The organism is Noviherbaspirillum suwonense, from assembly GCF_900182955.1.
Lineage (GTDB): Bacteria > Pseudomonadota > Gammaproteobacteria > Burkholderiales > Burkholderiaceae_D > Noviherbaspirillum_A > Noviherbaspirillum_A suwonense.
Genome location: NZ_FXUL01000002.1, coordinates 458,192 through 545,720 on the forward strand (window position 1 = coordinate 458,192; position 87,529 = coordinate 545,720).

The following is an 87,529-nucleotide window of genomic DNA, read 5'->3' on the forward strand; positions in this document are numbered from 1 at the left end:
GACATGGCCGATGGCACCACGACGATCTGATGGCCGGCGTCATGCCACTTGGCGACGCGCCGGGCGACGTTGCGGATGCGCTCGGTCGAGCCCATCGAAGTGCCGCCGTATTTGTGAACGATTAATGCCATGGAAGTATGCTGGTTGGGCGAACAAAAGGGGCGATTTTACAGGCCGTGGTAGAGGCTGACAAGAAGCGGGACCGTGCGGCACGGATTGGCGCTGCGCCGCGAGCACGTTGAAAGTGCCTGTACCGGCCATCCGGCGTTGATCCGGCGTGCTTGCCGGAACATATTGCGGGGATGTTTTCCGTGGCCGGCAGCGACTGGCTATCCGGCCATGCCGCGCTGCCGTAGGCCCAGCAGGCCCTATGCGCCGGGGAGAAACTGCCCGGCGCTTGTCAATCCGGCACCCATCGCAGCGCCACGCTCTCGCCCATCACCAGGTGCCGCACGTCCATGCCCAGCCCCGCCGCGAACACCAGCTCGCCATTCAGGTACAGCAGCGGCGACCAGAGCCGGCGCCACGGCGCGATCTCGGCTTCCTGGTACAGCGCCTTGAGGCTGCGCGACGGCCGGTTGGCCGCCAGCTTCAGTCTTTCCTGGCCTGCGCGCCGGTGCAGCATCAGCGGGTGGCGGGACAGCGCCTCGCGAGACAGGCCCAGCCCATCGCCGGCCTCGAACACCAGCGTCCCGCGCCAGGCGGGCACGGCAATCGGGTCCGCGCCATTCCATTGCAGCGCGATCGGGTCGTCCGGCGGCGTTCCCAGGCGAGGATGCAGTTCGAGCCGGTTGCCGATACGGCGCAGCACCATCGCGCCGAAATCGAAGAACGGGTGCATGTCATCGGCCGCGTCCAGCATCTGGCTGCGGATTTCCTCCAGCCGCGACTGGCTCGGCAGCTGCACCCGGTTCAGGTAAAGCCAGTGGCGCAGCAGGTTGTCCGTGCGCCGCGGCGCCAGCGTTTTCAGCTCGGGCACGTAGAGCGGGTCGCTCCAGGACGCGGCCCGGCAGCGCTCGCGGTCGATTTCGGCCAGGTCCTGCAAAAGCGACTGGGCTGCCTGCGCATGCCCGGCGCTGCGGGCCACGCGCGCCGCAAAGCCGGGGAAATGCTGCTCCAGCGCCGGGGCGACCGCGTTGCGCAGCGCATTGCGGCGGTAGCGCAGGTCGCCGTTCGATTCGTCGTCGATGTGCTCCAGCCCAAGCGCCTCGCACGCCTGTTCCAGCGCCGCGCGGCCGACGCCCAGCAGCGGCCTTCCGAGGCTCACGCCGTCGCCGATCAGTTCATGCCGCACGTGCAGCGCGGTCATGCCCGACAGGCCGGGCAGCCCGGCGCCGCGCACCAGCTGCAGCAGCACCGTCTCGGCCTGGTCGTCCTGGTGGTGGGCCGTCAGCAGCAGCTTGCAGCCCTGCTCCCGGCACATCTCGCCCAACGCCTGGTAGCGAGCGATGCGCGCGGCCTCCTCGACACCGCGGCCGCCATGATCGCTGACGTCGACCTGCCTGGACACCAGCGGCACGCCGCACGCGGCCGCAGCCCGCTCGCAATGCGCCAGCCAGGCGTCGGCATTCGGGCTTAGTCCGTGGTGCACATGGAAGGCGGTCAGCGCGAGATGATGTTCCTGCGCATAACGGCTCGCAAGCTGCAGCAGCACGCTGGAATCCAGGCCGCCGCTGAAGGCGACGCCGATGCGCGCCTCGGGTCCGGAAATGGCAACGCGCGCGGCGATGTCCGCCAGCGCGCGTTCGAATGCCTGTTCCAGGCTGCCGGGACTATTCCTGCTCGGGTTGCGAGATTTCCTTGAATTTGCCATAGCTCATCAGCTTTTCATGCCGGGCCGCTATCAGATCGCGGGGCTTCATACCCTGGAACTGGCGCAGCGAATCGGCCAGCGCGCGCTTGAGCATCGCCGCCATCTGCTTGGGATCGCGGTGGGCGCCGCCGAGCGGCTCGGTGATGATCTTGTCGATCAGGTTCATCGCCTTGAGCCGGTGCGCGGTGAGGCCCAGCGCCTCGGCCGCGTCGGACGCGCGCTCGGAGGTCTTCCACAGGATGGATGCGCAGCCTTCGGGCGAAATGACCGAGTAGGTCGCATATTGCAGCATCAGCACCGCGTCGCCGACCGCGATCGCCAGCGCGCCGCCTGAGCCGCCTTCGCCGATGATGGTGGCGATCAGCGGCACCTTCAGTTCGGCCATCACGTACAGGTTATGGCCGATCGCTTCGGACTGGCCGCGCTCTTCGGCGTCGATGCCCGGGAACGCGCCCGGCGTATCGACGAAGGTGAAGATAGGCAGGTTGAATTTTTCGGCAAGCTTCATCAGGCGCATCGCCTTCCGATAGCCTTCCGGCTTCGGCATGCCGAAGTTGCGCAGCGCCCGCTCCTTGGTGTCGCGGCCTTTCTGGTGGCCGATGACCATGCATGCCTGGCCGTTGAAGCGCGCCAGGCCGCCGACGATGGACAGGTCGTCCGCGTAGCTGCGGTCGCCGTGAAGTTCGTGGAAATCGGTGAAGATTTCGTTGACGTAGTCCATCGTGTACGGGCGCTGCGGATGCCGGGCGATCTGCGAGACCTGCCACGGCGTGAGCTTGGCGTAGATGTCCTTCGTCAGCTGCTGGCTCTTGCGCGACAGCCGCTCGATCTCTTCTGAAATATCGACGGCGGAGTCATCCTGGACGAAGCGCAGCTCTTCAATCTTGGAATCGAGTTCCGCGATTGGCTGCTCGAAGTTGAGAAATGTTACCTTGCTCACCGTGGCTCCTTGGGATTCGACAGGCGGAAAAATGGGGGATTCAATATTCTACCGGGACTGGATCGAGGCTACGCCACATGTACCAGGTGGCGACGGTGCGCCACGGCTCCCAGTTGGCGGAGACCTCGCGCGCATCGCTGCGCGACACCGGCTCGCCGGAAAAATAATTGGTGCTGATGCCGCGCAGCAGGCCGGCATCGTCAAGCGGCAAGATATTAGGGCGCAGCAGGTTAAAGATCAAGAACATCTCCGCCGTCCAGCGCCCTATGCCGCGGATCTGCAGCAGCTCGGCGATGACCGCTTCGTCTTCCATCTCTTCCCACAGGCTTGCATGCACCCGCTCGGCGAGGAAGTGGTCGGCCAGGTCGAGGATGTATTCGGTCTTGCGGCGCGACAGGCCGCAGGCGGCCAGCTGCTCGGGGCCGGTGTTGACGATGTGGCCCGGCGTGCATTGCTGGCAGGCCGCCAGCACCCGCTGCCAGACGGTCGCCGCCGCCTTGACCGAGATCTGCTGGCCGACGATGGAGCGCGCCAGCGTGGTGAACGGGTCGCCGCGGCCCACCAGGTGCAGGTCCCCGAACATCGGGATGATCCGGCGCATGATGCGGTCGCGCTTCATCAGTTCCTGCTTGGCGTCCTCCCAGTAGACAGGCACGGACAGCTGCGTTTCTTTCGGTGTGCTTTGCCCCATGCCGGTTACGCCCTCCGCCATTCGGTGACGCCGCCCGGCTTGTCCTCGAGGATGACGCCATCGGCCAGCAGCGCGGCGCGGATGCGGTCGGCCTCGGCAAAATCGCGCGCCTTCTTGGCCGCGGCCCGGGCGTCGATCTGCGACTGGACTTTCGCATCGTCGCCTTCGTCGCCGCCCTGCAGGAATGCCTGCGGCGCACGCTCGAGCAAGCCGATCAGGGCCGCCAGCGACTTGAGCTGCCTGGCAAGCGCGGCCGAACGCGTCTTGTTGACTTCATTGGCGAGATCGAACAGCAGCGCAACCGCGCCCGGCGTGTTGAAATCGTCATTCATCGCCTCGGCGAACCGGGCCGCATGGGCCTCGGTCCAGTCCAGCGCCTCGTCGTCGGGCGCGACTTCCTTCAGCGCGGTGTAGAGCCTGGTCAGCGCGCTGCGCGCATCGGCCAGGTGGGCATCGGAATAATTGAGCTGGCTGCGGTAATGCGCGCGCAGGATGAAGAAGCGCACCACTTCGGCGTCGAAGCTCTGCAGCACTTCGCGGATGGTGAAGAAGTTGCCCAGGGACTTGGACATCTTTTCATTGTCGACGCGGACGAAGCCGTTGTGCATCCAGTAATTGACGAAGGTGCGGCCGCTGGCGCCCTCCGACTGGGCGATCTCGTTCTCGTGATGCGGAAACTGCAGGTCCTGGCCGCCGCCGTGGATGTCGAAATGCTCACCTAGCAACTCGCAGGCCATCGCCGAGCATTCGATATGCCAGCCGGGCCGGCCGCGGCCCCAGGGCGACGCCCATTTCACCGATTCGGGTTCCGACTCGCGCGAGGACTTCCACAGCACGAAATCGAGCGGGTCGCGCTTGCCGCTGTTGACGTCGACCCGCTCCCCTGCGCGCAGGTCGTCGAGCGACTTGCCGGAGAGCTTGCCGTAGCCTTCAAAATGGCGCACCGCGTAATTGACGTCGCCGTCGTCCGCCTTGTACGCGAGCCCGTTTTTTTCGAGCCGGCCGATGAGGGCCAGCATCTGCGGCACATGGTCTGTCGCGCGCGGCTCGAAGTCGGGCCGCTGCACGCCGAGCGCGGCGGCATCCTCGTTCATCGCCGCGATGAAGCGGCCGGTCAGTTCGGCGATGGTTTCATTGTTTTCCACCGCGCGCTTGATGATCTTGTCGTCGATGTCGGTGATGTTGCGCACGTAGGTCACGTCCAGACCCTGCGCCCGCAGCCAGCGCTGGACCATGTCGAACACCACCATCACCCGCGCATGTCCGAGATGACAATAGTCATAGACCGTCATGCCGCAAACGTACATGCGGACCTTGCCGGGTTCGATCGGGGTAAATGCCTGTTTCTCGCGCGCGAGGGTGTTGTAGATCTTCAGTGCGGTCATGAATGGATGGGTTCTGTTACGGCGTCAGGCCTGCGGTGGCGCGCGGAGGCGCTGAGGCGCTGGGGCGTTGCCACGTCGGCCATGCATCAGCGCAACCCGGGCGAGCCACAGTCATTGGTCCGACGCTTATTTTGATAAAATGCTGCTTTGCGCGGCAGTATAGCACCGATGAAATGCCGTTCCGGCAGGGTTTCCGGCCCCCGCCGCCGCCCCGGAACAGGCTCCAGCCACGAAGACAAGCACAAGGAATAACAGATGCAAGGTAAGCGCCGTTCCCTACTCATACTCACGGCGACACTGGCGCTGGGCTCGGCCGGCAGCGCCGCCGCAGCGGACGCGCCGCAGGTCCTGCTCAAGACCAGCATGGGCGACATCACGCTCGAGCTGAACCAGGAAAAAGCGCCCAAGAGCGTCGCCAATTTCCTGCAGTACGTGAAAAGCGGCCACTATAACGGCACCATTTTCCACCGCGTGATCGGCAGCTTCATGATCCAGGGCGGCGGCTTCGACGCTTCGATGAAGCAGAAGCCGACCAACCCGCCGATCGAGAACGAAGCGTCGAACGGCCTGAAGAACGAGCCGTATTCAGTCGCCATGGCGCGCACGTCCAACCCCAATTCGGCCACCGCGCAATTCTTCATCAACGTCAAGAACAATGGCTTCCTGAACTACCCCGGCCAGGACGGCGCCGGCTATGCCGTCTTCGGGAAAGTCGTCAAGGGCACAGAGGTCGTCGACAAGATCAAGGATGTCCAGACCGGTCCGGGCGACGTGCCGGCCAAGCCGGTCGTGATCGAATCCGCCAGCCTCGTCAAGTAAGCCCACGCACCCTCTTCTCACCACTCATCAAGGAATCATCATGGCTGTTCTACTCACCACCAACCACGGCGACATCAAGCTCGACCTGTATGCCGACAAGGCGCCCAAGACCGTCGAGAACTTCCTCGCCTACGTCAACGCCGGCCATTACAACGGCACCATCTTCCATCGCGTGATCGATGGCTTCATGGTCCAGGGCGGCGGTTTCGAGCCAGGCATGAAGCAGAAGCCGACCAATGCGACGGTCGAGAACGAAGCCAAGAATGGCCTGAAGAACGAGCCCTACACCGTTGCGATGGCCCGCACCTCGGACCCGCATTCGGCGTCGGCGCAGTTCTTTATCAACGTCAAGAACAATTCCTTCCTGGACTATCCGGGCCAGGACGGCTGGGGCTATTGCGTATTCGGCAAGGTCATCGAAGGCCAGGATGTGGTCGACAAGATCCGCGCGGTGAAGACCACGCGCACCGGCATGTTCGCCGACGTGCCTGCCGACGACGTCATCATCGAAAAAGCGGAAGTGGTCTAACGTCCCACGACCGACAGAGGATGCAAAAAATGAATCCGCCCGACGCCATCGCGTCGGCATCCGCAGCGCGACCCGAGACGGTCGCGCTGTTTGTTTCTGACCTGCACCTGCAGGAAAATTCGCCGGCCACGACCGCCCTCTTCCTTGCGTTTCTGGCACAGCACGCCGTGCAGGCGCGCCAGCTTTACCTGCTCGGCGACCTTTTCGAATACTGGGCAGGCGATGACGATATCGACACGCCCTATGTACGCACCATCGTCGACGCGCTGCATGCGACCAGCAGCGCCGGGGTGCAGCTATTCTGGATGGCCGGCAACCGCGACTTCCTGGTCGGCGAAGGCTTCGCGCGCGCCGCCGGGATGGTACGGCTGAGCGATCCGCATGTCGCCCGGATCGCCAACATCCCGATGGTGCTGGCGCATGGCGATGCGCAGTGCACCGACGACCACGATTACCAGGCCTTCCGCCGGCAGGTGCGCGACCCGCAATGGCAGAAGGCATTCCTTGCCCAGCCGCTGGCCGAGCGCAAGGCCATCATCGACGGCATGCGCGCCGGCAGCCGGGATGCGCAGCGGACCAAGACCATGGACATCATGGACGTGAACCCGGACGCGATCGCCGCGGTGTTTGCCGGGAGCGGCGCCAGCGTGCTGATCCATGGCCATACGCACCGCCCGGCAATCCATCGGCACGGCCCGCTGCTGCGCTACGTGCTGCCAGACTGGGACGGCGACGCCGTTCCGCCACGCGGCGGATGGCTGGCGGTGGATGCCGGCGGCGCGATACACCGGCATGATGCCGCCGGCGCCCTGCTTCCCGAAACGGCGGCCGGCCGCTAGCGTCGATGGACCAGTTCAAGCAGATCTCCACCTTCGTCGACGTGGTCGGCAAGGGCAGCCTGTCGGCGGCGGCCCGGGCCGAAGGCGTCGCCCCGGGGATGATCAGCCGGCGCCTGGACGCGCTGGAAGCCCGCCTCGGCGTCAAGCTGCTGCAGCGCACCACCCGCAAGATCGCGCTGACGCACGAGGGCACCGCGTTCCTCGAAAACTGCCAGCGCATACTGGCCGACCTTGAGAACGCGGAAGCCTCGGTGGCCGAGCGCAGCGCCGCGGCTAGCGGCCACCTGTCGATCTCCGCGCCGGCCGGTTTCGGCCGCCAGCACGTGGCCCCGCTGCTGCCCTCCTTCCTGGCCGAACACCGGGGCGTGACGCTGACGCTGAACCTGAACGACCGGGTGGTCGACCTGATCGGCGAAGGCGTCGATGTCGCCATCCGCATCGCCTCGCTGACCGACTCGGGTCTGGTCGGGGTCAAGCTGGCGGACAACCAGCGCGTCGTGGTGGCGTCGCCTGCCTATCTGCAGCGGCATGGAACGCCCGAGTCGCTGGACGACCTAGCCTCCCACAATTGCCTGCCCATCAGCAGCGAAGGCAGCCAGCGCGGCTGGGCATTCCGCCAGAACGGCCGGAACGTGACGCTGAAGGTATCGGGGAACATGGGCTGCAATGACGGCGCGGTGCTGCACGACTGGGCGCTGTCCGGCAAGGGGCTGGCGTGGCGTTCGATGTGGGAAGTGGGCGCAGCGATCGAAGCCGGGCAACTGGTTACGGTGCTGGACGAATTTTCGGCACCGGACAATGCGATCTACGCGGTGTTCGCACAGCGCCAGCACCTGCCGCTGCGGATACGCGCGTTCGTCGAATTCCTGCGGCGCGCCTATGCGCGGCCGGATTACTGGCGACACAGCGCGGTTTGAGGCTGCGTTGGCGCGGTTTGAGGTTGCGTTGGCGCGGGCTGGGCTGGGACTGAGCTGGTGCTCGTAGTAGCTGGGGCAAAGTTTGGGGATTCGTGCGGGCGCCGGCCTCGTACCCATCCCACGTCATGGCGTGCCGGGCGGGATCGATGGTTCCGATTTGTCACCGTGGCTCGTAGCCTCGTAGGGTGTAATAAGCGCAGCGCATCACATAACTCGCCAATCAACCACCATCGCCCGTCCGCAAGCAATGGTGTAATGCGCTTGCGCTTATTACACCCTACGGATTTTCATCGCACCCTACAAACCGGGATTGGCATGAGGCAGCCGGTGCCGGACAGCAGGCCCAAAAGCCGAAGAGTTGTGATCCAAGACTCCGACAAGCGGCAGCGCATCATTTCGCGATACGCTGCCGCGCCGGAGCCGTGACCGGCATGCGGCGCCGAATTCGCGTCCGCATGCTCGGTACCGGCGCCAGTCGCCGCTAGTGCGACTGTCCGCCGCCCAGGTAGGCAGCGCGCACGGCCGGGTCGTTCTTCAGGCTTTCGGCCGGCCCGTGTAGCGAGATCCGGCCGTTTTCCAGCACATAGCCATAATCCGCGACGTTCAGCGCGGCAGCGGCGAACTGCTCCACCAGCAGCATCGTCACGCCTTCGGCCTTCAGGCGGGAAATGATCCGGAAGACCTCGTCGACCAGGATGGGCGCGAGGCCCATCGACGGCTCGTCGAGCAGCACGACTTCCGGGTTCAGCATGACCGCCCGCGCCATCGCCAGCATCTGCTGCTCGCCGCCCGACAGGGTGCCTGCCAGCTGGTGCTGGCGCTCCTTCAGCCGCGGGAACAGCTCCAGCGCACGCTCGAGGTCCTGGCTGATGTTTCCCTTGGCGCGCGCGCCGGTAAAACGCGGAAACGCTCCCAGCAACAGGTTGTCGGTCACGCTCATCGTGGAGAAGACCCGCCGCCCTTCCGGGGAATGCGCGAGTCCGGCGCGGGCGATCCGGTGCGAGTCCAGCCCGGTCACGTCCTTGCCGGCGAGGGTGACGCTCCCGGATTTCGGTTTGATCATCCCCGAGATCGCGCGCATGGTCGTGGTCTTGCCGGCGCCGTTGGAGCCGATCAGCGTAACGACCTTTCCCTTGGGCACGTCCAGCGAAATGCCATGCAGCACTTCCACCTTGCCGTAGGCCGCATGCAGGTTCGATATGGTAAGCATGTTCAGCTCCTTGCAAGTGTGGGCTCGGCGCCGCCGACTGGCGGCTCCTGCTCGGCGACGCTGCCGCCGAGGTAGGCTTCGATGACTTTCGGGTCGGCCTGCACGGCCGCCGGCTTGCCTTCGGCGATTTTCTGGCCGAAGTCCAGCACGGTGACGGTGTCGGAAATCGACATGACCACGTCCATGTGATGCTCGATCAGGATGATGGTGATGCCGTGCTGCCGGATCTTGCGGATGATCGCCACCAGTTCCACGATATCCGGCGCGGTCAGTCCCGCGGCCGGTTCGTCGAGCAGCAGCAGCGCCGGATTCAGGCCCAGCGCCCGGCCGATCTCGAGCAAGCGCTGCTTGCCATAGGGCAGATTGCGCGCCTCCTCGTCGGCCAGGGACGACAGGCCGACGAATTCGAGGATGGCGGCCGCACGCTCCAGCGCGTCACGCTCTTCGCGGCGATAGCGCGGCGTATGCAGCATCACATCCAGCACATTGCTCTGGAAGGTGTGATGCAGGCCGACCAGGACGTTCTCGGTCGCCGTCATTTCACCGAACAGCTGCACGTTCTGGAACGTCCGCGCGACGCCGCCGAGCGCAATGGCCGACGGTGTCGAACCCGAAATGACGCGGCCGTTGAACTCCACCCCGCCGTCGGTTGGCTTGTAGATGCCGGTCAGCACATTCATCATCGTGCTCTTGCCCGACCCGTTCGGGCCGATCAGGCCATGCACCGAGCCGCGCGCGATATTGAGGTCGACCCGGTTCAGCGCCTTCAGGCCGCCAAACTGCATCAGCACCTGCTTGGCTTGCAGCAGGTCGCCGGCGGCCGCATTGGCGGATGCCGGTGCGGCCCAGGCGCGCGTCTCGTCGGCCACTTTCACCGACGTGGTCAGATGCGGACCTTTTCGTCCCATCAGGCCGCGCAGGAATCCGACGATGCCGTCCTGCAGGTAGTAGACGACGAACAGCGTCATCAGGCCGAAGACGGTCAGGCGCCAGTCGACGATATTTTCGAGCCGGTACGAGAAGATAGCCATGCCGACCGTGCCAAGGAAAGGCACCATCACGTCGCGCGGAGTGCGCCGCTTCATCACGACCAGCACCACCGATGCGATCACCGTGATCGCGGCAGCCGCAGTGGCGATCTGGCGAAACAGCGCGATATCGGCCAGGAAGCTCGGCAGCATCACCACGATCATCGCGCCCAGCAGTGCGCCGCTGCGCGTCTTGCGGCCGCCCATGATGACCGCCAGCAGGAACAGGATGGTCAGCTCGAAGTTGTAGGTGTTGGGCGAGATGTATTCTTCCGAATACGCGTACAGGCTGCCCGCCACGCCGGCAAGCGCGGCGCTGATGACGAACGCATAGACCTTGTAGCGGTAGACCGAAACGCCCATGCAGTCGGAAGCGATCGGGCTGTCGCGCAGCGCCTGGAAGGCGCGGCCGAGGTGCGACTTCAGGATGCGGTGGACGACGATCAGCGACACCACCATGATCACGGCGACCAGGTAAAAAAACTCGACCTCGCCCAGCTTGTGACCGAAGAACGACGGCTTCGAGATCTTGATGCCCAGCGGCCCCTCGGTCAGGAAGGTCATCTCGTTGATCAGGATCTGGATGATCGTGCCGAAGGCCAGCGTCACCATCGCCAGGTAAGGCCCGGTCACCCGGAGGGCCGGCAGCGCCAGCACTGCGCCGAACACGGCGGTTACGACCAGGCTGGCGGGCAGCGCGACAAAGAATGGCACGCCCAGCTTGAAGACCAGCACGCCGGTGGTGTACGAGCCGATGCCGAACAAGCCGGCGTGGCCCAGCGACACCTGCCCGGTATAGCCGACCACGATATCGAGGCCGAACAGCAGGATCGCGTAGATGAGGATGGTTTCGGCGAGGTGGATGTAATACGGGTTGTGAAAGACAAGGGGAAACAGCGCCAGCGCCGCAATGCCAATCACGTAAAGGAGCAGGGATTTGGCTTTCATGGTCACACCTTCTTGATCGCGGATTTGCCGAACAGGCCGGCCGGTTTGACCGCCAGCACCAGCAACAGCAGCAACAGGCCAGGCACTTCCTTGTAGCCGGTCGAGATATAGAAGCCGGTCAGCGTCTCGGCAATGCCCAGGATCAGGCCGCCGACGATCGCGCCCATGCCGGACGTCAGGCCGCCGATGATCGCCACTGCAAACGCCTTCAGGCCAAGCGCGGTGCCCATGGTTGCGCCGGTCAGCGTCAGCGGTGCGACGAGCACGCCGGCGAACGCCGCGGTGGCGGACGACAGCGCATACGAAAAGGTGATGACCATGCTGGTGTTGATGCCCATCAGGCCGGCGGCATCGCGGTCGTTCGAGGTGGCGACGACCGCCTTGCCATAAATCGACTTGCGGTTGAACAGTTCGACGGCCAGCATCATCGCCAGTGCGCCGAGCACCACGACAACCTGCATCGGCTGCACATTGGCGCCCAGCACCTGGAACGGCGTGGCCGGCAATGGCGATGGGAAGGTCAGGTCGTCCTTGCCCCAGATGTTTTCCGCAACGTTCTTGAAAATGATGGCCAGCGCGATCGTGGACATGATCCAGCCGAATTCCGACTTGATCTTGATGGCAGGCCGCACGCCTATCCATTCCACGAACATGCCTTGCAGTGCGCCGAAGACGATCACGATCGGGATCATGATCCAGTAATTGAGATACGGGCCGCCGTGAATATTGCCGACGACCGAGAGCCCGACCAGCGCACCGAGCATCAGCGCCTCGCCCTGTCCGAAATTAAGCGTGCCCGACGTGGCGAAAGTAAGTTGGTAGCCGAATGCGATCACCGCGTAGATCATGCCTAGCGCGATGCCGCTAAAAACGAGTTGCAGCAGTATGTCCATGATGTTGTCCAAGGGTCGTAATAAAAAGGCCAGCCCGTGCACAGCACGGGCAGGCCTTGTCAAGTATTTGTCGCCGGCCGCCGCAGCAGCCGGTGCCGGACCGTTTTACTTGGCCAAAACGACGCGACCGCCCTTGACCTCACCAAACACCGGGATGGTGCTCTTGATTGCTTCGTGGTCGTCCTTGGTGAACGGCTTGCTGTAGGTCGTCACCACGCCATCCACTTTTTCATTCAGGTTCTCAAGCGCAGCGCGAACCTTCGGACCCTCGGTGCCGCCCGCCTGCTTGAATGCGGCAGCCAGCAGGTAGATCGAGTCGTAACCCTGCGCAGCCGACACTGGCGAAGGCATGCGGTCGCCAGCGGGTTTGTAGGTCTTCACGTAAGTCTCGATGAAGGTCTTGCGCTTGGGCGTGTTCGGATCCTGGATGAAGGTCTGCGGCATCAGGGTGCCGTCGCCATTCTTGCCGGCGTTGTCGATGAAGTTGCCCATCGACAGCGTCCAGCTTCCGATCATCGGCACTTTCCAGTTCAGCTTTTCCATGCCGTTGGCGATCTGCGCCAGTTCCGGGCCGATGCCGTAGGTCAGCACAGCCTCCGCGCCAGCCTGCTTCGCCTTGAGCAGCTGCGGCGTCATGTCGACGTCCTTGATGTTGTACTTCTCGACGGCGACCGCCTTGATGCCTTTCTTGTCGAGCGCCTTTTCCAGGTCCTCGCGTCCGAGCTGACCGTAGTTGGTCGAGTCCGCCAGGATCGCCACCTTTTTCATCTTGCGCTTGGTGATCGCTTCTTCGACGATCATCGACGACTGGATCGCGTCATTTGCGGAAGTACGGAATACATAGTTCTCAGGCTGGTCGGCGAACTGCTTGGTGATCACGGTGCCGGTTGCAACGTTGTTGATGACCGGGATTTTCGCTTCCTGATAGAAACGCTGGGAAGCAAGCGCGACGCCCGTGTTGATGAAACCCACGGTGGCGACGACCTTCTCCTTGTTGATCAGCTCCTGCGCGACCTGAACGCCACGCTCGTTCTTCGCTTCGTCATCACGCTCAACCAGCTCGATCTTGCGGCCAAGCACGCCGCCTTGCGCATTGATCTCGGTAACAGCCAGCTTCACGCCATCGCGCATCGACACACCCATCGGGGCCGAGCCGCCGGTGAATGGGCCGGTGACCCCGATTTTGATCGGCTCTGCCGCGATACCTGCAAGCGACCAGCCAAGCAGAGCCGTTGCGATCAGGGATTTGGTCTTGATATTCATGTCTTCCTCGTATGTTTAAAGTTATAGGTGCTGCGGGCTTCCGGTGAACAATTACCCTGTCCCAACGCGAGTGTAAGAGACAGTTACGTTCCCGGCAATATGTAATAGTACGGAGTGAACTCTAACTTAAGCAACGGCATATTTCCAAACAGGAAACAACCACTGTAGGCGTGTTAGCGACAGTTTTTGCTTCGCAGTTCCGTACATTGTCCGAAATTCAAGCGCCAGGATGCACGAGGCGGAAACAACTGCTTCAGTTGCGACCGATTGGTGAGCAAGCTCATCGACCACCGCCCAATAGATTGCCGCAAAAAAAAACCCCGGCAAAAGCCGGGGTTTTCAGAAAGCTGTGCTCGATTATTCTGGACGAATGTTCGATGCTTGTTTGCCCTTAGGGCCAGTGGTCACTTCGAACGAGACGCGCTGATTTTCTTGGAGCGACTTGAAGCCGTTCGACTGGATTGCGGAGAAGTGCGCAAACAGATCTTCGCCACCTTCGTCCGGGGTAATGAAGCCAAAACCCTTCGAATCATTGAACCACTTTACGATACCAGTTGCCATTACAATTTCCTATTTCAGTTAAGTTGGGTTTCCCCGTTAGATCGTTTCAACCAAGTAAGGAATGACAGACTGATACTGCACCACTACTAGCTCGAATCTCAACGATAGCCCGCATTATACGGTACAAACAAGATTGGGGTTGAAGAAAATCAGAAAGTCAGGATTCAGCCGGTTCAACTCACGAATCTTGCACTCCCCCGGTACCGCGCATCCAGATTGTCGGAGATTTCCTTGATCGTGGAACGGGTCTTCTGCTTCAGGCAATATCCCTGCTTGTACACGCTCATCACGGTGTACTGACCCTTCGTCAGCATCTCGAGCTTCAGGCGCAGTTGGAAAACCGTCACCCGGATATTGCTCCCCGTGGTCGATTTGCCGGTCGACTTGAACAACAGCGCCAGGTCCGCAAGCGGAATCACCGTGCCCATCTGATTAAGGAACAGTTCTGCCAGAGCGCATTCCGACCGTGTCAACTGCATGGTATTGCCGAAAAATATCATCGTCCGGGTTTCCGACACCACTGATAGCGCCCCATACCGAATCTTGGTTTTCAGAATGTTCTTGCGCTTGAGCGTGGCGTGGATTCTTCTCGCGAGCTCGCTGGGATCGAACGGCAGAAAAGTCCAGTCCGAGATGAGTTCGGGAAGATCCCTTACGTCTGCGAGAACCGCGGGCGTATCGAATACCGCGATCAGGGGCGCCAGGCGCGGGAGGCTGGTGCCCGGATGGTTCAGGAATGCAAGTTCCTTTCTTTCCATCGCTTGTATGATTTCGACGATGCTCAGGTCACGCGCTTCGACCAGCAGCACCCTGATGACGTTGTCCTGCAGAAGCAGGTCATTAAACTGTGGCCGATGATCCATCTTGATCAAGGTCGGCACCACGGCGTCCGTGTGGCGACACAGGTGCCGCATTGCCTCCTCGAACTCGTCTGCCTTGTCTGAAAGCGTCGTAAAAAGACGCTCGCCTATCACTACCAGTTCAAACTGCATTTCCCGTTTCTCCATGAAACACAAATTCTTATCGTTGGGTGGTCACGTGCCACCTGCAGCCCCGAGCATGTGCGATGCGGGAGGGAGTCTGTGTTTCATTAACGGTAGAAGAAGTTCCCTGCGGCGGGAAACGGTTCATACGCCGGCATCAGCGAATGGAATTGTTGTTCCCGTCACCCGTGGGGTTACGCTGGGCGCCGCGCAATCAAATGCCGAATCGGCACATTAAAGCGTCCTTACGCTATCGGTAAATACATAGCCAACGGAATGCACGGATTTTATCGGCTGCGACAGTGGATACTGGGAATGGATCTTGCGCCGCAAGCGACTTACGATCGCTTCCATCCTGCGATTGTCGTACGCAATCGGATCTTTTCGAAATGCGACGCCGATAATGTCCCGGCGCCTTACCGGATTTCCAGCATTTTCAACCAGGATTCTCAGGAATTCCGATTCCAGATGACTGAGTTCGACGACTGCTCCCGACGGACAAATAAGGCGCCATTCACGATATTGAAACTGCCATTTGAGTGAACTGAAATGATTGCTTTCGGAATGTATACGCCGGTAGACATTGTGGATGTAGGCTACCAATTCGTCGATTTCAACTGGCTTGATGAGAAACGCATCTGCGCCGCCCGCCAGGCACTCGATGCGGCAGCCCATATCTGGCCGGCCGGTCAGCATGATGATCCCGAGTTCCCGCTGCCCTTTAAGTGACCTAAGCTGCTGCAATATCGCCATCCCGTTATCGCCGGGCAGTCCAATATCCATGACGATAACGTCGCAAGGTTTTTGCAACAGCTCCAAAAACAAATCGGTGCTATTTCCAACGCCAACGGCCTCGAATCCCTCAGCACATAAACTGCTGACGATTTCATTTCTGAGAAGTGTGTGGTCTTCTACGAGGATTACACGTATCATTTTTTCCATATCTGGCAAAGAGATTGCAGCTCGACGGGTCGCCTGCTATTGCCCGACGCGCACCGCAGCAGTCGACTGGAAAGGTATTTCTTCTGTCATTTTGACTCTCAACCAGAAGTCGAGCGTGCTCCCGCTTCCAACATCGCTTTTTACCCGCATATCGCCATCATGTGCATGCAGCATCATTCGGACCATATATAAACCGATTCCCATTCCTTCGCTGTTCGAATCGGCCTTGAAATGGGGTTCGAACAGGCGCGAAATCGATTCTGGATTCATTCCAATACCATTGTCCGACACAGACATCTGTAACATGCCATTTCCATATTTACCGTCAAGAAAAACCCTGCTGCCCGGGGCGGAATACTTCACAGCATTGTCCAGCAAATTGGTGAGGATCAGCCTGAGTATGCCGTCATCCACCCAAAGGTCCTGCGGGAGTTCAGCAAGGCTGAACGAAATCAGATGAGAGTCTGCATGCATTTCGGCGACCCTGATCACGTCTTTAACCAGTTCGCCGACATTCGTGCAACGATATGAAACTTTAATATCCGCGTTTTCGATTCTTTCTTCAAGCAGGAAATTATCGATCACCCTTCGCATCTCATAGTGGATACGCCCGATGTTCTTGTGCCGCTCCGCGATCTCTGCCGGAAGATCCCCGCGCTTATTTATTGCATGCATTGAAACACTGAGGACAGTCAGAAGATTTCTGAATTCATGAGAAACCAGAGCAACCATGCGCTTTTGCAGTGCACTCGATTTTAAATTCATCTTGGCGACATTCTGCAACTCCACTGCCTTGATTTTCTCATTCTCGGTCTCACGATGAGTCAAAATCATGCCGAAACTGATCAACCCGGCATGAATGATCAAGTTAGATTGCCAAACATAATCGATAAACTGGTAGTTTTGAATAAAGCCAAAATTTCTTGCGACCACAAGTCCGACACAGATAGTCATGAACCAGATGGCGGAAACGTAAAACCAGGCGCCGGGCTTTCCACTTCTTAGAAACCGCCAGGAACAAACGCAATTAAGAAGACTTAGAATGAATGCCATTGAAAATGCAATGATGGTTGACGCAGGTTCCAGATCAAGCAACCGTGCAACACCCGCAATTAAAGCCAGCGTGCCGACACAGGATGCCGCATGGTAGAAATACCTTTGCTCATTTTTGTTTAACTCGAATGCGTGAATGCCGAAACGGGCGCCTGCCCACATCATCACGCTTAGCGCCGTGATTCCCACTACGCTGTTGATCCGGACGGATTCTGGAAAAAAATATCGGGAAGCCAGGCCGTTCGTGCGAAGAATCACGAATGCTTCCGCAACCAGATATACCAGCCACCAGAAATCGAGCGAACTACCATTAATGCACCAGCGGACCATGCAGAGGACAAGAATTACGACAAAGACGCCGTAATACATCCCCAGCAGCAAATTTTCAGATGCGCTTTCCTCTGCATAAAATGCCGGCTCCCAAAGATAGCCGCGTACATTCAACTGGCTGGTCGACCGCAAGCTTAGATAGATAGTCAGCGGTTCCCGGTCGCTGAAATGGATTTTGAACATGCTGTGGCGCGCCTTCAATTCACGGCTAGACAGCGGAAACGCCGTCCCCGCGCTCGCGATCCTGCTGACGGAACCGTCACTGTCGCTGTGTACCTGGTAGAGCGTGGCTTCACCAATGTAAGCCGGCGCCAATTCCAGCCACCAGTCGTCCGCTGCCTGGATGGGACGTTGAATTTCCAAACGCAGCCAGATGGTGTCGGTCGAAATCGCAAAATTCAAGTTTCCGTCCCGGCTTAAAAACGCGTCATACAAGGGACCGGACATGACATCGTCAATCTTTAACTGGTTAGTCGGATCTCGGAAATAGGTGAAATGGTTTTTAAGGTCGAACTTATGGATTTCTGGATCCAGGACAAGCGGGTTCGCATCTGCGTTAAAAAAAGCAGAAAACAAGGCAATGAAAATCAGGCAGATAAGCCCGCGCACGTTGTCTCGATGAGGTCAGTCGAAGAGAACACCCTTAGTTCCCGGGTGTATCGCACTGCTTGAGCAGATACTAACAGAGAATTTTCAGCGATCGCAACCAATACTTTCCCTACAATTATGCTCGAAAGTAAGCATATGTCAGCATTGGTAGGCTACTTGAGAGGATTCAGATAGAGAATCGATCGACCGTGCGTTAAAAGTTACTTTAAAACAGGGCACTAAACCAAAAAGATTCACACGTACACTTTCCATCGAGGAAGCAAGCTAACCAGGATCGCATCATGAAAATCACCTTAAAGGTCATCGGCAGGGACTTGTTCACGATGCTCCATGAGCAACTCGGGAAGCTTAATTCAACATTTCCCCGATTGAGCACTCAACTGGAACATTTTGAGTGGGAAATTATCGAGATCCTGGCCATCCGTCCGGAGCACCTGCTGAGCTATCCCGACATGCCTTCCGCCCTGCTGATCGATGCCCAGGAACCTACGTACATCGAGAAGATCCAGTTGCTGGAAAAGAAGGAACTGACCTTCATCAAGGATCCGCCCTTCCTTCCCATCGTCATGTCGCCCATCGTGCTGATATTCCGGTCCCATGGCGTGCTCGCGGAGGCGCCGGACTTTCCGGATTTCGTTGCTGACTGGATTTGCACGCCTTTCCTGATCTCCGACCTGGCGCGTCGGGTCATTGCGTCCCTGCGCCGAAAAAATATCCTGAAAACCAAGCTGCATTTCGGGTCCCTGACGCTCGTTCCCGATTTGCGGGTTTTATCGTATCAGAGCAGGGGCATCCACCTGACGCCCTCGGAATATTCACTTGCCGAACTTTTCCTGAACCAGATGGGTACGGTAATTCCCATCAAGGACCTGGTGATGCTGTTCAGGTCAAGCGGCAAATCCACTGAGGGGAGCAATATCCGGGTAACCATCTTCCAGCTCAGGTTAAAGCTGGAAATGCTCACGAAATCTCACTACACCCTGGGCAGCGTCTACAAGCAGGGCTACGTACTGCGTACGAAAAACAGGGCGACGCCAGACCCCCATTCAATATCTGAAAGATCGGCGACAGGCAGCCTGATGTCGGGCCACCATTAACGGTCCTATCCCCTGCCGATAAACGGCATGTCCGTTGCCATGACCGTCATGAACTGGACATTGGCGTCAAGCGGCAGGCTCGCCATGTAGGACACGGCGCGGGCGACATTCCGCACGTCCATGGTCGGCTCCACCATCACGCTTCCATTCGCCTGGAGGATACCTTTCTGCATCTTCTCGGTCATGTCTGTCGTCGCGTTGCCGATATCGATCTGCCCGCAAGCAATGCCGTATTGCCTGCCATCGAGCGAAGTAACCTTCGTTAAACCGGTCATCGCATGCTTGGTCGCTGTGTATGTTGCCGAGCGCGGCCGCGGAACATGCGCGGAGATCGAGCCATTGTTGATGATGCGGCCTCCTCGCGGCTCCTGACGCTTCATCAGTTTGAATGCTTCTTGCGTACAGAGAAAAGCGCCAGTCAGATTGACATTCAGCGCGGCCTGCCAATGCTCCAGTGAAACATCTTCGATCGACGCTGCCGGCGTAAAGATGCCTGCATTATTGAACAGCAGGTCGAGCCGCTGAAATTTCGCATGCGTCGCTTCGAAAAGCCCAGCCACGTCCCTGGGACTAGAGACGTCGGCCGGGAACATCAGCACCTTGTCCTCTTCGGCGCCTGCCAGCTGCGCCGTTTCCTCCAATGCCGCGCGACGACGCCCGGTGAGCGTGACCGAAAATCCGTCCTGGACCAATTGAATGGCTATCGCGCGGCCTATTCCCGACCCGGCCCCCGTCACCAGGGCGACTTTGTTTGGTGTGATCATTGAATCCATTTCCTTTTTTCTTGATAGGGTCGACTGAAATTGCACGGCCGCAGGTTTGCCCATGTTCAGGAAGGATGCGCCCGCAATCCTCGTTCGCCTGGATACCGGATACCGGCGCGCCGACAAACCATTGTCATCGAAGCAATGTTAGGATAAGGGAAAACAAGGTGTCGGACCAAGCTTAAACGGTTTTCCAGGCTGCCGGCAACGCGTGTCCGACCAATTTTCCGTATTTTCCCGTTTGAGCAGGAATGTTCTTGATGCCCCGGATTCATACCCATTACGACAATCTGAAAGTCACGCGCAATGCACCGCCCGAAGTCATTCGCGCGGCATACAAGACCCTGTGCCAGAAGTTTCATCCGGACCGCAACCCAGGGAACGAAAACGCGCAAAGGACGTTTCTGCTGATTCGCACTGCCTACGAGACGCTTTCGGATCCGGAAAAACGAAAGGTTCATGACGACTGGATTGCCGCCATGGAGTCGGCTGACAGGTCCCCGGATGACATGGCAAGGGAAACGCCGAAAGCGGGCAAGGCAGAAAAGCGCAGTGGACAGGCCGGCGTCCAGTCGCTCCTGGCCCGAAAAAAGAAGCGCGTAGTCCAATGTTGTTTCTGGCTGCTGATCGCGCTACTTATCGTCGTCGGCTTCTTTTTTAACTAACGAGCCAGCCTCGGCCGCTTTCAACTTGAGGCGACGCTCCGCCTTGTCGAGGGGAATCCGGAGCGCCATCAGAATAAGCAGCGCAAACAGGGTGCTCAGCACGGCAGTCGCTTCACGTCCCATGCCGGCCGCAATGCCCACGGCGGCGGTGAGCCAGATGCTTGCTGCCGTCGTCAGGCCGCGGACCTGCTGCTCATCGCTGCTCTTAATGATCGCGCCGGCGCCGAGAAAACCGATTCCGGCGATGACGCCCTGCAGCACCCGGCTCATATCGGACATGTCGGTGCCCGCCTGCAGCGGCACGAGGACAAACAGCGCCGACCCGAGCGCGACCAGCATATGCGTCCGGAAACCGGCGGCAGCGCCGGTGCGCTCCCGTTCGTAGCCGAGAATGCCGCCAAGTATGACGGCAATCAGCAGGCGCAGGCACAGGCGGGTTACTTCCGAAATGGCCGGAAGATCCGAAAACTCACTTTGAATCGTGATCCAGCTTTCCATCCACCACGGAAGCAATTCGCTCGACAAACCTGGACTCCCCGATGTCAGTAAGGCGCTTTGGGTACGCCGGCGACCACGCCAGGCTTGAACTGCATCGACTTGAGTTCGAGGAATTCCTCCAGCCCATAGTGACCCATTTCGCGTCCGTGGCCGGATTGCTTGTAGCCGCCAAACGGCGCGAAGAGGTTGAATCCGCCACCATTGATGTCGACCTGCCCGGTCCGCAGCCGACGGGCAACGGAGACTGCCCGCTCGTCGCTGCCGGCCCAGACTGCGCCCGCAAGCCCGTACAGCGTGTTGTTTGCGATCTGCACTGCCTCGTCGACGTCCTTGTAGACGATGATCGAGAGCACCGGTCCAAAAATTTCCTCCTGTGCGATCACGCTATTCGGATCGACGCGCCCGAACACCGTCGGCTGGACAAAATAGCCGCGCGGCAAATCGGCCGGTTGATCCGGGCCGCCGCAGAGGAGTTCGGCGCCGGATTCGATGCCTTTGCGGATGTAGTCGCGAACCCGCTCGCGCTGGCTTTCAGAGATCAGCGGTCCGAGTCGGGCCGTGCCGCCGTAAGGGTCGCCGACGGTAAAGCGTGCTGCCGCGTCGACGGCGATTTTTGCCGCTTCCTCGTAGCGGTCTTCCGGCACGAGCAGCCGGGTGTGAGCGGAGCAGGTCTGGCCGCTGTTGAGGAAACACGCGCCGACCGTGCCCTTGACGGCTGCCGCCAGGTCGGCGTCGTCCAGAATTACTGCGGCGGACTTGCCGCCGAGTTCCAACGCCACCCGCTTGACCGTGGCGGCGGCAACTTCCGAGATGCGCTTTCCGGCGCGCGTGGAACCCGTGAAGGAAACCATGTCGACATCCGGATGCCTGACCAGCGCTTCACCGACGACGCCGCCGGGACCGCTGACGAGGTTGAATACGCCAGGCGGAACGCCTGCGGCATCGATCACTTCAGCCAGCATGAACGCATTCAATGGAGCGACTTCCGACGGCTTGAGGACGACGGTGCATCCGGCAGCCAGCGCAGCGGCGACCTTGGCTGCGATCTGATGCAGCGGATAATTCCACGGCGTGATGCAGGCCACGACGCCAACTGCCTCGCGGACCACGCGGGAATGGCCAGCCTGCTCTTCCCACTGGAATTTTTCGGCGAGCTGGGCGTAATAACCGAAGTTCGCGATCGGCGATCCTACCTGGATTTGCGCCGACATCTTGAGCGGCATGCCGACTTCGCCGGTGATGGTTTCCGCGAACTCCGCGGCGCGCGCCTGAAGGCCCGCCTGTATCTTGCGCAGGTAGTCGCTGCGGACTGCGACATCCTGCCGGCTCCAGCTATCGAAGGCGGACCGGGCTGCTGCAACCGCGGCGTCCACATCCGCTTCATTCCCCTCGGGGATCGAACCCATCACTTCCTCGGTCGACGCATTGATCACGTCTATGGAGCCGGCGCCTGCCGAATCGACCCATTTGCCACCGATATACAGCTTGTCCCGTTTTTGCATTGCAATGTCTCCTTAACAATCCCGGCCTGAGCGCCGTGGTCCGAATATCGGGAGCAGCATACTAGCATTTTGTCCATTTCATGGCTGGCAGGCGCACAACCCAGTTCACTGCATGCTTCGAAAATCCACTTCCAATCCGGCTATCGTCCCACCGGGGGAAAGCTGCCCTATTCCGCAAAAAAATGCTTGACCACTGCAAAGTTTCAAGTCAACAATCTGTAACTATTGGTAACGGCATTGTAACCACCGGGACCATGGGCGAGCCCGAGCCGCACGGTTGCGGCACAGGATGCGACGGGCTCTTTTGAAAAAATCGGACTGGGAAATCAGCTATGGCAACAGGTACTGTGAAATGGTTTAACGATTCCAAAGGGTTCGGGTTCATTACCCCTGACGGCGGCGGTGAAGACCTTTTTGTTCACTATTCAGCAATACAGATGCCGGGTTTCAAGACCCTGAAGGAAGGCCAGCGGGTCGACTTCGATCCCATCCAGGGCGCCAAGGGGAAACAGGCGGCGAATATCCTGGCCGCCCAGTCGATCCAGACCTAGCGCCAGCTGGCGCACCCCGGCGCAAGCTGAACCATGCGCCGGGTTCCAGTTCAGGCAATGAACCCAATCAGTCGTTGCAGGCGACCGTAGAAATCGCCACGCCGATGCCTGGATTTTTGCGCTCACATGAAAGCGGTGCGGATGCGGGCCGGTTGCCGGTTCGTTAATCGACCATCTGGGTAGGCGTTGACAGCGGGACGGACAGCCTGACCGTGGTGCCGCTGTCGCTGCCAGAGATCGCAAACGATCCGCCTATCCTCTCGGCGCGATTGCGCATGTTGCCGATGCCGTGTCCCTTGACGGCAATGGACGGATCGATGCCGACGCCGTCATCCTTCACGCTGATCACCAGCGATTCGCCTTCCATGCCAACACTCACCAGAACGTTAGCCGCCTGCGCATGCTTGAGGATATTGGCGAGCGCTTCCTGCAGCACACGCAATATCTGCAGGCTGCATTGCGGCGGGATGCTTGCCGAGTCAGGCAGTGTGTTGTCGGTCCACTGGAGTTTCAGCCCGATTGCGCTGAAGCGCGGCGATATCCTGGCCCGGAAATTTTCAAGCATCGAAAGCAGGTCATCGTCTTCCGTAGCCAGCGAATCGAGCGAGATGCGCATTTCATCGATGCAATCCTGGAGCAGATTGATCATGTCGCTCTGGCCCGCCCTGCCGCCCTTTACCAGCATAAGCGAAGTGATCAGTTGGGCGCCGACGCCGTCATGCAGGTTTTCCATGATGCGCTGCCGCTCCCCTGCAATTGCATTGAGCCGCTCCAGCTTGCGCAGCCGCTCGTGGCTCCTCAGCAATTCACGTTCGCGGTCCGCCAGGCGGGCGGCCAGCTGGTCCTGCATCGAATCCGCGAGTTCGAGCGTCTTCAGGAAGCGCTCCAGCAGGATCAAGGCCATCACCAGCAGGAACGCCGGTATCCCGAGATGCAGCAGGTAGAATTCTTCCAGGCCAAACAGGCCATGCTGGACAGCAAAATCATGCAGCGCAAGCGCGAATGCAAACACAATTGCCGCCAGCATCGCAAGCGCAGATGGTGTCCGGGTGCGGCGTGCATACAGCAGCAGCACAAGCACCGAATAGAAATTGAAGGGTAAAAATCCCAGCGTCCACCAGGCGTCCATGGCTGGACGGGCAGCCACGCCGATGGCGAGAAACACTGCGCATCCGCCGAACCAGTAAGCCACCAAAAACCGTTCGATGACCGGCTTCACGCACTGGCTCAGGCGCAGCAGGAAAAGGGTGATGAAGACAATGAATCCAGCCGTCGTGAAGTAGTACGTGAAACGCCAGGCGACCCAGTGATCCATCGTCACTTCGGGCATGCGAAAAACCAGGGTCCTGACTCCCCAGAACAGCGCACAGGCGCTAAAGATGCCATAGAGCGATTCGTGTCGTCGCCGCACCCAGATAAGCATCGTGAGAGCGCCAACGATCAGGCAGAGGATGCCCGCCACTTCGGTGACCGTGTTTTCCCAGAACAGCAGGCGATCGTACATCGACCGTATTGACTGTTCGGGGCCGATCAGGACTTCGCCGAAGCTCGTCAGGGGCTCGCGTATCCTGAAATGCACCCGTATCTCATTCCCGACCGGGCGCAGCGCCACTGGCGGGGCAATGAACATGAAGGGGCGGAACCACCGCCGTTGGGTGGCGGCATCGGCTTCGCTGATCTTGCCGACCAGTAGTCCGTTGACGTAAACCGAGCCACCGCTGCGCAGCTTTGGAAACAGCAGCCACAGCGGCTGGCTGATGTCCTGCGCATCGAACGTCAGCCGGTACCAGTAGCCGGTCAGGTCCTGGCCGACCGGGCGATCCGACCGGTGGGGCAAAACCGTGCTGCGCCAGAGCGGGGATTCGGCGGGAAGCACTGACGACTCCGACACAGCGAAATCGGCATTGTCGAGCCTCAGAAGCGACTGCGCGGCAACTGCGTCCAATTGGACGAATAAGCCGGCAACCAGCAGCACCATGGACCGGACAACTGCCAGGATGAGGCTATTTACGGAGCAGGCCCAGCTTGGTTGCCTCATAAACCGCCTTCCCGCGTGAGCGAACTGCCAGCTTCTTGTAGATATTCCTGACATGCTGCGCGACTGTATGGCTCGAGATCTCGAGTGCTCCGGCAATCTCGCGAAATGCCAGGCCGGTCGCCAACTGCCGCAGAACCTCGGTTTCCCGCTCGGTCAGCAGTTCCTTCTCAGCGGCATGCCGAGGTGGACTCAGGTCCGGCGCGACGTAGCTGTCCCGGAACAGGGTCAGCACTTTTTTCGCAATGCGTGGGCTTAAGGGCGAACCGCCGGCATGCAGCTCGCGCAATGCCTCGCCAACGTCGCGTCTGTCGCTGTCTTTCAACAGGTAGCCGGTGGCGCCAGCCTGGATTGCCGCGATCACATTCTTGTCGTCGTCGAAAATGCTGATCACCATCGCATTGGCCGATGGCCTGTCGCGGGCGATCTCCGGGAGCAAATCCAGGCCGCTGAAATCGGGCAGCCCGAGATCCACGAGATAAATGTCGGCATCGACATTCTGGATCAGCTCCCGGCCCTCCCTGCCATTCGTCGCTGTCGCCAGCAATGTCAGGCCTGGATCGGCATTGATGATTTCTGCGAAATGGGCGAGAACGACAGGCTGGTCTTCAATAATTGCAACGGAAATCGGCATAGAGATTCATAAAACAGCGACGGACTGAACACACGCCGGATTCCGCATCGACGGGGGGCGTGGAAAGTGTATCCGATAAACAATTATTCAGCATGTTATTTAGGGTAAACTTTGTTCGGTAACTGTTGCCCACTCGCTCTTTTTCCTCTGGATTTGCATTGCGTATTTCAAGAAATCCCGGCGAATGTCGATAATAGGCTGGAATGGATCAGCACATTTCAAAAGTCCCCGTATCTCCACCATTTTCACAGCAAAAAAATGCAACATAACTCTCTGACGCCGGTTCCAGCGCATCTTATCTCGGTCGGCAAGGCACTTCCCCACTCGATTTATTCAGCGGGCGGCGAACTGCTTCTGTCTCAGGGATTCGTGATCGAATCGGCGGAACAATTGGAGACATTACTGAGCGGCGGGTATTTCCGCAGGACTGGCGAAGATAACGTCCGTGCCCAGGCGGACACGGGCGGGCCGGCAACGAAGTCAGCCGAACAGGGCGCAGCGGCCGAGGCAAGCGAAAGCCAGACCGAGCGCGTGATGATGGACGATGTGCGCTGGCAGGTTGGCGAGACGTTCTTCCTGCACCAGCAAGGCAGTTCGGCAAGATACACGGCGCGCTTCATTGGCTTCATCAAGAACCGGACCGTCCTGGTCACCATGCCTATTGTCGACGACAAGTATGTGCTGATACGCGACGGCCAGATGTTCGTCGTTCGCGCATTTTCGGGCAAGAAAGCGTACGCATTCAGCGCGTTCGTCGTCAAGTCCGTGCATTCGCCGCATCCCTACCTGCACCTGTCCTATCCCAAGGAACTCGGCTGCGCGACAATCCGCCACCGGGCACGGATCACGGTCAACGTCATTGCGGCCGTGTCGCTCGACGGGCAGCAGGACAGCACTGCCGCCATGATCAACGACATGAGTCTCGGCGGCGCTTCAGCCAGCATCAAGCATCCGTTTGGCGAGGTCGGGCAACGCGGCAGGATCAAATTCAAGATCAATGCGGTCGGCGAGACCGTGTTCATGGATATCTGCACCATCCTGCGCTCCATCATCCCTGTGGAAAACGGCGGCGGATGCAAGCACGGCTACGAATTCGTCGACCTGTCCACCCACGACAGGCTGGTGCTGTCGGCCTACTTTCACCAGGCGGAAGTCGAGCGCAATTAAGCCCGGGCGGCGGCGTGCGCCCTCATGTCTTCCGGCGAATGCTGAGCCAGGCCGTGGCGCCACCGCTCGCCGCGATCATCGCCATGCCGACCCAGGCCCAGAAATCCGGCGCGTGGCTGAAAAACAGCCAGCTCATCAATGCGGCAAAACCGATCTGCGCATAGGTAAAAGGCATCAGCGACGACGTGCCGGCCTTGCTGAATGCCATGATCAGAAGCAGATGGCCGACCGTGCCGAGCACCCCGATCAGCAGCAGCAGGCTTGCCTTGCCGACATCGGCGCTTGCAATAAACGACAGCAACTCATCGCGTTCGAGCAGCATTAACGGAAGCAGTAGCGCGCTTCCTATGAAGCCGCTGTAAAACTGCGTCGTGTACGGATTTTCCAGCACGGCAAGCCGGCTGGTGATCAGGCTGTAGGCACTGGAGACGACCATTGCCAGCAAGGGAACGATGACGACCCAACCGAAAAGCCCACTGCCCGGCCGGATCACGATGATCGTTCCAAGAAACCCGCTCCAGACCAGCAGCCACCGCAGACGCCCTATTCGCTCGTTCAGCAGCCAGCCGGAGCAGGCGGTGATCAGCACTGGGGAAAGCATGATGATGGCGGTAAATTCAGCGAGCGGCATCTGGCGCATGCTGAAGAAGGCGAGCACGCTGATCGTTGCCAGCAGCAATCCTCTGAGCGCCTGGAAGCGGGGATGCGCTGTGCGGAATCCGGATACCCCGCGGGCATTGAGCACCACGGCTGCCATCATGGCCGCCTGAAGGGTATATCGAGTCCAGAGAACGAAGACAACGGAAAGGAAACCGCCAAGATACTTGGTGGCGGCATCCATTGCGGAAAAAAGAAGGGTGGAGGCGACGATCATCATGATCGCTGCCGAGGGATTCTTGTTGCTCATTCCCTCAATGATAACGCAGGACAACCCTTTCTCCCCGGCATTGGGGGTAAAACCTGGTTGCCTGCTTATCCCTGCAAAATGCCCTCAGGCCCGGGATAGCGGCCGATCGGCAATTTTCAGTGCACCGCCGCCGAAATTGCGTCGCTTGTCTTGACGGTCGACTTCCTCGGGGTGGCATGCGATGCAGGCGCCCTGCGGGAAACATCCAGCACGCCGCGACGGATCAGCAGTTTTCTGATTTCGCGATGCGCGCCATCCACTTCCGGCTTGTCGTCGAGAAATGCATCCATTGCTGCCAATGCGATATCGTCCATTTCTTCCTCGGAAAAAGAGTAATAAATAGACGCGGCCAGCGCTTCATCGGACATTTCGGCCGTGCGGACAATTTTGTCGGAATATTTGGCGAGAACTGCACGAACATCGCGGACGGTAATTCCAAAAGCCATTTGAAGCGGCATAAGCACCTCCAATAAGTCGATTCGCATGCAAGGGCGAATAATATGGAAATATCTTATGCCCCAGAACAATTAAGTCATATAGGACAGACCCTTGTATCTGTGTAGGAATAAATGAAGTAATGTGTCAGCGCCTCGGCGACTGGGGAACAGTTATTTCCCGGCATATGCCCAAATGACATGGGTATCGTCCGCTTCATTTTTCCGGCGCCAAAGCGTGCTTATGCGGTTGGAAAAATGGGCGGGACCGGTAGCTCTTCGTCATCCGGCACCACTGGCGCCGGGACTGCCGGCTTCTCGGCAGGCGCGGCCGGATCCGGTTCGTTCTGTATTGACGGACTGAAGTCCGGATCAGGCGTCGTTTCCGAATTTTTACTCACAAGCAATCTCCCAAAGAATAAAAGTATTAATCAAATGCTATTCCCAAAAGAACCTTTGCGGGTTGCGCATGCTCAGCCGATCCACGAATGAACCAAATTGCGTTTCCGGAAGTCCTATCAGGAAACGAAAAATAGTTTTTCCAGGTTGTCACGGATGTTGACCGATGTTGTCCATTAACTAAAACATTCAGCGCAGGAGACAGGATTGAAAACGCACAATATTTGGCACCCGAATCACAGGCGAGAACGGCGGGAAGTCAATGCGCCATTGTTATGGCTGATTGCTGCCCTTGGTGGATTTTGGGCAATGGTGGCATTCTTGGTATTCGTCTAGGCCTGGCCCGTACTTGAGGCAAACCTCTGTTTAACTACGGAGGTGTAAAATCGACCAAGTGAAACAAAGAGTTTCCATGGTGTAATTATATGAGTTTGAACAAACACGACCTCGATTCCTATCGACGCGCCAAGAGGCTGCGCGCACAGAAAATCGACTTCCTGATCGTCGTTCTCTTCATCCTGATTGCCATCTTCATGACGATGGAACATCCTCCTCCGAGACCTGGCGCACCGGCCTTTCACAAAGTGGAGGCAAGGGAAGCACCAAAAGGCAAGCCGCAAGAGCCGCCAGTGATCGCAAGGGCAGCGCATTAGCAGGGCGGCCCCGCGCTGGTTTTCTGGCGCGCCTCAACTGCAACATCCCCACCGCTGCACGACCGGAACCGAAACGTCCTCGCCACCTGCGGATGCTGACCGCGCTGCCCTTCGTGCGCGTGGATCTGGCGAGTGGCGGTCCAAGGCACTAAAACTGGCAGGGGTTATCCTGGAAGTCGTTTGGAATGCCGCTAGAAATCGGGCAAGTGAATCCGCTCGTCCTCAGCCTTGCTTGATCGGAGAGTCGGGAATGCGCGGCCCCGGCAGACTGTCCTGAACAGCAATAATTTGGTGGCCAAATACAAACGCACGACTTCTTGATCAAAAATCGTCATCGGTCCGGGCAACGTCATCCCGAGAAACGCCGAAGCCCATGCAAGAAACTGCTTGCATGGGCTTCAGGTTGAAGAAGTGGTGCGGCTGGCAGGAATCGAACCCACGACCCCTTGGTTCGTAGCCAAGTACTCTATCCAGCTGAGCTACAGCCGCGAGGGGTCGAATTATAGCAGCGATAATTGCGTCGGTACAGGCACCGGTCTGACAGATGATCGCCATCACTAAATTGCCTATTAGCAAGCAAATGTTGTAGCGTTGATCGCACGAGCTGTGATACATTCATCCAAATATTTCCCATTAACAACTATTTTGCTCGAGCTACCGGCGCGCCTGCCATTCGCTATATGCAAGAAACCGACTTTATGACATTTCGCTTCCGCCAATTCGCCTCCGGCCTGACCATCCTGGCGGCGTTTATCGGGTCGGCCAGCGCTGCAACGATCAGCGTGAAGGTAGCCGATGCTGCCGGCAACCCGATACAGGATGCTGCCGTCTATGCCGAGCCCGTGACGCCTCCCTCCGGCGGTCGACCCAAGACCGCGGAGATCGAGCAGAAGAGCCGGAAGTTCATGCCGCTGATGACGGTCGTGCAAACCGGCACCGAGATCAGCTTCCCGAACAACGACACGGTTCGCCACCACGTCTATTCGTTTTCTCCCGCCAAGCCGTTCGAACTCAAGCTGTATTCCGGCACGCCCGGCACGCCTATCCTGTTCGACAAGCCTGGCACGGTCGTCATCGGCTGCAATATCCATGACCAGATGGTGGCCTATATCCAGGTCGTAGGCACGCCGCACTTCGGCAAGACCGATCAGACAGGCAAGGTCAGCATTGCCGACCTCGGGCCGGGCAAATACCGGTTGAAGGCCTGGCACTATCAGCTTCCCTCCCCTGCCGCGCCAGTCGAAACCGACCTCTCGGTCGCAAAGAATGACATGACGGCGAATCTTGTGCTTAACATCAAGGCCGCGGGCGGCAGCCACTGAGAAGGCCGTACATGTTCAAGACCCTGGAACGACGGATTGCTGCGCTGCTGCTGATATTGCTGCTGCTGGTCCAGCTTGCCGGTTTCATGGTCATACAAAACGCAATCAGCAGGAATGGCCGCGCTGTGATTGCGGACGAACTGGTGGTCGGCGAGCGGGTATTCAGGCGGCTGCTCAAGCAAAACGCGGATATGCTGACCCAGGGCGCGCAACTGCTGGCGAAGGATTACGGCTTCCTTTCGGCCATTGCCAGCGGCGACGACGAGACAATCACCTCGGCGCTGACGAACCATGGCGGGCGCATCGGCGCATCCTTCACCGTCATGGTCAATGCTGACCGCGGCTTCCGGGTCGACAGCAGCCATGCATTGTCCGACCCGGCGCGCCGCCGGATACTGCAGCTCGTCGATGCCGCGGAAAGGGATGGCAGCGCGGTCGGCACCGGCATCATCGAAAACGGGCCGTTCCAGATCGTCGTCGTGCCGGTGAAAGCGCCGGTGGTCGTGGGCTGGGTCGTGATGGCCTTTCCAATGGACCAGCGCCTCGCCGCCGACATGCTGGCGCTCTCTTCGCTGGAGACTTCATTCCTGGTAGGGTCGGCCGGCGGCGCATGGACTGCCAGCGCCACCACGCTGGCGCCGAATGCGATTGCGACGCTGACCTCCGCGCTCGACGGCCGCAGCACGCTTCGGCGCGCCACGATCGACATCAGCATAGCGGACGACCAATACGCCGGCCTGCTGGGCGAACTGGCGATCGGGGACGCGCAAACGGCAGTGGTGGTCCTGCAGCGCTCGGTCGACGCCGCGATCGCGCCTTACCGGGCGCTGCAGATGACCCTGCTGATCCTGACCGCTGCGGGCATCGCAATCGCCGCATTTATCGGCATCGTCACGGCAAGGCGCATTACCGAACCCCTGCGCGAGCTGACGAGCACGGCGCGGCGCTTCGGCGCCGGCGACTACGATGGACCGATACCGACTGGCGGCGGTGAGGAAATTGCCGAACTTTCGAGGGCCTTCGGCGTCATGCGCAGCGGCATCGCCAAGCGCGAGGCCGAGATCCACAAGCTTGCCTACTGGGATTCGCTGACCGACCTTCCCAACCGCGCGCACTTTGCCCGCAAGCTGCGTCAGGCCATAGAGGGCGCTGGAAGCTGTCATATCCTGATGATGGACCTCGACCGCTTCAAGAATGTCAATGACGTGCTCGGCCAGAGCTTCGGCGACGCGCTGCTGCGCAGCGTCGCACAGCGGCTGGTGACCGATTCCGGCGCCGACCCGGCCAATATCGCCAGGCTGGGCGGCGATGAATTTGCCATCCTGCTGGTCGACGTGACGCTTGAGGACGCCCAGCAGGTCGCGCTGCGCATCCTCAAGTTGCTGGAAGTGCCCATAGTGCTCGACGACCAGGCGGTCGACCTGGGCGCAGGCATCGGCATCGCCGGTTATCCGCAGCATGGCGGCGACCCCGAGTCCCTGCTCAGCCGGGCCGAGGTAGCCATGCATGTGGCCAAGCGCAGCGGCAACCAGGCCGTCGTGTATGACGCGGCCACCGACGAGAGCAGCCAGCAGAGCCTGTCCCTGCTCGGCGAACTGCGGCGCGCGGTCGACCGCAACGAACTGAAACTCTACGTGCAGCCCAAGCTGTCGCTGCTCACCGGCGAGGTCACCGGGCTGGAAGCGCTGGTGCGCTGGGTGCATCCGCAGCGGGGCATGATATTCCCGGACCAGTTCATCGCCTTCTCGGAAAAGACGGGCTTCATCCGCGTGATCACCTTGTGGATGCTGGACCGCGCCGCGGCGCTATGCAGCGCGCTGGCCGCCGAAGGCATGTATCCGAAGCTGTCGGTCAACATATCGGCGCGGGACCTGATGGACCAGGACCTGGCGGCCAAGTTTTCGGAGATCATGTTCCGTCACAAGGTCAGCGCCGCCTCCTTTTGCCTCGAGATCACCGAGAGCGCCATCATGGATGACCCGGTGCGGGCGCAGAACACGCTGGAAAGCCTGCATGCGCTGGGAGCGGAACTGTCGATCGACGATTTCGGCACCGGCTACTCGTCGCTCGCCTACCTGAAGCAATTGCCGGTCGACGAGTTGAAGATCGACAAATCCTTCGTGATGAATATGGAGCACGATGCCAACGATGCAAAGATCGTCCGCTCGACCGTCGACCTGGGCCGCAACCTCGGCCTGCGGGTCGTCGCCGAAGGCATCGAAAGCGACAAGGCCTGGGAGCTGCTGGCGCAGATGGGATGCCACAGCGGACAGGGCTACCTGATGAGCCGGCCGATTCCAGCCAATGAATTCAGCGCATGGACCCGGCGCTGGACCGTGGGAAATACCGCCCGCAGGCAGGCGGGATCCGATGCGGGCGCCGGCCATGCAATGGCAATCGAGGTGGGAGAAGACGCATGAAACGATGGTGTACCGGCATCCTGCTGTGCGCGGCAGCCTTCGCCGCCTGGGCGGCAGCCGACCCCGACGAGGAACAGCTGCGCCGCATGGACCAGAAATGCGAGGACGCGCGCAAGGCCAAGCTGGCGCCGATACGCGAAGAACTTGCGCGCCAATGCGAACAGGAACAGCGTTACCTGGGAAACAAACAGCGCGATTGTGCGCTTGAAGTGAGCACCTACGGCGACACGTTCAGCGGCGCGCGCGGCGCAGCCATCCGCGGTATGTACTATGATTTGCCGGAATGCGTGGCCGCGTCGAACGCGTGGAAGAAGTGGGAAGCGTCGCGGCCATGGAAGAATTGACGCCCGGGGCTAACGGCGCGTGCGATAAATGTCGTGGCCAGCTTCGTCGATCTGCCGGCGCAGCGCCTGGCGCTCTTCGGGGGAAAGCTTGCCCTGGCGTGCGCCTTCGGCCTGGCCACGCGCGGCGCGGTCAGCCTCCTGCCGCTGCTGGGCACGCGGGTCGGGCTGAGCGGACTGCTGCTGGGCGGGATTGTTGCGCTGGTCGCTGTTCGCGTCGCGCTGCTGGGCAAAGCCCTGTGCGGCGCAAACCAACGTCAGCAGGGCGAGACAGAGTCTTCCTGTTATTTTCTTCATCATGATTTCTTTCGGAATGTCAGACGCCGGCGCTTTCGTCATGAATCAAAGTGTATGCCCGTTTGCCGGATCTCCGAAACAGGATCCGGTAAAGTATGTAACACTTTGTAATGCCTGCAGAAAACATCCTCACTTCGACGCGCGCCTGACGTTACCATAGACAAATGAATACGACAAACCTTTCCGGTATGCAGACCAACCCGACGCCCACGCACCAGGCCAAGATCCTCGTGGTGGATGACGACATACGGCTGCGCGACCTGCTGCGGCGCTACCTCGCCGAGCAGGGATTCAACGTGATCACCGCGGAAAACGCGCAGGCGATGAACAAGCTCTGGCTGCGCGAACGCTACGACCTGCTGGTGCTGGACCTGATGCTGCCGGGCGAGGACGGCCTGTCGATCTGCCGCAGGCTGCGCGGCGCTGGCGACCAGACGCCCATCATCATGCTCACCGCCAAGGGCGAGGATGTCGACCGCATCGTCGGCCTGGAAATGGGCGCGGACGATTACCTGCCCAAGCCGTTCAACCCGCGCGAACTGGTGGCCCGCATCAGCGCGGTGCTGCGGCGACGCGCTCCCGAGGAGGCGCCGGGCGCGCCTTCGGAGACGCCGCAGACCTTCATCTTCGGCGACTTCGTGCTTGACCTCGGCACCCGCACATTGAAGAAGAGCGGCCAGAATGTGGCGCTGACGACCGGCGAGTTCTCGGTGCTGAAGGTGTTTGCGCGCCACGCACGGCAGCCGCTGTCACGCGAAAAGCTGATGGAGCTGGCCCGCGGCCGCGAGTACGAGGTGTTCGACCGCAGCCTCGACGTGCAGATCTCGCGGTTGCGCAAGCTGATCGAGCCCGACCCGTCCAATCCGCTGTACATCCAGACGGTCTGGGGGCTGGGCTACGTGTTCATCCCGGAAGGACAGCCGCGTTGAGGATCAGACTGCCGGGCGCCGTATCCGCATGCTAGCCAGGTCCGCCCGCTTCGCCTGGATGACCAGCGGGCTTTACTGGCGCACTTTCTTCCTGCTCGCCTTCCTGATCGCCGTCAGCATGGCGGCATGGGTGGTGAGCATACGCATCGTCGAACGCACGCCCCGCGCCGACCAGATCGCGGCGCAGGTCGTGTCCATCGTCACCATCACCCGTTCCGCCCTGCTCCACTCGGCGCCGGCGTCGCGCCGCGAACTGCTGTTCGACCTCGCCAGCAACGAAGGCATACGGGTCTATCCACGCGAGGCCAGCGACAAGGTGACGCCGCCCGAGGACACCACGCTGATGCCGCTGATCCAGTCGGTGGTACGCTCGCGGCTCGGCATCGAGACCCGCTTCGCCGGCACCGTGAACGACATCCCCGGCTTCTGGATCAGCTTCACGATCGACGATGACGACTACTGGCTGATGCTGGACCGGGAGCGCATCGAGCGCACGTCGGGCCGGCAGTGGCTGGGCTGGGCCGCGGTCACGCTGCTGCTGTCGCTGGTCGGCGCGGCCTTCATCAGCCGGCTGATCAACCTGCCGCTGGCCCGCCTGACCCAGGCGGCGCGCGCGATCGGCCGCGGTCAGGAGCCGGCGCCGCTGCCGGAACGCGGGCCGACCGAGATCCGCGAAGCCAACAGCAGCTTCAACCAGATGGTGGTGGACCTGAACCGCGTCGAATCCGACCGGACGCTGATCCTGGCCGGCATTTCGCACGACCTGCGCACGCCGATTTCGCGGATGCTGCTGGAAGTCGAGATGGCCAAGCTCAATGACGATGCGCGCCGCGGCATGCAGTCCGACCTGGCGCAGATGGACGCCATCATCGGCCAGTTCCTGGACTACGCCCGGCCCGCCGGCAGCGAGGTGCAGCAGCGGGTCGACCTGTCCGCGCTCGTGACCGACATCGGGCGCGAGGCGGCGCGGCTGCCGGACGTGCAGGTGTTTTCCGATGTGACCAGCGGCATCGAGGTCAACGGCAGCGCGGTCGACCTCAGGCGCGTCATCAACAACCTGATCGAGAATGCGCGCCGCTACGGCAGGACGCCGGGCACCGCGCGCACCGACATCGACATCCGCTGCTGGCGCGAGGGCGACCGCGCTGTGCTCGAGGTCGGCGACCATGGCAGCGGCGTGCCGGAAGAGGCGCTGGACCAGCTGCTGCGCCCGTTCACGCGCCTCGACAGCGCGCGCAGCCAGGCCAATGGCGCCGGGCTCGGCCTGGCCATCGTCGAACGGGTCGTACAGCGCCATGGCGCCGGCCTGCGGGTCTTCAACCGGCCGGATGGCGGGCTGATGGCGCGCATCACCTTCGCCATCGCATCGCCGCTTTAAAGCCGCTCAGGCAGGCCTGCGGTACAGCAGCGCAACCGCTTCGGCCGCGATGCCTTCCTCGCGCCCGAGGTAACCGAGCCGCTCGTTGGTCTTCGCCTTCACGTTGACCTGGCCGGCCGCTATCCCGAGGTCCGCCGCGATATTGGCCGCCATCTGCGCGATGTGCGGCGCCATCTTCGGCGCCTGCGCGATGATGGTGGCGTCGACGTTGCCGACCAGGTAGCCTGCCTCGGCGACCCGCCGCATCGCCTCGCGCAGCAGCCGGCGCGAATCCGCGCCGGCGAACTCGGTCGCCGTGTCCGGAAAGTGCCGTCCTATGTCGCCCAGGCTGGCCGCGCCCAGCAGCGCGTCGGTGATCGCGTGCAGCAGCACGTCGGCGTCCGAGTGCCCGAGCAGGCCGGTCGGATGCGGTATCTCGACGCCGCCGATGATGAGCTTGCGGCCGGCAACCAGCGCATGGCAGTCGTAGCCCTGGCCGATGCGAAACGGAGGCTGGTCAGTCATTGCATTCCTTCAGGTAGAGTTCGGCCAGCGCCAGGTCTCCCGGCAGCGTGACCTTCATGTTGCGTACGCTGCCGGGCACCAGCCGCGGGAACAGCCCCATCGCTTCGACGGCGCCGGCCTCGTCGGTGACATCGGCGGCAGCCTCGAGCGCCTTCTTCAGCAAGCCATAGCGGAACATCTGCGGCGTCTGCGCGGCCCACAGGCCCACGCGCGGCACGGTGGCGCAGGCGCGCTGCTCGCTGTCGCCGCGCTTGAGGGTGTCGACCACCGGCAGCGCCAGCAGGCCGCCGACCTCGTCGTCGCGCACGGCGGCGATGAGGCGGTCGACCAGCGCTGCGCTCAGGCCGGGGCGCGCGGCGTCATGCACCAGCACCCAGTCATCGTCGGCAAGCTGCGGACGCATCGCCAGCAGGCCGTTGAGCACCGACTGCCGCCGCGTGTCGCCGCCGTCGCGCACGACGGTCACGCGTCCGGCCAGCGCCGGGCCGGCGCTCGTCGCGTCGTCACGGATCGTGTCGTCGATATAGCCATCGTCGCCGCTGACCACGGCAAAGGTATGCGTGATCGCCTGATGCGCGGCGAAGGTATCGAGCACATGGCGCAGCATCGCCTTGCCGGCCAGGCTCGCATATTGTTTCGGAAAGGCGGCGCCCATGCGCGCGCCGACGCCGGCGGCGGGGATCAGGGCAAAGTAACGGGGTGGAAGCATGGTCTGCGCGTGGGACGCCGCGGCTTGCGGCAATCGAAAATCGAATCAAGTTGCTTGGTTTATAATCGCAGCTCGCATTTTACTGTCAAATCGGCAGCATGCCGCCCCCTTTCCGTTCTCTTCACCTGGCCTTCCCGATACCGCGTTCCGATGTCATTTGACCTCAACAGATTTCTTCCCAAGCCTGGCGCACGATTTGCGGTTCCCTCTGCGCATGGATCCTCCGACGCCTTCCTGCTGGCGCAAGCCGGCCTCCAGCTCAAGACCCGGAAGCAGATGCTTGCCGTGGTGGTCGCCAATGCCGGCGACGCGCAGCGGCTGCTCAACGAGATCCCGTGGTTCCGCGGCGACGACGCAGCGGAAAGCAGCGCGCTGCGCTGCCACCTTCTGCCCGACTGGGAGACGCTGCCCTATGACGCATTCTCGCCGCACCAGGACCTGGTCTCGGAACGGCTCGCCACGCTGTATGAAATCCAGAACGGCCAGTGCGATGTGCTGATCGTGCCGGCGACGACCGCGCTGACGCGGCTGGCGCCGCCCTCCTTCCTCGCGGCCTACACGTTCTTCTTCAAGCAGGGCGAGACGCTGGACGAGACCCGGCTGAAGACGCAGCTCACGCTGGCCGGCTATACCCATGTGAGCCAGGTCATGTCGCCCGGCGAATACTCGGTGCGCGGCGGCCTGATCGACCTGTTCCCGATGGGCTCCGCGCTGCCCTACCGGATCGACCTGTTCGGCGACACCATCGAGACCATCCGCACCTTCGACGCCGACACCCAGCGCTCGCTGTACCCGGTGCGCGAGGTGCGCCTGCTGCCGGGCCGCGAGTTTCCGATGGACGATGGCGCCCGCACCGCGTTCCGCGGCCGCTGGCGCGAGGTGTTCGAAGGCGACCCGACGCGCTCGGCGATCTACAAGGACATCGGCAACGGCATTGCATCGGCCGGCATCGAGTACTACCTGCCGCTGTTCTTCGAAGAGACGGCCACGCTGTTCGACTACCTTCCGGCGGATGCCACCATTGCGCTGATGGGCGACATCGATGCGTCGATCTCGCGCTTCTGGAATGACACGCAGTCGCGCTACCGCTTCCTGAAGAGCGATCGCGAACGTCCGCTGCTGGAGCCGCAGACGCTGTTCCTCTCCAGCGAGGAATTCTTCACGCTGGCCAAGCCGCATGCCCGCATCACGCTGCAGACCGACGACGAACCGTCGGCGCTGTCTGCGCCGCTGCCGAACCTGGCGGTGAACCGCCGGATGGACGACCCGCTGGCCAACATGCGCGCCTACCTCGACCGCACCGACAAGCGCGTGCTGATCTGCGCCGAGACCAGCGGGCGGCGCGAGACGCTGCAGCAGTATTTCAGCGAGTACGGCCTGCCGCTCGCGCTATGCGACGGCTACCAGGATTTCGCGACCGCCTCGGCCCGGCTGATGCTGGGCGTGGCGCCGCTGCAGGCCGGCTTCGAGCTGCTGGTCGACGGCAGCCCCTACGCGTTCATCACCGAGACCGAGCTGTATGCGGGTTCCGGTCGCCGCGTCGGGCACCGCCGCCAGGAAGGCGCGACCCAGGTCGAAGCGATGGTGCGCGACCTGTCCGAGCTGAAGATCGGCGACCCGGTGGTCCATGTCAACCATGGCATAGGCCGCTACATGGGCCTGATCAACATGGACCTCGGCGAAGGCGAGACCGAGTTCCTGCACCTCGAGTATGCGAAGGACACCAAGCTCTATGTGCCGGTGTCGCAGCTGCACGTGATCTCGCGCTACTCGGGCGCGTCGCCGGAAGATGCGCCGCTGCATGCGCTCGGCTCGGGCCAGTGGGACAAGGCCAAGCGCCGGGCCGCGCAGCAGGTGCGCGACACCGCGGCCGAGTTGCTGAACCTGTATGCGCGGCGCGCGCTGCGCCAGGGCCATGCATTCGCCTATTCGGCGCATGACTACGTGGCCTTCGCAGAAAGCTTCGGCTTCGAGGAAACGCCGGACCAGGCGGCCGCGATCAATGCAGTGACCGCGGACATGACCAGCGGCAAGCCGATGGACAGGCTGATCTGCGGCGACGTCGGCTTCGGCAAGACCGAGGTGGCGCTGCGCGCGGCCTTCATCGCCGTCATGGGCGGCAAGCAGGTGGCCATCCTTGCGCCGACCACGCTGCTGGCCGAGCAGCATGCGCAGACCTTCGCCGACCGCTTCGCCGACTGGCCGGTGAAGATCGCCGAACTGTCCCGCTTCCGCAGCACGAAGGAAATCGGCCAGGCGATCAAGGGCATGGCCGAAGGCACGCTGGACATCGTGATCGGCACCCACAAGCTGCTCTCCGACGACATCAAGTTTTCGCGGCTGGGGCTGGTGATCATCGACGAGGAACACCGGTTCGGCGTGCGCCAGAAGGAAGCGCTGAAGGCGCTGCGGGCCGAGGTCGACGTGCTGACGCTGACCGCCACGCCGATCCCGCGCACGCTGGGCATGGCGCTGGAAGGACTGCGCGACTTCTCCATCATCGCGACCGCGCCGCAGAAGCGGCTGGCGATCAAGACCTTCGTGCGCAGCGAGTCCGAGGGCGTGATCCGCGAAGCCTGCCTGCGCGAACTGAAGCGCGGTGGCCAGGTGTACTTCCTGCACAACGAAGTCGAGACCATCCAGAACCGCAAGGCGGCGCTGGAAGCGCTGATGCCGGAAGCCCGCATCGCGGTCGCGCACGGCCAGATGCATGAGCGCGACCTGGAAAAGGTGATGCGCGACTTCGTCGCGCAGCGCTTCAACATCCTGCTGTGCACTACCATCATCGAGACCGGCATCGACGTGCCGACCGCGAACACCATCGTCATGCACCGCGCCGACAAGTTCGGCCTGGCGCAGCTGCACCAGCTGCGCGGCCGCGTCGGACGCTCGCATCACCAGGCCTATGCCTACCTGCTGGTCAATGACGTGCAGAGCCTGACCAAGCTGGCCCAGCGCCGGCTGGACGCGATCCAGCAGATGGAAGAACTGGGCAGCGGCTTCTACCTGGCGATGCATGACCTCGAGATCCGCGGCGCCGGCGAGGTGCTGGGCGAGAACCAGTCGGGCGAGATGATAGAAATCGGCTTCCAAATGTATTCGGACATGCTCAACGAGGCGGTACGCTCGCTGAAAAACGGCAAGGAGCCGGACCTGGCGGCGCCGCTGGCGTCCACCACCGAGATCAACCTGCATGTGCCGGCGCTGCTGCCCAACGAGTTCTGCGGCGACGTGCATGAAAGGCTGTCGCTGTACAAGCGGCTGGCCAACTGCAACAGCGCGGAGGCGATCGACGACCTGCAGGAGGAGCTGATCGACCGCTTCGGCAAGCTGCCCGACCCGGCGCGCGCGCTGATCGAGACGCACCGGCTGCGGGTCGCGGCCAAGCCGCTGGGCATCGTCAAGATCGATGCACATGCCGAATCGGCGCTGCTGCAGTTCGCGCCCAATCCGCCGGTCGACGCGATGCGCATCATCGAACTGATCCAGAAGAACCGCCATATCAAGCTCAATGGCCAGGACAAGCTGCGCATCACCGCCGCGATGCCTGACCTTGCCAGCCGGGTCCAGCAGCTGAAGTCGACGCTGCGCTCGCTGGTCGGCTGACACCATCATCTATCTCACGTAACGCTCATGAACCTGATCCTCCAAGGCAGCGCCGACCTGGCGACCATACAAGCACTGGCGGCGCCGGCCCGGCCGGCGCGCATCGAAACCATCCATGCGCTGGCATGGCGCTGCGTCGGCGTGGACGACAGCGCGGAAGTGCGCGGGCAGATCGACGCCGCCGCGCTGGAGGCCAAGATTGACGCCACCTTCATCGAAGCCGGCCTCCGGCTGTCCGACTTCAGCCTGCTGGCGATGGACATGGACTCGACCGTCATCACGATCGAATGCATCGACGAGATCGCCGACATGCAGGGCCTGAAGCCGCAGGTCGCGGCCATCACCGAGGCGGCGATGCGTGGCGAACTGGACTTCGCCGCCAGCCTGACGCAGCGCGTCGCGCTGCTCGAAGGGCTGGACGCCGGGGCGCTGCAGAAGGTCTACGACGAGCGGCTGCGCCTGTCGCCGGGCGCGGAAGCCCTGGCCGCCGCTGCCCGCGCCGCCGGCGTGAAGACGCTGCTGGTCTCGGGCGGTTTCACCTTCTTCACCGACCGTGTCAGGCAGCGCCTGGACCTGGACTACAGCCATGCCAACGTGCTGGAAATCGCCAATGGCCGCCTGACCGGCAAGGTGGTCGGCGGCATCGTCGACGCCGATGAAAAGAAGCGCACCGTCGAACGCGTCTGCGCCGAACTCGGCGTGCCGGCCAGGCGCGCAATCGTGATGGGCGACGGCGCGAATGACCTGAAAATGATGTCGGTCGCCGGCCTGTCGGTGGCCTACCGCGCCAAGCCCGTTGTGCGCGCGCAAGCAGATGCCGCCTTGAATTTTTCGGGTTTGGATGGCATCTTGGCCCTGCTTGCGCAATAAGGCCAGGCAAAACATCGGAGGCCGGACATCATGCAGGAACTGGTTCTAGATTCGAACTTGCAGTCGCGCAAATCGCTGGCCTGGTGGCTCTACCTGTTCCATGCGGCCAGCCTGGTGTTTTCGATGGGCGCCTTCGGCTGGATTCCGCTGATCATCAGCTACCTGAAACGCGACGACGCGGCCGGCACGTTCGTCTACAGCCACCATACCTGGCAGATCCGCTCGTTCTGGTGGTACGTGGTCTGGGTCGTGCTCGGCGGCCTGCTGTTCGCCACCGTCGTCGGCATCCCGCTGGCCTTTGTCGTCTGGGGCGTGGCCTGGTTGTGGAAAGCGTACCGGCTTCTGCGCGGCTTCTTCGCGCTGAACGACAACAAGCCGATGCCGGCATAAGCAAGCGAGGGCAAGGCGCCGGGCGGCCCTCGCCCGGCGTTCAGCGCCGCGCCAGCGCCTCGAACGCCTGCGCCATATCGGCAATCAGGTCGGCCGGCTCTTCCAGCCCGATGTTAAACCGCAGCAGCTGTCCGTGCGATTCCCATCCCTGTCGCATGCCCTGCATCCGGTACGGCACGCACAGGCTGTTGGCGCCGCCCCAGCTATAGCCGATCTTGAACAGCTTCAGGGTGTCGATGAAGCGGTCGGTCTGGGCCTCGCTGTAACGCTCGTCGAAGATCACCGAGAACAGGCCGCCGGCGCCGGTGAAGTCGCGCTTCCAGTGCGCATGTCCGGGACAGGCGTCGAACGCCGGGTGCAGCACCTGCGCAATCTCCGGCCGTGCCTGCAGCCACGCGGCGACTTCCCGTGCGCCGCGGTCATGGGCTTCGAAGCGCAGCTTCATGGTCGGCAGCGAACGCAGCACCAGGTAGGCATCGTCGGCGCCAACGCCGTAGCCCAGCCGCATATGCGCCGCCTCGATGCGCCGGTGCAGCGACTCGTCGCGGGTGATGACCGCGCCCATCAGCACGTCGGAGCCGCCGGACTGGTACTTGGTGAGCGCCTGCATCGCGATATCGACGCCATGGTCGAACGCCGCGAAGGCGATGCCGGCCGACCAGGTATTGTCGATCGCGACCACCGCGCCGGCGTCATGCGCGGCCTTGCAGATGGCGGGGATGTCGGGCACTTCCATCGACACCGAGCCCGGCGCCTCGGTCCATACCAGCCGGGTGTTCGGCTGCATCAGCGCGGCAATGCCGGCGCCGACCATCGGGTCGTAATAGCGCGCGCTGATGCCGAAATCCCGGCTCAGCCAGTTGCCCAGTTCCCGGCTCGGGTTGTAGACATTGTCGGGCAGCAGCACATCGTCGCCGGTTTTCAGCAAGGCGAGGTCGACCATCGCAATCGCCGCCAGGCCGCTCGGCGCGAGCAGGCAATGGGTCCCCTGCTCGATCGCGGCAAGCCGGGCTTCCAGCGTGAACGTGGTGGGCGTGCCATGCAGGCCGTAGGTATAGCCGGTCTTGTCCTGCCAGTTGCGCGAGCGCAGCGCCGCGACATTGCTGAACAGGACCGTGGATGCGTGATGTATCGCCTGCGGAAAGGCGTCGAACCCGGCCGGCGCCCGGTAGTCGGAATGGATCAGCCGGGTCTGCAATGACTTGTCGCTGCTCATGCCCTCTCCTCGCGATGACTTTTCTTTGTTTTTAACGCTGGCTGCGCACCGGGCTTGCGGCCGAATCCATCGGCGTCAGCACGAAGGGCTTGCTGACCGAGCCGTCCGCCGACTGCCAGGTGCCGCGCACCGCTGCGCCATCCTGCTGCCCTTCCCACTGGCCGGACACGTCGGTGCCGTTCTCCGACTCTTCCATCAGCAGGCCGCCCGATTCGGTCTCGCCGGCCAGAAGGATCTGCCCGCTGCGGCCGAACACGATGTATTCGCCCTCGATGCCTTCGGCCGGGTCGGACTTGGGCTGCAGCTTCATCTGGATCTGCGCGTCGCCCAGCGTGCCGCGCAGCACGACCGGCCGCGAGAACATGCCGCCGGCAGCGGCCGTCGCGTCGGCCGCATCGGCCGCATGCGCCGGACCGGCCAGCAGCATGGCCGCCAGGATCGGGAGCATCAGCCGCCGCATCATGCGCGCGCCCACAGGTCGTGCGCGTCCGCGGCGGTGACGGTGACGTCGTAGAACTCGCCGACCCTGAGCTTCAGGTGCGGCTCGTACGGCGCCTTGATATGGACCACGCCATCGATTTCCGGCGCGTCGGCGGCCGAACGGCCGGTCGCGCCGCCGGTGCGGTCCACCGCGTCGATCAGCACCCGTATGGTCTTGCCGACCTTGCGCTGCAGACGTGCGGTGGAGATGCGTTCCTGCAGCTGCATCACGCGGCCGCGGCGCTCCTCGCGCAGTTCCTCGGGAAGCTGGCCGGCGATTTCGTTGGCGGTCGCGCCTTCCACCGGCGAATACGCAAAACAGCCCAGCCGGTCGATCTGCGCTTCCTCGAGGAAATCCAGCAGGTACTGGAATTCCGCCTCGGTCTCGCCGGGGAAGCCGGCGATGAAGGTCGAGCGGATCGTGATGTCGGGGCACAACTCGCGCCATGCGCGGATGCGCTCGATGTTTTTCTCGCCATTGGCCGGCCGCTTCATGCGCTTCAACACATCCGGATGCGCATGCTGCAGCGGCACGTCGAGATAAGGCACGACATGGCCGCCGTTCATCATCGGGATGATCTGGTCGACGTGCGGATACGGATAGACATAGTGCAGGCGCACCCAGGCGCCGTACTGCCGGGCCAGCTGCTCCAGCGCGCCGACCAGCTGCGTCATGTGCGTCTTGACCGGCGTGCCGTTCCAGAAGCCGGTGCGGAATTTCACGTCGACGCCATAGGCGCTGGTGTCCTGCGAGATGACCAGCAGCTCCTTCACGCCGGCCTTGAACAGGTTCTCGGCTTCCAGCATCACGTCGGCGATGGGACGCGACACCAGGTCGCCGCGCATCGACGGGATGATGCAGAAGCTGCAGCGATGGTTGCAGCCTTCCGATATCTTCAGGTAGGCATAGTGTTTCGGCGTCAGCTTGACGCCCTGCGCCGGCACCAGGTCGATGAACGGCGCATGCGGCTTGGGCAGGTGCAGGTGAACCGCATCCATCACTTCGCCGAGCGCATGCGGCCCGGTGACGGCCAGCACTTTCGGATGCACCTTCTGGATGATGTCGTCGCCTTGCGCATCCTTCTTCGCGCCGAGGCAGCCGGTGACGATCACGCGGCCGTTTTCACTGATTGCCTCGCCGATCGCGTCGAGCGACTCCTGCACCGCGGCGTCGATGAAGCCGCAGGTATTGACGATGACGATGTCCGCGCCGTCATAGGACTTCGCGGTGTCATAGCCTTCGGCGCGCAGCTGCGTCAGGATCTGCTCGGAGTCGACCAGCGCCTTCGGGCAGCCAAGGGAAACGAAGCCGACCTTGGGCGTCGGCGGGGAAACGATAGACATGGGATGGGGGTCTGGCGGAGAAAAACGAAGCCGCTATTGTACCTGCATCCCCGCCAGCCTTCCGGCTGCGGACTTATTTGTCCTTTTTGTCGGCGGGCGGCGTCGCCGGCGGCACGAACGGAAAGGTGCCGAACATGTTCTTGGTCTGGTTCTGCATCTGCTCCTGCATCTGGATGAACAGGCTCTTGCTCTGCTCGATGTAGTTGGTCATCATGCCCTGCATCATCGGCCCCTGCACGCTCATGAACTGGGTCCACATCTCCGGGCTGAACGGCTTGCCTTCGTACAGTCCCTTCGAGTTTTCCGTCAGCTTGTTCTGGATGTCGATGAAGGCCTGGATATTCTTTTCCAGGTAGGAACCCATCATGCCCTGCATCGCATGGCCGTAGTACCGGATGATCTGCGCAAGCGCGCCGCTGGAGAACATCGGCGAGCCGTTGGACTCTTCCTCCAGGATGATCTGCAGCAGGATGCTGCGCGTCAGGTCCTCTTCGCTCTTGGCGTCGACCACGGTGAATTCCTCGTTCGCCAGCACAAGCTGCTTGACGTCCGTCAGCGTGATGTACGAACTTGTCTGGGTGTCGTACAGCCGGCGATTCGGGTATTTCTTGATCAACCGGTCGGACGGCTTCTTTGCACTATTCATTTGAAAATTCACTTTGATACGCTCTCTCGCTACGCTCGATTCCGGCCTGGAAGTTGGTGGGCGCCTGGTACGCCCATTTAATTATAGTTCTTGTAATCAAAGGTTTATACCAGATATTCCCCGTTTGCAAGAGCCTGCGCAAGCTTAAGCGGCTTTCTTCGTCACGTACCGGCCGGGCGCTGCCTCCACCGGTTTGTACTTGCCCTTGCCATAGCTGCGCGGCGCGCTGACTTCCTTGCCGCCGTTTTCCGCAAGGAAAGCGGCCCACTCGGTCCACCAGCTGCCGGGCTTTTCCTTGGCGCCGGCAAGCCAGGCGTCGGCGTCGGCCGGCGTCTCGGTGTTGACCCAGTGGCTGCGCTTGTTCTTCGACGCCGGGTTGATCACGCCGGCAATGTGTCCCGACGCGCCGAGCACGAAGCGGCTCTGCTTGCGGTTCTTCGTATTGATCAGGTTCAGCGACTCGTAGGCTGCCTTCCACGGCACGATATGGTCTTCCTTCGATGCATACAGGAAGGCCGGCACGTCGATGCGGCCGAGGTCCACCGCCTGCCCGGCGACCGTCAGCTTGCCCGGTTCGCGCAGATTGTTTTCGAGGTACATGTTGCGCAGGTAATAGCAGAACATCGGCCCCGGCAGGTTGGTCGCGTCGGCATTCCAGTAGAGCAGGTCGAAGGCCGGCGGCTCGACGCCCTTCAGGTAACTCTGCTCGACATAGTTCCAGACCAGGTCGTTGGGCCGAAGGCTGGAAAACGCGGCCGTGAAGTCGCGGCCCGGCATCATGCCGCCGCGGCCTATGCTGGCCTCGCGCCGCGCCACCTGGTCCTCGTCGATATATACCTCGAGCACCCCGGTGTCGGAGAAGTCCAGCAGTGTGGTCAGCAGCGTGACGCTGGCGGCCGGCTTCTCGCCGCGCGCCAGCATCACCGACAGCGCGGTCGCCACGATGGTGCCGCCGACGCAGAAGCCGAGCGCGTTGATCTGGTCCTTGCCGCTGATTTCGCGCACGACATCGATCGCCTTGATCGCGCCGTTCTCGATGTAGTCGTCCCAGGTCGCATCCTTCAGCGATGCATCCGGGTTGACCCACGACACCAGGAACACCGTGTGGCCCTGCTCGACGGCATAGCGCACCAGCGAATTCGCCGGCTGCAGGTCCATGATGTAGAACTTGTTGATGCAGGGCGGCACCAGCAGCAGCGGCCGCTCGTACACGGTCTTGGTCAGCGGCTTGTACTGGATGAGCTGGAACAGCTCGTTCTCGAACACCACCGCGCCCTCTGTCGTGGCGACGTTCCCGCCGACGTTGAACGCGCTTTCATCGGTCTGCGAAATGCGACCCTTGCCCATGTCGGCCAGCATCAGCGCGATGCCCTTGGCCAGGCTCTCGCCCTTGGACTCCACCAGCTTCTTCTGCGCTTCCGGATTGGTGACCAGGAAGTTGGACGGCGACATGGCGTCGATGGTCTGCTGGATCGCAAAGCGGATGCGCTGCTTGACCTTGGGCGCGGCGCTGACCGAGTCGGCCATCGCCATCATGAAGCGGGCATTGAGCAGGTAGGCCGCGGCATTGAACGCATGCAGCGGGTTGGCTTTCCAGGCCTCTCCGCTGAAGCGCTTGTCGCCGACCTCGGCCGGCTGCGCGCTCGCCAGCTTTTGCCACAGCGCCGAGAACTCCTGCACGTAATCGCTCTGCAGCTTGGTCAGTGTCGCCGGCTCGATCAGCACGGCAAGGTCCTGCGACAGCGGCCCCGGAAGCATGCCTGCGCCGTTGAACGGCGCCGTCTGCGATTGCTGGAGGAAGGCCTGCCAGGCCTTGGGGTCGGACAGCTTTGCCATCCAGGCTGTTGCATCCTGCGGAGTGAGCGTCTTCATGCTTGTTTTCCCGGTTTCGCGTATGGTTAAGGTCCCAAGACTTCTTTCAATCCGGTATTTCTCATGTTTATCGTTGCCATCGGCTGGATGTACGTGGTGCTCATGATGTCCATCACGGAAACGACGCCGGTGGCCGGCGTGATGACTTTTATTCTGTATGGACTGTTGCCGGTGTCACTGCTCTTATACATCAGCGGCGGACGCCAGCGCAAGCGAAGGCGTGCTGCGGAGCAGCACGAACGGCAGCGCCAGGACGCTGCCGCTGCGGCTTCCGGCCCTGCCCCCGGCGCTGCTGCCGATGAGCAGGCCGCCACGGAAAAACCGCCGCTTCCCTAAGCGGCGGTCGGCCTGATCCAGACCATCGAGGCCATGCGCCCGCTTACCCGGTCGCGCCGGTATGAATAGAAACGGTCGGCCTCGCGGACCGTGCAGAAGCTGCCGCCGCTGACCTGCGAGACGCCGCAGCCGGCCAGCGCGAGCCGGGCCAGCAGGTAGATGTCGGCCAGGTACTTGCCGCCCGGCCGGGCAGCGAAGGCCGCGGCGGCCGCCGGGTCGGCATAGGCGAACGCGGCCCGCACCTCGGCGCCCACTTCGAACGCCTCCGGCCCGATCGCCGGCCCCAGCCAGGCCGTGATGTCGCCGGCGCCGGCCTCGCGCATGCGCATGACGGTGTTCTGCAGCACGCCCTGCGCCAGTCCGCGCCAGCCTGCATGGGCGGCGCCGACCACGGAACCAGCACGGTCGGCGAACAGCACCGGCAGGCAGTCGGCGGTCATGATCGCGCATACCACGCCGGGCCGGGTCGTGAAACTGGCGTCGGCGTCGGGCACGCCGTCGACCGCGGCCGCATCGACCACGCGGGCGCCATGGACCTGGTTGAGCCAGGTGGGAGCACCCGGCAGCGCCGCCTGCAGCCGGGCCCGGTTCTGCTCGACAGCGGCGGCCTCGTCGCCGACATGCAGCCCGAGGTTCAGGCCGCCGCCATCGGCGCCGTCGTCATACGGCCCGATGCTCACGCCGCCGCGGCGGGTGCTCGACAATGCGCCGACTCCCGGCGGCAGCCCCCGCCAGTCGGGAACGATGCAGGCGCTCTTCAGGTTCATTGCAGCTCAGGCTCCAGCGCGATGCCGGCGCGCGCCAGCAGCTCGGCCATGTCCGCCGGCAGCGGCGCCTGCCACTCGCAGTCCTTGCGGATGACCGGGTGCACCAGGCCGAGCCGGCATGCATGCAGCGCCTGCCGGCCGAAGACGGGCACCAGATGCGGCTTGCCATAGAGCGCGTCGCCGACCAGCGCGAAGCCGAGCGACTGCATGTGGACCCGGATCTGGTGCGTGCGGCCGGTTTCCAGTTCGCATTGCAGCAGGCTGACCGGCTTGCCTTCGAGCAGGCCGGTCGCCAGCCTGCGGAAATGGGTCACGGCCGGCTTGGCGGTCAGGTTGTTCTGCACCGACATCTTGATGCGCTCCCGCGGATGCCTGCCGATCGCCGCGTCGACCTTGCCGCCGACCTGCGGCGTGCCCCAGACCAGCGCCAGGTAGACCCGGTGCACGGTGCGCGCCTGCAACTGGCGCACCAGGTCGGTCTGGGCCTGCATGGTCTTGGCGACCACCATCAGGCCGCTGGTGTCCTTGTCGAGCCGGTGGACGATGCCGGCGCGCGGCACGTCGGCGATCGGCGGGTAGTAATGCAGCAGCCCGTTCTGCAGCGTGCCCGACCAGTTGCCGGCGCCCGGATGCACGACCAGGCCGGCCGGCTTGTTGATGACCATGATGGCCTGGTCCTCGTGCACGATCTCCAGCGCCATCGCTTCCGGCTCGTACGCGTGGGCGTCGGCCGCGGCCTGCGGCTGCACCAGCAGCTGTTCATCGCCGAACATCGTGCTTTTCGCGCGGGCGGTCTTGCCGTCGACCGTGACATGGCCTTCTTCTATCCATTGCTGGAGCCGGCTGCGGGAAAACTGGGGCAGGTGCTGCGACAGGACCTTGTCGAGGCGCATGCCGCAATCGGCTTCGGAAAGCGCCAGGACGATGGGGCCGTTTGCCTCCGCAACGAGCTCCAGATCCTCGCTTTCGTCATCCTCGTGGTCCGGCGGAAGGTCGGTGGTGTTCGGGTGTTCAATTGGCGGCACGGCATATCCCATCAGCTATAATCATTCATTGTTCAGTCGTCAGTCACGCGAAACCCCATGCAGATAAAATCTCTGAAATTTCTATTGATCGCATTCATGCTGTCGCTTTCGGCGTGCAGTTTACTGCAATCCGAACCGCCGGACGAAACCCGCAACTGGTCCGCACAGAAATTGTATGCCGAGGCCCGCGATGAACTGAACGCAGGCGGCTATGAAAAGTCCATCAAGTACTTCGAAAAGCTCGAGTCCCGCTACCCGTTCGGCACCTATGCGCAGCAGGCGCAGATGGACATCGCCTATGCGCATTATCGCGCCGGCGACCAGGCGCTGGCGCTGGCCGCGGTCGAGCGCTTCATCAAGCTGCACCCGAATCACCCGAACGTCGATTACATGTACTACCTGCGCGGCCTGATCAACTTCAACGACAAGCTGAGCCTGTTCGACTTCGTGTCCCGCCAGGACCTGACCGAGCGCGACCCGAAGGCGGCGCGCGAGGCCTTCGACTCGTTCAAGCTGCTGATCGACCGCTTCCCCAACAGCATCTATGCGCAGGACGCGCGCGACCGACTGGCCTACCTGGTCAACGCGATGGCGCAATACGACGTCCACGTGGCCAATTACTATTACCGGCGCGGCGCCTACCTCGCCGCCGCCAACCGTGCCCAGCAGGTAGTGCGCGAGTTCAAGGATAGCCCGGCGACCGAGGAAGCGCTGTACATCATGGTCCGTTCCTACGACGCGCTGGGCATGCCCGAGCTGCGTGACGACGCCAACCGGGTGTTCAAGCAAAATTTCCCGAACAGCGAACTGCCGGTGACCGGCGGCGTCAAGAAGGACAAGTCGCCGTGGTGGAAAATCTGGTAACGGTTTCCTGACGGATCGAATGCAGCCGGTGTCCCTGCCTCATTCATCCGTCGCAGGCCGTAGGGTGCAATAAGCGTAGGGTGTAATAAGCGCAGCGCATCACACCACCGGCCCGCGCACCCGCGACGGCTCTCCGTCATCGACCAGTGGTGTAATGCCCTCCGGTTATTACGCCCTACGATTCCTCCTATGCGGCGTGCCGCCGGAACATCCAGCGGCTGTTGTCCGAGTTCGCCGCGTCATACGCATAACCCCCGAGATCGAACGCCTTTAGTTGACCAGGCTCGGTGATGTGGTTAAGCGCGGCGAAGCGCGCCATCAAGCCGCGGGCCTTCTTGGCGTGAAACGAGATGATCTTGTAGCGGCCGTCTTTCCAGTCCTGGAACACCGGCGTGATGACAGGGGCGCGCAGCCGCTCCGTCTGCACCACCTTGAAGTACTCTTCCGACGCCAGGTTGACCAGCACGCCTTCCTCGCGCGCAGCCAGCTCGCGGTCCAGCGCGGCGGTGACCAGCTTGCCCCAGTAGTCGTACAGGTTGGCGCCGCGGGCATTTTTCAGCCGCGTGCCCATTTCCAGGCGGTGCGGCTGCATCAGGTCCAGCGGACGCAGCAGGCCATACAGCCCCGACAGGATGCGGACCTGCGACTGCAGGTGCGACAGCGCGGCGGCCGGCAGCGTGGATGCCGCGAGGCCGGTGTAGACATCGCCGTTGAAGGCCAGCACTGCCGCCCTCGCGTTGTCGCTGGTACACTGCGGCGTCCACGATGCGTAGCGGCCGGCGTTGAGCGCCGCGAGCGGGTCGGAGATCTTCATCAGCTGCGCAATCTCGGCTGGCGACAGGCGCGTCAGCTGCTCGATCAGCCCGGCTGCATGGTTGGTGAAATCCGGCAGCGTATGGTCGGACGTTGCCAGCGGCGACGTGTAATCCAGCGTTTTTGCAGGCGATAGAACAATCAGCATGAGCTTTCCACGGAAAAATTTTTCGCAATGATACCGAATCGCCTGGTCCTCGATACCAATGTGCTGCTCGACCTGTTCGTATTCCACGACCCGCGCTGGAACGGGCTGCTGGAGGCGCTGCGCAGCGGCGCGGTGCAGGGCGTGACCCGCGCGGACTGCCGCCAGGAATGGCTGCACGTGCTGCACTACCCTCACCTGCCGCTGGACGATCCAAAGCGCCTCGAAGCCATTGCCCAGTTCGACAGCCTCGTGGAAATCAGCGATGCCGCGGCCAGTGGCCTGCCGCTGCCGGTATGCAGCGACCGCGATGACCAGAAATTCCTGGAGCTTGCGCGCGACGCGCAGGCGTCCGTGCTGATCACCAAGGACAAGGCGTTGCTGAAGCTGGCGAAGCGCACGGCGAAAGCCGGCATGTTCCGCATCCTGACGCCGCAGGCCTGGCTGCAGGAACGGCCTGACGCCCGTTAGAATGGCGGCAGCTTCCCTTTAGTCGCATTTAAGGCTTCCCTTAACAAAACCCAGTCAACCACCTTTACATCCCGCATGAATATGCCCAACGAAACCGCTGCCAGCATGGATTTTTCCGGACTCACCTCGCGCCTGCCCGACGTCGGCACGACCATCTTCACCGTCATGTCCGCCCTGGCGACCGAGAAGGGCGCGGTTAACCTGGGCCAGGGCTTCCCCGACTTCCATTGCGACCCGGCGCTGGTCGACGCCGTGGCCGACGCAATGCGCAGCGGACTCAACCAGTACCCGCCGATGACGGGCATACCCGGCTTGCGAGAAGTCGTCGCCGACAAGGTGGAGGCGATCTATGGCCACCGCTACGACCCGGCCACCGAGATCACGGTGACCGCCGGCGCCACCCAGGGCATCCTGACCTCGGTGCTGTGCTGCGTGCATCCGGGCGACGAGGTGATCGTGATCGAACCGGCCTATGACAGCTACGTGCCGGCGATACAGCTGGCCGGCGGCGTGCCGGTGTTCGTGCAGATGGAAGTCACCGCCGCCGGTTACGCGGTGCCGTGGCAGAAGGTCGCCGCGGCGGTGAGCCCGCGCACCCGGCTCATCATGATCAACTCGCCGCACAACCCGACCGGCTCGGTGCTGCGCATCGCCGACATCAACGCGCTGGCCGACATCGTGCGCGGCACCGGCATCCTGGTCTTGTCCGATGAAGTCTACGAACACATGGTCTACGACGGCGCCCGGCACGAGTCGGTCTGCCGTCATCCCGAGCTGGCGGCGCGGTCCTTCGTGGTGTCGAGTTTCGGCAAGACCTACCATGTCACCGGCTGGAAGATCGGCTATGTCGCCGCGCCGGCAGCGCTGATGAGCGAGTTCCGCAAGGTGCACCAGTTCAACGTGTTCACGGTCAACACGCCGGTGCAGTACGGCCTGGCCGCGTTCATGAAGAATCCCGCGCCCTACCTCGAACTGCCGGCCTTCTATCAGCGCAAGCGCGACCTGTTCCGCGAAGGGCTGGCGGCGACCCGCTTCAAGCTGCTGCCGTCCGACGGCACCTATTTCCAGTGCGTCGAGTATTCGGATGTGTCCAGCCTGCCCGAGGCGGATTTCGCCAAGTGGCTGACCACCGAGATCGGCGTGGCGGCGATACCGGTGTCGGCCTTCTATCACGAGCCGCGGGAGTCAGGCATCGTGCGCTTCTGCTTCGCAAAGCAGGACGAGACGCTGAAGCTGGCGCTGGAGCGGCTGTCGAAGCTGTGACGGCTCGTCAACGACGATAGCCCGTCCGCAGGGTGCAATGCATCCTGCGGACGGGCCGGCCGACTGGCTGCGGCCGGCCCGTGTCGCTCCTACTTCATCGCCTTGCGCAGCGCCTCATTGGCCTTGCGGTCCGCATTGACCTTCTGCACGGTCGGACGCTCGGCCAGCATCTTCACATAATCGCGCACCGGGTACTCGGCCAGCACGTCCTCGCCGAAGACGATCTTGGTCGCCATGCCCACCAGCGGCAGGTGCACCATTGCCGCGCAGTCGGCCATCGTGAACGTGTCGCCCGCGATGTAGGGACCGAACTTGGCAAGCTTGCCGAGCGCCTTGGCATTGCGGGTCAGCAGCTTCTTCACCCGCTCCTTGGTTTCGTCGGACACCTTGCCGCCAAAAAAGGCTTCTCCGTACAGCTCGCGCGCCACCAGTTCCAGGTGCAGCTCGATGAAGGTGACCAGTTCGCGCTGCTTCGCGCGGCCATAGGCGTCGGTCGGCATCAGCGGATTCTGCGGGTAGGCGTCCTCGATGTATTCCATGATGACCTGCGACTCGAACAGCGGGCCATGTTCGGTTTCGCAGTAAGGGATCTTGCCCAGCGGCGACCTGTCCAGCAAGGCGGCCGAGCGATCGGCCCAGACCAGCTCTTCCTCGAAGGGCACGCCTTTTTCCATCAGCGCGAGCTTGACCTTGTTGTGATAATTGCTGAGCGCGAATCCGCATAACTTGAACATCTTGTCTCCTTGTCTGGTGGTTGGATGCATGGGCTGCCTGCCCCGCAGCGGCCGATAGTAACCGCTGATTCCTGGCGGCACAATGCGCGGGCTTGCTTTTCAAGCATGCCTTCACCGGTATATGATCGTTCATCCCAACCCTGGCCCACGCCGCCGCAACCGACACCATGTCCGCAGAACTCAAGGCTTCCCGACGGGACGCCACGCTGATCCTTACCCTGTCCAACCCGGGCGCGCGCAATGCGCTGCATCCCGACATGTACGCAGCCGCGGTCGAGTCGCTGGCCACCGCCGAACGCGACAGCACCATCCGCGCCGTCGTGCTGACCGGCGCGGACAATTTCTTCTGCGCCGGCGGCAACCTGAACCGGCTGCTCGAAAACCGCGAGAAGGACAAGGCGGTGCAGGCCGATTCGATCGACCAGCTCAACGGCTGGACCGACGCAATACGCAGCTGCACCAAGCCCGTGATCGCCGCTGTCGATGGTGCGGCGGCGGGCGCCGGCTTTTCGCTGGCGCTGGCCTGCGACATGATCGTCGCCGGCGAAAACGCCAAGTTCGTGATGGCCTATGTGAAGGTCGGGCTGACGCCCGACGGCGGCGGCTCCTGGTTCCTCGCACGCTCGCTGCCGCGCCAGCTCGCCACCGAGATCATCCTCGAAGGAAAGCCGGTGCTGGCGCCGCGGCTGCATGCGCTGGGCCTGGTCAACCGCCTGGCGCCGGACGGCAGCGCGCTCGAACATGCGCTGGCCTGGGCCGATGAACTCGCGCTGCTGTCGCCCAATGCGACGACCCGCATCAAGAGCCTGGTGCGGGACGCCGGCGAGAACACGCTGGAGCAGCATTTTGAACTCGAGAAGCAGCATTTCGTCGAAAGCCTGCACCATCGCGACAGCCGCGAAGGCATCAGCGCGTTTCTCGAGAAGCGCAAGCCCCAATACAAATAACGTTCCTGATGAAACCTGCAAACCGACGCCGCATCTACCTGATGCGGCATGGCAATGTCACTTATTTCGATGAATCCGGCAGGCCCATCCTTCCCGAGGCCGTACCGCTGAATGAACAGGGCCGCGCACAGGCCGAAGCCGCCGGACGCGTGTTCGCGGCCGATGGCGTGCGCTTCGACCGCGTGATCGTCTCCGGCCTGCCGCGCACGGTCGAGACGGCGCAGGGCGTGCTGGCGCAGACCGGCCAGGACATCGCACTGGAGACCTGGCCCGAACTGGTGGAGATACGCGGCGGCAAGCTGGCCTCCATTGCCGAAGACAAGCTGAGGGAAGCCTTCACAGGTGCATTCGAGGGCATCGTGCCCGAGGACAAGCGCTTCCTCAACGGCGAATCGATCGGCGAGCTGATGGACCGCGTGCATCCGGCGCTGGCCCGGCTGCGGGCCGAGGACAACTGGGACACCGTACTGCTGGTGCTGCACGGCGGCGTCAACCGCGCGATACTTTCGCATGCGCTGACGGGCCAGCGCCTGTACCTCGGCAACCTGGCGCAGACCGCGGGCTGCATCAACGCGCTCGACGTCGGCGACCATGCAGCCGACTGGGTGGTGCGCTTCGTCAACCATGCGCCGCCCACGGTATTGCAGGACGACACCCGCAGCACGACCATGGAAATCCTGTACGAGCAGTACCGCAAGTTTCGCCGCAAGTAGGGCGCCGGGCCGGTTTCCAGGCAGGCGACTTATAAGCTACCGATTAGTACGATCGTACGATTTTATGCGGTAGAATGAACCGACAATAAATTCCGACGACAGGTTTCGACCGCATTTCACGCGCGGTTTCAACAAACAGGCAGGAGACGCAATGTACGAAGAATTCATGGGCACCAAGCCGGTCGCCGATCGCCAGAAATTCGATATCGGCGCTTTGCAGGACTACATGCGCCAGCATGTGGAAGGCTTTTCCGGGGAACTGAGCGTCGAGCAGTTCAAGGGCGGCCAGTCCAATCCCACGTTCAAGCTAAGCGCCGACGGCCGCAGCTACGTGCTGCGCACCAAGCCCGGTCCCGCCGCGAAGCTGCTGGCCTCGGCCCATGCGATCGACCGCGAGTTCCGCGTGATGGATGCGCTGAACCGTGCCGGCTTCCCGGCGCCTCGCCAGTATGCGCTGTGCAATGACGAGTCCGTCATCGGCCGCGCGTTCTACGTGATGGACTTCGTGCAGGGCCGCGTGCTGTGGGACCAGTCGCTGCCCGGCATGACCAATGCGGAACGCGGCGCCTATTACGACGAGATGAACCGCGTCATCTCCCAGCTGCACACGATCGACTACAAGGCCATCGGGCTGGAGAGCTTCGGCAAGCCGGGCAATTACTTCGGCCGCCAGATCGACCGCTGGACCCGCCAGTACAAGGCGTCCGAGACCGAGAAGATCGAGGCGATGGACAATCTGATCGAATGGCTGCCCGCGCACATACCGCCGGGCGACGAGACCAGCATCGTCCATGGCGACTACCGCCTCGACAACATGATCTTCCATCCGACCGAGCCGCGCATCCTGGCGGTGCTGGACTGGGAGCTGTCGACGCTGGGCCATCCGCTGGCTGACTTCTCCTATCACCTGATGAGCTGGCACATCGCCCAGGGCCAGTTCCGCGGCATCGGCGGGCTGGACCACAAGGCGCTGGGCATACCGACCGAGGAAGAGTACATCGCGCTGTATTCGAAGCGCACCGGCCGCACGATACGCCCGGAAGATTTCAACTTCTACCTGGCCTACAACATGTTCCGGATGGCCGGCATCCTGCAGGGCATCATGAAGCGCTATGTCGACGGCACCGCGTCCAGCGAAGAAGCGCTGAAGGCAGGCCAGGCGACCCGGCCGATGGCCGAGATGGGCTGGCAATATGCATCGGGCGCGGCCGGCAACAAGCCCTGAGGCTCTGCCCCTGCCCCACCCAAATACGAACCAAGCAATTTCAACGAGGAGACATCATGGAGTTCGAATATTCAGACCGCTGCAAGGAACTGCAGGGCAAGCTGCTCAGGTTCATGGACGAGCATATCTACCCGAACGAGAAAGCCTACAAGGCCGAGATCGACCGCAACGGCGTCGAGAAAGGCAACCGCTGGCTGCCCACCAAGATCATCGAGGACCTGAAGCCGAAGGCCCGCGAGCAAGGCCTGTGGAACCTGTTCCTGCCGAAGTCGCCGCGTGCGCCGGAAGGCCTGTCCAACCTCGACTATGCGCCGCTGTGCGAGATCATGGGACGCGTGGGCTGGGCGCCCGAAGTGTTCAACTGCTCCGCCCCCGACACCGGCAACATGGAGACCATTGAACGCTACGGCAGCGAGGAGCACAAGAAGCAATGGCTGGAGCCGCTGCTGCGCGGCGAGATCCGTTCCGCCTTCGCGATGACCGAGCCTGCGGTCGCATCGTCGGACGCGACCAATATCGAGACCCGCATCGAGCGCGACGGCGACGAGTATGTGATCAACGGCCACAAGTGGTGGATCTCCGGCGCCGGCGACCCGCGCTGCCAGATCTTCATCCTGATGGGCAAGACCGACCCGGGCGCGGCGCGCCATTCGCAGCAGTCGATGATCCTGGTGCCGGCCAATACGCCGGGCGTGAACATCCGCCGTCCGCTGCCCGTGTTCGGCTACGATGACGCGCCGCACGGCCACTGCGAGATCACCTACGAGAACGTGCGCGTGCCGGTTTCCAACATGCTGCTCGGCGAAGGCCGCGGCTTCGAGATCGCCCAGGGCCGCCTCGGACCGGGACGCATCCACCACTGCATGCGCGCCATCGGCGTCGCGGAGCGGGCGCTGGAATACATGTGCCGCCGACTAAACGAGCGCGTCGCCTTCGGCCGCCGCATCTCCGAGCAAAGCATCTGGCGCGAACGCGTCGCCGAGTCGCGCATCCAGATCGACACCGCGCGGCTGCTGACGCTGAAGGCCGCGTACATGATGGACACCGTAGGCAACAAGCATGCGAAGGCCGAGATCGCGATGATCAAGGTGCTGGCGCCGAACGTTGCGCAGCAAGTGCTCGACTGGTCGATCCAGGCGCATGGCGCGGCCGGCGTGTCGGATGAATTCCCGCTGGCCTATATGTGGGCGGGCAACCGCACGCTGCGCATCGCCGACGGCCCGGACGAGGTGCACCGCAATGCGGTCGCCAAGCTCGAACTGTCCAAGCACATGACGCTGCAGGGCGAAGACACCGAACTGCCGATCACCCGTTCCTGATTTGGCGGCCACGTCCGTTCAATAAAAAGGCATGCGCTACGCATGCCTTTTTTCATTGCGGCGGCGCCTGCGCCAAACTCAAAATGTCTGCATAATCTGCAGCACTAATAATTTCAAGGAAACCACATGATCGATGTCTATTCCACCGCCACGCCGAACGGCCACAAGGTTCACATCATGCTGGAAGAGACCGGCCTGCCTTACCGGGTGCATCACATCGACATCGGCGCCGGCGACCAGTTCAAGCCGGACTTCCTGGCGATCTCGCCCAACAACAAGATCCCGGCCATCGTCGACGCCGACGGCATGGACGGCAAGCCGATCTCGCTGTTCGAATCCGGCGCCATCCTGGTCTACCTCGCCAGCAAGACCGGCGCCTTCCTCGGCCGCAGCGACCGCGACAAGTTCACCACGCTGCAATGGCTGATGTTCCAGATGGGCGGCGTCGGCCCGATGCTCGGGCAGGCCCACCACTTCCGCATCTACGCGCCGGAAAAGATCGAGTATGCGGTGAACCGTTATACCAACGAGGCAAAGCGGCTGTACGGCGTGATCGACAAGCAGGTCGCGAAGGAAGGCTACCTGGCGGGAAGCGAGTACACGATTGCCGACATCGCGACCTTCCCCTGGCTGCGTTCATGGAAGAACCAGGGCGTGGACATCGAGGAATTCCCGGACCTGAAGCGCTGGTTCGACGAGATCGCCGCAAGGCCCGCGGTGCAGCGCGGCGTGGAAGTGCTGGCGAACCTGCGCAAGCCGATCACGGATGACAAGGCGCGGGATGTGCTGTTTGGGGCGGGACAGTACGCGAAGCGGTGACTGTTGAGAAGGAATGAATTTCGGGTGCAATGCGCTTCGCAAATTGCACCCGACGAACCGACGGCCTGCTGAAAAGCAGGGTCAGGTATAGCGCCGCGAAATCGACTCCGCCACGCACACGGGCTTGTCGCCGCCTTCGCGCTCCACCGTCACCAGCCACGTCACCTGCGCGCCGCCCGGGATGTCTTCCACCGACACCACGGTGGTGCGGCTGCGCACCTTGCTGCCGACCGGGACCGGAGCCGGGAAGCGCACCTTGTTCAGGCCATAGTTCACGCCCATGCGCACGTCGGTCATGCGCACCGAGTTCTGCATCATCATCGGCAGCAGCGACAGCGTCAGATAGCCGTGCGCAATCGGGCCGCCGAAAGGCGACTCGCGCTTGCAGCGCTCCACGTCGAGATGTATCCACTGATGGTCGCCGGTCGTCTCGGCGAACTGGTTGACCCGCTCCTGGCTGATTTCCACCCAGTCCGATACGGCCACTTCCTGCCCGACCAGAGCCTTGAGCTCGTCGAGCGATGCGATTTCACGCATGCTGCCTCCTCTGTTGACGTTGTTATCGTATGGCTCAGCGCGACGCCGGCCGGCGCAGGAACATGCCCATGCCCTTGACCGTCGCCACCGTTTCGCCATGCTGGTTTTTGGCTTCCCACATCGTATGGACGACTCCGCGGTCCGGCTTGCTGGACGACGGGCGCACGTCCATCACTGTCGTCGTGACGGACAGCGTATCGCCGGCGCGCACCGGCTTGAGCCAGCGGATCTCGTCCACGCCCGGCGAGCCCATGCTGGCAGCCTCCGACAGGAAGCCGTCGACCATCATGCGCATCATGATGCTGCAGGTGTGCCAGCCGCTAGCGACGAGGCCGCCAAAGTGCGACTTCGCCGCCGCATCATGGTCGACGTGGAAGGGCTGCGGATCGAACTGCCGCGCGAACGCGACAATCTCTTCCTCGCCCAGCATGCGGCTGCCCACCGGGATCACCCGGCCGGGCTCGAAGTCCTCGAAATACCACTTCAGTTCTGCCATGAGCTCATCCTTCGCGCTGCGTGGATCAGGCAGCCTGGCTGAAGCCCGGCTGGGCGATGAAGCGCGCCAGGTGATAATCGGTATCGCCCAGCGTCTGCTCGATCATCGTCAGCCGCTTGAAGTGATGCGCTGCCGGCAGTTCGTCGGTGACGCCCATGCCGCCGTGCAGCTGCACCGCCTGCTGGCCCACGAACTTCGCTGCCTGGCCCACGCGCGCCTTGGCCGCGGACACCGTGCGGCGACGCTCGACCGGGTCGGCCGATGCCACCTTCACCGCAGCCAGCGTCGCCATCGAACTGGCCTGCTGATACTGCATGAACATCTCGGCCATCTTGTGCTGCAGCGCCTGGAATTTACCGATAGGCACGCCGAACTGCTGGCGGGTCTTCAGGTAGTCCAACGTGGCCGCATTCAGCGCTTCCATTGCGCCGATCGCTTCCGCGCACAGCAGCGTGACTGCATAGTCGGCCGCCGCGTCGAGGATGTCCCAACCGGCGCCAGCCTCGCCCAGCAGCGCCGATGCCGGCACCTGCACGTTTTCGAAGCGGATGTCGGCGGCGCGCTGGCCGTCGATGGTCCGGTAATCCTTGCGGCTGATGCCCGCGGTATCAGCCGGCACTACGAACAGTGAGATGCCGCCGGTCTCGCGCTGCTGGCCGCTGCTGCGGGCCGACACGATCAGCTGGCCGGCCTGGCCGCCATGCACCACCACGACCTTGGTGCCATTGATCACATAGCCATCGCCGTTGGCGGTGGCCGTGGCCTTGATGTCGAACAGGTCGAAACGCGACTGCTTCTCGCCCAGCGCCGCCGCCAGTTTCAGCTCACCGGTTGCGACCTGCTCCAGCAGGCTTTCCTGCTTGCCGGCCAGCTTCAGGAACTGCGCGCCGAACGCGGTCGCCAGATAGGGCTCGACCACCAGGCCGCGCCCGATTTCCTTCATCACCACCAGCATGTCGATCGCGGAGCCGCTGAAGCCGCCCTGCTCTTCCGGCACCGGCAGCGCCGTCATGCCCAGCTCGGCCAGCGTGGTCCACGCGTCGGACGAGACGCCGTCCGCGGAGTGAACGATTTTCTTGCGATGCTCGAAGGTGTAATCCTTTTCCATCCAGCGCCGCAAGGCATCCGAGAACTGCTGCTGTTCCTGCGTAAATTGAAAGTCCATGTTCTTGTCTCCTACAGTCCAAGGATCATCTGCGTGATGATGTTTTTCTGGATCTCGTTCGAACCGCCGTAGATCGAGGTCTTGCGGAAGTTGAAGTAGTACGAGGCCAGCGGCGCTGCGTCATCGTCCTCGAATGCGCTGTGCTGCGACTCGCCCTCCAGGTAATGGCGGTCGAACGGCAGGCTGTAAGGGCCGATCGCTTCCACCATCAGCTCGGTCAGCATCTGCTGCACTTCGGTGCCCTTCACCTTCAGCATCGACGCCTCCGGCCCCGGGCCGCGGCGCTTGCTGTCTTCCGAGATAACTTTCAGCACGGTCACTTCCAGCGCCATGATCTCGATCTCGAGCGTAGCGACCTTGGCGGCGAACACCGGGTCTTCCAGCATTGGCTTGCCATTCTTCATGTGCTCGGTGGCGATGCGCTTCAGGAACTGCAGCTCGCGCTTGGCACGGCCGACCGCGGCGATGTTGGTGCGCTCGTGGCCCAGCAAGTACTTGGCGTAGGTCCAGCCCTTGTTTTCCTCGCCGATCAGGTTCTCGACCGGCACCTTCACATTGTCGAAGAAGACTTCGTTCACTTCGTGGTCTTCGTCCAGCATGATGATCGGACGTACGGTGATGCCAGGCGTCTTCATATCGATCAGCAGGAAGGAGATGCCTTCCTGCTTGCGCGCGCCGGTGTCGGTGCGCACCAGGCAGAAGATCATGTCCGCATGCTGGCCCAGCGTGGTCCAGGTCTTCTGGCCGTTAACGATGTAATGGTCGCCCTGGCGCTCGGCCCGGGTCTTCAGCGAAGCCAGGTCGGAACCTGCGCCCGGCTCGGAATAACCCTGGCACCACCAGTCGTCGCAATTCAGGATGCGCGGCAGGTAGTACTGCTTCTGCGCGTCATTACCGAAGGCCATGATGACCGGCGCAACCATGTTGACGCCGAACGGCAGGATAGGCGGCGTACCGGCGCGCGCGCACTCTTCTTCCCAGATATGCCGCTGCACCGCATTCCAGCCCGTGCCGCCGTACTCAACCGGCCACCCGGTGCCGACCCAGCCCTGCTTGGCGACGATCTTGTGCCAGCGCACGAAGTCATCCTTGGAAAGGCGCTTGTGGTTCAGCACCTTCTGCTGCAGATCCTTGGGGAGATTGGCGTCGAGATACGCCCTGACCTGATCACGGAAGGCGAGATCCTCCGCGCTGTAGTTCAAATCCATGCTGCCTCCATTATTTTGGGCTGTGTAAAAAGCACGACCGTGCAAAATTATACAGAGGTTTGGTGGGGGTGGGGGGGTTTAGCAGTTGATGTGGATGACCGGGTTAGCCTTCGTGTCGTGAAGCATCAAAACGTTGAGATTGAAATGTAACGAATGGCACCTTTTAACTCATAAAAAACTTGGTCGAACTTTCTTTCCAAACACAATTTTCGTACCCGCCAATACTAATTCTTCAGATATAAGATTTTTTCTTTTGTTTCCAGGATTGTTTTCATCGAGAGCGCTCCCCTGCCACATGCATAGCCAGCGTAAAGATTCTTAGCACTACTCTGCCATTTACGGTCCAAGGCGCTGATATATAAAGGTCTTTCTATTGTTCATAGAACTGAACAGCTTTGTTAATGAATACCTTACCGTTCTATTTGGCAGAGTAGTGCTAATTAGTTCACGCATCCGACATTTAAGTGAAAGATGGTCCGTAAAACCACTTTAATGAATTCTCTAGCTACTTCGATCTCCTTATGAAAGAATGAAATCTTCTATGACTTTGAGATTCGTCTTTCGATAAAATTTTTTAATCTCAAAGAAACTCGTTCATTCACGCCGTCACGTAAAAGTTGGTAACGTTGCCTGCCATCGACACACACCATCGATGGCGGCTCAGGTTGGGAAATGGAACCTAATTAACAATTTTTAAAGATTCACTAAGAGTCTCATGCTGGTCATACCGCTGCCTGTTTTCTACTTGAAGCAACTAATCTCTGCTAGTATTGCTCAATTATTAGGGCTCCGGTTCATAGCTATTTCCAAAGTGAATAGGATGTAAGGATCCCGCGTTCCTGCGCACGTGGCAGTCTTGTTTGCTTTGGAACTCACAATGTCATTCATAGGTAAAGACCGGCCCGTCTCGACTCCGCCGTTAAACCATCAACCCTGATGCTGCATAGGCACGTTATTTTGCACCGGCGCCGGATCATCGCTAGGCTGCAGCGATGATGTCTGCAGCCGATTAACGAGATAAAGCGGACGTTTTTTCACTTCATTAAAGATCCGGCCGATATATTCGCCAAGCACACCGATCGCGGTAAGCTGCACGCCGCCAAGAAACAGGATGGTTACCATAATAGACGGATAGCCTCGCGCGGCATCGCCATAGACCAGGGTTTTCCAGATCACGAACGCGGCATAGATAAGAGAAATGAAAGCGACAGACAAGCCCATGAAGGTGGCGATCTTCAGCGGCGTGATCGTGAAGGAGGTAATGCCTTCGATCGCCAGATTCAGCAGATTCCAGTAATTCCACTTGGTCTGTCCCGCCACCCGCGACTCGCGATGATAAAAGAGCGGCTTGGCTGGAAAACCGATCCAGGCAAACAAGCCTTTCATGAATCGATGCTCTTCCCGCAGGCCCGAAATAGCGCGGACCGCACGGCGGGTCATCAGGCGGAAATCACCTGTGTCGCTGGGAACATGGACGCGGCTGACGCGCTGCATCAGCTTGTAGAACCATTTGGATGTCGCTTTCTTCATCCAGGTTTCGCCGTCACGGTGGCTGCGCACGCCATAGACCACGTCATACCCTTCATACCAGCCGGCAAGCAGCTTCGGAATGAGCTCCGGCGGATCCTGGAGGTCGGAATCGAGTACGACGACGACGTCGCCGCAGGTATGGTCGAGGCCCGCCGTCAGCGCGATTTCCTTGCCGAAGTTACGGGACAGGTCGACCACGGTGATATGACTGTCGGCCGCGCGCAGCGCGTGCATCATGGCCAGTGTTCCGTCGCGGCTACCGTCGTTGACCAGAACAATTTCGTAAGGCGCACCGATATCCACAAGAACCCGGGTAACCCGCTCATAGAAGATGTGCAGGACTTCTTCCTCGTTATACGCCGGCGCAACGACCGAAATGCTGGGAAGTATGCCGGCCGGGCGTGGATTGAGCGACGGGTGGTGCGATTGCACGGCGGCTGCGTTGCGCAGTTCGGTCTCGGTAATGTTCATAGGTGGTTCAGAAGGTAGAAGGTCCAGAAAATGTCAAAACGGGGCAAAGCTGTTGCGCGCACGACCAGTAAGCTGGTAGTGATGCGAACGTTTAAGGCTGTACAACCTCGCACCGCGCATTCGGCAATACGGTTACTATTTAGAAACTATTTATAAAATAATAATTAATATTGTACGGCTTCTTGCAAGACCACTTATCGATTTGACGCAAGCCTAACCCTGTGCGACGAGATATATAATTGGCAACAACTATGGTTAGTGCCGTTGCTGCCGCGAAACTGTGGCGAAAATAGTGATTTAAGGAAATATTTTTCCTTATCGATAGCAGCGGAAAGCTTGTGCCTAAACGGAGGCGAGCTGGATTCCTGTGTAGTGATCCTGGCGATTTCTACGATGTAATGATTTATTTGAAGGCTGTTGATGCAAGAGAAATCCCGGAAAGCCCTGATGGGCAATGGCATGGCAATCGCCGTTTTAACTGCATTGGCAATTACGCTCTTCATGACCTCGCCCACAAGTGGCGACTTCTGGTGGTACGACGCCTCCCGCCATGCGTTCAACGGCGTTTTCATTCGTGATTTCCTGCTGGATGGCGGATTGTTCAATCCGGTCAAGTTCGCTTCCGAATACTATCGCAAGTACCCGGCAGTCAATATCGGCTTCTATCCTCCGCTGTTCTATCTGACCTCGGCGCCTTTCCTCGCGGTTTTCGGCGCGAACCATGCGGTCTCACAGGCGGTGGTCACCTTATATGCGCTGGGCGGGATGACGCTTGCCTATTTTATTTGCGTCAGGCATATGGACAGGCTGTCCGCCGCAGCCATAGCGGCCTGCGTCATCACGCTGCCCGAAATGGCGCTCTGGGCACGCCAGGTGCAACTCGATATTCCCGCGATCACGATGCTCCTTGCCACCGCGCTGGCGTTGAGCCGTTTCCTGGAGAATGGACAGACCAAGTGGCTGTACGCAACAACGATCCTCCTGGGCCTGGCGGTACTGACCCGGGTACAGGCGCTCAGCGTCGCGCCTGCCCTCCTGTTTTTCCTGCTTCATCCAGCCTATTCCCGGCTCGCCTCGTTCAAGACCCGCCTGATTTCACTGGTGCCGCTGGTTATATTGTCGCTGCCGTCGATCGCGATGTTCGTCTATTTCAGCAAGATCAACCAGTCGCAGGTCGTACAGATGCAAGGCATGCCGTCAATTGCTTCCATCGCGAACTGGGTCTGGTACGCATCCTGTCTTCCTGAGCAGATGGGTTGGCCGGCGCTGGCAGTCACCTTGTGCGGCCTGGCGGCGGCGCTGTGGATGGCGGTTACAAAGCGGCTCCCGGCTACCGCTGTTGTTCTCGGCATGTTTTGCCTGTCGTCCTGGATATTCTTTACCTTGGTTTCCAACAAGGAACCGCGCTTCAATCTCCCGAGCGTCCCTTTCCTGTTTCTGTTTGCTGCAATTTCACTGACCAGGCTCTCGCCGCGGATAACCCGTCCTGTCCTGGCTGCGCTGGCGCTCTGGCTGGCCTATCAGGCAGTCTTTGCAGTCAAGGTGCCAGTCGTCTCCGGGTTTCAGGAAGCGGTCGACGTGGTGCAGGCAAACACGCCTCCCAAAGGAAACGTGCTGATATCGGCGCATCGGGATGGAAGCTTTATCTACGACATGCGGACCACCGGGCACCGGCCGGATATTGGCGTACGCCGCGCCGACAAGCTGCTGGTGGAAATATCGATCCACCGGCAATTCGGCATCAAGGACCAGAATTTGAGCGCCGAAGATTTGCTTGCCCTGTTCAAACGGGAAAATATCACGACGATCGTCGCGCAGAATGATTACCTGAAAGACCAGGGAACCATGCAAACTTTCCAGCAGCTTCTCGATTCAGGCAACTATTTCAAAGTGGTAAAAACGGTCCAGTTAAGTGGCGCAACCAGGCCGGATGAAAAGACGCTGACTGTTTACACCATTCGCTGATTCCACGCGTCAGTTGCAATTCCGCCTGCGGCCTGAGTGCCGCAACTGACGGCTTGTCCATATAAGCCAAACAGAACATCGCATTACTAAATTTAATCATTGTCCGGAGCGTATTTTGAGTTTCTCTAAATTAAGCGGCAGAAGTTATGCCTTCATTTTCCTGGCATTACTGGTGGTAACACTGCTGCCATTCGCGCTTTGCTCGCCACTGCCGCTGGCGGATTATCCGAATCACATGGCGCGGATGCACATCCTTGCCAATCTCGATAAGTCAGCCGATCTGGCGCGATACTATGCGCTCGATTGGGGCTTCGTGCCCAATCTGGCAATGGACGTGCTGGTCCCACCCCTCATTTCATTCATGTCCGCCGAAGCGGCAACGTTGTTGTTTACTGCGCTGACGCTGCTGTTGATGGTCAGCGGCGCTATCGTGCTGCATCGTGTACTTTATGGCCGGTTCACACTGGTGCCCTTCGCAGCCTTTCTGCTTTTGTATAACCGGCAGTTTATCTGGGGCTTTTTGAATTATCTGTTTTCGGTCGGTCTTGCACTGTGGCTTTTTGCGGCGCATGTCTATTTCCGCGATCGAATGAATGCGATTACGCGGGTTTTGCTGTTTTCCGTTCTCTCGGTCATTTTGCTGGTGGCGCACCTGCATGCATTCGCGAGCTATGCAATCCTGGTCGGCTGCTACGAAATATCGATTGCCTGGCGTGAGCATCGTAAAACCGGCCGTTTCGACGTGGCCCGCCTGATGCTGCCAGCGGTCCAGTTCCTGATTCCTGTCATCATGTTCTTCGCTCTCAGCCGCACCGCCGAACGGGCAGCGGATACGCGCTTCGGAGGATGGCAGAACAAGATCCTGGGATTGCTGGACATCTTTAATAACTATGTGCCGACATTCGACGTAGCCTGCTTCGTGTTTGTCGGTGCGCTGCTGGCGGCAGGAATTTATCGGAAGCGTGTCCATATCCATCCGGACATGAAGCTGTCGCTGGCAGTTCTCTTCATTCTCTATCTCGTGCTTCCATCGGTGCTCTTCTCTTCATATGGCGCAGACCGGCGTTTGCTCGTCATGGTAGCGCTGGTGCTGTGCGCATCCCTGGAAGTCCGGATGGAAAATGTTCGCCTTGCCGCGCGTATCGTCGGTGCGCTGATCTTGTTATTCATTGTCCGCATGGGCGTTATCGGCGTCCAGTGGGGAAAGACGAATGCAGTCTATGCGCCTATCCTGGCGACGATGGATAGCCTGAAGGAAGGAAGCCGGGTCGCGGTGGTGGTTGGCGGTGAAATTACTCCCTCGCTGAATATTCCGCCTCTCGACCACATTGGCAATATGGCAGTGATCAAGAAAAACGTGTACATCAATTCGCTGTTCGCTGAGTCGGGCCAGCAGGTATTGCGGGTAAAGAATCCGCCAAGCGACACCTTTGCCATTTCACCTTCACAAACCTATCGTGTCTACGACAACCAATTGGGAAAGATCGATCCATTCCCGAAAGTGCCTCTCGATGAGTTCGATTATTTCCTGATGGTCAACCCGAAGTACTTTGTCCCGGAACGCCCGCGGCAACTCGAACTGGTTTCGGAGCGCAGCAATGTGGCCCTGTACCGCATTACTGGCCAGAAGCCCAAGGCAATGCCTGATCCGTCGGCAAAGGCCAATCCGTAATCAGTTGAAAGTGAAGACGAACGCTGGGGGGCAGTAGCCAGCGTTCCTGGCAATCCGCTAGTGGAAAAAAGACGCGAGGCTGGCGCCGATTACTCGGCCGCCGGCCCGTTTTGCAATGGGATGTGGTGTTTCCAAATGACCGGATCAGCGGCTTCCATCCTCCGAAAACCCCTTGCCGCAGAGCGACTCGACATGGAAACGCGGCCGGTTCTTCGACGACTCGAAGATCTTTGCAACGTACTCCCCGATGATGCCGAGGCTTAGCAGCTGGACACCGCCCAGGAAATACATCGGGATCACCGTGGAGGCCCAGCCCGGCAGCGCCTGGTTGGTGAAGAGCTTGGTCACGATGGCCCAGAAAGCCATTGCCAGGCTCAGGATCGATATCGCCATGCCCACGCCTGTGATCAACCTGAGCGGATAAGCGGAAAACGAGGTCACCCCCTGCCAGGCCAGCGACAGCATCTTGGTCAGCGGGTATTTCGACTCCCCGGCGAAACGCTCTGCCCGGTCGAACTCAACGGTCGACGACTTGTAGCCAAGCTGGGGAATCAGGCCGCGCAGGAACAGGTGCGTTTCATCGTAGGACCGTAAGCTCTCGACCGCGCGCCGGCTCATCAGGCGGAAGTCCGCGTGGTTGTAGACGATCTGCACGCCCATGAATGCAAGGAACTTGTAATAGCTCTCGGCGCTGACACGCTTGAAGAACGTATCCTTGTTCCGGCGGCGGCGCACGGCAAAGACGATCTCGCTGCCCTTGCGGTACTCCGCCACCATCCTGGGTATCGCCTCGAGGTCGTCCTGCAGGTCGGCGTCGAGGCTGATCAGGATGTCGCCCGGCGCAGTCAGCAGGCCGCAGAGCAGCGCGTTCTGGTGCCCGCGATTGCGGCTGAGCTTGATGCCGCAGACCTTGTCCGATTGCTCCGAATAGCTGGAGATCATGTCCCAGGTTGCATCGCGACTGCCATCGTCCACGTAATAAATTGCGCTGCCTTCCGCGATCTCCCCGCTCGCCTGCAGCCGTGCAAGGAGCGCCTCGAGCTGCCTCGTGGTTTCCGGCAGCACCTCCTGCTCGTTATAGCAGGGCAGCACCAGGCTAAGGACAGGCATGCGCCTTAACGCGTCGGATTTCTGAATGTCCATAATGCGTTTATCGTGTAGTTCCATAGCAATACACCCAGTGTAGTAAGGAGCTGCGCCGCAGCAGGATGCATTCCGAACGAGGCCAGGAAAGCAAGCAGGAGCGAGTTAAGGGCAAGCCCTAGCACAGCGGTGACAATGAAGCGTGGCAGCGTGCTCGCATGGCTGCCCTTGCTGCGGAAAGTCAGGCGCGCATTCAGCAGGTAATTGGCCGCCGCGCTGACAGCGAAACCGATGCCGGACGCAAGCACGAGCGGATACCCGGCAAGCCAAATCAGCAGGCTCATCACTGCATATTGCACGCCCGTGGCGAAGCCGCCGACCAGTATGAAACTGACGAAGCTGCGTGCCGTGAGGTTGCTGCCTGTCCCCACGGGTAGGGGCGCGCTCATGGCCGTTCCACCGTGGTTGTCGCCCCGAACGCTGGCATGAAGCCTGTCGTGCGCCGCGGCGCGCGTCGCATCGGCCGAACGCACTGCGACCTGAGGTGACTGGCGGGAATCAAAAAGGCATATACGCCTGGCGACGAACCTGCTGGCCGACCGGGGATAAAGATCGATGGCCGGTTGCGGTGATGATTTTTCTTCAGGAACAAATTCGATATCCGAGAAATGATGCGTTGGGTTAAGTTGATGAAGTGTAGCCAATACAGGCTTGAATTGTTTTGCAAAATTGCAAATATTTATAGGGAAGTAGGCTGGGTTGCACGGTCAAATGCTTTCTGCTTCCCCCGCCCAGCAAACAGGGTGTGGAGACATTGGGTGCAATGGTGCCACAGCGCCAGGCAGCCAAGCGTGTTCACAGCAAGGGTCGCTTTCGATATCACTGGACCTCGGCCGTCCGGAAACGGTATGAGGTCTGCGCCGCCCACATGAGCGCCCGGCCTGCCTAAATGCACCAGGCGGGAGCCGACCGGCATAGTCAAGTGCAGTAGGCGATAGATCAGCGCTGCAGGGACGCAAAAAAATCCCCGCCTGTACAGCAGCGGGGTGGAAGCGGCGATCGGCGCTAACCCGATCTTCACAGCCGTCAGAGGACGAAGGGATGGTTACGTTCTCTGGTCGGACCGGCTGCCTTAGCGCCTGAGCTGGCGCACCATGCCGGCAAATATACAAAACGCGCGCCCCCTAGCGCCGCTGCATGCAACTTGCTTACTTTTGTTACATCCGGAAATGCTTTTCCATTAAACCGGCCTGCTGTCCGGAGCTGTCCAGCCAGGGCCGGCCCGGTCCTGATTCGGGTGAGCAGGCAACTGAAAAACCGGGTGTCATCCGTCCATTTTTTTATGAATTAAAGGTGGAATAATCGCTTGAAAAAGTACGGATTTACCCCCATCTCAAAACCATGACGGCTTGATCTGGTACGCAAAAGTTCTTATTTAGAAACAAAGATTTAGACGTTGTTGCTGAGAGAACGCCGGCGGTTTGCTCATCCGTTAAACTGCTTAAAAAATCACCAAATAAGTGTTGCATCATGCTGTTATTTTGGGTACCATAGCACTGTGTTTTTATACAGCACTAACGAACAGCGAACACCGAACAGCACAGAACTTAACATTGCAGTATCGGCAGCACCGCAATAACCGTAGCAGTCGCCGCAGGCCGGCATCCCATTAACCTTCCTGAAGACTCGTCGCGACGACATTGCCGTCGCGGCACAGGTGTCTTCAGCATTTGCGGATTAAGCATGAGCTGGATGTTCCAGGCTTAATGTCTGACCACATCCATGCCAGGAGGCGTAGCCGTCGCGCGCGTTGTGCCTGTTACCGCCTGTTTTCTTAATCTGGACTGTAGGGCCTGCGGCCGACCTGCCGGGACGGTTACCGCAATAGCCTTGGCGTTAATGCAGCAACCCGGATTTTCATTTTTGTTTCGCAACTATTTTAGGCGCTTTGTGCGCGCACGAGCGTTGTCGGGCCTGGCCCGGTCATCTGAGGAAGGTTTAGCCTGAGTGCCATGAAAAAATTGAGAATTCGCTATCCGCAAGCAGTCAATCCGGAAACCTTCGACGTCGCGGCGCACGCGGAAACCGCGCCCGGCGCGCTGGTGGAGGCTATTTTGCTGACCTCCGAGATCTGCGGGCAGCTGCTGTCGCCGGCCGCGGCCCGCATCCTCGCCGGAGACCTGGCGGACTTCGACGAGACCGCCATCCTGGGCGCGCTGGCGCGCTGCCGTATCGAGGTGCACGGCCGGCTGAAGGTGGTCGACATCATCGTGCGCATTGCCGATGGGCGCCCGGACGCCGAGGAGGCCTGGCACATGCTGCCGATGGACGAGATGACGTCCACGGTCTGGACCGAAGAAATCGCCCATGCATGGGGAGTGGCGTCGCCGCTGCTGGAAGCCGGTGAGATCGCGGCTGCCCGCACCGCATTCGGCGAAAGCTATGCAAAGGCGGTGCAGCAGGCCCGCATCCGGCGCGAGCCGGTACGCTGGATGCCTTCGCTGGGCAGCGACGTGCGGGGCCGCGAGGCGGTGGTACTGGATGCGGTCCGCAAGGGTCGCCTGAGCATGACGCAGGCCAGCGCGCTGCTGCCGCCGGGCGATCTGCCAGCGCTGGCTGCCAACGATGCGCCGGTCAAGGTCAGGAAGCTGCACTGAAACGCAGAGGTGGATCGGGACGGCCCGGCAGCCCGCCACCATGAAGGGTTCAACCCGCCAGACCGGGCAGGCATCCGGCTGCCTATGCACGCCGGGTGAGATGGACCAGGACGGCATGCCGTATCCCGAGCAGGTCGGCCGTCGCATGCAGTTTGAAGAAACCCAAACCTAAAGGAAAAGTCATCATGGCTGGATTTGAAATTCACCGCGCTACGAAACGCCGTGCCAAGCTGCGCCTGGGCATGTCCGGCCCTGCCGGCAGCGGCAAGACCTACTCCGCACTGCTGATCGCCGGCGGACTGGGTGGACGCATCGGCATGATCGATACCGAGCATGGCAGCGGCGACCTGTACGCCGACCTGCTGCCGGACGGCTACGACGTGCTGCAGCTGGCGCCGCCGTTCACGCCTGCCCGCTATATCGAGGCGATCCATGCGCTGGAAGACGCCGGCGTGCAGACCATCATCGTCGACAGCCTGACCCATGCATGGAGCGGCGAAGGCGGCTCGCTCGACCGCCAGGGCAAGATTGCCGACAAGTCCGGCAACAGCTGGCAGGCGTGGCGGCAGGTGACGCCCGAGCACAATGCGCTGGTGGAGGCGCTGCTGCAGAGCCGCTGCCACATCATTGCGACGATGCGCGCGAAGACCGAGTACGTGCAGGAGAAGGATGAGCGCACCGGCCGCCAGACCGTGCGCAAGATCGGCCTGGCGCCCATCATGCGCGACGGCATCGAGTACGAGTTCACGACCTTCCTGGAACTAGACCTGCATCACATGGCCTTCGCCGGCAAGGACCGTACGCGGCTGTTCGACGGCTCGATCTTCAAGCCGGAACTCGACACCGGCCGCAAGCTGCTGACCTGGCTCGACGCGGGTGTCGACGCACCGGTCAAGCGCACCGTCGCCGACGAGGAAAAGACCGGCATGCTGCAGGCGATTTCCAGCGCCGACACGCTGGATGACCTGTTCAAGGCATTCTCTTCGGCTTACCGGGTCGCGACCGCGCTGTCCGACACGCAGACGCTGGCCGAGCTGACGTCGCTGAAGAACGAGCGCAAGGCGTGGCTGGAAGCGCAGAACGAAGAACAGCCCTACGACATCGCAGCATGAACCCGGTCTTCGAAGCCTTCGAGCTGGCCGCGCAGTACCGGCGGCTGGCGGAAATGCTGGCCGAGCAGCATGACGATCCGCAGCTGATCGCCGATACGCTCGACAGCCTTTCCGGTCCGCTCGACGAGCGCCTGGAAAACCTGGCCAAGATGGTCCGCAATGTCGAGACCGCCGCGCGCGGCGTCGAGCAGACCATCGCCGGCCTGGAAACGCGGCATGCGGCGCTTTCGCGCGCTTCCGAGCGCGGCCGCAAGCTGATACAGGACCTGATGCAGACCGCAAGAAGGGACAAGGTCACCACCGCCCTGTTCTCGATGGCGCTGCGCAAGAACCCGCCCGCGGTCGTCATCGACCGCGAGCAGGACCTGCCGCCGCAGTATCTGCTGCAGCCGCAGGCGCCGCCGCCGGCGCCGGACAAGAAAGCCATTGCGGCGGCATTGAAAGCGGGCACGCCGGTGCCGGGAGCCCACGCGGAACAACGCCTGCGGCTCGAAATTCATTAAGCACGACCCTGCAAAACGAGGAGAGCACCATGAGCACCCTGAACAAAGTCACCCTGATTGGCTATCTCGGTCGCGACCCGGAAACCCGGTCCACCGCTGCCGGCGACACGGTCGCGCAGTTCACGCTGGCGACGACCGAGACCTGGAAAGACAAGGCTACCGGCGAAAAGAGGGAAGCGACCGAATGGCATCGCGTCGTGCTCTACCGGAAGCTGGCGGAGATCGCCGCGCTGTACCTGAAGAAGGGCTCGCTGGCCTATGTCGAAGGCCGACTGCAGACCCGCAAGTACACCGGCAAGGACGATGTCGAACGCTATGTGGTCGAGATCATCGCCGATGACCTGCGCCTGCTGGGCGGACGCCCGGCCAGCGACTATGCCGACGACGACAGGAAGTCGGATGCGGCAGCGCCGCGGACGACGACCCGCAAGTCGGCCGGGCCGCAGCTGGCCGAGCTTGAACTGGAAGACGACGCGATTCCGTTCTAAGCGCGTTCCAGGCGCCCTGCCTGCGTGCAGACATTGCACGCCCAGGTAGTGCAGCATTGCAGCACGGCCGCCCGCTTCGGCATGAACGGGCGGCTTTTTTTCTACCCGGTTTTTCACTTCCTTTTCTACTTCGCTTCCGGCATTCATGGACCAGGCTACCGGCATCCTGTCATCGCTCTCCGTCTACAACGACAACTGGGGACGCGGCAGCTTGCGTCTCGATGACGGCAAGCGGCTGGCCTGCGTCGGCGAGGCGCTGGCCGGACTCTCCGCCGGCAACCGCTACCGCGTCGAAGGTCGTATCGTCGAGCACCCGCAATACGGCAAACAGATCATGGTCAACGCCGCCGCGGTCGACCTGCCCTGCTCCGCCGACGCGCTGGTTGCGCACCTGAAAGCCAACTTCCGCGGCTGCGGCGAAGCGACTGCGCGCAAGCTCGTCGCCCATTACGACGACCGGCTGCATGCATTGCGCGACCTGCTGATCGAGAACCCGCAGGGGCTGGATTTCTCTGTCGTTACCAGGCGCCGCATTGCCGCGGCCGATGGCCTGGACACCGCTTCGCTGGTCTGCCGCGATCTCTCCGGCCGCGTCGGCGCCACCGGCATCCGGCATGCGGTGCTGCGCCGGCTGGCGGAGTGGCTGCTGCCCTCCTCCACTGCGGCGCCGGACCCCGTGCGCAAGGCGTGGGCGGTGCTTGCCGGGAATCCGTATGCGCCGATCCAGCAGGTTGACGGCTACAGCTTCCCGGTCGCCGACCGGATCGCGCTGACCTGCGTCGGCTTCCCGCGTTTTCACAATGCGCGGCTGGCGGCGCTGGCCACGCATGCGCTGCGCGATGGCTGCGAGCGCAATGGCCACAGTTTTCTGAGTGCCGAAGAGCTGGCTGAACGCATCGCCGCCTGCGACCCGGAAGCGCCGCCGCAGGCCGCGCTGGCCGCCGCGCTTGCGCAGGAAGAGCCGGTGGTCGTCAGGGACGGCTGCCATTATCCGCGCCACCTGTTCCACTGCGAACAGGCGCTGGCCTTGCACCTGGCCCGGCGCGCGCTGCAGATCGCCGCGCCGATATCGCCGCTGGACGCGGCCGGGCTGGAGGCGGAGATCGCGGCCGCGGAGCGCGGCATGGGCGACGGATTCAGGCTCGACGGCGGCCAGCGCCTGGCGCTGCTGCGCATGCTTGCCTCTTCCCACCTGGTGCATACGCTGACGGCCGGCCCGGGCTGCGGCAAGACCGCGATGATGGAAATGCTGGCCCACGTGGCCCGCGACCGCAACATCCTCTTCTGCGCGCCGACCGGCAAGGCAGCCAAGGTGCTGTCTTCCCGCGTGCGGCGCTACGGACGCAGCGCCGTCACCATTCACAGCCTGCTCGGCGTCAAGGACGAAGGCTACCGGCATGACCCGGACAACCCGCTGGACGCGGACATCGTGGTGGTCGACGAGTCGTCGATGCTGGACCTGGCGCTGGCGCGCGCATTGCTCGATGCGCTGCCGCCGGGCTGCCACCTGATCCTGCTGGGCGACACCGGGCAGCTGTCGTCGGTCGGGCCCGGCGACGTGCTGGCCAGCGTTTTGAAGCTGCCCGGCGACCATCACCGGCTGCACCAGGGCCACCGCAACGACGGCGGCATCCGCGAGCTGGTGCAGCAGTGCCGGCGCGGCGACGTCGATTGCCGCGACCGGCCCGGCGTGCGCTTTTCGCGCTCGCTGCCGCCGCCGGACGATGTCGGGCTGAGCCGGGTCGTGCACACCTATCTCGATGCGGTGAGGCGCTGCGGCCAGGACCGCGTCGCGCTGCTGATGCCGCGGCGCAAGGGCGATATCCATGCGCCGGGCTGGAACACCACGTTCATGAACGAGGCGCTGCGGCGCGAACTCAACCCCGACGGCAAGCGCGTGCCCGGCAACATGCTGCGGCTGGGCGACCGGATCATCATCCGCAAGAATCTCGCGCTGGACGACGAAGGCAGCGAGCAGGTGGTCAACGGCGACACCGGCACGCTGGCCGGCTGCATCGTTGACGATTCAGGCATGAACGTGCTGCACCTCGAACTGTCGCTGGACGACGGCCGCCGCATACGGTTTCCGGGCGGCGCGATGGAGAGCCTTGGGCTGGCCTACGCAATGACCGTGCATGCGGCGCAAGGCTCCGAGTACCAGGAAGTGATCGTCATCTGCACCGGCGGCTCGCCCGCCTTCGTCCATCGCGGCATGCTGTACACCGCGTTTTCACGTGCGCGGGACAGCCTCACGGTGCTGGGCGACCCGGGCGCGATCCGGGCGATCTGCATGCGGCCTGCGCCCAAGCGCAATGCGCTGCTGGTGGAACGGACGGTCGGCGCGATGCGGCGGATGCATCGGGCCGGCGTCCGCTGACGGAAACGCCGCCGGGGCAGCGCGCCTTCAGCCAGTCGCCTCGACGCCGTCGTTCAGGAAGCCGGCTCCGGCTCCGGCCCGCGCGTGTTTCCCGGCGCAGACAGCTTCACCACCCGCCCGCTTGCGGCCGACGCGTAGATCGCCTCGATGATGCGCTGGTCCTGCAGGCCTTCTTCACCCGGCGTATGCGGCTGGCGGTCCGCCTTCACGCATTGGGACATGTGATCGATCTCCAGCATGAACTGGTCCGACGGCGAAATTGACGGCTCATGGATGACCTCGCGGCCGCCGTCCAGGATGCCGTAGCGCAAACGGTTGCCTTCATACGCATAGCCCGGGTCGATTTCGGCCCAGCCCAGCGTGCCCTGCAGCCGCAGGAACTGCGACTTGTGGCTGTTATAGCCGCTGCTGCAGGTCGCCGTGAAGCCGGATGGAAAGCGTAACGTGAACTGCACGCTTTCCTCGACCTCCCGAAAGCGCGGGTCGGACGGATTGTTGCGCACGCTGCCGAGCACTTCGATCGGCTCCTCGCGCGACAGGAAGCGCGCCGCGTTGATGCAGTAGATGCCCACGTCCGGCAGCGGCCCGCCGCCGGCCAGCGCCTTCTTCAGGCGCCACTGCCTGGGGTCGCCCATGTTCTGGGAATTGGCCGAAATGAATTCCTTCAGCTCCCCCAGTTTCTGCTCGCGAGCCATCTTCAGCAGCGCCCGGTCCAGCGGCTCGTACTGGCAGCGGTAGGCAATCATCAGCTTCTTCTTCGCCTGGCGGCACGCATCTATCATCTGCTGGCATTCGGCAACGCTGTTGGCCATCGGCTTTTCACAAAGCACGTGCTTGCCGGCACGGGCGGCGCGGATCGTGAACTCGGCATGCATGCTGTTGGGCAGGACGATGTAGACGACCTGCACGTCGGGGTTGTCGGCAATGCGGTCGAAGTCCTGGTAGCTGTAGACAGCCTGGTCGCCCAGGCCATGCTGCCGCGCCAGCTTCAGCGCCTTGGCGCGGTCGCCGCTGACCAGCGCAGCAAGCCGGGAGTACCTGGACTTTGCCAGCGCCGGCAGCAGGCGGCCGACCGTCAGTCGGCCCAGCCCAACCACTGCGTAGCCGACACGCTCATTGGGCGGCAGGCCCGGCTCCGGCATCTTCTCGGGCGCCTCGGTGTCGGCATGGTCAGGCGGGAATTCAACCTTGTCGGCGGATGCCTGCTGCCCCTGGGCCTGTGCCTGTGCCAGCGCGGCGGCTATGCCGCTTGCGTACTTGAGGAAACTGCGGCGTGACGGGTTGCCGTCGTCGGCGGGTTGCGCGTTGAGGGTTGGGTGCATGTGTCGGGGTCCTGGAATAAGTGGCTGGCGGTCTGGCTTGGTTAATTATGTGACCTCGCGCTCGCCTTGCCAGTTCAGGCCATGACCCGTGTCCATCATTGCGCATCAACAAGGAAAGCGTGCGTCTTATGTTTGCTGCGTGAACGGTTCGTAAGAGGACTGGATGGACATGCAGCGGAAGTATTTTGCGTAGAGACATTCCATTCGTCTTTTTGGGCGCGGCGCTCGTAGGGCCAAGCTCTGTACAAGCCAGACCGGCCAGGGCTGACAAAAGCGGACTGTTCGCAGGAAGTGTTCTCTTCCCGGAGCTAAGCGACTGATTCAATCGACTGCACAAACTATATGTCTCCACCTCGCCAGGCACCGAGCAAAGGAGAACTGCCTCTTTATTTGAAAAGCTAACGCATGAAATGGCTTCCATGGCCAAATAGCGGCTTCACCATGTCTCAAATTCCTGGAAGACAGTTTGCAATTAGAAATTTTTTAAGACTCATTTCTCCAACCAAACTGGTTCTGTCCTCTCTGACGCCGTTCTTTACACAAAGTAAAAAATATTGCAGCTTTCGTTTGCAAATTGAATTGCTTAGGCAATAAGTCGACAAAGATTGCACTGTCATCTTCAATAGCGCTAGAATCAATCCGTGTTAGTGTCATTATTTCAATTTTGCATTGATCGCTCACACGAACAAAACGTCAGTTTCATCCAAAACATTTTGTATTTTTAAGCGTCAGGAAAAGCTAATGGACCTGAAAGAAATCGACAACCTCGATACGAATATTGACGACCATTGGTATTACAACTCAAAGGCGCAGGCGATGACCCGCTTCCTGCAACGGGATACGACAAACAGGATACTTGACGTCGGCGCGGGATCAGGATTTTTTTCACGTTACTTGCTTGCAAATACAGATGCTCGAGAGGCCTGGTGCGTTGATATAAGTTATAAGGCCGATTCAGATAAAAACGAGGAAGAAAAATCCATTCACTATCGCCGCGCGGTCGGTGAAATCGATGCAGACTTGGTGTTGCTAATGGATGTTCTCGAACATGTAGATGACGATCTCGCCTTGTTGAAAGACTATGTCGCCAAGGTGCCAGTTGGAAGTCGATTTCTGATTACTGTCCCGGCGTTCAACTTTCTTTGGAGCGAGCATGATGACTTTCTTGAACACAAACGTCGGTATTCATTAAGCCATCTCGAGGAGGTCGTGAAAAACGCAGACCTGGCGATCAGGCATAGTGCGTATTACTTCGGTATGGTTTTTCCGATTGCGGCGACTTTGCGTCTGGCACAGAAAGCGAAAACCAAAGGAGGTCCGGCCCGCTCACAACTGACCAGCCACAAACCGATTGTGAATACCCTCTTGAAATCCGTTTGCAGCTTGGAACTTCCCTTTATGAAGTTCAATCGTGTAGCAGGCTTGACAGTATTCTGCTTGGCAGAGAAGCAGAAACACTGAGCTTCCACGCATGAAACTGTCATTCTGGGTTGCGCCCTACTGCGTTTAGCAATCGCTTATCTTTTCCGGCGTTCGCGTATAAAGAAAAACCTTCAATGCAGAAAGAATCAGCTTTACTGCGTAGTGACGCCACTGATTAAGCTAAAGAAATAAAGAGGCAAGCCCGACAGCCAAGACGGATTAGGCTTGCTGGGCTGAATGCCCTCTATAGCCCACGCTGATGCTGTTGAAGGCGAAAGCCGCTATTGAAGGTCAAGGCCTAAGCTTCGCCTCGTATTTTATTCGCCAAGCCGATTTATCAGTCCGGCCGCGTCTTCTGTTACTTTCTGTTCTTGAATAATCCAGACTCTCTTGATAGAAGTGGTGATTAGATGTAATCGCCGCCCTACTTATTTCGACGCTCTACTCTGACCCAGATTTACCGTGAATCCAGGTCAGAGGCTGGCGGGATTATTAAAAGTTTCCCTTATGCCGAGGCATGGGCATTGTGATTCGTCTGCCGGACAAAATTCCAAGCAACTGACCCGGCATTGGCAGGACTATTGCGTTCCCACCAGGTTCCGCAGTCATGGCAAACGTATTCCTCAACGGCTACAACCCGTTTTATGATGAAACCCGTCCGACGCTGTCCGACGAACTGAAGCATGCCATGGCCGGAAATACCGATTTTTCCAGCCCTGATGTTGTTGCAAGCTGCACACGAATTCATAATTATTATCTCCTTAAGTTCCCCCCGGAAATATTAACATGCATTTCGTTTGCGCAACATAATCTTTGGCGAAATTTATATCCAGATAGGGTGTCACGGCAACGAGCGACTTGGCGGCGGATAGGGGAATCTAATTGCGGAGATGTGCAAGGCATTTGAACCTTGCAAACCTCTCGCCCAAGTTGTGACTCCCACTAGTGGCTATTCGGCTTCTTACGTACCTCGCCCCATACGACTTTACCGGCGAATACCCGCGCTGCACTATTTGTTTGGCGAACTGGGCGATGACGTCCAGTGGATGCCGCCCGAGACGGAGTCGGTAAATCCGCTACTGAGGGCATAGCAGATTACAAGCGCGGCTATAAGGAAACCGGACTTTCCTGCTGTAAGATGTTCAGCCCATCAAACACAATTCTTCGCCGAGACATTCTTCTAGCCAGCAGTCTACGATCCGGCCGACATAGAGCAGCCCGTCTGCCTGCTGAATGTGCGCCCGTGGCTTGAAGCTTAGAGGTTGCAGGATGGCAGTATCTCTAACCCGCGTCGCAGCTTGAAGCGCCTAGGCGCCATGGGTAAAGTCGGCAATGTTCGCGCGACCACTCGCAGTCTTCAGCGTGAGAGCAATCATAGAAGACTCTGAAAATGGAGGATTCAGCATTCTTCACCAATTTCAAATGTCTGTGTCTCAATAAATTCGCATTCGATCTGCACCACGTAGCCGCTTGAATAACAGCGTGAATCACAGCTAATGATTGGTGAGTTTAGTGATTGCACCCCACCAAGAGCATTGAGATTGGAGGCGACTGAAATGCAGCACGGGGCGAAACAGATTATGCGCATAGCTACCCGATAAGCCGCCATGCCGGACAGACTGTCGGCATCCGTCTCGTATGAGCCAAATCCTGCAGGTAACCCGGCAAGACCCGAACCCAATAAGCTCTTTAGCCCCCTTCGGTGTTGGACACCAACGATTACTTAATAAAACGTACCAACAAAAGTACCAACAAAAAATAAAGCGACTCAGTTGTCGAATTCCGCGAAGCAATACTATGCAAGCGTTGCAACATGTATTTACAAAGCTCAGGCATCGTGTCCGGCGGATGCCCTAGGCCGCAGACGATGATGCGCAGTCGGGCCAAACATGATTGCCAGCGTACCTGCTTACCAATGAGTAAATTGCACTCACAACTTCGAGCATAGCTTAGCTCTGCGACATACCCGCCAAAAGATTTACGAATTTAAAACATTATTGCACCCAGTAAAGTTTCTATCAGGTATCATTGCGCCTATATTTGTTTAGGGGTCCCGCTAATGAAACCTGATGTCGCAATGACCCTAGTCATACCTTCCTACAATCGCGCACAACTAATCCTCGAGACAATCAACAGCGCGTTGAATCAAACCTTAACGTTCTCCGAAATAATCGTCGTAGACGACGCCTCAACTGACAGTACGTTGTCAGAGCTCGCGCAGTTTGGAAGTCGGATTAAAGTAATCGCATCGGAAAAAATCGGCGTTCAAGCCGCGCGGAATAAAGGTGTAGCTGCGGCTTCGACCCCCTATGTCGCCTTGTGTGATTCGGACGATCTGCTGGAATCCAATTTTGTAGAAATCATAAGCGGTTGGCTGGCCGAACATCAGGAGTGTGACAGCATTTATAGCAATTTTGTGACATTTGACGAAACATTTACAAGCCAAGACAAATTTTCAGGCGCTCCTCTGTCGTTTTTCAAAGGGGCCTCGCGAACCGATGAATTTTGCAGCGACATTCCTGACCTTTACGTAAAGACAGTTCAATATCAGCCGCTGTTTTCTTCGGGCGTCACTATTAGAAAAAGTTTTTACCAGTCTATTGGCGGATACGACCCGAAGATGAACGGCATCGGCTCCGAGGACTGGGAATACACACTACGCGCGATAGAAACTGGAAAAGTATCTGTGTGCATGACACCTCTAGTTCGCATTCGCAGGCATTCTGGAAATGATTCAGGGAACAAGATAAGACAATTAGTCGGTGAAGTCGCGGTATTAAAACATGCACTTAGCTTTCATAAATTCGCTGAGAAGTACCGTACAGAGATTATTTTAGAAATAAATATTCGGATGGTCCAAGCTTTCGAACTAGCGTTTAGCACCAAACAATATGAATATGCAAATGCAATCTTAAATGGCATCTCTGAATATCCTCTGGGCATAAAGTTTAAGACCAAAGTGGTTTTTATCAAGTTAATCAATATTATCCACGCAAAAACTCCATCCCGTGAACTGCCTTAGTCAATCAACTGCACGAAATAAATTTTTGAGAAAAAAATCAGCCTCGAATTTATGATCCAAATCCTAGTATTTCAATAACTGTAGTTATGCCGATTAAATTCTCACTTTACCTTGATTTCGTTAGATTCTCGGCAGCGTTAATTGTCTTCATTGGGCATGCAGCGGGCATAAATTGGACAGGTGGCTTTCTTTGGCAGGTGGGCGCATATGCGGACACATGCGTAGTGGTTTTTTTCGTTTTATCCGGGTTTGTAATTGCCTATGTCACTGATACGAAAGAAGCCACCTGGCAGGATTACTGCGCCAGTCGAGTCTCACGAATTTGGTCAGTTGCTATTCCAGCGTTAATCATAACCTTCATGATCGACTCGGTGGGTGTACGAGTAGCACCCGAATTGTATTTAGACCAACCATGGTATGGCGGAGACCGCCCCGTTCTCCGCTACGTTGCATCTTTTTTTATGCTGCACGAAGTATGGCACCTTAAATTAGTGCCTGGTATAAATGCACCTTTCTGGTCACTTAGCTTTGAAGCGTTTTACTATCTCGCATTTGCGTTTATTTTTTATTCAAAATCGTGGTCCCGTTGGCTTGTAGTGTCTTTCTTATTCATAATCGCCGGACCATTAATTGCTGTCCTTTTCCCTCTTTGGCTACTAGGCTATTTAGCCTACCTAAAATCAAAGCGCATCACCTTATCTGCCGTGGCAAGCTCTGTTTATTTCGTTTTAGGACTCGTTCTCCTTGCGGTCTCTCCGCTAATAAGAGCCATTGACACCTCAGGGTTCCAGATCTTGGGAGAGCCTATTTTGGGAAGATATGTTGATGCATTTGCATTTTATCTTAATTTAATCGGCGCTTATGGTTTATCAAGATTTGGCGTCCCAATCAAACAGCCCATTTGCTCAGCAATTCAGAAAATCGCGTCCACCACGTTTGCGTTGTATCTTTTTCACAGACCTCTCATCCAATTTTTCAGTTATATCGGACCTCAAAACCCGGCAGACATATATCGTCGTTTTTTAGTGATAGTTGGCACTCTAACAATCGTTTTCATTCTTTCGCCATTTTGTGAGCGTCTGCGGACAGATTTCCGCAAGCGAATATTAAAAACACTGCAATCCCGACCACAATGGCAGAAGAGGTAGTTGTGCCATTCTCGACGTTAACTATAAATTTTGCTCGGCGTGCATCTCTGGCAGCCAGTAATTTATTCAATAAATAAAATGCCTCAGGAGGGAGTACATGATGGATCAACTGAAATCTTTGAACAAGTCTAAACCGTCGCGTAGTAGCGATACTGTATTTATCGTCCTCAGCTATAACGGTTGCGAGGACACCGCTGCTTGTCTTGATAGTCTTTATGCCTGTAGGGAGGGTAATACCGACGTGATTGTTATTGATAACAATTCTACGCCGCCCGTCGACTCTATATTAAGAACCCGATTCAATGATATAGAACTGATTACCCTTTCTTCAAATTTAGGGTGGGCCGGTGGAAATAATGTAGGGATAAAACTTGCACTTGAGAGAGGTTATAAGTGGATCTGTTTGTTAAACAACGATACTGTTTTTCCGGAGGGTCAAGTTCAATCCTGGGTTAATATTCTGAACACTTTGCCTCCTGCTTTGGTACATCCATCGATTTATTACTGGGATGACCCCGAAATAGCACAGCTTAGGGAAGGTTTTGATAGTACTGGACGAAAGCTCGACGACGTAGAGGAATGGAATAAGTATATGCTAATGAAGTACGCATATGGAGCGTGTTTAGCGGTGCATCGGGAAATCTTCGAAAAAGTAGGTCTGTTCGACGAACGACTATTTTTACAACTGGAGGAAACCGATTTTTACAGACGCGCATGTAGGAAGGGATATGTCTCTGTTTGCGCGCCATTCGTAAAGATGTTTCATAAAGAGTCAAAAGCGTTCGGCGGCAAAACGACGCCGGGAAAAACTTACTACACTTTGCGAAATAGTTTATTGCTTATCGAAAAAAATAAAGGATCGATAAAAGAAAAGCTGGCACTGCTTAAGGGCTTTTACTGGGCTATAAGCAATACCGTGTTGAAAGATGAAAATAGCAGCAAAGTTAAAGGCATAGGGGATTTAGTAAAGTGGATATGTTCCGATTCCCCATATGCTATTGCCAGTCGTTATGGAATCTTTCATTACTTTACTCGAGGATTTGGGCGAATGCCAATCGATTTATCTAATCGAATAAGCCGAGTTGCAAGTCAGCTTGGTGCGCCAGTTTTAGAACCATAATTTTTTTAACAGATTTTTCGCTAAGAACTGAATGGATTACTCTTGTTGAAAAGCACTTAACAGTGAGTAACTCCATAATTTTTTGCGAAGAATTATTATTGTCGCCAGCCGGATTCGTCTAATATTTTATTAAAATTGGCATCAACGGTTGTTGCTGCAAATCGCACCATAACTATATAAAATCGATAAAAGAGAGCTTTGCATATAAACTTGTCATGGGTGAATCGGAATGAAAACAAAAAAATTAATTTTTTTTCCAAACTAAAAAATAAATTTTTTCCGAAGCTTAATGCAGGCGAAATCATTAATATCAAAGCAATTGACGTTAGCCTTGGCTGTATTCCTAGGCTAATTCATCAAACTTTTTATACAAAGAATTTGCCTAATGAGTTGCAGGAAAACATCGATAAGATCAAAAAACTTAATCCTAACTGGATTTATAAACTTTATGATGATGATGAAGTTTTAGACTTTATAAAAGTTCACTATGAACCTCACGTTCTTAAAAGTTTCGAACAAATAGATCATAAATATGGTGCGGCCCGTGCAGATCTCTTTCGTTATCTTTTAATTTACAAATTGGGGGGGATATACCTCGATATCAAAGCATCGATGAATATCCCGTTGGATTTAGTTTTAAAATCAGACGACAGTTTTATCTTAGCACAGTGGGGTGATAGCGGGCAATTTAAGCAATGGGGAGCACATTATGATTTGGCCCATGTCCCAGGAGGAGAGTTTCAACAATGGCACATCGCAGCGACGCCAGGACATCCGTTTTTAAAAGCAGTCATCCAAAGCGTTTTGGTAAATATCGATAAGTATAACCCTAGTTTACATGGCACTGGCCAGACAGGAGTAATCAAGGTTACAGGGCCGGTTGCCTACACCGCAGCTATCGCTCCTTTACTTAAATTGCATTCTCACCGACTTTTAAAACATCATAATGAAATAGGTTTTTTATATAGCATATATAACAATGAGTCCGATGTTAACGTTAATGAAGTTCACAAGACTTCGTTTAGGTCACATTATTCATCGCTGACGAGTTCAGTCGTAAAGCTTAGTAGAGGAAAACGTGTATTTGCACTCTTTACATTTATCCTCAATAGCATTCATGAGCTTTATCTGAAAAATATGTTTATACATTTAGTTAAAAAAATAAGTCAAATACGACTTCCCTTTGAACGTGAGTAAAATACAATTTTCCTTTAAAAGGATGGACAGTGTATTTATCGTGAGCCGCGTTATCTTCACGCCCTGGCAGGCAAACTAAAAGCGGCTCCGATTTCTTTTGGGATGACGCCGTTCATATTCGTCTCCATATTGCAGAGCAGAGACGTTCTGTCTTATTTTGTGGCCGTCGAATCGTTCGTCCGATATATCAATCCTTGCCGTATTATTATCATATTCGACCCAACCATTACTGAGGCGAATTGTGCTGTATTCAGCCAGCATATTCCACAAAAAGATCTCCACGATGAAATGATCGACGGCGACAAAGACCCAGATTCACCCCTCATCCACGGTCTCAATCCGGATGCCGTCCGTACCCCACTACTTTAGGTGCGGAGTTTATGCGGCGCTCCGAATTTAGTTGGGAAATTTATCGGTAAACCTATTCGTCTATGCGGATAACTATTCCTACATTCGATTTACTCATAAGTCAGAAATGTAGGTGACTCTTGGATACTTGAAGAACGTACGTACTAAGGCCGGATTCTGCTTGATTGCTTCGAGTTGCTTGTCGACGCGCTGCTGCATACTCTCGCCAGCTTTGAGCGGGTTGCGCGCTACACCAGTTCCTTTTCCATGACTCCACACCAATTCATCGGGATTAAAGTTATGGGCATATCGCGGTCTCAAACTTTACGACGAATTACTGAATGAACTTTACCACGCAGACCAAAATGTCCTTCGGGCACTTATATTCGCTGAGCGTTTAGGAGCAAGGGCGGGACAATACAGGCGTGGTCGACGTTCTATTGACGTATGCGTTGAAGCTTACGCAAGCGTCAACATATATTCTCCCCGGCAACGGAAAATGATATGCTACCAGGAAATCTTTCCGTCTTGGATGACTGCCATGAAGTCTTTTTCGGCAGGAAACGCTGCCGCCACATCCTTTTTAGCCAAGCCCAAAATCTTGGTCAGCATTCTGAACTGGAACAGCGCGGCGAAGACTTTGCATTGCCTGTCCTCGATTCAAAATGAGCAGGCAATTACCGGCAGCGTTGCTGATGTTTCGGTGCGGGTACTTGATAATGGATCACGCAGCGAGGATCGCGCTGCCCTCCAAGCGAGCCTGTCGGCGTTCGTTACACTGCAATGTCTTCCGGTTAACCTAAGTTTTACCGGCGGTCACAACCTCGCAATTACCTCCGCCATTGCGGACAATTATGACTTTATCTGGCTGATTAACAATAATGCCGAGGTTGTGCCTGGCACTCTGCTGAAACTGGTTAATGAAATTTAGCTCGATGACAAGACGGGGGCCGTGTCGCCGATTTTGCGAAACAGCGATGATTGTGCCTCGATCGTACGTCGCGTAAACACCCATAACTGGGTCGATTCTGCAAGTAACCGCGTTGTCGAGATTGAGGAAGCGCAGGGCGTGCGAGAAAGGGCACCTCACTCGGTCTGGCTCGACGGCACGGCCATCCTATTTCGCGTCAAAGCACTCGCGCAAACCGGCCTCCTTGATGACCGCCTATTTGCGTACTACGATGATGACGATATCGGCACGCGCTTAGCGCGCCAAGGCTGGTACAGCCGCTGTGTATTCACGGCCACGGTTTACCACGAAGTCCGTTACACCTATGAGGAGTACCCTCTCTACCTGATTTATCTGCTGCAACGCAATCACATGCTGTTCTACTATAAAAACACTCCAGCGCCCTATCGAAGCAAGTTGTAGTTACGACTTGTCGATAAAGCGTTTTTCGAAGCAAACCGACGGCGCGACCGTGGCCTCCCCCGAACAGAGCGACGTCATGTTAGTAACCATCGAAGACTTTATCCGCGGGCGCTTTGGCCCACCGTCGATGACGCGCAAAGTCGCATGGTAGCTACGGGTAGCAGCAAGCGCGTCCGCTAAGCTGAACCGCCAGAAACTCGACTCGCTGCGCTTGGCCATTTCTTAAGGCGCCGGTCGCGCCGTGGCACAACAACTGCATAAAATGAAAGCGCCCTGCGTGCGCCAGCCGTAAGAAAAAAATAAAGCGGTATTAAAAAAAGCTACCGTTAGCGAATCCAGCTCTGAGTCTACGAGCGTGAAGTAGCCCCATGATTCCCCGGACCGCCGGTATTCCTTAAACTAACGACTAGGAATACTGCTATGGATAGACCTATGCCTTCGGGAAGAAATCAGCAAGTGGAAGTCATTACCGGGGTCCAGCGGCGCAGAC

At 59.8% G+C, this 87,529-nt stretch carries 83 protein-coding genes, 1 tRNA gene and 1 pseudogene (1 of these 85 only partly in view); 43 read left to right on the forward strand and 42 right to left on the reverse strand.

Features of this window, described 5'->3' with window-relative positions; translation table 11 throughout:
* From QOL82_RS05235 to cysS, 5 genes are all read right to left on the reverse strand, one after another.
* Window positions 1-131, reverse strand: partial view of an aspartate kinase gene (locus tag QOL82_RS05235; RefSeq protein WP_283441185.1) — the beginning only. 1,120 nt of this gene lie to the left of the window's left edge; only the first 131 of its 1,251 coding nucleotides appear in the window; it begins with the start codon at window positions 129-131; its stop codon lies off the left edge, out of view.
* Between the two features lie 269 nt (window positions 132-400).
* Window positions 401-1,813, reverse strand: a complete 1,413-nt coding sequence (gene tilS, locus QOL82_RS05240) for a tRNA lysidine(34) synthetase TilS (protein WP_283441186.1) — start codon at window positions 1,811-1,813, stop codon at window positions 401-403.
* Entirely contained in the window at window positions 1,773-2,753 is a 981-nt protein-coding gene (locus QOL82_RS05245; RefSeq protein ID WP_283441187.1) for an acetyl-CoA carboxylase carboxyltransferase subunit alpha, read from the reverse strand. The genes tilS and QOL82_RS05245 overlap by 41 nt, the downstream gene beginning before the upstream one ends.
* A 40-nt stretch (window positions 2,754-2,793) precedes the next feature.
* Window positions 2,794-3,444: a DNA-3-methyladenine glycosylase family protein gene (locus QOL82_RS05250; protein WP_283441275.1), complete on the reverse strand. Its 651-nt coding sequence runs from the start codon at window positions 3,442-3,444 to the stop codon at window positions 2,794-2,796.
* A 5-nt stretch (window positions 3,445-3,449) separates the two neighbouring features.
* On the reverse strand, window positions 3,450-4,829 hold the full coding sequence (gene cysS, locus QOL82_RS05255; protein ID WP_283441188.1) for a cysteine--tRNA ligase: 1,380 nt from the start codon (window positions 4,827-4,829) through the stop codon (window positions 3,450-3,452).
* Window positions 4,830-5,084: 255 nt separating this feature from the next.
* Between cysS and QOL82_RS05260 the strand changes: the two genes are divergently transcribed.
* From QOL82_RS05260 to QOL82_RS05275, 4 genes are read left to right on the forward strand one after another with little or no spacing between them, the layout of a single operon-like run.
* Window positions 5,085-5,648: a peptidylprolyl isomerase gene (locus QOL82_RS05260; protein ID WP_283441189.1), complete on the forward strand. Its 564-nt coding sequence runs from the start codon at window positions 5,085-5,087 to the stop codon at window positions 5,646-5,648.
* Window positions 5,649-5,688: 40 nt separating this feature from the next.
* Window positions 5,689-6,177, forward strand: a complete 489-nt coding sequence (locus QOL82_RS05265) for a peptidylprolyl isomerase (protein ID WP_283441190.1) — start codon at window positions 5,689-5,691, stop codon at window positions 6,175-6,177.
* Between the two features lie 29 nt (window positions 6,178-6,206).
* Entirely contained in the window at window positions 6,207-7,016 is an 810-nt protein-coding gene (locus QOL82_RS05270) for a UDP-2,3-diacylglucosamine diphosphatase (protein WP_283441191.1), read from the forward strand.
* A 5-nt stretch (window positions 7,017-7,021) separates the two neighbouring features.
* Window positions 7,022-7,933, forward strand: coding sequence for a LysR family transcriptional regulator (locus tag QOL82_RS05275; RefSeq protein ID WP_283441192.1), 912 nt, complete (start codon window positions 7,022-7,024; stop codon window positions 7,931-7,933).
* 481 nt (window positions 7,934-8,414) lie between these two features.
* Here QOL82_RS05275 and QOL82_RS05280 read toward each other — a convergent pair whose 3' ends face one another.
* The 8 genes from QOL82_RS05280 to QOL82_RS05315 form a co-directional block, all read right to left on the reverse strand.
* Window positions 8,415-9,143, reverse strand: coding sequence for an ABC transporter ATP-binding protein (locus QOL82_RS05280; RefSeq protein WP_283441193.1), 729 nt, complete (start codon window positions 9,141-9,143; stop codon window positions 8,415-8,417).
* 2 nt (window positions 9,144-9,145) lie between these two features.
* Window positions 9,146-11,119, reverse strand: coding sequence for a branched-chain amino acid ABC transporter ATP-binding protein/permease (locus QOL82_RS05285; RefSeq protein ID WP_283441194.1), 1,974 nt, complete (start codon window positions 11,117-11,119; stop codon window positions 9,146-9,148).
* A gap of 2 nt (window positions 11,120-11,121) precedes the next feature.
* Window positions 11,122-12,012 carry a branched-chain amino acid ABC transporter permease gene (locus tag QOL82_RS05290; protein WP_283441195.1) on the reverse strand — a complete coding sequence of 297 codons (891 nt, stop codon included), beginning with the start codon at window positions 12,010-12,012 and terminating at the stop codon, window positions 11,122-11,124.
* Window positions 12,013-12,117: 105 nt separating this feature from the next.
* A complete protein-coding gene (locus tag QOL82_RS05295) occupies window positions 12,118-13,275 on the reverse strand; it encodes an ABC transporter substrate-binding protein (RefSeq protein ID WP_283441196.1) in 1,158 nt (385 codons plus the stop codon).
* 357 nt (window positions 13,276-13,632) lie between these two features.
* Complete coding sequence (locus QOL82_RS05300) at window positions 13,633-13,836, reverse strand: cold-shock protein (RefSeq protein WP_283441197.1); 204 nt, start codon at window positions 13,834-13,836, stop codon at window positions 13,633-13,635.
* A 173-nt stretch (window positions 13,837-14,009) separates the two neighbouring features.
* Window positions 14,010-14,828, reverse strand: coding sequence for a winged helix-turn-helix domain-containing protein (locus QOL82_RS05305; RefSeq protein ID WP_283441198.1), 819 nt, complete (start codon window positions 14,826-14,828; stop codon window positions 14,010-14,012).
* Between the two features lie 225 nt (window positions 14,829-15,053).
* Entirely contained in the window at window positions 15,054-15,761 is a 708-nt protein-coding gene (locus QOL82_RS05310) for a response regulator transcription factor (protein WP_283441199.1), read from the reverse strand.
* A 36-nt stretch (window positions 15,762-15,797) separates the two neighbouring features.
* Window positions 15,798-17,753 carry a sensor histidine kinase gene (locus QOL82_RS05315; RefSeq protein ID WP_283441200.1) on the reverse strand — a complete coding sequence of 652 codons (1,956 nt, stop codon included), beginning with the start codon at window positions 17,751-17,753 and terminating at the stop codon, window positions 15,798-15,800.
* A gap of 281 nt (window positions 17,754-18,034) precedes the next feature.
* Between QOL82_RS05315 and QOL82_RS05320 the strand changes: the two genes are divergently transcribed.
* On the forward strand, window positions 18,035-18,850 hold the full coding sequence (locus tag QOL82_RS05320) for a winged helix-turn-helix domain-containing protein (protein ID WP_283441201.1): 816 nt from the start codon (window positions 18,035-18,037) through the stop codon (window positions 18,848-18,850).
* A gap of 5 nt (window positions 18,851-18,855) precedes the next feature.
* On the opposite strand, the gene QOL82_RS05325 is transcribed toward QOL82_RS05320, so the two are convergent.
* Window positions 18,856-19,614, reverse strand: a complete 759-nt coding sequence (locus QOL82_RS05325; RefSeq protein WP_283441276.1) for an SDR family oxidoreductase — start codon at window positions 19,612-19,614, stop codon at window positions 18,856-18,858.
* 251 nt (window positions 19,615-19,865) lie between these two features.
* Between QOL82_RS05325 and QOL82_RS29190 the strand changes: the two genes are divergently transcribed.
* On the forward strand, window positions 19,866-20,279 hold the full coding sequence (locus tag QOL82_RS29190) for a J domain-containing protein (protein WP_346772283.1): 414 nt from the start codon (window positions 19,866-19,868) through the stop codon (window positions 20,277-20,279).
* Here the strand turns inward: QOL82_RS29190 and QOL82_RS05335 are convergent.
* Window positions 20,247-20,777: an MgtC/SapB family protein gene (locus tag QOL82_RS05335; protein WP_430438447.1), complete on the reverse strand. Its 531-nt coding sequence runs from the start codon at window positions 20,775-20,777 to the stop codon at window positions 20,247-20,249. The two genes, QOL82_RS29190 and QOL82_RS05335, sit on opposite strands and share 33 nt — an antisense overlap.
* A 44-nt stretch (window positions 20,778-20,821) precedes the next feature.
* Complete coding sequence (locus QOL82_RS05340; RefSeq protein ID WP_283441202.1) at window positions 20,822-22,279, reverse strand: aldehyde dehydrogenase family protein; 1,458 nt, start codon at window positions 22,277-22,279, stop codon at window positions 20,822-20,824.
* Window positions 22,280-22,611: 332 nt separating this feature from the next.
* On the opposite strand from QOL82_RS05340, the gene QOL82_RS05345 reads away from it, so the two are divergent.
* The gene (locus QOL82_RS05345; protein WP_283441203.1) at window positions 22,612-22,830 is read left to right on the forward strand and encodes a cold-shock protein; all 219 of its coding nucleotides are present in this window, start codon (window positions 22,612-22,614) and stop codon (window positions 22,828-22,830) included.
* Window positions 22,831-22,993: 163 nt separating this feature from the next.
* Here the strand turns inward: QOL82_RS05345 and QOL82_RS29195 are convergent, their stop codons facing one another.
* Window positions 22,994-24,922: a sensor histidine kinase gene (locus QOL82_RS29195; protein WP_346772285.1), complete on the reverse strand. Its 1,929-nt coding sequence runs from the start codon at window positions 24,920-24,922 to the stop codon at window positions 22,994-22,996.
* Window positions 24,834-25,499, reverse strand: coding sequence for a response regulator (locus tag QOL82_RS05355; RefSeq protein ID WP_283441204.1), 666 nt, complete (start codon window positions 25,497-25,499; stop codon window positions 24,834-24,836). The genes QOL82_RS29195 and QOL82_RS05355 overlap by 89 nt, the downstream gene beginning before the upstream one ends.
* 390 nt (window positions 25,500-25,889) lie before the next feature.
* Here QOL82_RS05355 and QOL82_RS05360 point away from each other — a divergent pair, with 390 nt between their 5' ends.
* The gene (locus QOL82_RS05360) at window positions 25,890-26,666 is read left to right on the forward strand and encodes a flagellar brake protein (protein ID WP_283441205.1); all 777 of its coding nucleotides are present in this window, start codon (window positions 25,890-25,892) and stop codon (window positions 26,664-26,666) included.
* A gap of 22 nt (window positions 26,667-26,688) precedes the next feature.
* Here the strand turns inward: QOL82_RS05360 and QOL82_RS05365 are convergent, their stop codons facing one another.
* A complete protein-coding gene (locus QOL82_RS05365; protein ID WP_283441206.1) occupies window positions 26,689-27,573 on the reverse strand; it encodes a DMT family transporter in 885 nt (294 codons plus the stop codon).
* A 116-nt stretch (window positions 27,574-27,689) separates the two neighbouring features.
* On the reverse strand, window positions 27,690-28,031 hold the full coding sequence (locus tag QOL82_RS05370) for a hypothetical protein (protein WP_283441207.1): 342 nt from the start codon (window positions 28,029-28,031) through the stop codon (window positions 27,690-27,692).
* 177 nt (window positions 28,032-28,208) lie between these two features.
* On the opposite strand from QOL82_RS05370, the gene QOL82_RS05375 reads away from it, so the two are divergent.
* The gene (locus QOL82_RS05375; protein WP_283441208.1) at window positions 28,209-28,499 is read left to right on the forward strand and encodes a hypothetical protein; all 291 of its coding nucleotides are present in this window, start codon (window positions 28,209-28,211) and stop codon (window positions 28,497-28,499) included.
* Between the two features lie 332 nt (window positions 28,500-28,831).
* Window positions 28,832-29,059 (forward strand): hypothetical protein, encoded by a 228-nt coding sequence (locus tag QOL82_RS05380; RefSeq protein WP_283441209.1) that lies wholly within the window; start codon window positions 28,832-28,834, stop codon window positions 29,057-29,059.
* Window positions 29,060-29,471: 412 nt separating this feature from the next.
* Here the strand turns inward: QOL82_RS05380 and QOL82_RS05385 are convergent.
* A tRNA-Arg gene (locus tag QOL82_RS05385) sits at window positions 29,472-29,548 on the reverse strand.
* 209 nt (window positions 29,549-29,757) lie between these two features.
* On the opposite strand from QOL82_RS05385, the gene QOL82_RS05390 reads away from it, so the two are divergent.
* The 3 genes from QOL82_RS05390 to QOL82_RS05400 are packed head-to-tail and all read left to right on the forward strand — an operon-like array spanning window position 29,758 to window position 33,145.
* Window positions 29,758-30,381 (forward strand): methylamine utilization protein, encoded by a 624-nt coding sequence (locus QOL82_RS05390; protein WP_283441210.1) that lies wholly within the window; start codon window positions 29,758-29,760, stop codon window positions 30,379-30,381.
* A gap of 11 nt (window positions 30,382-30,392) precedes the next feature.
* Window positions 30,393-32,801, forward strand: a complete 2,409-nt coding sequence (locus QOL82_RS05395; RefSeq protein WP_283441211.1) for a putative bifunctional diguanylate cyclase/phosphodiesterase — start codon at window positions 30,393-30,395, stop codon at window positions 32,799-32,801.
* A complete protein-coding gene (locus QOL82_RS05400) occupies window positions 32,798-33,145 on the forward strand; it encodes a hypothetical protein (RefSeq protein ID WP_283441212.1) in 348 nt (115 codons plus the stop codon). Before QOL82_RS05395 ends, QOL82_RS05400 begins: the two co-directional genes overlap by 4 nt.
* 9 nt (window positions 33,146-33,154) lie before the next feature.
* Here QOL82_RS05400 and QOL82_RS05405 read toward each other — a convergent pair whose 3' ends face one another.
* Window positions 33,155-33,442, reverse strand: a complete 288-nt coding sequence (locus QOL82_RS05405) for a hypothetical protein (RefSeq protein ID WP_283441213.1) — start codon at window positions 33,440-33,442, stop codon at window positions 33,155-33,157.
* 161 nt (window positions 33,443-33,603) lie between these two features.
* On the opposite strand from QOL82_RS05405, the gene ompR reads away from it, so the two are divergent.
* Entirely contained in the window at window positions 33,604-34,368 is a 765-nt protein-coding gene (gene ompR / locus QOL82_RS05410) for an osmolarity response regulator transcription factor OmpR (RefSeq protein WP_283441214.1), read from the forward strand.
* A 28-nt stretch (window positions 34,369-34,396) separates the two neighbouring features.
* Window positions 34,397-35,746 (forward strand): sensor histidine kinase, encoded by a 1,350-nt coding sequence (locus QOL82_RS05415; protein WP_283441215.1) that lies wholly within the window; start codon window positions 34,397-34,399, stop codon window positions 35,744-35,746.
* Between the two features lie 6 nt (window positions 35,747-35,752).
* Here the strand turns inward: QOL82_RS05415 and ispF are convergent, their stop codons facing one another.
* Together ispF and ispD are read right to left on the reverse strand one after the other, a co-directional pair.
* Window positions 35,753-36,250: a 2-C-methyl-D-erythritol 2,4-cyclodiphosphate synthase gene (gene ispF, locus QOL82_RS05420; RefSeq protein WP_283441216.1), complete on the reverse strand. Its 498-nt coding sequence runs from the start codon at window positions 36,248-36,250 to the stop codon at window positions 35,753-35,755.
* Entirely contained in the window at window positions 36,243-36,959 is a 717-nt protein-coding gene (gene ispD / locus QOL82_RS05425; protein WP_283441217.1) for a 2-C-methyl-D-erythritol 4-phosphate cytidylyltransferase, read from the reverse strand. The genes ispF and ispD overlap by 8 nt, the downstream gene beginning before the upstream one ends.
* Before the next feature lie 150 nt (window positions 36,960-37,109).
* Here ispD and mfd point away from each other — a divergent pair, with 150 nt between their 5' ends.
* The 3 genes from mfd to QOL82_RS05440 are packed head-to-tail and all read left to right on the forward strand — an operon-like array spanning window position 37,110 to window position 41,825.
* Entirely contained in the window at window positions 37,110-40,565 is a 3,456-nt protein-coding gene (mfd, locus tag QOL82_RS05430; RefSeq protein ID WP_283441218.1) for a transcription-repair coupling factor, read from the forward strand.
* Window positions 40,566-40,592: 27 nt separating this feature from the next.
* Window positions 40,593-41,435 (forward strand): phosphoserine phosphatase SerB, encoded by an 843-nt coding sequence (serB, locus tag QOL82_RS05435; RefSeq protein ID WP_283441219.1) that lies wholly within the window; start codon window positions 40,593-40,595, stop codon window positions 41,433-41,435.
* 30 nt (window positions 41,436-41,465) lie between these two features.
* Window positions 41,466-41,825 carry a DUF4870 family protein gene (locus QOL82_RS05440; protein WP_430438439.1) on the forward strand — a complete coding sequence of 120 codons (360 nt, stop codon included), beginning with the start codon at window positions 41,466-41,468 and terminating at the stop codon, window positions 41,823-41,825.
* A gap of 40 nt (window positions 41,826-41,865) precedes the next feature.
* Here the strand turns inward: QOL82_RS05440 and QOL82_RS05445 are convergent, their stop codons facing one another.
* The 5 genes from QOL82_RS05445 to phaC form a co-directional block, all read right to left on the reverse strand.
* Window positions 41,866-43,041, reverse strand: coding sequence for a cystathionine beta-lyase (locus tag QOL82_RS05445; RefSeq protein WP_283441220.1), 1,176 nt, complete (start codon window positions 43,039-43,041; stop codon window positions 41,866-41,868).
* A 31-nt stretch (window positions 43,042-43,072) separates the two neighbouring features.
* Window positions 43,073-43,489: a hypothetical protein gene (locus QOL82_RS05450; protein ID WP_283441221.1), complete on the reverse strand. Its 417-nt coding sequence runs from the start codon at window positions 43,487-43,489 to the stop codon at window positions 43,073-43,075.
* An 11-nt stretch (window positions 43,490-43,500) separates the two neighbouring features.
* Window positions 43,501-44,865 (reverse strand): 30S ribosomal protein S12 methylthiotransferase RimO, encoded by a 1,365-nt coding sequence (rimO, locus tag QOL82_RS05455; RefSeq protein ID WP_283441222.1) that lies wholly within the window; start codon window positions 44,863-44,865, stop codon window positions 43,501-43,503.
* A gap of 73 nt (window positions 44,866-44,938) precedes the next feature.
* Window positions 44,939-45,511, reverse strand: coding sequence for a polyhydroxyalkanoate synthesis repressor PhaR (gene phaR / locus QOL82_RS05460; protein WP_283441223.1), 573 nt, complete (start codon window positions 45,509-45,511; stop codon window positions 44,939-44,941).
* A 144-nt stretch (window positions 45,512-45,655) separates the two neighbouring features.
* Entirely contained in the window at window positions 45,656-47,383 is a 1,728-nt protein-coding gene (phaC, locus tag QOL82_RS05465) for a class I poly(R)-hydroxyalkanoic acid synthase (protein WP_283441224.1), read from the reverse strand.
* A gap of 63 nt (window positions 47,384-47,446) precedes the next feature.
* Between phaC and QOL82_RS05470 the strand changes: the two genes are divergently transcribed.
* Window positions 47,447-47,719, forward strand: coding sequence for a hypothetical protein (locus QOL82_RS05470; protein ID WP_283441225.1), 273 nt, complete (start codon window positions 47,447-47,449; stop codon window positions 47,717-47,719).
* Here the strand turns inward: QOL82_RS05470 and pgeF are convergent.
* Both pgeF and QOL82_RS05480 read right to left on the reverse strand, forming a co-directional pair.
* Entirely contained in the window at window positions 47,716-48,486 is a 771-nt protein-coding gene (gene pgeF / locus QOL82_RS05475; protein WP_283441226.1) for a peptidoglycan editing factor PgeF, read from the reverse strand. The two genes, QOL82_RS05470 and pgeF, sit on opposite strands and share 4 nt — an antisense overlap.
* Entirely contained in the window at window positions 48,483-49,523 is a 1,041-nt protein-coding gene (locus QOL82_RS05480) for an RluA family pseudouridine synthase (RefSeq protein WP_283441227.1), read from the reverse strand. The genes pgeF and QOL82_RS05480 overlap by 4 nt, the downstream gene beginning before the upstream one ends.
* Before the next feature lie 45 nt (window positions 49,524-49,568).
* Here QOL82_RS05480 and QOL82_RS05485 point away from each other — a divergent pair, with 45 nt between their 5' ends.
* A complete protein-coding gene (locus QOL82_RS05485; protein ID WP_283441228.1) occupies window positions 49,569-50,375 on the forward strand; it encodes an outer membrane protein assembly factor BamD in 807 nt (268 codons plus the stop codon).
* Window positions 50,376-50,562: 187 nt separating this feature from the next.
* Here the strand turns inward: QOL82_RS05485 and yaaA are convergent, their stop codons facing one another.
* Complete coding sequence (gene yaaA, locus QOL82_RS05490; RefSeq protein WP_283441229.1) at window positions 50,563-51,336, reverse strand: peroxide stress protein YaaA; 774 nt, start codon at window positions 51,334-51,336, stop codon at window positions 50,563-50,565.
* Window positions 51,337-51,363: 27 nt separating this feature from the next.
* On the opposite strand from yaaA, the gene QOL82_RS05495 reads away from it, so the two are divergent.
* Both QOL82_RS05495 and QOL82_RS05500 read left to right on the forward strand, forming a co-directional pair.
* Window positions 51,364-51,804: a putative toxin-antitoxin system toxin component, PIN family gene (locus QOL82_RS05495; protein WP_283441230.1), complete on the forward strand. Its 441-nt coding sequence runs from the start codon at window positions 51,364-51,366 to the stop codon at window positions 51,802-51,804.
* Window positions 51,805-51,885: 81 nt separating this feature from the next.
* Window positions 51,886-53,067, forward strand: a complete 1,182-nt coding sequence (locus QOL82_RS05500) for a pyridoxal phosphate-dependent aminotransferase (protein WP_430438440.1) — start codon at window positions 51,886-51,888, stop codon at window positions 53,065-53,067.
* A gap of 89 nt (window positions 53,068-53,156) precedes the next feature.
* On the opposite strand, the gene QOL82_RS05505 is transcribed toward QOL82_RS05500, so the two are convergent.
* Window positions 53,157-53,801, reverse strand: a complete 645-nt coding sequence (locus tag QOL82_RS05505; RefSeq protein ID WP_283441232.1) for a glutathione S-transferase family protein — start codon at window positions 53,799-53,801, stop codon at window positions 53,157-53,159.
* A 167-nt stretch (window positions 53,802-53,968) separates the two neighbouring features.
* Between QOL82_RS05505 and QOL82_RS05510 the strand changes: the two genes are divergently transcribed.
* The 5 genes from QOL82_RS05510 (at window position 53,969) to QOL82_RS05530 (ending at window position 58,824) form a co-directional block, all read left to right on the forward strand.
* The gene (locus tag QOL82_RS05510; RefSeq protein WP_283441233.1) at window positions 53,969-54,748 is read left to right on the forward strand and encodes an oxepin-CoA hydrolase, alternative type; all 780 of its coding nucleotides are present in this window, start codon (window positions 53,969-53,971) and stop codon (window positions 54,746-54,748) included.
* Window positions 54,749-54,756: 8 nt separating this feature from the next.
* Window positions 54,757-55,461 (forward strand): histidine phosphatase family protein, encoded by a 705-nt coding sequence (locus tag QOL82_RS05515; protein WP_283441234.1) that lies wholly within the window; start codon window positions 54,757-54,759, stop codon window positions 55,459-55,461.
* A gap of 151 nt (window positions 55,462-55,612) precedes the next feature.
* Window positions 55,613-56,686 carry a phosphotransferase family protein gene (locus tag QOL82_RS05520; RefSeq protein WP_283441235.1) on the forward strand — a complete coding sequence of 358 codons (1,074 nt, stop codon included), beginning with the start codon at window positions 55,613-55,615 and terminating at the stop codon, window positions 56,684-56,686.
* 56 nt (window positions 56,687-56,742) lie between these two features.
* Window positions 56,743-58,005, forward strand: coding sequence for an acyl-CoA dehydrogenase family protein (locus QOL82_RS05525; protein ID WP_283441236.1), 1,263 nt, complete (start codon window positions 56,743-56,745; stop codon window positions 58,003-58,005).
* 126 nt (window positions 58,006-58,131) lie between these two features.
* Entirely contained in the window at window positions 58,132-58,824 is a 693-nt protein-coding gene (locus tag QOL82_RS05530; protein ID WP_283441237.1) for a glutathione binding-like protein, read from the forward strand.
* Between the two features lie 81 nt (window positions 58,825-58,905).
* Here QOL82_RS05530 and QOL82_RS05535 read toward each other — a convergent pair whose 3' ends face one another.
* From QOL82_RS05535 to QOL82_RS05555, 5 genes are all read right to left on the reverse strand, one after another.
* Window positions 58,906-59,361 (reverse strand): MaoC family dehydratase, encoded by a 456-nt coding sequence (locus QOL82_RS05535; RefSeq protein WP_283441238.1) that lies wholly within the window; start codon window positions 59,359-59,361, stop codon window positions 58,906-58,908.
* A 34-nt stretch (window positions 59,362-59,395) separates the two neighbouring features.
* A complete protein-coding gene (locus QOL82_RS05540; protein ID WP_283441239.1) occupies window positions 59,396-59,857 on the reverse strand; it encodes a MaoC family dehydratase in 462 nt (153 codons plus the stop codon).
* Between the two features lie 25 nt (window positions 59,858-59,882).
* Window positions 59,883-61,022, reverse strand: a complete 1,140-nt coding sequence (locus tag QOL82_RS05545) for an acyl-CoA dehydrogenase family protein (RefSeq protein ID WP_283441240.1) — start codon at window positions 61,020-61,022, stop codon at window positions 59,883-59,885.
* Between the two features lie 11 nt (window positions 61,023-61,033).
* Window positions 61,034-62,230 carry an acyl-CoA dehydrogenase family protein gene (locus QOL82_RS05550; protein WP_283441241.1) on the reverse strand — a complete coding sequence of 399 codons (1,197 nt, stop codon included), beginning with the start codon at window positions 62,228-62,230 and terminating at the stop codon, window positions 61,034-61,036.
* Between the two features lie 927 nt (window positions 62,231-63,157).
* Window positions 63,158-64,231 carry a glycosyltransferase family 2 protein gene (locus QOL82_RS05555; RefSeq protein WP_283441242.1) on the reverse strand — a complete coding sequence of 358 codons (1,074 nt, stop codon included), beginning with the start codon at window positions 64,229-64,231 and terminating at the stop codon, window positions 63,158-63,160.
* A 420-nt stretch (window positions 64,232-64,651) separates the two neighbouring features.
* Here QOL82_RS05555 and QOL82_RS05560 point away from each other — a divergent pair, with 420 nt between their 5' ends.
* Both QOL82_RS05560 and QOL82_RS05565 read left to right on the forward strand, forming a co-directional pair.
* Complete coding sequence (locus QOL82_RS05560; RefSeq protein ID WP_283441243.1) at window positions 64,652-66,196, forward strand: ArnT family glycosyltransferase; 1,545 nt, start codon at window positions 64,652-64,654, stop codon at window positions 66,194-66,196.
* 115 nt (window positions 66,197-66,311) lie between these two features.
* Window positions 66,312-67,868, forward strand: a complete 1,557-nt coding sequence (locus tag QOL82_RS05565; RefSeq protein WP_283441244.1) for a hypothetical protein — start codon at window positions 66,312-66,314, stop codon at window positions 67,866-67,868.
* A gap of 144 nt (window positions 67,869-68,012) precedes the next feature.
* On the opposite strand, the gene QOL82_RS05570 is transcribed toward QOL82_RS05565, so the two are convergent.
* Both QOL82_RS05570 and QOL82_RS05575 read right to left on the reverse strand, forming a co-directional pair.
* Entirely contained in the window at window positions 68,013-68,978 is a 966-nt protein-coding gene (locus QOL82_RS05570) for a glycosyltransferase family 2 protein (protein WP_283441245.1), read from the reverse strand.
* 5 nt (window positions 68,979-68,983) lie between these two features.
* A complete protein-coding gene (locus QOL82_RS05575; RefSeq protein ID WP_283441246.1) occupies window positions 68,984-69,655 on the reverse strand; it encodes a GtrA family protein in 672 nt (223 codons plus the stop codon).
* A gap of 1,308 nt (window positions 69,656-70,963) precedes the next feature.
* Between QOL82_RS05575 and QOL82_RS05580 the strand changes: the two genes are divergently transcribed.
* From QOL82_RS05580 to QOL82_RS05605, 6 genes are all read left to right on the forward strand, one after another.
* The gene (locus QOL82_RS05580) at window positions 70,964-71,608 is read left to right on the forward strand and encodes a hypothetical protein (RefSeq protein WP_283441247.1); all 645 of its coding nucleotides are present in this window, start codon (window positions 70,964-70,966) and stop codon (window positions 71,606-71,608) included.
* 40 nt (window positions 71,609-71,648) lie between these two features.
* Window positions 71,649-71,780: a hypothetical protein gene (locus tag QOL82_RS05585; RefSeq protein WP_283441248.1), complete on the forward strand. Its 132-nt coding sequence runs from the start codon at window positions 71,649-71,651 to the stop codon at window positions 71,778-71,780.
* 13 nt (window positions 71,781-71,793) lie between these two features.
* Window positions 71,794-72,720 carry an ATP-binding protein gene (locus tag QOL82_RS05590; RefSeq protein WP_283441249.1) on the forward strand — a complete coding sequence of 309 codons (927 nt, stop codon included), beginning with the start codon at window positions 71,794-71,796 and terminating at the stop codon, window positions 72,718-72,720.
* Window positions 72,717-73,223 (forward strand): siphovirus Gp157 family protein, encoded by a 507-nt coding sequence (locus QOL82_RS05595; RefSeq protein ID WP_283441250.1) that lies wholly within the window; start codon window positions 72,717-72,719, stop codon window positions 73,221-73,223. Before QOL82_RS05590 ends, QOL82_RS05595 begins: the two co-directional genes overlap by 4 nt.
* 29 nt (window positions 73,224-73,252) lie before the next feature.
* The gene (locus QOL82_RS05600) at window positions 73,253-73,711 is read left to right on the forward strand and encodes a single-stranded DNA-binding protein (protein WP_283441251.1); all 459 of its coding nucleotides are present in this window, start codon (window positions 73,253-73,255) and stop codon (window positions 73,709-73,711) included.
* Between the two features lie 145 nt (window positions 73,712-73,856).
* A complete protein-coding gene (locus tag QOL82_RS05605; protein ID WP_283441252.1) occupies window positions 73,857-76,088 on the forward strand; it encodes an ATP-dependent DNA helicase in 2,232 nt (743 codons plus the stop codon).
* Window positions 76,089-76,141: 53 nt separating this feature from the next.
* Here QOL82_RS05605 and QOL82_RS05610 read toward each other — a convergent pair whose 3' ends face one another.
* Window positions 76,142-77,410: a Gfo/Idh/MocA family protein gene (locus tag QOL82_RS05610; protein ID WP_283441253.1), complete on the reverse strand. Its 1,269-nt coding sequence runs from the start codon at window positions 77,408-77,410 to the stop codon at window positions 76,142-76,144.
* Between the two features lie 741 nt (window positions 77,411-78,151).
* Between QOL82_RS05610 and QOL82_RS05615 the strand changes: the two genes are divergently transcribed.
* From QOL82_RS05615 to QOL82_RS05640, 6 genes are all read left to right on the forward strand, one after another.
* Window positions 78,152-78,871, forward strand: a complete 720-nt coding sequence (locus tag QOL82_RS05615; protein WP_283441254.1) for a class I SAM-dependent methyltransferase — start codon at window positions 78,152-78,154, stop codon at window positions 78,869-78,871.
* 568 nt (window positions 78,872-79,439) lie between these two features.
* On the forward strand, window positions 79,440-79,739 hold the full coding sequence (locus QOL82_RS05620; protein WP_283441255.1) for a protein kinase family protein: 300 nt from the start codon (window positions 79,440-79,442) through the stop codon (window positions 79,737-79,739).
* Between the two features lie 1,152 nt (window positions 79,740-80,891).
* A complete protein-coding gene (locus QOL82_RS05625) occupies window positions 80,892-81,854 on the forward strand; it encodes a glycosyltransferase family 2 protein (protein WP_283441256.1) in 963 nt (320 codons plus the stop codon).
* An 86-nt stretch (window positions 81,855-81,940) separates the two neighbouring features.
* Window positions 81,941-83,002 carry an acyltransferase family protein gene (locus QOL82_RS05630; protein WP_283441257.1) on the forward strand — a complete coding sequence of 354 codons (1,062 nt, stop codon included), beginning with the start codon at window positions 81,941-81,943 and terminating at the stop codon, window positions 83,000-83,002.
* Window positions 83,003-83,099: 97 nt separating this feature from the next.
* Window positions 83,100-84,122, forward strand: coding sequence for a glycosyltransferase family 2 protein (locus QOL82_RS05635; RefSeq protein WP_283441258.1), 1,023 nt, complete (start codon window positions 83,100-83,102; stop codon window positions 84,120-84,122).
* 219 nt (window positions 84,123-84,341) lie between these two features.
* Entirely contained in the window at window positions 84,342-85,319 is a 978-nt protein-coding gene (locus QOL82_RS05640; protein ID WP_283441280.1) for a glycosyltransferase family 32 protein, read from the forward strand.
* Between the two features lie 462 nt (window positions 85,320-85,781).
* Here QOL82_RS05640 and QOL82_RS05645 read toward each other — a convergent pair.
* Window positions 85,782-85,982 (reverse strand): annotated as a pseudogene (locus QOL82_RS05645) (IS630 family transposase); the annotation flags it as partial.
* A 217-nt stretch (window positions 85,983-86,199) separates the two neighbouring features.
* On the opposite strand from QOL82_RS05645, the gene QOL82_RS05650 reads away from it, so the two are divergent.
* Window positions 86,200-86,598: a glycosyltransferase family 2 protein gene (locus QOL82_RS05650; protein ID WP_283441259.1), complete on the forward strand. Its 399-nt coding sequence runs from the start codon at window positions 86,200-86,202 to the stop codon at window positions 86,596-86,598.
* 21 nt (window positions 86,599-86,619) lie between these two features.
* Window positions 86,620-87,039 (forward strand): glycosyltransferase family 2 protein, encoded by a 420-nt coding sequence (locus QOL82_RS05655; RefSeq protein WP_283441260.1) that lies wholly within the window; start codon window positions 86,620-86,622, stop codon window positions 87,037-87,039.
* Window positions 87,040-87,529: the final 490 nt, after the last annotated feature.

Excerpts from the sequence above, each read along its gene's own strand:
- QOL82_RS05545 (WP_283441240.1), bottom strand. The coding sequence starts at position 61,022 with ATGGACTTTCAATTTACGCAGGAACAGCAGCAGTTCTCGGATGCCTTG.
- QOL82_RS29195 (WP_346772285.1), bottom strand. The coding sequence starts at position 24,922 with ATGTCAGGAATATCTACAAGAAGCTGGCAGTTCGCTCACGCGGGAAGG.
- QOL82_RS05390 (WP_283441210.1), top strand. The coding sequence starts at position 29,758 with ATGACATTTCGCTTCCGCCAATTCGCCTCCGGCCTGACCATCCTGGCG.
- QOL82_RS05600 (WP_283441251.1), top strand. The coding sequence starts at position 73,253 with ATGAGCACCCTGAACAAAGTCACCCTGATTGGCTATCTCGGTCGCGAC.
- QOL82_RS05495 (WP_283441230.1), top strand. The coding sequence starts at position 51,364 with ATGATACCGAATCGCCTGGTCCTCGATACCAATGTGCTGCTCGACCTG.
- QOL82_RS05280 (WP_283441193.1), bottom strand. The coding sequence starts at position 9,143 with ATGCTTACCATATCGAACCTGCATGCGGCCTACGGCAAGGTGGAAGTG.
- pgeF (WP_283441226.1), bottom strand. The coding sequence starts at position 48,486 with ATGAACCTGAAGAGCGCCTGCATCGTTCCCGACTGGCGGGGGCTGCCG.
- QOL82_RS05375 (WP_283441208.1), top strand. The coding sequence starts at position 28,209 with ATGGGTATCGTCCGCTTCATTTTTCCGGCGCCAAAGCGTGCTTATGCG.
- QOL82_RS05405 (WP_283441213.1), bottom strand. The coding sequence starts at position 33,442 with ATGATGAAGAAAATAACAGGAAGACTCTGTCTCGCCCTGCTGACGTTG.
- QOL82_RS05650 (WP_283441259.1), top strand. The coding sequence starts at position 86,200 with ATGACTGCCATGAAGTCTTTTTCGGCAGGAAACGCTGCCGCCACATCC.
- QOL82_RS05320 (WP_283441201.1), top strand. The coding sequence starts at position 18,035 with ATGAAAATCACCTTAAAGGTCATCGGCAGGGACTTGTTCACGATGCTC.
- QOL82_RS05290 (WP_283441195.1), bottom strand. The coding sequence starts at position 12,012 with ATGGACATACTGCTGCAACTCGTTTTTAGCGGCATCGCGCTAGGCATG.
- QOL82_RS05335 (WP_430438447.1), bottom strand. The coding sequence starts at position 20,777 with ATGGAAAGCTGGATCACGATTCAAAGTGAGTTTTCGGATCTTCCGGCC.
- QOL82_RS05500 (WP_430438440.1), top strand. The coding sequence starts at position 51,886 with ATGCCCAACGAAACCGCTGCCAGCATGGATTTTTCCGGACTCACCTCG.
- QOL82_RS05400 (WP_283441212.1), top strand. The coding sequence starts at position 32,798 with ATGAAACGATGGTGTACCGGCATCCTGCTGTGCGCGGCAGCCTTCGCC.
- QOL82_RS05445 (WP_283441220.1), bottom strand. The coding sequence starts at position 43,041 with ATGAGCAGCGACAAGTCATTGCAGACCCGGCTGATCCATTCCGACTAC.
- QOL82_RS05305 (WP_283441198.1), bottom strand. The coding sequence starts at position 14,828 with ATGCAGTTTGAACTGGTAGTGATAGGCGAGCGTCTTTTTACGACGCTT.
- QOL82_RS05380 (WP_283441209.1), top strand. The coding sequence starts at position 28,832 with ATGAGTTTGAACAAACACGACCTCGATTCCTATCGACGCGCCAAGAGG.
- QOL82_RS05470 (WP_283441225.1), top strand. The coding sequence starts at position 47,447 with ATGTTTATCGTTGCCATCGGCTGGATGTACGTGGTGCTCATGATGTCC.
- QOL82_RS05610 (WP_283441253.1), bottom strand. The coding sequence starts at position 77,410 with ATGCACCCAACCCTCAACGCGCAACCCGCCGACGACGGCAACCCGTCA.
- QOL82_RS05370 (WP_283441207.1), bottom strand. The coding sequence starts at position 28,031 with ATGCCGCTTCAAATGGCTTTTGGAATTACCGTCCGCGATGTTCGTGCA.
- QOL82_RS05265 (WP_283441190.1), top strand. The coding sequence starts at position 5,689 with ATGGCTGTTCTACTCACCACCAACCACGGCGACATCAAGCTCGACCTG.
- QOL82_RS05625 (WP_283441256.1), top strand. The coding sequence starts at position 80,892 with ATGAAACCTGATGTCGCAATGACCCTAGTCATACCTTCCTACAATCGC.
- serB (WP_283441219.1), top strand. The coding sequence starts at position 40,593 with ATGAACCTGATCCTCCAAGGCAGCGCCGACCTGGCGACCATACAAGCA.
- QOL82_RS05340 (WP_283441202.1), bottom strand. The coding sequence starts at position 22,279 with ATGCAAAAACGGGACAAGCTGTATATCGGTGGCAAATGGGTCGATTCG.
- QOL82_RS05585 (WP_283441248.1), top strand. The coding sequence starts at position 71,649 with ATGAAGGGTTCAACCCGCCAGACCGGGCAGGCATCCGGCTGCCTATGC.
- QOL82_RS05560 (WP_283441243.1), top strand. The coding sequence starts at position 64,652 with ATGCAAGAGAAATCCCGGAAAGCCCTGATGGGCAATGGCATGGCAATC.
- QOL82_RS05570 (WP_283441245.1), bottom strand. The coding sequence starts at position 68,978 with ATGCCTGTCCTTAGCCTGGTGCTGCCCTGCTATAACGAGCAGGAGGTG.
- QOL82_RS05550 (WP_283441241.1), bottom strand. The coding sequence starts at position 62,230 with ATGGATTTGAACTACAGCGCGGAGGATCTCGCCTTCCGTGATCAGGTC.
- QOL82_RS05555 (WP_283441242.1), bottom strand. The coding sequence starts at position 64,231 with ATGAACATTACCGAGACCGAACTGCGCAACGCAGCCGCCGTGCAATCG.
- QOL82_RS05520 (WP_283441235.1), top strand. The coding sequence starts at position 55,613 with ATGTACGAAGAATTCATGGGCACCAAGCCGGTCGCCGATCGCCAGAAA.
- cysS (WP_283441188.1), bottom strand. The coding sequence starts at position 4,829 with ATGACCGCACTGAAGATCTACAACACCCTCGCGCGCGAGAAACAGGCA.
- QOL82_RS05295 (WP_283441196.1), bottom strand. The coding sequence starts at position 13,275 with ATGAATATCAAGACCAAATCCCTGATCGCAACGGCTCTGCTTGGCTGG.
- QOL82_RS05505 (WP_283441232.1), bottom strand. The coding sequence starts at position 53,801 with ATGTTCAAGTTATGCGGATTCGCGCTCAGCAATTATCACAACAAGGTC.
- QOL82_RS05515 (WP_283441234.1), top strand. The coding sequence starts at position 54,757 with ATGAAACCTGCAAACCGACGCCGCATCTACCTGATGCGGCATGGCAAT.
- QOL82_RS05270 (WP_283441191.1), top strand. The coding sequence starts at position 6,207 with ATGAATCCGCCCGACGCCATCGCGTCGGCATCCGCAGCGCGACCCGAG.
- QOL82_RS05345 (WP_283441203.1), top strand. The coding sequence starts at position 22,612 with ATGGCAACAGGTACTGTGAAATGGTTTAACGATTCCAAAGGGTTCGGG.
- phaC (WP_283441224.1), bottom strand. The coding sequence starts at position 47,383 with ATGAAGACGCTCACTCCGCAGGATGCAACAGCCTGGATGGCAAAGCTG.
- ispD (WP_283441217.1), bottom strand. The coding sequence starts at position 36,959 with ATGCTTCCACCCCGTTACTTTGCCCTGATCCCCGCCGCCGGCGTCGGC.
- rimO (WP_283441222.1), bottom strand. The coding sequence starts at position 44,865 with ATGTCTATCGTTTCCCCGCCGACGCCCAAGGTCGGCTTCGTTTCCCTT.
- QOL82_RS05540 (WP_283441239.1), bottom strand. The coding sequence starts at position 59,857 with ATGGCAGAACTGAAGTGGTATTTCGAGGACTTCGAGCCCGGCCGGGTG.
- QOL82_RS05580 (WP_283441247.1), top strand. The coding sequence starts at position 70,964 with ATGAAAAAATTGAGAATTCGCTATCCGCAAGCAGTCAATCCGGAAACC.
- mfd (WP_283441218.1), top strand. The coding sequence starts at position 37,110 with ATGTCATTTGACCTCAACAGATTTCTTCCCAAGCCTGGCGCACGATTT.
- QOL82_RS05530 (WP_283441237.1), top strand. The coding sequence starts at position 58,132 with ATGATCGATGTCTATTCCACCGCCACGCCGAACGGCCACAAGGTTCAC.
- QOL82_RS05310 (WP_283441199.1), bottom strand. The coding sequence starts at position 15,761 with ATGGAAAAAATGATACGTGTAATCCTCGTAGAAGACCACACACTTCTC.
- tilS (WP_283441186.1), bottom strand. The coding sequence starts at position 1,813 with ATGGCAAATTCAAGGAAATCTCGCAACCCGAGCAGGAATAGTCCCGGC.
- QOL82_RS05250 (WP_283441275.1), bottom strand. The coding sequence starts at position 3,444 with ATGGGGCAAAGCACACCGAAAGAAACGCAGCTGTCCGTGCCTGTCTAC.
- QOL82_RS05480 (WP_283441227.1), bottom strand. The coding sequence starts at position 49,523 with ATGGGATATGCCGTGCCGCCAATTGAACACCCGAACACCACCGACCTT.
- yaaA (WP_283441229.1), bottom strand. The coding sequence starts at position 51,336 with ATGCTGATTGTTCTATCGCCTGCAAAAACGCTGGATTACACGTCGCCG.
- QOL82_RS05260 (WP_283441189.1), top strand. The coding sequence starts at position 5,085 with ATGCAAGGTAAGCGCCGTTCCCTACTCATACTCACGGCGACACTGGCG.
- QOL82_RS05590 (WP_283441249.1), top strand. The coding sequence starts at position 71,794 with ATGGCTGGATTTGAAATTCACCGCGCTACGAAACGCCGTGCCAAGCTG.
- QOL82_RS05440 (WP_430438439.1), top strand. The coding sequence starts at position 41,466 with ATGCAGGAACTGGTTCTAGATTCGAACTTGCAGTCGCGCAAATCGCTG.
- QOL82_RS05595 (WP_283441250.1), top strand. The coding sequence starts at position 72,717 with ATGAACCCGGTCTTCGAAGCCTTCGAGCTGGCCGCGCAGTACCGGCGG.
- QOL82_RS05525 (WP_283441236.1), top strand. The coding sequence starts at position 56,743 with ATGGAGTTCGAATATTCAGACCGCTGCAAGGAACTGCAGGGCAAGCTG.
- QOL82_RS05365 (WP_283441206.1), bottom strand. The coding sequence starts at position 27,573 with ATGAGCAACAAGAATCCCTCGGCAGCGATCATGATGATCGTCGCCTCC.
- QOL82_RS05285 (WP_283441194.1), bottom strand. The coding sequence starts at position 11,119 with ATGAAAGCCAAATCCCTGCTCCTTTACGTGATTGGCATTGCGGCGCTG.
- QOL82_RS05635 (WP_283441258.1), top strand. The coding sequence starts at position 83,100 with ATGATGGATCAACTGAAATCTTTGAACAAGTCTAAACCGTCGCGTAGT.
- QOL82_RS05415 (WP_283441215.1), top strand. The coding sequence starts at position 34,397 with ATGCTAGCCAGGTCCGCCCGCTTCGCCTGGATGACCAGCGGGCTTTAC.
- QOL82_RS05630 (WP_283441257.1), top strand. The coding sequence starts at position 81,941 with ATGCCGATTAAATTCTCACTTTACCTTGATTTCGTTAGATTCTCGGCA.
- QOL82_RS05300 (WP_283441197.1), bottom strand. The coding sequence starts at position 13,836 with ATGGCAACTGGTATCGTAAAGTGGTTCAATGATTCGAAGGGTTTTGGC.
- QOL82_RS05325 (WP_283441276.1), bottom strand. The coding sequence starts at position 19,614 with ATGATCACACCAAACAAAGTCGCCCTGGTGACGGGGGCCGGGTCGGGA.
- ompR (WP_283441214.1), top strand. The coding sequence starts at position 33,604 with ATGAATACGACAAACCTTTCCGGTATGCAGACCAACCCGACGCCCACG.
- QOL82_RS05450 (WP_283441221.1), bottom strand. The coding sequence starts at position 43,489 with ATGCTCCCGATCCTGGCGGCCATGCTGCTGGCCGGTCCGGCGCATGCG.
- QOL82_RS29190 (WP_346772283.1), top strand. The coding sequence starts at position 19,866 with ATGTTCTTGATGCCCCGGATTCATACCCATTACGACAATCTGAAAGTC.
- QOL82_RS05620 (WP_283441255.1), top strand. The coding sequence starts at position 79,440 with ATGGCAAACGTATTCCTCAACGGCTACAACCCGTTTTATGATGAAACC.
- phaR (WP_283441223.1), bottom strand. The coding sequence starts at position 45,511 with ATGAATAGTGCAAAGAAGCCGTCCGACCGGTTGATCAAGAAATACCCG.
- QOL82_RS05615 (WP_283441254.1), top strand. The coding sequence starts at position 78,152 with ATGGACCTGAAAGAAATCGACAACCTCGATACGAATATTGACGACCAT.
- QOL82_RS05535 (WP_283441238.1), bottom strand. The coding sequence starts at position 59,361 with ATGCGTGAAATCGCATCGCTCGACGAGCTCAAGGCTCTGGTCGGGCAG.
- QOL82_RS05485 (WP_283441228.1), top strand. The coding sequence starts at position 49,569 with ATGCAGATAAAATCTCTGAAATTTCTATTGATCGCATTCATGCTGTCG.
- QOL82_RS05510 (WP_283441233.1), top strand. The coding sequence starts at position 53,969 with ATGTCCGCAGAACTCAAGGCTTCCCGACGGGACGCCACGCTGATCCTT.
- QOL82_RS05395 (WP_283441211.1), top strand. The coding sequence starts at position 30,393 with ATGTTCAAGACCCTGGAACGACGGATTGCTGCGCTGCTGCTGATATTG.
- QOL82_RS05275 (WP_283441192.1), top strand. The coding sequence starts at position 7,022 with ATGGACCAGTTCAAGCAGATCTCCACCTTCGTCGACGTGGTCGGCAAG.
- QOL82_RS05605 (WP_283441252.1), top strand. The coding sequence starts at position 73,857 with ATGGACCAGGCTACCGGCATCCTGTCATCGCTCTCCGTCTACAACGAC.
- QOL82_RS05355 (WP_283441204.1), bottom strand. The coding sequence starts at position 25,499 with ATGCCGATTTCCGTTGCAATTATTGAAGACCAGCCTGTCGTTCTCGCC.
- ispF (WP_283441216.1), bottom strand. The coding sequence starts at position 36,250 with ATGACTGACCAGCCTCCGTTTCGCATCGGCCAGGGCTACGACTGCCAT.